At 70.7% G+C, this 112241-nt stretch carries 105 protein-coding genes; 56 read left to right on the top strand and 49 right to left on the bottom strand.

The annotated features are described in order from the left end of the window. Window positions 1-50: 50 nt before the first annotated feature. A complete protein-coding gene (locus KBC94_RS16125) occupies window positions 51-1796 on the top strand; it encodes a hypothetical protein (protein ID WP_294372161.1) in 1746 nt (581 codons plus the stop codon). Here KBC94_RS16125 and KBC94_RS16120 read toward each other — a convergent pair. Further along, complete coding sequence (locus tag KBC94_RS16120) at window positions 1714-2769, bottom strand: diguanylate cyclase (protein ID WP_294372158.1); 1056 nt, start codon at window positions 2767-2769, stop codon at window positions 1714-1716. The two genes, KBC94_RS16125 and KBC94_RS16120, sit on opposite strands and share 83 nt — an antisense overlap. Further along, window positions 2769-3929 (bottom strand): AAA family ATPase, encoded by a 1161-nt coding sequence (locus KBC94_RS16115; RefSeq protein ID WP_294372155.1) that lies wholly within the window; start codon window positions 3927-3929, stop codon window positions 2769-2771. The genes KBC94_RS16120 and KBC94_RS16115 overlap by 1 nt, the downstream gene beginning before the upstream one ends. Before the next feature lie 249 nt (window positions 3930-4178). On the opposite strand from KBC94_RS16115, the gene KBC94_RS16110 reads away from it, so the two are divergent. The 7 genes from KBC94_RS16110 (at window position 4179) to KBC94_RS16080 (ending at window position 9851) form a co-directional block, all read left to right on the top strand. Then, window positions 4179-4769, top strand: a complete 591-nt coding sequence (locus tag KBC94_RS16110; protein ID WP_294372153.1) for an adhesin — start codon at window positions 4179-4181, stop codon at window positions 4767-4769. A gap of 178 nt (window positions 4770-4947) precedes the next feature. Further along, window positions 4948-5727, top strand: a complete 780-nt coding sequence (locus tag KBC94_RS16105) for an amino acid ABC transporter ATP-binding protein (RefSeq protein ID WP_294372151.1) — start codon at window positions 4948-4950, stop codon at window positions 5725-5727. 33 nt (window positions 5728-5760) lie between these two features. Then, window positions 5761-6693: an aminotransferase class IV gene (locus KBC94_RS16100; protein ID WP_294372149.1), complete on the top strand. Its 933-nt coding sequence runs from the start codon at window positions 5761-5763 to the stop codon at window positions 6691-6693. A gap of 38 nt (window positions 6694-6731) precedes the next feature. Further along, complete coding sequence (locus tag KBC94_RS16095; protein ID WP_294372146.1) at window positions 6732-7577, top strand: transporter substrate-binding domain-containing protein; 846 nt, start codon at window positions 6732-6734, stop codon at window positions 7575-7577. Window positions 7578-7754: 177 nt separating this feature from the next. Beyond that, window positions 7755-8444, top strand: coding sequence for an amino acid ABC transporter permease (locus tag KBC94_RS16090; protein WP_114803246.1), 690 nt, complete (start codon window positions 7755-7757; stop codon window positions 8442-8444). Between the two features lie 5 nt (window positions 8445-8449). Next, on the top strand, window positions 8450-9115 hold the full coding sequence (locus KBC94_RS16085; RefSeq protein ID WP_294372137.1) for an amino acid ABC transporter permease: 666 nt from the start codon (window positions 8450-8452) through the stop codon (window positions 9113-9115). A gap of 55 nt (window positions 9116-9170) precedes the next feature. Then, a complete protein-coding gene (locus KBC94_RS16080; RefSeq protein ID WP_294372135.1) occupies window positions 9171-9851 on the top strand; it encodes a GntR family transcriptional regulator in 681 nt (226 codons plus the stop codon). 99 nt (window positions 9852-9950) lie between these two features. Here the strand turns inward: KBC94_RS16080 and KBC94_RS16075 are convergent, their stop codons facing one another. Then, on the bottom strand, window positions 9951-10622 hold the full coding sequence (locus tag KBC94_RS16075) for a TetR/AcrR family transcriptional regulator (protein ID WP_294372133.1): 672 nt from the start codon (window positions 10620-10622) through the stop codon (window positions 9951-9953). Window positions 10623-10776: 154 nt separating this feature from the next. Between KBC94_RS16075 and KBC94_RS16070 the strand changes: the two genes are divergently transcribed. From KBC94_RS16070 to KBC94_RS16030, 9 genes are read left to right on the top strand one after another with little or no spacing between them, the layout of a single operon-like run. Next, window positions 10777-11970 carry an acyl-CoA dehydrogenase family protein gene (locus KBC94_RS16070; RefSeq protein ID WP_294372128.1) on the top strand — a complete coding sequence of 398 codons (1194 nt, stop codon included), beginning with the start codon at window positions 10777-10779 and terminating at the stop codon, window positions 11968-11970. 14 nt (window positions 11971-11984) lie between these two features. Next, window positions 11985-13076 carry an acyl-CoA dehydrogenase family protein gene (locus tag KBC94_RS16065; protein ID WP_294372125.1) on the top strand — a complete coding sequence of 364 codons (1092 nt, stop codon included), beginning with the start codon at window positions 11985-11987 and terminating at the stop codon, window positions 13074-13076. Beyond that, complete coding sequence (locus KBC94_RS16060; protein ID WP_294372123.1) at window positions 13077-13871, top strand: enoyl-CoA hydratase-related protein; 795 nt, start codon at window positions 13077-13079, stop codon at window positions 13869-13871. 58 nt (window positions 13872-13929) lie between these two features. Next, the gene (locus KBC94_RS16055; RefSeq protein ID WP_294372120.1) at window positions 13930-15183 is read left to right on the top strand and encodes an ABC transporter substrate-binding protein; all 1254 of its coding nucleotides are present in this window, start codon (window positions 13930-13932) and stop codon (window positions 15181-15183) included. A 13-nt stretch (window positions 15184-15196) separates the two neighbouring features. Continuing rightward, complete coding sequence (locus tag KBC94_RS16050) at window positions 15197-16084, top strand: branched-chain amino acid ABC transporter permease (protein ID WP_294372119.1); 888 nt, start codon at window positions 15197-15199, stop codon at window positions 16082-16084. Continuing rightward, entirely contained in the window at window positions 16081-17106 is a 1026-nt protein-coding gene (locus KBC94_RS16045) for a branched-chain amino acid ABC transporter permease (protein ID WP_294372116.1), read from the top strand. Before KBC94_RS16050 ends, KBC94_RS16045 begins: the two co-directional genes overlap by 4 nt. Then, window positions 17103-17936: an ABC transporter ATP-binding protein gene (locus KBC94_RS16040; protein ID WP_294372114.1), complete on the top strand. Its 834-nt coding sequence runs from the start codon at window positions 17103-17105 to the stop codon at window positions 17934-17936. Before KBC94_RS16045 ends, KBC94_RS16040 begins: the two co-directional genes overlap by 4 nt. Further along, window positions 17929-18633 (top strand): ABC transporter ATP-binding protein, encoded by a 705-nt coding sequence (locus KBC94_RS16035; protein WP_294372112.1) that lies wholly within the window; start codon window positions 17929-17931, stop codon window positions 18631-18633. The genes KBC94_RS16040 and KBC94_RS16035 overlap by 8 nt, the downstream gene beginning before the upstream one ends. A gap of 25 nt (window positions 18634-18658) precedes the next feature. After that, complete coding sequence (locus tag KBC94_RS16030; RefSeq protein WP_294372109.1) at window positions 18659-20341, top strand: AMP-binding protein; 1683 nt, start codon at window positions 18659-18661, stop codon at window positions 20339-20341. Window positions 20342-20358: 17 nt separating this feature from the next. Here KBC94_RS16030 and KBC94_RS16025 read toward each other — a convergent pair whose 3' ends face one another. Genes KBC94_RS16025 through KBC94_RS16015 form a run of 3 tightly spaced genes read right to left on the bottom strand, consistent with a single transcriptional unit; the run spans window position 20359 to window position 22747 of the window. Beyond that, complete coding sequence (locus tag KBC94_RS16025; RefSeq protein WP_294372106.1) at window positions 20359-21588, bottom strand: beta-ketoacyl synthase; 1230 nt, start codon at window positions 21586-21588, stop codon at window positions 20359-20361. 34 nt (window positions 21589-21622) lie between these two features. Further along, window positions 21623-21904 carry an acyl carrier protein gene (locus tag KBC94_RS16020; protein ID WP_294372103.1) on the bottom strand — a complete coding sequence of 94 codons (282 nt, stop codon included), beginning with the start codon at window positions 21902-21904 and terminating at the stop codon, window positions 21623-21625. 3 nt (window positions 21905-21907) lie between these two features. Beyond that, entirely contained in the window at window positions 21908-22747 is an 840-nt protein-coding gene (locus KBC94_RS16015) for an alpha/beta fold hydrolase (protein ID WP_294372097.1), read from the bottom strand. Between the two features lie 173 nt (window positions 22748-22920). Between KBC94_RS16015 and KBC94_RS16010 the strand changes: the two genes are divergently transcribed. The 5 genes from KBC94_RS16010 to KBC94_RS15990 all read left to right on the top strand — a co-directional run bounded on the left by KBC94_RS16010 (window position 22921) and on the right by KBC94_RS15990 (window position 28084). After that, complete coding sequence (locus tag KBC94_RS16010; protein WP_294372094.1) at window positions 22921-23598, top strand: response regulator transcription factor; 678 nt, start codon at window positions 22921-22923, stop codon at window positions 23596-23598. After that, on the top strand, window positions 23595-25007 hold the full coding sequence (locus KBC94_RS16005) for an ATP-binding protein (protein WP_366934719.1): 1413 nt from the start codon (window positions 23595-23597) through the stop codon (window positions 25005-25007). The genes KBC94_RS16010 and KBC94_RS16005 overlap by 4 nt, the downstream gene beginning before the upstream one ends. A 17-nt stretch (window positions 25008-25024) precedes the next feature. Next, window positions 25025-26230 (top strand): LysR family transcriptional regulator, encoded by a 1206-nt coding sequence (locus tag KBC94_RS16000; protein ID WP_294372091.1) that lies wholly within the window; start codon window positions 25025-25027, stop codon window positions 26228-26230. A 101-nt stretch (window positions 26231-26331) separates the two neighbouring features. After that, window positions 26332-27348 (top strand): tripartite tricarboxylate transporter substrate binding protein, encoded by a 1017-nt coding sequence (locus KBC94_RS15995; RefSeq protein ID WP_294372089.1) that lies wholly within the window; start codon window positions 26332-26334, stop codon window positions 27346-27348. Beyond that, window positions 27341-28084: an alpha/beta fold hydrolase gene (locus KBC94_RS15990; RefSeq protein ID WP_294372084.1), complete on the top strand. Its 744-nt coding sequence runs from the start codon at window positions 27341-27343 to the stop codon at window positions 28082-28084. The genes KBC94_RS15995 and KBC94_RS15990 overlap by 8 nt, the downstream gene beginning before the upstream one ends. A 66-nt stretch (window positions 28085-28150) precedes the next feature. Here KBC94_RS15990 and KBC94_RS15985 read toward each other — a convergent pair whose 3' ends face one another. From KBC94_RS15985 to KBC94_RS15870, 24 genes are all read right to left on the bottom strand, one after another. Then, on the bottom strand, window positions 28151-30238 hold the full coding sequence (locus KBC94_RS15985) for a TonB-dependent receptor (RefSeq protein WP_294372081.1): 2088 nt from the start codon (window positions 30236-30238) through the stop codon (window positions 28151-28153). A gap of 38 nt (window positions 30239-30276) precedes the next feature. Next, complete coding sequence (locus KBC94_RS15980; RefSeq protein WP_366934718.1) at window positions 30277-31581, bottom strand: ATP-binding protein; 1305 nt, start codon at window positions 31579-31581, stop codon at window positions 30277-30279. A 50-nt stretch (window positions 31582-31631) separates the two neighbouring features. Next, the gene (locus tag KBC94_RS15975; RefSeq protein ID WP_294372076.1) at window positions 31632-33092 is read right to left on the bottom strand and encodes a nickel-dependent hydrogenase large subunit; all 1461 of its coding nucleotides are present in this window, start codon (window positions 33090-33092) and stop codon (window positions 31632-31634) included. Between the two features lie 4 nt (window positions 33093-33096). After that, the gene (locus KBC94_RS15970; RefSeq protein WP_294372073.1) at window positions 33097-34110 is read right to left on the bottom strand and encodes a HupU protein; all 1014 of its coding nucleotides are present in this window, start codon (window positions 34108-34110) and stop codon (window positions 33097-33099) included. An 11-nt stretch (window positions 34111-34121) separates the two neighbouring features. Next, window positions 34122-35570 (bottom strand): sigma-54 dependent transcriptional regulator, encoded by a 1449-nt coding sequence (locus tag KBC94_RS15965; RefSeq protein ID WP_294372070.1) that lies wholly within the window; start codon window positions 35568-35570, stop codon window positions 34122-34124. Window positions 35571-35732: 162 nt separating this feature from the next. After that, window positions 35733-36728, bottom strand: a complete 996-nt coding sequence (gene hypE, locus KBC94_RS15960; RefSeq protein ID WP_294372411.1) for a hydrogenase expression/formation protein HypE — start codon at window positions 36726-36728, stop codon at window positions 35733-35735. A 59-nt stretch (window positions 36729-36787) separates the two neighbouring features. After that, window positions 36788-37936 (bottom strand): hydrogenase formation protein HypD, encoded by a 1149-nt coding sequence (gene hypD, locus KBC94_RS15955; RefSeq protein ID WP_294372067.1) that lies wholly within the window; start codon window positions 37934-37936, stop codon window positions 36788-36790. A 1-nt stretch (window position 37937) separates the two neighbouring features. After that, a complete protein-coding gene (locus KBC94_RS15950; protein WP_294372064.1) occupies window positions 37938-38165 on the bottom strand; it encodes a HypC/HybG/HupF family hydrogenase formation chaperone in 228 nt (75 codons plus the stop codon). After that, the gene (locus KBC94_RS15945) at window positions 38156-39277 is read right to left on the bottom strand and encodes a carbamoyltransferase HypF (RefSeq protein WP_294372062.1); all 1122 of its coding nucleotides are present in this window, start codon (window positions 39275-39277) and stop codon (window positions 38156-38158) included. Before KBC94_RS15945 ends, KBC94_RS15950 begins: the two co-directional genes overlap by 10 nt. Then, the gene (gene hypB / locus KBC94_RS15940) at window positions 39277-40236 is read right to left on the bottom strand and encodes a hydrogenase nickel incorporation protein HypB (RefSeq protein WP_294372059.1); all 960 of its coding nucleotides are present in this window, start codon (window positions 40234-40236) and stop codon (window positions 39277-39279) included. The genes KBC94_RS15945 and hypB overlap by 1 nt, the downstream gene beginning before the upstream one ends. 10 nt (window positions 40237-40246) lie before the next feature. Then, complete coding sequence (locus tag KBC94_RS15935) at window positions 40247-40591, bottom strand: hydrogenase maturation nickel metallochaperone HypA (protein ID WP_294372057.1); 345 nt, start codon at window positions 40589-40591, stop codon at window positions 40247-40249. Further along, window positions 40584-41699 (bottom strand): hydrogenase maturation factor HoxV/HupK, encoded by a 1116-nt coding sequence (locus tag KBC94_RS15930; RefSeq protein ID WP_294372054.1) that lies wholly within the window; start codon window positions 41697-41699, stop codon window positions 40584-40586. The genes KBC94_RS15935 and KBC94_RS15930 overlap by 8 nt, the downstream gene beginning before the upstream one ends. Next, complete coding sequence (gene hybE, locus KBC94_RS15925) at window positions 41696-42184, bottom strand: [NiFe]-hydrogenase assembly chaperone HybE (protein WP_294372052.1); 489 nt, start codon at window positions 42182-42184, stop codon at window positions 41696-41698. The genes KBC94_RS15930 and hybE overlap by 4 nt, the downstream gene beginning before the upstream one ends. Continuing rightward, the gene (locus KBC94_RS15920) at window positions 42181-42393 is read right to left on the bottom strand and encodes a rubredoxin (protein WP_294372049.1); all 213 of its coding nucleotides are present in this window, start codon (window positions 42391-42393) and stop codon (window positions 42181-42183) included. Before KBC94_RS15920 ends, hybE begins: the two co-directional genes overlap by 4 nt. A gap of 85 nt (window positions 42394-42478) precedes the next feature. Beyond that, window positions 42479-43345 carry a hydrogenase expression/formation protein gene (locus KBC94_RS15915; RefSeq protein ID WP_294372046.1) on the bottom strand — a complete coding sequence of 289 codons (867 nt, stop codon included), beginning with the start codon at window positions 43343-43345 and terminating at the stop codon, window positions 42479-42481. A gap of 20 nt (window positions 43346-43365) precedes the next feature. Beyond that, on the bottom strand, window positions 43366-43854 hold the full coding sequence (locus KBC94_RS15910) for a hydrogenase (RefSeq protein WP_294372043.1): 489 nt from the start codon (window positions 43852-43854) through the stop codon (window positions 43366-43368). Beyond that, window positions 43851-44177, bottom strand: coding sequence for a HypC/HybG/HupF family hydrogenase formation chaperone (locus tag KBC94_RS15905; RefSeq protein WP_294372041.1), 327 nt, complete (start codon window positions 44175-44177; stop codon window positions 43851-43853). The genes KBC94_RS15910 and KBC94_RS15905 overlap by 4 nt, the downstream gene beginning before the upstream one ends. A 2-nt stretch (window positions 44178-44179) precedes the next feature. After that, window positions 44180-44857: a HyaD/HybD family hydrogenase maturation endopeptidase gene (locus KBC94_RS15900; protein WP_294372039.1), complete on the bottom strand. Its 678-nt coding sequence runs from the start codon at window positions 44855-44857 to the stop codon at window positions 44180-44182. Window positions 44858-44864: 7 nt separating this feature from the next. Next, entirely contained in the window at window positions 44865-45599 is a 735-nt protein-coding gene (cybH, locus tag KBC94_RS15895) for a Ni/Fe-hydrogenase, b-type cytochrome subunit (protein WP_294372036.1), read from the bottom strand. Between the two features lie 25 nt (window positions 45600-45624). Next, window positions 45625-46233, bottom strand: coding sequence for a HupE/UreJ family protein (locus KBC94_RS15890; protein ID WP_294372034.1), 609 nt, complete (start codon window positions 46231-46233; stop codon window positions 45625-45627). Window positions 46234-46256: 23 nt separating this feature from the next. Continuing rightward, on the bottom strand, window positions 46257-48113 hold the full coding sequence (locus tag KBC94_RS15885; protein WP_294372032.1) for a nickel-dependent hydrogenase large subunit: 1857 nt from the start codon (window positions 48111-48113) through the stop codon (window positions 46257-46259). Between the two features lie 17 nt (window positions 48114-48130). Next, the gene (locus KBC94_RS15880) at window positions 48131-49219 is read right to left on the bottom strand and encodes a hydrogenase small subunit (protein WP_294372029.1); all 1089 of its coding nucleotides are present in this window, start codon (window positions 49217-49219) and stop codon (window positions 48131-48133) included. 233 nt (window positions 49220-49452) lie between these two features. Beyond that, window positions 49453-50745, bottom strand: coding sequence for a DUF3422 family protein (locus KBC94_RS15875; protein WP_294372027.1), 1293 nt, complete (start codon window positions 50743-50745; stop codon window positions 49453-49455). After that, window positions 50742-51743, bottom strand: coding sequence for a LysR family transcriptional regulator (locus KBC94_RS15870; protein WP_294372024.1), 1002 nt, complete (start codon window positions 51741-51743; stop codon window positions 50742-50744). The genes KBC94_RS15875 and KBC94_RS15870 overlap by 4 nt, the downstream gene beginning before the upstream one ends. A gap of 102 nt (window positions 51744-51845) precedes the next feature. Between KBC94_RS15870 and KBC94_RS15865 the strand changes: the two genes are divergently transcribed. The 10 genes from KBC94_RS15865 to fba all read left to right on the top strand — a co-directional run bounded on the left by KBC94_RS15865 (window position 51846) and on the right by fba (window position 61965). Continuing rightward, a complete protein-coding gene (locus KBC94_RS15865) occupies window positions 51846-53312 on the top strand; it encodes a form I ribulose bisphosphate carboxylase large subunit (RefSeq protein ID WP_294372021.1) in 1467 nt (488 codons plus the stop codon). An 87-nt stretch (window positions 53313-53399) separates the two neighbouring features. Beyond that, window positions 53400-53819 carry a ribulose bisphosphate carboxylase small subunit gene (locus KBC94_RS15860; protein WP_294372018.1) on the top strand — a complete coding sequence of 140 codons (420 nt, stop codon included), beginning with the start codon at window positions 53400-53402 and terminating at the stop codon, window positions 53817-53819. Between the two features lie 10 nt (window positions 53820-53829). After that, window positions 53830-54735, top strand: coding sequence for a CbbX protein (gene cbbX / locus KBC94_RS15855; protein ID WP_294372015.1), 906 nt, complete (start codon window positions 53830-53832; stop codon window positions 54733-54735). Next, window positions 54725-55531: an HAD-IA family hydrolase gene (locus KBC94_RS15850; RefSeq protein WP_294372012.1), complete on the top strand. Its 807-nt coding sequence runs from the start codon at window positions 54725-54727 to the stop codon at window positions 55529-55531. The genes cbbX and KBC94_RS15850 overlap by 11 nt, the downstream gene beginning before the upstream one ends. Next, window positions 55528-56223, top strand: a complete 696-nt coding sequence (gene rpe, locus KBC94_RS15845; RefSeq protein ID WP_294372011.1) for a ribulose-phosphate 3-epimerase — start codon at window positions 55528-55530, stop codon at window positions 56221-56223. Before KBC94_RS15850 ends, rpe begins: the two co-directional genes overlap by 4 nt. Continuing rightward, the gene (locus KBC94_RS15840) at window positions 56220-56915 is read left to right on the top strand and encodes an HAD-IA family hydrolase (protein ID WP_294372008.1); all 696 of its coding nucleotides are present in this window, start codon (window positions 56220-56222) and stop codon (window positions 56913-56915) included. The genes rpe and KBC94_RS15840 overlap by 4 nt, the downstream gene beginning before the upstream one ends. Window positions 56916-56931: 16 nt before the next feature. Further along, window positions 56932-58005: a class 1 fructose-bisphosphatase gene (locus KBC94_RS15835; RefSeq protein ID WP_294372007.1), complete on the top strand. Its 1074-nt coding sequence runs from the start codon at window positions 56932-56934 to the stop codon at window positions 58003-58005. A gap of 24 nt (window positions 58006-58029) precedes the next feature. Beyond that, window positions 58030-58908, top strand: a complete 879-nt coding sequence (locus KBC94_RS15830; protein ID WP_294372004.1) for a phosphoribulokinase — start codon at window positions 58030-58032, stop codon at window positions 58906-58908. Window positions 58909-58918: 10 nt separating this feature from the next. Beyond that, window positions 58919-60943, top strand: coding sequence for a transketolase (tkt, locus tag KBC94_RS15825; RefSeq protein ID WP_294371991.1), 2025 nt, complete (start codon window positions 58919-58921; stop codon window positions 60941-60943). A gap of 23 nt (window positions 60944-60966) precedes the next feature. Beyond that, a complete protein-coding gene (gene fba / locus KBC94_RS15820; protein WP_294371988.1) occupies window positions 60967-61965 on the top strand; it encodes a class II fructose-bisphosphate aldolase in 999 nt (332 codons plus the stop codon). A gap of 91 nt (window positions 61966-62056) precedes the next feature. Here fba and KBC94_RS15815 read toward each other — a convergent pair whose 3' ends face one another. Beyond that, entirely contained in the window at window positions 62057-63682 is a 1626-nt protein-coding gene (locus tag KBC94_RS15815; protein WP_294371985.1) for a glycosyltransferase family 39 protein, read from the bottom strand. A gap of 134 nt (window positions 63683-63816) precedes the next feature. On the opposite strand from KBC94_RS15815, the gene KBC94_RS15810 reads away from it, so the two are divergent. The 10 genes from KBC94_RS15810 to KBC94_RS15765 all read left to right on the top strand — a co-directional run bounded on the left by KBC94_RS15810 (window position 63817) and on the right by KBC94_RS15765 (window position 75297). After that, entirely contained in the window at window positions 63817-65265 is a 1449-nt protein-coding gene (locus KBC94_RS15810; RefSeq protein WP_294371983.1) for a HAMP domain-containing sensor histidine kinase, read from the top strand. Further along, complete coding sequence (locus KBC94_RS15805) at window positions 65250-66602, top strand: sigma-54 dependent transcriptional regulator (RefSeq protein ID WP_294371981.1); 1353 nt, start codon at window positions 65250-65252, stop codon at window positions 66600-66602. The genes KBC94_RS15810 and KBC94_RS15805 overlap by 16 nt, the downstream gene beginning before the upstream one ends. Before the next feature lie 156 nt (window positions 66603-66758). Beyond that, window positions 66759-67637 (top strand): hypothetical protein, encoded by an 879-nt coding sequence (locus KBC94_RS15800; protein WP_294371979.1) that lies wholly within the window; start codon window positions 66759-66761, stop codon window positions 67635-67637. A gap of 68 nt (window positions 67638-67705) precedes the next feature. Beyond that, entirely contained in the window at window positions 67706-68248 is a 543-nt protein-coding gene (locus KBC94_RS15795) for a hypothetical protein (protein ID WP_294371977.1), read from the top strand. Window positions 68249-68267: 19 nt separating this feature from the next. After that, complete coding sequence (locus tag KBC94_RS15790) at window positions 68268-69602, top strand: MFS transporter (protein ID WP_294371975.1); 1335 nt, start codon at window positions 68268-68270, stop codon at window positions 69600-69602. 101 nt (window positions 69603-69703) lie between these two features. Further along, window positions 69704-70627: a LysR substrate-binding domain-containing protein gene (locus KBC94_RS15785; RefSeq protein WP_294371972.1), complete on the top strand. Its 924-nt coding sequence runs from the start codon at window positions 69704-69706 to the stop codon at window positions 70625-70627. A gap of 101 nt (window positions 70628-70728) precedes the next feature. After that, window positions 70729-71745, top strand: coding sequence for an NAD(P)-binding domain-containing protein (locus KBC94_RS15780; RefSeq protein WP_294371970.1), 1017 nt, complete (start codon window positions 70729-70731; stop codon window positions 71743-71745). A gap of 32 nt (window positions 71746-71777) precedes the next feature. Then, window positions 71778-72797, top strand: coding sequence for a dihydrodipicolinate synthase family protein (locus KBC94_RS15775; protein ID WP_294371965.1), 1020 nt, complete (start codon window positions 71778-71780; stop codon window positions 72795-72797). Continuing rightward, window positions 72791-74284, top strand: a complete 1494-nt coding sequence (locus KBC94_RS15770) for an NAD-dependent succinate-semialdehyde dehydrogenase (protein WP_294371961.1) — start codon at window positions 72791-72793, stop codon at window positions 74282-74284. Before KBC94_RS15775 ends, KBC94_RS15770 begins: the two co-directional genes overlap by 7 nt. 47 nt (window positions 74285-74331) lie before the next feature. Further along, complete coding sequence (locus KBC94_RS15765; RefSeq protein ID WP_294371958.1) at window positions 74332-75297, top strand: tripartite tricarboxylate transporter substrate-binding protein; 966 nt, start codon at window positions 74332-74334, stop codon at window positions 75295-75297. Window positions 75298-75357: 60 nt separating this feature from the next. Here the strand turns inward: KBC94_RS15765 and KBC94_RS15760 are convergent, their stop codons facing one another. The 9 genes from KBC94_RS15760 to KBC94_RS15720 all read right to left on the bottom strand — a co-directional run bounded on the left by KBC94_RS15760 (window position 75358) and on the right by KBC94_RS15720 (window position 84300). Next, window positions 75358-76344, bottom strand: a complete 987-nt coding sequence (locus KBC94_RS15760) for a tripartite tricarboxylate transporter substrate binding protein (RefSeq protein ID WP_294371956.1) — start codon at window positions 76342-76344, stop codon at window positions 75358-75360. A gap of 90 nt (window positions 76345-76434) precedes the next feature. Further along, entirely contained in the window at window positions 76435-77424 is a 990-nt protein-coding gene (locus KBC94_RS15755) for a tripartite tricarboxylate transporter substrate binding protein (protein ID WP_294371953.1), read from the bottom strand. Between the two features lie 26 nt (window positions 77425-77450). Further along, entirely contained in the window at window positions 77451-78617 is a 1167-nt protein-coding gene (locus KBC94_RS15750; protein WP_294371950.1) for a prolyl oligopeptidase family serine peptidase, read from the bottom strand. Between the two features lie 57 nt (window positions 78618-78674). After that, window positions 78675-79466, bottom strand: coding sequence for an SDR family NAD(P)-dependent oxidoreductase (locus KBC94_RS15745; protein ID WP_294371947.1), 792 nt, complete (start codon window positions 79464-79466; stop codon window positions 78675-78677). Continuing rightward, a complete protein-coding gene (locus KBC94_RS15740; RefSeq protein ID WP_294371944.1) occupies window positions 79459-80478 on the bottom strand; it encodes a tripartite tricarboxylate transporter substrate binding protein in 1020 nt (339 codons plus the stop codon). Before KBC94_RS15740 ends, KBC94_RS15745 begins: the two co-directional genes overlap by 8 nt. A gap of 27 nt (window positions 80479-80505) precedes the next feature. Next, window positions 80506-81471, bottom strand: coding sequence for an NAD-dependent epimerase/dehydratase family protein (locus KBC94_RS15735; RefSeq protein WP_294371931.1), 966 nt, complete (start codon window positions 81469-81471; stop codon window positions 80506-80508). 2 nt (window positions 81472-81473) lie between these two features. Further along, entirely contained in the window at window positions 81474-82259 is a 786-nt protein-coding gene (locus tag KBC94_RS15730) for a cyclase family protein (RefSeq protein WP_294371929.1), read from the bottom strand. Window positions 82260-82273: 14 nt separating this feature from the next. Next, window positions 82274-83263, bottom strand: coding sequence for a fumarylacetoacetate hydrolase family protein (locus KBC94_RS15725; protein ID WP_294371926.1), 990 nt, complete (start codon window positions 83261-83263; stop codon window positions 82274-82276). Then, window positions 83260-84300, bottom strand: coding sequence for an SMP-30/gluconolactonase/LRE family protein (locus KBC94_RS15720; protein WP_294371922.1), 1041 nt, complete (start codon window positions 84298-84300; stop codon window positions 83260-83262). Before KBC94_RS15720 ends, KBC94_RS15725 begins: the two co-directional genes overlap by 4 nt. 179 nt (window positions 84301-84479) lie before the next feature. On the opposite strand from KBC94_RS15720, the gene KBC94_RS15715 reads away from it, so the two are divergent. The 4 genes from KBC94_RS15715 to KBC94_RS15700 all read left to right on the top strand — a co-directional run bounded on the left by KBC94_RS15715 (window position 84480) and on the right by KBC94_RS15700 (window position 89783). Continuing rightward, window positions 84480-85397: a LysR family transcriptional regulator gene (locus tag KBC94_RS15715; RefSeq protein WP_294371919.1), complete on the top strand. Its 918-nt coding sequence runs from the start codon at window positions 84480-84482 to the stop codon at window positions 85395-85397. 130 nt (window positions 85398-85527) lie between these two features. Then, entirely contained in the window at window positions 85528-87819 is a 2292-nt protein-coding gene (locus tag KBC94_RS15710) for an FdhF/YdeP family oxidoreductase (protein WP_294371917.1), read from the top strand. Beyond that, window positions 87816-88928, top strand: coding sequence for a catalase family protein (locus tag KBC94_RS15705; RefSeq protein WP_294371915.1), 1113 nt, complete (start codon window positions 87816-87818; stop codon window positions 88926-88928). Before KBC94_RS15710 ends, KBC94_RS15705 begins: the two co-directional genes overlap by 4 nt. A gap of 336 nt (window positions 88929-89264) precedes the next feature. Next, window positions 89265-89783, top strand: coding sequence for a GDSL-type esterase/lipase family protein (locus KBC94_RS15700; protein ID WP_294371913.1), 519 nt, complete (start codon window positions 89265-89267; stop codon window positions 89781-89783). A 9-nt stretch (window positions 89784-89792) separates the two neighbouring features. Here KBC94_RS15700 and KBC94_RS15695 read toward each other — a convergent pair whose 3' ends face one another. Together KBC94_RS15695 and KBC94_RS15690 are read right to left on the bottom strand one after the other, a co-directional pair. Further along, window positions 89793-90845 (bottom strand): ATP-binding protein, encoded by a 1053-nt coding sequence (locus tag KBC94_RS15695; protein ID WP_294371907.1) that lies wholly within the window; start codon window positions 90843-90845, stop codon window positions 89793-89795. Beyond that, a complete protein-coding gene (locus tag KBC94_RS15690; protein ID WP_294371900.1) occupies window positions 90845-91543 on the bottom strand; it encodes a response regulator transcription factor in 699 nt (232 codons plus the stop codon). The genes KBC94_RS15695 and KBC94_RS15690 overlap by 1 nt, the downstream gene beginning before the upstream one ends. A gap of 128 nt (window positions 91544-91671) precedes the next feature. On the opposite strand from KBC94_RS15690, the gene KBC94_RS15685 reads away from it, so the two are divergent. The 6 genes from KBC94_RS15685 (at window position 91672) to KBC94_RS15660 (ending at window position 98819) form a co-directional block, all read left to right on the top strand. Next, window positions 91672-93081, top strand: a complete 1410-nt coding sequence (locus tag KBC94_RS15685; RefSeq protein ID WP_294371897.1) for an efflux transporter outer membrane subunit — start codon at window positions 91672-91674, stop codon at window positions 93079-93081. Continuing rightward, the gene (locus KBC94_RS15680; protein ID WP_294371894.1) at window positions 93078-94202 is read left to right on the top strand and encodes an efflux RND transporter periplasmic adaptor subunit; all 1125 of its coding nucleotides are present in this window, start codon (window positions 93078-93080) and stop codon (window positions 94200-94202) included. Before KBC94_RS15685 ends, KBC94_RS15680 begins: the two co-directional genes overlap by 4 nt. Continuing rightward, complete coding sequence (locus tag KBC94_RS15675; protein ID WP_294371892.1) at window positions 94199-97264, top strand: efflux RND transporter permease subunit; 3066 nt, start codon at window positions 94199-94201, stop codon at window positions 97262-97264. The genes KBC94_RS15680 and KBC94_RS15675 overlap by 4 nt, the downstream gene beginning before the upstream one ends. A gap of 101 nt (window positions 97265-97365) precedes the next feature. Continuing rightward, window positions 97366-97725 (top strand): NIPSNAP family protein, encoded by a 360-nt coding sequence (locus KBC94_RS15670; protein WP_294371889.1) that lies wholly within the window; start codon window positions 97366-97368, stop codon window positions 97723-97725. Continuing rightward, window positions 97722-98102, top strand: coding sequence for an antibiotic biosynthesis monooxygenase (locus KBC94_RS15665; RefSeq protein ID WP_294371887.1), 381 nt, complete (start codon window positions 97722-97724; stop codon window positions 98100-98102). Before KBC94_RS15670 ends, KBC94_RS15665 begins: the two co-directional genes overlap by 4 nt. Window positions 98103-98114: 12 nt before the next feature. Next, window positions 98115-98819, top strand: coding sequence for a helix-turn-helix transcriptional regulator (locus KBC94_RS15660; protein ID WP_294371884.1), 705 nt, complete (start codon window positions 98115-98117; stop codon window positions 98817-98819). Window positions 98820-98837: 18 nt separating this feature from the next. Here the strand turns inward: KBC94_RS15660 and KBC94_RS15655 are convergent, their stop codons facing one another. Beyond that, the gene (locus KBC94_RS15655; protein ID WP_294371881.1) at window positions 98838-99644 is read right to left on the bottom strand and encodes an oxidoreductase; all 807 of its coding nucleotides are present in this window, start codon (window positions 99642-99644) and stop codon (window positions 98838-98840) included. A gap of 3 nt (window positions 99645-99647) precedes the next feature. Between KBC94_RS15655 and KBC94_RS15650 the strand changes: the two genes are divergently transcribed. Continuing rightward, on the top strand, window positions 99648-100484 hold the full coding sequence (locus tag KBC94_RS15650; RefSeq protein WP_294371879.1) for a LysR substrate-binding domain-containing protein: 837 nt from the start codon (window positions 99648-99650) through the stop codon (window positions 100482-100484). A 21-nt stretch (window positions 100485-100505) separates the two neighbouring features. Here the strand turns inward: KBC94_RS15650 and KBC94_RS15645 are convergent, their stop codons facing one another. The 5 genes from KBC94_RS15645 to KBC94_RS15625 all read right to left on the bottom strand — a co-directional run bounded on the left by KBC94_RS15645 (window position 100506) and on the right by KBC94_RS15625 (window position 104338). After that, window positions 100506-100973 (bottom strand): carboxymuconolactone decarboxylase family protein, encoded by a 468-nt coding sequence (locus KBC94_RS15645; protein ID WP_294371876.1) that lies wholly within the window; start codon window positions 100971-100973, stop codon window positions 100506-100508. Window positions 100974-101006: 33 nt separating this feature from the next. After that, a complete protein-coding gene (locus KBC94_RS15640; RefSeq protein WP_294371873.1) occupies window positions 101007-101927 on the bottom strand; it encodes an RNA polymerase sigma-70 factor in 921 nt (306 codons plus the stop codon). A gap of 68 nt (window positions 101928-101995) precedes the next feature. Then, window positions 101996-103297: an aminotransferase class III-fold pyridoxal phosphate-dependent enzyme gene (locus KBC94_RS15635; protein WP_294371871.1), complete on the bottom strand. Its 1302-nt coding sequence runs from the start codon at window positions 103295-103297 to the stop codon at window positions 101996-101998. A 100-nt stretch (window positions 103298-103397) separates the two neighbouring features. Continuing rightward, the gene (locus tag KBC94_RS15630) at window positions 103398-103886 is read right to left on the bottom strand and encodes a DUF421 domain-containing protein (RefSeq protein ID WP_294371868.1); all 489 of its coding nucleotides are present in this window, start codon (window positions 103884-103886) and stop codon (window positions 103398-103400) included. Then, window positions 103886-104338, bottom strand: a complete 453-nt coding sequence (locus KBC94_RS15625; RefSeq protein WP_294371865.1) for a hypothetical protein — start codon at window positions 104336-104338, stop codon at window positions 103886-103888. The genes KBC94_RS15630 and KBC94_RS15625 overlap by 1 nt, the downstream gene beginning before the upstream one ends. Before the next feature lie 339 nt (window positions 104339-104677). On the opposite strand from KBC94_RS15625, the gene KBC94_RS15620 reads away from it, so the two are divergent. The 3 genes from KBC94_RS15620 (at window position 104678) to KBC94_RS15610 (ending at window position 109294) form a co-directional block, all read left to right on the top strand. Then, window positions 104678-105664 carry a tyrosine-type recombinase/integrase gene (locus KBC94_RS15620; protein WP_294371862.1) on the top strand — a complete coding sequence of 329 codons (987 nt, stop codon included), beginning with the start codon at window positions 104678-104680 and terminating at the stop codon, window positions 105662-105664. 269 nt (window positions 105665-105933) lie between these two features. Further along, the gene (locus KBC94_RS15615; protein WP_294371859.1) at window positions 105934-108543 is read left to right on the top strand and encodes a membrane-bound PQQ-dependent dehydrogenase, glucose/quinate/shikimate family; all 2610 of its coding nucleotides are present in this window, start codon (window positions 105934-105936) and stop codon (window positions 108541-108543) included. Between the two features lie 136 nt (window positions 108544-108679). Continuing rightward, complete coding sequence (locus KBC94_RS15610) at window positions 108680-109294, top strand: DUF4142 domain-containing protein (RefSeq protein ID WP_294371857.1); 615 nt, start codon at window positions 108680-108682, stop codon at window positions 109292-109294. Here KBC94_RS15610 and KBC94_RS15605 read toward each other — a convergent pair. Then, a complete protein-coding gene (locus KBC94_RS15605; RefSeq protein ID WP_294371854.1) occupies window positions 109279-111144 on the bottom strand; it encodes a phage integrase family protein in 1866 nt (621 codons plus the stop codon). The two genes, KBC94_RS15610 and KBC94_RS15605, sit on opposite strands and share 16 nt — an antisense overlap. Between the last annotated feature and the right edge of the window lie 1097 nt (window positions 111145-112241).

Raw genomic sequence — 112241 nt, 5'->3', positions numbered from 1 at the left:
GGGTGCAGCCGGTCTTGCGGGCCATCGGCGTTCGATGCACAGAGGTGTCCATGCAATCCCTCCCTCCCCGGCCCGACATCGGGCATCTGAAGAAGCAGGCGAAGTCCCTGCTGGCCGACTACCGGCGCGGCGCGCCCGCGGCGATGCAGCGCTTCCGGTCGGCATTGCCCGCCGCGCGCGGCCGGGACGATGCCGCCCTCGCGGCCGCATCGCTGCGGCTGCACGATGCGCATTCCTGTATCGCACGCGAGCACGGCTTTGCCAGCTGGGCGGATCTGCTGGGCTTCGTCGAGGCGCGGCGGGCGCTCCTCGACGACCCACAGGCGGCGCTGCTGCACTGGCTGCGGCTGGTCTATGCCGGCGATGTGGCCGGCGGCAACGGCGCCAGCCGGCCCGCGGTGGCGGCACGGCTGCTGGCGGAACATCCTGCGCTCTTGGCTGGCGCCGATCCCTGGCTGGCTTGCGCCATCGGCGACGAGGCGGCGCTGCGGGCCGCCACGCAACGCGATCCGTCCTGGGTCCACCGGCCCGGCGGCCCGTTGCGGCTGCCGCCGCTGGTGGCGGTCACCCATTCCGGCCTGGCGCGCGTGCCCGGTTTCGCGGAGGGCCTGCGGGCCTGCGTCGCAGGGCTGCTGGCCGGCGGCGCCTCGCCCAACCAGTCCATCGGCAGCCGGTGGACGCCCGCCTCGCTGGACGCGCCGGACGAGTCCTTGCGCGTGTCGGCGTTGTACGGCGCGGCGGGCCAGGCGGGCGACGCGGCCATGACGAAGCGGCTGCTCGATGCTGGCGCCGAGCCGGACGATGGCGAGTCGCTCTACCACGCGCTCGGCACGCCCGCCTGCGCACGCCTGCTGCTGGAGGCCGGCGCGACGATCGCGGGCACCAACGCCATCTACCGCGCGCTCGACTTCGACGATCCGCAGGCCCTGCAACTGCTGCTGGCGCATGGCGGCGATCCGGACGAGCCGCCGGCCGGTCCGCCGACCTCGGACTGGGGCACGCCGCTGCTGTGGGCGATCCGCCGGCGCCGTTCGGTGGCGCATGTCCAGGCGCTGATCGACGCAGGCGCGCGCACCGATGTGCGCACGCCCGACGGTGTGACGGCCCGCGTCCTCGCGCTGCGCTTCGGCCTCCCGGAGATCGCCGCGCTGCCGGCGTTGGCCGCGTCGGGGAGTCCAGGCAGCGACGACCTCGACACGGTCGAGGCCTTCGTGGCCGCATGCGCCCGTGGCGACACGTCGTCCGCGCTGTCCCTCCAGCGTGCCGAGCCCGATGTGCTCGCCCGGCTGGACGACGCGCAGCGGCGCCTGCTGCCGGAACTGGCGGCCGATGGATGCGACGCCGCCGTGCGTGCCATGGTGGCCTGTGGCTGGCCGCTGGAAGTTCGCGGGGGCGACATCGACGGCTCGGCCCTGAACCAGGCCGTGTTCCGCGGCGATGCGGCGCTTGTGCGCCTGCTGCTGGAGAACGGCGCCGACTGGCGCGCGCCGCATGGCTTCGGCGACGACGTGCGTGGCACGCTGTCCTGGGCCTCGCTCCACATGCCGTCAGGCGAGGGCGACTGGGCCGGCTGCGCGCAGGCGCTGCGGGGCCACGGCATGCCGGCCGCCCTGCCCGATCCGGACGGGTCGGACGCGGTGCTGATCGATGGCCGCCGTTATCTGTTCGCGGACGAGGTGCGGGCCGTGCTGCTGGGCACGGGGGTGTTTCACCTCAGTCGGCCGTGCATACCCGGTCCCGACCGGACTGCTTGGCCTTCAGCATCGCCAGATCGGCCCGGTGCAGGGTCTGCATGACGGATTCGTCTGCCCGTAGCACGGCGATGCCGACAGAGACGGTCAGGCGTTCATCGGGCCGCGGCACCTGCGCGAGCAGCAGACGCAGGCGCTCGGCCACCGCCACGGCCTGGGCTTGCTCCTGGCCCGGGAGCAGCACGCAGAACTCCTCCCCGCCGAGCCTGCCCAGCACGTCATGCTGCGGCAGGGCCTGTCTCAGCGCCCCGGCCAAGCCTCGCAGCACCGCGTCCCCAGCCGCGTGGCCATGGCTGTCGTTGAGCCGCTTGAAATGGTCGATGTCCAGGTACAGCAGGGCAAGCGGGGCCCCTGTCTCGCGCGCCAGGCCGGCCACCTGTTCCGCCTGGTGCAGGAACTCGGCCCGGCTGCGGGCGCCCGTGAGGGCATCCGTGGCGCTGAGCTCCGCGAGCCGGCATTCCTGGTCGAAGGCGCGGCGTTGGTAGTCCTGGACGCGGCGGTGGGTGACGAAGGCTGTGGCGAGGGCGATGCCCGCATAGAGCAGCGCGAAGACGGTGTCGGTCCGGTTGGCCGTGTGGTCGAACACGAAGGGCAGGAAGAAGGCATAGCAGGCCAGCGAGCCGCCGACCCACTGCGCCAACGTGATCCAGAAGAAGCTGGTGGTGACGACGACGATGATTGCCGCGGGGAGGAAGTACATGAGCGGCCGGTCGGTGCCGAGCGCGCCCAGATAGCAGTTGAGGCTCACCGTGGCGATGGTCGCCATGCAGGCCAGGCCGTAGGTCTGGACCGAGGGTGCGCGGGCGATGAGGAAGGCGAACAGCGCAGTGAGCGGCAGCAGCAGTACCCGCAGCCCCACATACTCGGGCATCGGGATCAGCAGCCGCGCCAGCAGCGCCGCCAAAGAACCGGCCACGGCGGTCACGCCCATCTCGACCGCCGTGAGCTGCAGGCGCTGGCGGGTGTGGTCCCGGTAGATTTCTTCTCGGTCGTCGGCGGGGGCGGTGCGCAGGCGCATCAGCTTCTCGTCCCCCCACCCAGTGCCTTGCGCTCGCGCCAGGCCGTCTGGACGAAGGGATCGGTCACCGCATAGACGCCATGGCCCTTGCGGATGATGAGGTTGGCGTCGCGCAGTTCGTCGGCCACGCGCTGCACCTGGTCGGCCGTCACCTCGCGAGCCAGTTGGGCGGTGTAGTCGGCCAGGGCCTGGGCGCCGAACAGGCCGGTGGCGTCGCCCTCGGCCCGGGCCACGCGGTCGAACACGGCGCCGGCGAGGGTGCCCAGGTCTTCCACCTTGCGCAGTTCCACGTCGGCCGCCGCCGTCTTGAGCGTGGCGGCGATCACGGGCAGGAAGCGGTCGGCCTCGGCCGGGTCGGCCTGCTGCAGCTGGCGCAGGGCGCGGATGAGCTCTTCCGGGCGCCGGCCCAGGGTGTCGAAGGCCTCGATGGCGACGGCCAGACTGGGCTGGACGCGGGCGCCTTCCAGGGCGATGCCGTCCAGCACATGGGCCACGTAGTCGCCGTCCAGCGTCGGGTAGTCGACCGAGGTTGCGCCGGCGAAGGCATGTTTGCCCTGCAGCGTCATGCCCACCACCTGGGCACGGTGCGAGCCCGTGCCGATGAAGATGAAGTGGCCGGGTGTGGCGGGCCGCGGGTTGATCGCGTCGCGTGCCGCCTTGATGGCCAGCAGCATCTGCGCGCCGTCTTCGCCGGCCAGCGCCTGCTGCACCTCGTCGACGATCAGCACCACGTCGGTCCGGGCCTTGTCGACCACCTCTGTCAGTGCGTCGGCCAGCGTCACGCCGCCCTTGGCGCCCACCTCGTTCAGCTGGAAGCCGAACTTGAAGCCGGCGGCGCCCACATCCAGCCCTTTGAGCCGCTTCAGGCGCGCGAGCACGCCCGAGGCAGGCGTCTGCAGTTCGCCCAGCGCGCGCTGGATCGCCGTGTGGATGAGCGTGGCGGGGTTGGCCCGCGTATCCGTCCAGAGGTCCACATAGATGACGATGGCGCCCAGCGCCTCCAGGGCCGGGATCAGGTCCTGCCGCAGGAAGGTGGTCTTGCCGGTCCGCCGCAGACCCGACAGGAACAGTCCGGAGCGCAGGCCCTGGTCGAGCAGGCCCGGACGCAGGAGCTGACGCGCCATCTGGTCGGCCAGGGCTGTACGGTGGAACAAGGTCATTTCGGCGATTTTACCCAGATCGGCTAATTAGCTGAAATCCATAAAACACGCGAAAGGGGCGGCCCCTGCGTGCGCCCGCCACGGACCGGCACGCGCGGGTACGCAGAGGGGCCGTGGCTGCAGGCCCCGTCCCACAGCCACCTGCGTTGCGCCCGCACGCGGGGCGGCCGGACTGTGCATCGAAGGTTCGGCCAGACCGGTCGAGAGGCGACCGGTTTCACGTGACCAACTATGAAAGGAACAGTCACCATGAAGCAACGACAACAACAACGATCGCACCGTCTCCTCGCCTGCGCCCTGTTGGGCGGATTGCTGGCCGTCGGCGGCCATGCACAGGCCCAGGGCGTGGGGGTCGGCGTGGGCGTCAATGCTGACGTGAATGCATCCGGCTCCGCCGCCGGCCAGCGCGCGGGCGTTGGCATGTCGACGGGCACCAGTGCGGGTGCCAATGCCGGCACGACCCACAACGGCGCCCACGCGGGCGGCAACGCCCGCACCGGCGGCAGTGCCGGCGCCCAGACGAGCGGCGCCGGCAACGCGGCGGGTGGCGTGGGCAACGCGGTCGGCGGCGTGCTGAGCGGCGTGACCGGCGCCGTGGGCAATGCACCCACCGCCGTGGGCGGCGTGGCCAACAGGGTGGGCGGTGCCGCGAACACGGCCACCGGGGCCGCCACGTCTGCAGGCGGCGCGGCAGGCGGCCTGACCAACACCGTGGGCGGCTCGCTCAACGGCACGGCCGGTGCGGCGGGCTCGGCGGTCGGTGCATTGAGGGCGCCGGGTGCGGCTGTCGGCGGCAGCGGCAATGCCCAGGGCTCGGGCGCGGTGAACCTGCAGAAGTAATCCGCAGTCTCTGACTTGGAAGGCCCGCGGCGCGAAAGCGCGGCGGGCCTTTTGGCGTGGGCACAAGGTCAGGCTGGCATGGATGCTGCAGGGGAAAACCAGACTGTCGATTGTTAGACAATCCAACAAAATCCCCGCCGGCCTTCTTGCCAGACGCCGATCCATCCTTCCGCTTTTCATGACCCAGCCCATCCTGCGCATCAGCGGCCTCCACAAGCGCTTCGGCGATCACCATGTGCTGCAGGGCATCGATTTCGACGTGCAGCCCGGCGACCGCGTGGCCATCCTGGGCTCCAGCGGCTCGGGCAAGAGCACCTTCCTGCGCTGCCTCAACTTCATGGAAACGCCCAGCGCCGGACGGATCGAACTCAAGGGCCAGCCCATCGGCCAACCCGACGCGCGCGGCGGCGATGGCGTGCGCTACACCCAGGCCGAACTGGCACACGTGCGACGGCAGGTCGGCATGGTGTTCCAGCAGTTCAACCTGTTCCCGCACATGACGGTGCTGGGCAACGTGATGGAAGGCCTCATCACGGTGCGCGGCATGGGCGCCGCGGCGGCCCGGGACATCGCCCTGCGCGAACTCGACAAGGTGGGCATGGCCCACAAGGCCGACGCCTATCCCGGCCACCTGTCTGGCGGCCAGCAGCAGCGCGTGGCCATCGCCCGCGCGCTGGCCATGGCGCCCGACGTGCTGCTCTTCGACGAGCCCACGTCCTCGCTCGACCCGGAGCTGGTGGGCGAAGTGCTCAACGTCATCCGCGACCTGGCCGAGGAAGGCCGCACCATGCTGCTGGTCACGCACGAGCTGGGCTTCGCCTACCACTACGCCAACAAGGTGCTCTTCCTGGCCGACGGCCTGATCTACGAAGCCGGCACCCCCGACGAGGTGCTCAAGCACCCGCGCAAGGAGCGCACGCAGCGCTTTCTCGAACGCTTCACGGCCTTCAGCTTCTGAATCGGCCGTTTCCTCATTCCGCGCCCTCTTCCCATGCAGCTTTCCAACCCCGCCTCCGCCACGAGCTCCCAGGCCTACCGGGCCGATGACCGCAACGAGCAGGTGCTCGTCTATCTCAACGGCGACTTCGTGCCCCGCAGCGAGGCCAAGGTGTCGATCTTCGATGCCGGCTACGTCTGCGGCGATGGCGTGTGGGAGGGCGTGCGGCTGGTCAACGGCCGCGTGATCTCCTTCGACGCCCACATCGACCGCCTGTTCGAAGGCGCCAATGCCATCGCCATGGACATCGGCCTGACCAAGCAGCAGGTCAAGGACGTGATCCTGCGCACCTTCGAGGTGAACGGCATGCACGATGGCGCGCATGCACGCCTCATGGTGACGCGCGGCCTCAAGAAGACGCCCAACCAGGACCCGCGCTTCATCATCGGCAGCGCCACCGTGGTCTGCGTGGCCGAGCACAAGGTGGTGGACGCCGCGGCCAAGAAGCGCGGCCTGGCGCTGCACACCAGCACCATCCGCTGCAGCACGCCCGACGTGTTCGACCTGCGGCTCAATTCGCACAGCCGGCTCAACTTCATCCAGGCGCTGATCCAGGCCATCCACGTCGGCGCCGACGAAGCGCTGATGCTGGACACGAACGGCTTCGTCTCCAGCTGCAACTCGACCAACTTCTTCATCGTGCGCGGCGGCGCGCTGTGGACCTCGTCCGGGCGCTACTGCTTCAACGGCATCACGCGCGCCACGGTGCTGCGCCTGGCGCGCGAAAACGGCATCCCGGTGCACGAAGGCGACTACACGCTGGCGGAGGTCTATGCCGCCGACGAGGCCTTCGTCACCGGCACGCTGGGCGGCCTGACGCCCGTGGCGGCCATCGACGGGCGGCGCCTGCCGACCGAAGGCTACGGCCCGCTCACCAAGCGCCTGGCCGACCTGTACCAGGCCTACATCACGGCGCCGGCCGCCTGATTCCCCTTTTCCAACTTTCCACCTCGTAGGAGCGACGAATGAACATCCTGTCCCGCTTTGCCGCCGTCCGCCGCGGCCTGCTGGTCGGCCTGGTCGGCCTGGGTCTGCTGGCCGGCATGCCGGCCCAGGCCCAGACGCTGGAGAAGGTCAAGAAATCCGGCGAGCTGCGCATCGGCGTGGCGCCCGGCGACCCGTGGTACTACCGCGACCCCGCCACCGGTCAGTGGACCGGCGTGGGCGTGCTGATGGGCGAGCAGATCGCCAAGAACATCGGCGTGAAGATGGTGCCGGTCGAGACCACCTGGGCCAACAGCGTGGCCGGCCTGCAGTCGGGTCAGTTCGATGTGATGTTCGTGCTCGATGCCACCGAAGAGCGCAAGCGCGCCATCGACTTCCCTACCGCGCCCATGCTCTGGTACGCCCAGGGCGTGCTGGCCAAGGACGGCCTGACGGTCAAGAACTGGAGCGACCTGGACAAGCCCACCGTGCGTGTCGGCGTGGCCCTGGGCACCGCCACCGACCGCGATCTCACCAAGCGCCTGCCCAACGCCAGGATCGAGCGCTTCACCAACACCGACGAGACCGTGGCCGCCTTCAATGCCGGCCGTGTGGATGCCATCGGCTTCTACCACTCGGTGCTGACCATCGCGTATTCCAAGATCAAGAAGGGCAGCGTGCAGATCCCGCAGCCGGTGGTCGCCATCGCCACCAGCGCCGGCGTGCGCAAGGAGCAGGACCCGGCCTTCCGCGACATGCTCGACGAGCAGTTCAAGAAACTCTATGCCTCGGGCCAGACGCAGGCGCTGTACGCCCAGTACCTCAAGACCAAGGGGCTGGATCCGGACAAGATGCCTGGCGTGACCAAGGAGTCTCTGGAGAAGTAGTGACACCCCCCAAGTCGCTTCGCGACTCCCCCCTCTCTGTCGCCTTCGGCTTGGAGGGGGGCGCACCCGGTGGCCTGGCAGAGCCAGTTCCACGGGTGCCTTGGCATGGCCTGCTCCGCGGCCATTCGAGTCGCCCTCGCGCCATCCGGGTTGCGCGCGGCGCCACGGACACATGACATGAACTACGACTGGGACTTCGGCGCCGTCTGGGAATACCGCCAGATGCTGCTGACGGGCGTGCTCGGCACCTTCCGCATCGCGGCGGTGGCCATCGCCATGGGCGTGCTCATCGGCGCCGTGCTGGCCACCATGCGCCTGACGAAGACGCGCTGGCTGCAGTGGCCGGCGCTGTGGTTCACCGAGTTCTACCGCAACACACCGCCGCTGGTGCACTTCTTCTGGGCCTTCTATGCGCTGCCCGTGGTGCTGGGCGTGAGCCTGGACCCGTACGTGGCGGCCATCATCGCCCTTTCGACCCAGTCGGGCGCCTTCTATGCCGAGGTGTTCCGCGGCGGCGTGGTCAGCATCGACCGCGGCCAATGGGAAGGCGCCCGCGCGCTGGGCATGCGTCCGCCCGCGGTGCTGCGGCGCGTGGTGCTGCCCCAGGCGCTGCAGCGCATGCTGCCGCCCTTCATGGAACGCTCCTTCGAGCTCATCAAGACCACCGCCCTGGCCTCGACGCTGGCGTACTCCGACCTGCTCTACCAGGCCATGCAGGTCAACAGCATCACCTTCCGCCCGCTGGAGGTCTACACCGTGGTGGCGGCCATCTTCTTCGTCACGCTGTTGGTCCTCAGCACGCTGGCGCACCTGCTGGAGGCGCGGCTGACCCGCGCCACCCGGCCCGTTTCCGCAACCGCGAGGTGACCGGCATGGACTTCTCCTGGGACTTCACCCCGGTGCTGCAGAACTGGCCCGTGCTCCTCAAGGGCGTGGGCATGACGGCGCTGCTGTGGGTCATCGCCTTTCCGCTGTCGATGGTGCTGGGCCTGCTGCTGTCGCTGGCCACCGGCTCGGGCCGGCGCGTGCCGGTGCTGCTGGGGCGCAGCTGGGTCGAGCTGTTCCGCAATACGCCGGTGATGGTGCAGCTGATCTGGTTCTTCTATGCCTTCCCGATCCTCACCGGCGTGCAACTCACGCCGCTGGTGGCGGCGCTGTGCGGCTTGGTGCTCAACGCTTCGGCCTACTGTTCCGAGATCTTCCGCGGCGGCATCGCGTCGTTGCCCGTCGGGCAGTGGGAAGGCGCCCGCGCGCTGGGCATGACGCGCACCCAGCTGATGCGCCGGGTCATCGTGCCGCAGGTGCTGGCGCGCATGCTGCCCGCCTTCACCAACCGTGGCATTGAGCTGGCCAAGAACACCTCCATCGCGTCGGTCATCGCGGTGCAGGAGTTGATGTACCAGGGCCGCGCGCTGTCGGCCGCCTTCTACCGGCCGCTGGAGATCCTCACGGCCGTGGGCCTGATCTACTTCGTGCTGATCTATCCGGGCTCGTACCTGGCCTCGCGGCTGGAGAAGCGCTTCGCGCTGCGGGCCTGAAGCCCTTGCACCCCGCGAGCCGCATCAGCCCCTGGCCGAGAATCGCGCCCACACCATGAGCAGCATCCCCCGTTTCGAGCCCCTGCCCACGCTGACCCGCCGCGACCAGGTGGCCGAGACGCTGCGCCGCGCCATCCTCTCGGGCCGCATCGCGCCGGGCACGCAGCTGGTCGAAAGCCGGCTGGCCGGCGATCTGGCCGTGAGCCGCGGGCTGCTGCGCGAGGCCATCCGTGAGCTGATCGAAAGCGGCCTGGCCACCAACCGGCCCTATGCCGGCACCTTCGTCACCGAGGTCAATGCCGCCGTGCTGCGCGACGTCTACGAGATGCGACGCGTGATGGAAAGCCAGGCCTACCGCCGCATCTGGCCGCTGCGCGACGCCGCCTTCCGCGATGAGCTGCAGGCCCGCTTCGACCACATGATCGCGGCCGTGCGCAGCGACGACCTGTCGGAAGAGATCCGCGCCGAGGCGCATTTCCACGGCCTGGTCTACGAGCGTTGCGGCAACCACCTGATGCCCGCGTTCTGGCAGCAGATGACGCAGAAGATCCAGCTCGGCTTCGCCATCTGTCAGATCGCGCATGCGCCCAAGGTGGACTTCGAGGCCAACCACCGGCGCTTCCTCGACTGCGCGCTGGGCGACAGCCTGGACGAGATGGTGAGCGAGCTGAACGTGCACCTGGACCGCGGTCTGGCGACGATCCAGTTCGAAGCGGGCGCGGCCGCAGCCGCCTGAGCCATGACGAAGGCCGCTGCGGCCAGCTCCTGAGGCCAAACGTCCGACCGCCACTTTGGGCGGCGTCTGCGGCCTGGTGTCAAGTCGCTGAGCAAGCGCTCATGGCGCTCCCGCCGGAAGCCCTCCACCCATCAGGCCTCCCTTGAGGAAACGGAGGTAGGTCTTCATCACCGCATCTGGTATGCCGGAAGACTGCGTCCGTCGATGCAGGTGGTAGAGGTACAGGTAGTCCCGCGCGGCAATGAGCAGATAGGCCAGCGTGGCGAGTTCATCTTCACCGTAGTTGATGATTTCTCCATCTCGCTTCGCACGCTTGAGAAACTTCACGTAGCGACGCACCACCTCTTCGTGGTGACGGGACCAGGCCTTGGGCGCCTCAACTTCCGCTTCGTTGAGGACGCGCCAGAACCACGGGTTTTCCGAAAGGTATTCGAAGACTGCGCGGGCGCCTACCTCCTCCACCTCGAAGAAGCCCTTGGCGCCGTGCGCACGCTGGCGCACGAGCTCGAGCATCTGGACGCCGAAGTACGGCAGGAGCTCGTCGAAGAGCGCTTGCCGAGATTCGAAGTAGAGGTAGAAGGTGCCTTGGGCAATGCCTGCCTCTGCCGTGATGCGCTGGACTGAAGCATCGCGGTAGCCGAACTCGCCGACCACCTTGGCGGCAGAGACCATCAGGCGATCGCGGGTGCGCGCTGCCTTCTCCTCGCGGCTGAGTCGCACAGCGGCTGATTTTTTTCTCGCGGTGCGAGGGATGCCTGTCGCGGCGGCCAATACGCGTCCTTTCTGGCTTCGCTCGACGGCGAATAGCCTCCGTCCCAGTCTACTGAAGCGGCTCGGCGTGCCGAGCCGCAGCGTTTTCCCTAGTGGTCAGCGCATCGGATCGGACGAAACTGAATTATGACTCATCGTTCATTTTGTTTGTGTGATGCTGAACAGCCCTGCCTTTGAAGCCGAACAACGCTTTCGCCAGGAAGTGCGCGACTACTGCGAGAACGAGCTGCCGCGCAACGTTCGCGACAAGGTGCAGGCGAACCTCTTTCTGACCAAGGAAGACAACCTCGCCTTCCTTCGTTCGTTGGCACCCCGCGGATGGGTGGCCGGCCACTGGCCGCGGGAACACGGCGGCGCGGCATGGACGCCGCTTCAACGCTTCGTGTTCGAGGAGGAGAGCATGCGCTGCGGCGCGCCGTGGCTGATTCCGTTCGGCGTGAACTACGTCGGGCCGGTGATCTACACCTTCGGCTCCGAGGCGCAGAAGCGACGCTTCCTGCCGCCCATCCTGTCGTCGCAGGAGTGGTGGGCGCAAGGCTATTCCGAGCCCGGTGCCGGCTCGGACCTGGCCGGGCTCAAGACGCGGGCTGTGCGGCGCGGCGACCGCTACGTCGTCAGTGGCCAGAAGATCTGGACCAGCTATGTGCAATGGGCCGACTGGATGTTCTGCCTGGTGCGCACCAGTGACGAAGGCCGGCCCCAGCAGGGCATCTCGTTCCTGCTCATCGACATGCGCAGCCCCGGCGTGCAGGTGCGTCCAATCCGCACCATGGACGGCTGCCATCATGTCAATGAAGTTTTCCTCGATGAGGTCGAGGTGCCCGTGGAGATGCTCGTGGGCGAGGAGGGCAAGGGTTGGAGCTACGCCAAGTTCCTGCTGTCCAACGAGCGCATCCTCTCGGCCGAGACGGGCCGCGCCACGCGCCAGCTGCAGCACCTTCGTGCGTTGATGGCCGAGGCGCCCAGCGATGCGGTGCGCAATCTCCCCGTCTTCGAGCGGCGGCTGGCCGAGCTGGAACTGCGCCTGCATGCGCTGCGTGCCTTCTGCCTTGCCTACGCCCGCACCATGGACCCGGCGGCACCACCGGGGGTCGAAGCGTCGATCATGAAGATCCGCGGCACCGAGCTGCAGCAGGCCATTGCCGAGGCCACGCTGGATTGGCTGGGCGCCGCAGCCGTGGTCTACGACCCCCTTTTCGTGAACGCCGACACCCTCGCGTCCCCCGTGGGGCCTGCCACGACGCCCGGTGCAGTGCGCGAGTATTTGCATGGCCGCGCGTCGACCATCTATGGCGGCTCCAACGAGATCCAACGCAACATCATCAGCAAAGCGGAGCTCGGCCTGTGAACCCGACGACCTGGATGGACGACACCGATCAGGCCCTCGAATCGGCTGCGCGCCGGTGGGTTGCACAGCGCCATCGTTTCGAGGACCGGCAGCACCTCGCGCCCGACAGGCGTCGCCATGATCCGGCAATTTGGCGCTCTCTTGCGGAGCTGGGTTGGTTCGCGGTCGCCACCTCCGAGACCCACGGCGGCTTCGGCCTGCGCCCGTCGTCCATCGCCCTGCTCTGCCAGATCGCGGGAAGCGCATTGCTCACGGAGCCGCTGCTGAGCTGCGGCGTACTCGCACCGCAGCTGATCGAAGCGCTGGGCGACGCCGCGCAAAGGTCGAAGTGGCTGCCTGAGATGCAGCAAGGCACCCGCCTTGTGGTTGCCCTGGTCCCACCCGATCAGGTCGTGAGGCCGGGCGTCACGCTCACCGCAGACGGTCGACTGCAGGGCCGCCTCGAGGTGGCGGTGGATGCGGACATCGCCGATGTCCTGCTGATTCCCGCAGATGGCCGGCTCTGGTACCTGCCGGTCTCCGCAAGCGGCGTGCAACGCCAGCCGTATCCGCTGCTCGACGGACGTGGGGCTGCCACGGTGCATCTGGCCGCAGCGATTGCCGAGCCGCTGGCTGACCCCGAGGGTCGCTTTGCCGACGCCATGGCCCAGGCCCGCGCACTGGCGGCCGTCGCGGTAGCGTCGGATTCGGTCGGCCTGATGCAGTCGGCCTTCGATCAGACGCTGGAACATCTGAAGACGCGGCGGCAGTTCGGCATGCCCATCGGCAGCAACCAGGCCCTTCAGCACCGTGCGGTGGATGCATACATCCGGATCGCCGAAAGCCGTGCGGTCATCGACGAAGCCGTTGCCGCCTTGTGCTGCAACGCCCCACCCGTCGAGGCGGCGCGTGCCGTGCATGCTGCCAAGGCGCTGGCCTGCGAGAACGCCCGCAAGCTGACGCAGGAAGCGGTGCAGATGCACGGCGGCATCGGCATCACCGAGGAACACGCGGCCAGCCACTATCTGCGCCGCGCCCGCGTCAACGCGCAATGGCACGGTGCAGAGGACCTGCACCTGGCTGCGTTCGTCCGCGCCGGCGGCGCGCCCACTCCACAGGAGATCTGAATGGACTTTTCCAGCTACACCTGCATCGAGTTCGAGCGCCAGGGTCGCGTGCTGACCATCGCGCTCAACAGGCCCGAGCAGCGCAATGCGGTCAATGCGCGGCTGCACCACGAGCTGTCCCGCGTCTTCACCGACGCGCAACGCGACGAAGGCAGCGACATCGTCGTCCTCACCGGCCGAGGCCGTGCCTTCTGTGCCGGTGGCGACATCGACTGGATGCAGCAGTCCATCGATGAGCCCGCCGAGTTCGAGCGCACCGCCCGAGAGGCAAAAGACATCGTCTATTCGCAGCTCGACCTGGAGAAGCCGCTGATCTGCAAGCTCAACGGGCACGCGACCGGCCTGGGCGCCAGCCTTGCATTGCTGAGCGACGTGATCATCGCCTCCGACGAGGCTCGCATCGGCGATCCGCATGTGAGCGTGGGCCTGGTGGCCGGCGACGGCGGCGCGTTGATCTGGCCGCAACTGGTGGGTTATGCCAAAGCCAAGCGCTATCTGCTGACCGGCGAACTGCTGGGTGCCAAAGAGGCCGAGCGCATCGGTCTGCTCACCGAGGTGGTGCCGCTCGCACAGCTCGACGGCGCCGTCGACGCCTTGGCATCCCAGCTGGCATCGGGCGCCACCAAGGCCATCCGCTGGAGCAAGATCACCGCCAACCTGCCGTTGCGCCAGCTGTTCCACAGCTACTTTGATGCCGGCGTGGCCTACGAATGCATGTCCAACCTCACCCAGGACCATGCCGAGGCCGTGCGCGCCTTCCGCGAGAAGCGCAAGCCCGTCTTCAGCGGGCGCTGAGCCTGCCTTTGTCGTCCCTGACCTTCCACCGCCACCAAGAGCAATCCGGAGACACACCATGACATCCCTGCATCGCCGCACCCTCTTCAAGCAGGCCGCCGTCGCGGCGACCGTCGCCAGCATGCCGGCCTGGGTCCGTGCCCAGTCCGGGCCGCTGCGCATCGGGCTCATCACGCCGCTGAGCGGCCCACAGGAGTTCATCGGCTCCTACGTGAAGAACGGCGCCGAGATCGCGGTGGAGCAGATCAACAAGGCGGGGGGAATCCTGGGCCGTCAGGTGGCCCTGGAACTGCGCGACGACAAGGCCAATCCGGCCGCTGCGCTCGCGGCGGCACGCGAGCTGCTCGGCGCCGGCATCAACCTGCACACCGGCGGCATCTCCAGCGCCGTGGTGCTTGCGCTGGCGCCGGTGATGCAGCAGGAGAAGGGCGTCTTCATGACCTGCGGCGCGGGTACCGAGAAGATGAACCACGAGAACTACTCGCCCAACGTGTTCCGCCCCGGCGACGCGCCCGATGCACGCACCCGGGCGCAGGCCAAGCTGATGGCACAGAAGTACCCTCAGATCACGCGATGGACGGGCCTGGTGCCCGACCACGAATATGGTCGCACCACCTGGAGCATCTTCGTCGACGCGTTGCTGGAGTTCTATCCGGCACTCACCGGCAAGAAGCCCGAGATCATCGATCCGGTGCTCATGCCTTATGGGGTTTCCGACTACCGCAACTCGATCACCCAGGCACTGCGCCAACCGGCGGACGGTGTCTTCAACTGCACCTATGGCGGCGATGCGATCACCATGTTCCAGCAGGCCCGCGGCTTCGGCCTGATGAGTCGCTACAAGGTCATCTGCGATGCTGCCAACGAGTTCCTCGTCGCGCGCGGACTCAAGCAGCAGCTGCCGGCGCAATGGACGGGCATGCACTACTACGCTGCTGCCAACAAGGGCAACCCGATCAGCGACCGCTTTGTGGCCGACTACACGGCACGCACCAAGGACCCCGAACCCCTGGGCTGGGCCGCAGAAGCGCATGCCAGCCTCTACGCCCTGCTGAAGGCCATCGAGAAAGGCAAATCGACCGACACGGAGGCCGTCATCGCCAACCTCAAGGGCCTGACCTGGGACACCGTGACGGGGCCGCGCACCATGCGCGCCGAAGACAACCAGGCCATCAAGGATGTCGAGCTCGTCTACCTCGAACCGGCCGATGATGCGAAGGGCTACAAGGTCGCCCAGTACGTCAAGGTGGACGGAAAGTCGGTCCTGTTCCCGCCGACCCCGGGCAAGAAGCTGCAGTTGCGCACTGCCTGAGGACGGTCCTGTCATGGCGCTGTCGGACATTGCCACGCTGCTTGTGAACAGCCTGACCTGGGCCATGGCGACTTTTCTCGTCGCCGCCGGCCTCACGCTGGTGTTCGGAACGCTGCACATCCTCAACTTCTCGCACGGCGGCTTTTTCATGATCGGTGCCTACGCGGCGTACTCTCTGACGCAGGCGCTGGGCGGCGCGGGCTCCATCGCCTTCTACCTGTTCGCGTCGCTGGTGGCCGGGGTGGCGGTGGCGCTGCTGGGCCTGGTGGTCGACCGCCTCGTGTTGCGGCGGCTGTCGGGCGTCGACGACGCCTATGTGCTGATCGCCACCTATGCCCTTCTGCTGGTGTGCGAAGGGTCCACCAAGCTGCTGTGGGGCCTCAACTATCACAGTGTGATGCCGCCTGCGGTGCTGGACGGCGCCTGGTTGCTCGGCGACGCCGTGCTCCCGCGCCTGTCACTCTTCATCATCGTGTGCGGTGTCGTGGTGTACCTGGGGCTGGAGGGCTTTCTCAACCGTACGGCGCCTGGCCGGCTCGTCAAGGCGATCGCGGCCGATGCCTGGATGGCCCGTTTGCTGGGCATCCGGGTGCGCTGGGTGTACACCGGCGCGGTGGCGCTGGGGTTTGCGCTGGCCGGACTGGCCGGCGGGCTGCTGTTGTCCAACCAGACCTTGTCGCCGACGCTGGCCAGCGCCTTCGTGATCCAGGCCTTCGGCGTCATCATCATCGGCGGCATGGGCAGCATCAGTGGCGCATTCGTGGGGTCGCTGTTGCTCGGGTTGATCGACGCGGTGGGGCAGTGGGTGCTGCCCGGTCTGCCCGGTCTGCCCTTCTTCCTGGCCATGACGCTGATATTGCTGCTTCGCCCACAGGGCCTCATGGGAAAGGCCCGCGCATGAACGCCGCTTCCGCGCCCGTCAAGCGGGGCGTCGCCATCTCCCGGCGCGACTGGATGGTCCTGGCTCTTCTGGTGCTGGTGTCGCTGCTGGTGCCCGCCGGGCTGAACCGCGGGCTGGTCTTCATCGCCGGCATGATCTGGATCAACGCGGTCTTTGGCCTCGCCTTCAACCTCCTGTTCGGCATGTCGGGTGTGCTCAGCTTCGGCCAGGCGATGTTCTTCGCAGCCGGCGCCTACCTCTGCGCGCTGCTGCTGCAGTCGCAGGCCGTGCCCTTCGTGCTGATGGTGCCGCTGGCCGGGCTGCTGGGTGCGGCTCTGGCCACGGCAGTCGGCATGGTGGCGCTGCGGCGTAGCGAAGGCGTGTACTTCGCCATCCTCACCCTGGCCTTCGCCGAGCTGGTGCATCTGCTGATCGCCAACACCTCGGTGCTGGGCCGGAACGACGGGTTGGCCGGCCTGGCGCGCCCACGTCTGGGCGGAGCGACCTGGGGGCTCGATCTGGCGCAGGGTGACCGCTTCTACTTCGCCATCGTCGTCACATGCGCACTGCTCATTGCGTTCGTGCGCTGGCTGCAGGGGACCCCCTTTGCGCGGGCCCTGCAGGCGCTCAAGCAGGACCCGGACCGCGCGGAGTTCCTGGGCATCCCGGTCAAACGGCATCGGCTGGCAATCTTCGCCATCGCGGGGGGTGTCACGGCTGCTGCCGGTGCGCTGGTGGCGCCCTGGGCCCAGATCGTGACGCCGGAACTGGCGCATTGGTCCAACTCCACCAACCCCATCCTCTACACGCTTCTGGGTGGTAGCGCGTATTTCTGGGGGCCGGTGCTGGGCGCCATCGTTCTGTCGTGCGTGTTCTACGCCACCCGCACACTGGTCGGGCTCTCGGACATGGTCACCGGCCTGCTGCTGCTCGGGGTGGTGTTGTCCTTGCCAGGTGGCATTCTGGGTCTGGTGGATCGGCTGCGCCGCCCGGCGCCGGAACCCCTCACCCTCCCCGCGACCCCTCGAGAGGTCACGCGATGAGCAACCCCAATGCCGCTCGGAAGAGCACACCGCCCCAAGGCGAAACCAAAGGTCGCTTCGCGGCCGCCCGCCTGGAAGCCCTTGGCCTGATCAAGGCGTATGGACGCATCCCCGTCCTGCGCGATGTGAGCCTGACGGTCGAGCCGGGTGAATCGCACGTGGTCATCGGCCCCAACGGTGCAGGAAAGACCACGCTGTTCAAGGTCCTCACGGGAGAGCTCGTGGCCGACCGGGGGCAGGTGCGTTTTGCGGGCGAGGATCTGGGCCGGATGCCCGCCCATGCGCGCGTGCACCGCGGCTTCGGCCGGACCTTCCAGGTGGCCAAGGTCTTCACCGGCCTGTCGGTGCGCGACAACCTGCGCGTCGCTCTGGAGGCGCGGGAGCGCCGGGCCCGGCCGTGGCGCGGCATCTCGCGCGCGACAGCGAGGGGCTTCGAGGATGCGATGCCGCAACTGCTGGCCGACACCGGCTTTGCCGGTCGGCCTGACGTGCCGGCGGGCAGCCTTTCGTATGGCGACCGCAAACGGCTCGAACTGGCAATGGTGCTGGCCCTGCGGCCCACCATCCTGTTTCTTGACGAGCCCACGGCCGGCATGTCGGCTGCAGAGAGGCGGGCCACGGTGACGCTGCTCAATGCCGTGCGGCAGCGCCATCGGTTGTCGATGCTGCTGACCGAGCACGACATGGACGTCGTCTTTGGCCTGGCCGACCGCATCTCCGTACTGCACCACGGTGAGCTCATTGCTTCGGGCACGCCAGCGCAGATCCGCGCCGACGCCCGGGTGCAGGAGGTCTATCTGGGCGCCGAGGAGGACATGGCACATGCTTGAGATCCGTGGCCTGCACGCTTCCTACGGCGACAGCCAGGCGCTGTTCGGTATCGACCTGCGTGTGCCCGCCGGTGCCGGCGTGGCCCTGCTCGGGCGCAATGGCGCGGGCAAGTCGACGCTCATGAAGTCCGTGCTGGACGCGGGCCCGCGCACGCAAGGAGAGTTGCGCTTCAACGGCGTGGCCCTGCAGGGGCAGTCCACCGAGGCGCGCGCGCGGATGGGCCTGGCGCTGGTGCCGGAGGACCGTCGGCTCTTCGCGACTCTGACCGTCCGGCAGAACCTGGAGCTGGCCTGGTATGCCGCGCCCCGTGACCGACCCCGCATGACCGTGGACGCGGTAGTAAAGCTGTTTCCCCTGCTAGCTCCGCTGCTGGAGCGGCTGGGCGATCAACTCTCTGGCGGCCAACAGCAACTCGTGGCCGTCGCGCGGGGCCTGATGGCATCGCCGGCCCTGCTGATGCTCGACGAACCGGCAGAAGGCTTGGCGCCCAAGGTGGCCAACGACCTTGCGCGCGAGGTGCGCGCGGCACGGACGGCGCTGGGCCTGACGGTGCTGGTGGCCGAGCAGAGCATCGCCTATGCGCGGCAGTGCACCGAATACGTGTACCTGCTGGACAGCGGCCAGATCGTCTTCGCCGGCGACTGGGCCGCGTTCGATGCCGACCCGCAACTCAAGATGCGCTATCTGGCCGTGTGAAGCGGCCGCCTGAGGAGATCCGAGGATGAAGACCGACGTGAGCGGCTGGCAGTTGCAGTGGGACGCGGCCCGCGCCCGAGAGTGGTGGGCCGACGGCCGATGGCCTCGCCGCACCGTGGCCGCGGCGCTGCGCGACATGGCCGAGCGCGAGCCGGACCGGGTCACGCAGGTCTGCGGTGGCACGCCGGTGACCGCCGGCGCAGTGTGGTCGCAGGCCCGCGCGCTGGCGTCGTACCTGCAGGCGTCCGGCTTCCGCCCAGGCGATGTGCTGGCCTTTCAGACCCCCAACTGGCACGAAGCGGCTGTCATCGATGTGGCCGCCTGCCTGCTGGGCGTGGTCGTGTGCCCGATCGTGACCATCTATCGCGACAAGGAGGTCGAGCTGATCCTTGCGGACAGCCGTGCCAAGGGCATCTTCATCGCGCCCGAGTTCCGCGGCTGGGACCATGCCGCCATGCTGGAGCGCTTGCGGCCCCATCTGCCCGACCTGGCCCATGTGTGGACCGTGCGTGGCCCGCACGGCTCCGGTCGCGATCTGCGTGAGTTGGTCGCCAATGCCCCGCCGCCCGCGCCGCTGCCGGCCGTGTCCACCCAGGCGGTCAAGCTGGTGCTCTACACATCCGGCACCACCGGGCGACCGAAGGCGGTACTGCACACGCACGACACGCTGATCCGCGCCACGCTGATGTGCGCCCGGCACTGGGGCCTGAAGGCGGGCGACACGACGCTCATGCCGTCGCCCTTGACCCATGTCACGGGCTTCAGCCACGGCATCGAGATGCCCTTCTATGTCGGCACACGCTGCGTGCTGATGGAGCGGTGGGACGCGGCCCGCGCCGCGGACATCATCGAGCAAGAGGGCGTGTGCTTCACCATCGGCGCCACGCCGTTCCTGCAGGAGCTGATGGATGTGGCCGAACGCGAGCGGCGCCGCTTGCCATCGCTACGGCTGTTTCCCTGTGGCGGCGCCGCAGTTGCGCCGGAAGTCATCCATCGCGTGTCGCGCGTCCTCCCGGGGTGTACCGCCTTTCGCGTCTATGGCTCCAGCGAGGCGCCCATGATCACCCTGGGATTCAGCCGTCCCGACCAGGCCCGCCTGGCGGCCGAGACCGACGGCGAGGTGGTGGACTACGAGGTGCGGGTGCTCGACCCTGCCGGCCATCCGCTGCCGCCGGGCGGTGAGGGTGAGATCTGCGCGCGGGGCCCTTCGCTCTTCGTCGGCTATGTCGACCCGCAGCAGACCCGCGAAGCCTTCGATGAAGACGGCTTCTTCCACACCGGCGACGTCGGCTATCTCACGCCCGACAACGCGGTGGTCTTCACGGGTCGGATCAAGGATCTGATCAACCGCGGTGGCGAGAAGATCAGCGCCAAGGAGGTGGAGGATCTGCTGCACCAGCATCCTTCGGTGACGGGCGCCGCAGTGGTTGCCATGCCCCATGCCCGGCTGGGAGAGACCGTGTGCGCCTTCCTGATCCTGCGCGCCGATGCCCCGCAGGAGACATCGGGAATCGAGGCAATGCTGGCGGCTGCGGGTGTCGCGCGGCAGAAGCTGCCCGAGCACTACTTCCTGGTCGGGGAATTTCCCACCACGGCCTCCGGCAAAGTCCGCAAGGATGTACTCCGTGCCCAGGCTCGGGAGGGCGCCCCGCCCCTTCACAGCCAACCCCCCGCGCGGATGGCCGATTCGGGAGATGTCAAGGCGTAGCGCCGACGCTGGCCGCCCTACCCCACCCGGCTCGCAATCAGCACCGCATTCGTCCCGCCGAACGCAAAGGCGTTGGACATCACATGCCGGATGTCGCCGTTGGCGCGTGGCGCCAGGCCGTGCACGAGGTCCACGCCCAGGGTGGAGTCGGGCGCGGTGGCGCTGGCGGGCAGCTGGCCGAGTTCCATCGCGCGCAGGGCGCACAGCAGTTCGATGGCCCCGCCGCCGCCCATGATGTGGCCGTGCAGCGCCTTGGTGGCACTCACCGGCACACCGCGCGCACCGAAGATCTCGGCGAGCGTGGCGGCCTCGGCGGCATCGCCGGCGACGGTGCCGGTGCCGTGCGCATTCACATGGCCGATGTCGCTGGCGGCCAGACCGGCGTCGGCCAGCGCGGCGCGTACCGCGCGCACCTGGCCTTCGCTGTTCGGGTTGCTGATGTGGCTTGCATCGCAGCTGGTGCCGTAGCCGGCCAGCAGCGCCTGCACATCCACGCCGCGGCGTTCGGCCGAGGCGACCGATTCGATGATCACCGCGCCCGCACCCTCGCCCAGCGCGAAGCCCGCACGGTCGGCCGAGAAGGGCCGGCAGGTGTGGGCGGCATGCGCCTCCAGCGGCGCCAGCACGCGCATGGCCTGCCAGCTGGCAATCACGCCCGGCGTCAGCAGGGCCTCATGACCGCCGGCGATGGCCACGTCCACCCAGCCGCCGCGCACGGCCCGCATGGCCTCGCCGATGGCCACCGCCGACGAGGCGCAGGCGCAGGCGTAGCCCACGGCCGAGGCGCGTGCGCCGAAGGCCAGCGCAAGCTCGGCCACGGCCGCATTGGGCATGGTCGTCAGCACCGTGGTGGGCCGCAGGCGGCGCTTGCGGCCGTAGAGCTGCTCGGTGGACTGGTCGAAGCTGCTCGCGCCGCCCATGCCCGTGCCCCAGAACACGCCCAGGCGCTCGGGCGCCGGCTGGCGGCTGCTCTCGAACAGGCGCGACTGCTCCGCGGCCTCGAAAGCGGCGCTGAGGGCCATCGCCGTGCCGCGGTCGAGCGTCACGCCCGAAGGTGCGCGGCTCTTGCGCTCGTCGAACTCGCTGCAGGCCGCCACGCCGACGGTGAAGCGCTCCACCCCGTCGATGACGACTTCGCGCGGTGCGATGGCGCACTGGTTGGCGGCCAGCGCCCGGTCCAGGGCCTGGACGCTGGTGCCCAGCGGGCTGACCAGGCCCAGACCGGTGATGGCGACGGGCGTGCTCACAGCGTCACCTCGGCCTGGCCTGCGTCGAGGGTGCTCATGCGTGGGCCGGCGTGGCGCCGCCGGTCTGCTGCTGTGCCATGTGCGCGTCGATGGCGTCGCACAGGTCGCCCAGGGTGATGCCGGCCTCGCGCGGGTCCAGCCGCTCCTCGGGCAGCCGCAGCTTGAGCGCGTCCTCGACCGAGAAGATGAATTCCATCAGTGCCAGGGAGTCGAGGCCCAGGTCGGCCAGCGGCACCTCGGGGCGCAGCAGGGCCGGGTCGCAGCGGTGCTCTTCCTGGGCGATGCGGGCGATGGTCTGGAAGGTGGTCGACGGCATGGATCAGCTTTGGTTGGAGGTGGAAGGGGCGCGGCCTTCGGCCACGGCGCGGGCGAACTCGATCGTCTCCTCGGCCACCTGGCGGCGGTCGTTGTCGATCGAGATCATGTGGTAGCTGTTCTCGAGCACCACCGTGTGCAGCGGCGCATGCTTGAGGCCCTGGGCGAGCAGGTCGATGTTGGACAGGCTGGCCACCTCGTCCTCGCGGGCATGCAGGGCCAGCACGGGACAGCGCACGCGGTCGAGGCTGCGGCGCACGGCGCGACGAAGACGGTCGTATTCGCGCAGGTGGGCCACGCCGATGGCGGCACAGCCGGCGCGGGAAATCTGGCGGTCCTTGAGCTCCTGCTCGATCCATTCGCGCACGCGCTGGTTCTTGACGCCGTAGGGCGCGCGCTCGCGGTAGCGCCACAGGCGGCCCAGCGGCGTGTACAGGGCCAGCGGCAGCAGCCAGCGGCTGCGGCCCACGCTCCAGCCGTCCATGCGCAGCGTGGTGGACATCAGCACCACGCCGGCCGCGGCCTGCCCCAGCCGCGCCACGGCGGCCAGGGCCAGCGCGGCGCCGGCCGAGATGCCGGCCAGCAGCACGGTGCCGTACTGCTGCTTGAGCTGCGCGAACTCGGCGCACACCCGGTCCACCCATTGGTCGAAGCCGGTGCTGCGCTGGCCGTCGGCATCGAAGGAATAGCCCGCGATGTGGGGCGCGCTCACATGCCAGCCGCTTCGGCGCAGCGAGGACTGCAGGTGCAGCAGTTCGTCGGCGGTGCTGCACAGGCCGGGCAGCAGCAGCACGGCGCCGCGCACGGGGGACGCAGCAGCGTCGGACAGGAAGGATGCGGTCATCGTCGGCTCCACGGACCCCTGCCTCGTGCGGGCGGGCCATCCGTCGTTGGGGCCGCAGATTACGCAGCGCTGCCTGAAGAAAGTCCCAAGAAATCCTGAAGACTTCTTCAGGCGGAAAACGGGCCTGCAAAGGCATACTGCCTGCCCCATGTGCCCGCCATTGCCCATTCCCGATGCGCATCCTCCTGGTTGAAGACGACCGCAAGGCCGCCCGCGTGCTGGCGCGCGGCCTGCAGGAGGAGGGCTTCGTGGTCGACGTGGTCCATTCGGCCGAAGAGGCGGACGAAGAGGCCTTCGTCACTGCCTACGGCCTCATCGTGCTCGACCGCATGCTGCCGGGCCAGGACGGCCTGGGTTGGTGCCGCGACCTGCGCGAGCGCGGCGTGACCACGCCCGTGCTCATGCTCACCGCCCGCGATGCATTGGTCGACCGCGTGGAGGGCCTCAACCTCGGCGCCGACGACTACCTGACCAAGCCCTTCGCCTTCGACGAACTGCTGGCGCGCGCGCGGGCGCTGCTGCGCCGCTCGGACCTGGCCCGACCCTCGGTGCTGGTGGTGGGCGCGCTGCGGCTCGATCCGCTCAGCCATGCCCTCACCGGCCATGGCCAGCCCATCGACCTCACGCAGAAGGAGTTCGCGCTGCTGCACATCCTGATGCGCCATCCGGGCGAGGTGGTGAGCCGTGCCCGCATCGCCGAGCAGATCTGGAAGGACGACCTGCTCGCCATCGACAACCTCATCGACGTGCACATGGGCAACCTGCGGCGCAAGCTGGAGGGCATCGCCGATCCTTCCATCGTCACCGTGCGCGGGCGCGGCTTCCGGCTGGACGTGGGGGCCACCGCATGACCATGCTGAGCTTCCGCCGGCGCCTGGCCATCGTGCACTTCGCCGTCGTCTCGCTGGTGATGGCGGTGGTGGCGGCCGTGGGCATCTGGGCCTTCTCGACCGACCTGCGCGGCGACCTGGACGACGCCATCCTGGCGCTGGCCGAGCTGGAGTCCGGCATGCTGGCCGTGGCCGAGCCGGGCACGCCCGCCGTCGTGCACGAGGCCGCGCGCAACCGCGGGCCTTCGTATGCGCGGGTGGATCGCCTGGTGCAGGTGGTGGACAAGGACGGGCAGGTGGTGGCGCGCAGCGCCAACCTCGGCTCGGCCACGCTGCCGGTGCCGGCGGACCTGCGGGCCCAACTGGTCGGCGGCGGCCCGCTCTACGAGGACCTGGAGCGCTTTGCCGGTGAACCCACGCGGGTGGTGTCGGTGCCGGTGCCCAACCGGCCCGACCTGATGGCCGTGCAGGTCGCCGCCTCGCTGGAGGACCTGAACCACGCGGTGGCCAGCGCCGGCGTCATGATGCTGCTGCTGACCGTGGTGCTGATCCTGGCACTGGGCATCGCGGGCGAGCTGCTCACCCGCCGCGTCTTCAATGCCATCGACGACATCGTCGAACAGGCGCGCCGCATCGGCCAGCGCAACCTGGCCAGCCGGCTGCCGCACCCCGGCGTGCCGGACGAGATCGGGCGGCTGGTGGACACGCTCAACGAGATGCTCGACCGCCTGGAGCGCGGCATCGAGGCGCAGCGCAACTTCACGGCCGATGCCTCGCACGAGCTGCGCTCGCCGCTGTCGCGCCTGCGGGCCGAGCTGGAAATTGCGTTGCGCCGCCCGCGCGATGCCGCCAGCTATGTGGAGACGCTGCATTCCGCGCTGGACGAGGTGGAATCGCTCACCCTGCTGGTGGAGGAGCTGCTGGTGCTGGCCCGCCTGGATGCCGGCCAGGAGCGCGGCGAGATGGAGTCGCTGTCGCTGGCCGACCTGGTGCGCGAGACCATGCGGCGCATGGCCCCGGTCGCGCGCCAGCGCCAGGTGGTGCTGACGGTGAGCGAGGGGGCCGACCTGCAGGCCGTGTCGGCCCGCGTGCCGGTGCAACTCGCGCTGACCAACCTGATCGACAACGCCATCAAGTACTCGCCGCAGGGCGGTGCCGTCAACGTGAGCCTGCTGGCCGATGCGGCGGCCCGCGAGGCCATCGTGCGCGTGACGGACGACGGCCCCGGCATCGAGCCCAGCGACCTGCCGCACCTGTTCGAGCGCTTCTACCGCGGCGCCCGCGCCCGGGAGGCGGCGGCCGGCCTGGGCCTGGGCCTGTCGCTGGCGCAGGCCGTGATGCACGCCCACGGCGCCCGGCTGGAGGCGGGCAATGCGCCGGGTGGCGGGGCGCGCTTCGACCTGCGGCTGCCGATGGTGGCGGCGGGCTGAGTACGCCGTTGGCCGCCATGGTCCCTGCAGAGGCAGCCCTGCCGACGCTGCGGTCCTTGCGCGCGGCCATGGCGGTGGCCGCGCACGGCAGCACGACCGCCGCAGCCGGGGCGCTGCACCTGTCGCAGCCCACCGTGGCGCGCGCCATCGCGCAGATGGAAGCGGCGCTGGGCCTGCGCCTCTTCGAACGCAGCCGCCACGGCATGCGGCCGACCGCGCAGGGCGCGCCGCTCTTCGCGCGCATGCGCGAGACCCTGGCCCACCTCGCGCGTGCGGATGCAGGGCCCTGGCGGACGGCGGTCGGCGGCGGTCGCCTGGCCGCCCAGGTGAGCGAGCGCCAGCTGGACGTGGTGGTGCTGCTGGCCACCGCCGGCAGTCAGCGCCGCGCGGCGTCGCGGCTGGGCATGGCGCAGGCCTCGGTGCAGCAGGCACTGGCGCAGGTGGAACACCTGGCGGGCGAGCCGCTGTTCGACCGTCTGGCCGGCGGCCTGCGCCCCACCAGCCGTGGCGCCTGGGTGGCCCACCATGCGGCGCTGGCGTTGCGCGAGATGCAGGCGCTGGCCGAAGATGCCGCAGCCGCCCGCGGTCGGCTGCGTGGCCGCCTGGCCATCGGCACGCTGCCCTACTCCACCGGCGCCGTGGTCTCCGCGGCGCTGCAGCACGTCAGTGCGCGCTGGCCCGAGTTGCAGCTGTCGGTGGTGGACGGTACCTACGACACCTTGCGCAGCAGCCTGCAGCAGGCGCAGATCGACATCATGGTGGGCGCCTTACGGCCCCAGGTGCCAGCGGACCTGCGACAGGTGCAGCTCTTCCATGACCCGCTGGCGTTTCTGGTTCGCGCCGGCCACCCGCTGCTGACGCGTCGCCGGATGCGCCTGGCCGACCTGGGGCGTGCCCAATGGGTGTTGCCGATGGCGGGCTCGCCCGCCTGGGAGGCGCTGGCCCGCGCCTTCGATGCCCACAACCTGCCCGCCCCGAGCGGCGTGCACATCAACAGTCCGGCGCTGATCGCGACGTTGCTGCAACAGAGCGACCGGCTGGCGGTGGCGCCGCCGAGCCAGTGGCACGGCGAGCTTCAGGCCGGGCTGCTCGCGACGCTCCAGGTCGCGCTGCCGCATCCGCCGCGGGCCATCGGCTTCACCGTGCGCACCGGCTTCGCGCCGACCCCCGCCCTCGCGGCGTTCCAGGAGGCGTTGGCCGCCGCGGCGGCCCCGCGACGGTGACAGGCAGAACGCATGGAAAGGGGCGCACGCGCATGGTTGCGCGCTGCGCTGGAGGGCATCCTGCGACGCTCGGGCTGGAGCCCGCATCGACAGGAGACGACATGATCCCAGGCAACACCGGGCGCACACAGCCGCCCGCACAACCCGGCCGCCGGCGGGCCCTGGCCACGGCGCTGGCAGCCAGCGCCCTGCCCTGGCTGCCCTGGGCCGCGCGGGCGCAGTCCGCATCGAAGGGGCCGGTGCGTGTCATCGTGCCGCATCCGCCCGGCGGGCCGGCCGACCAGATCGCGCGGATCACCGCGCAGGGCCTGCAACAGGCGCTCGGCACGCCCTTCCTGGTCGACAACCGCCCGGGCGGCGGGGGCATGCTCGGTGCCCAGGCCGTGGCCCAGGCGCGGCCCGACGGCGAGACGCTGCTCGTCAACGCCTCGGTGCACGTCACCTATCCCGCGCTGTTCAAGCATGTCGGCTTCGACGTGATCGAGGACTTCGCGCCCATCACGCAACTCACCCGTGTGCCAATGCTGCTGCTGGTGAATCCGCAGCTGCCGGTGCGCGATGTGCGGGGCCTCATCGCCTATGCCAAGGCGCATCCGGGTGCGCTCTCCTTCGGCTCCTCCGGCAACGCGGGCGCCGCCCATCTGGCGGGCGAACTGCTCAAGCAACTCGCGGGCGTCGACATGGTGCACGTGCCCTACCGGGGCGCCGCGCCCGCCCAGACCGACCTGATCGGCGGGCAGATCCAGGTGATGTTCGACTCGGCCTCCTCGTCGATGCAGCAGGTGCGCGCGGGCCGGCTGCGGGCGCTGGCGGTGACCTCGCAGGCCCGCATGGCGATGCTGCCGGACCTGCCGACGATGGTCGAGTCCGGGCTGCCGGGCTATGTGCTGACCAACTGGTACGGCCTGTGGGCACCCAGGGGCACGCCCGCCGCCATGGTGCATCCGCTGCAGGCGGCCACGGCCCGTGCGCTCCACACGCCCGAGGTCGAGGCGCAGATCCGCCCGACCGGCGCGGAGGTGGTGGCCAGCACGCCGGAAGAATTCGCCCGCTTCGTCGTGGCGGAGAAGGCGCTCTGGGCGCAGATCGTCCTCAAGTCGGGAGCCAAGCTTGACTGATGCGCCCACCACCCCGTCGCAGCCGTCCCGTCCCTTGCTGCTGCTGATCCCGGGCCTGCTGTGCGATGAAGCCGTCTGGGATGCCCAGGTGCAGGCCCTGGCACCGGTCGCCGACTGCGTCGTCGCCCGGCACGGCGCAGCCGACACTATCGAGGACATGGCCCGGCAGGCGATCGCGATGCTGCCGGCCGGGCAGGCTTTCAGCGTCGCCGGCCACAGCATGGGCGGCCGCTGTGCGCTGGAGATCTGGCGGCAGGCGCCCCACCGCGTGCAGCGGCTTGCGCTGCTGGATACCGGCTACCAGGCGCGCCCCGCCGGCGCGACCGGCGAGGCCGAGGCCACCCAGCGCATGGCGCTTCTGGCGCTGGCCCGGGCGGACGGCATGCGCGCCATGGGCCACCAATGGGCCCGAGGCATGGTGCATCCGGCGCGCTGGGATTCGCCGGTGTTCGCGCGGATCCTGGACATGATCGAGCGCTTCACGCCCGCCCAGTTCGAGGCGCAGATCCGCGCCCTGCTCCAACGGCCCGACGCCACGGACCTGATGGCCGGCATCCGCGTGCCGACGCTGCTGCTGTGCGGCCGCGAGGATGGCTGGAGCCCGCTGTCGCGCCATGAGGAGATGCAGCGCCACATCCCCGGTGCGCAGCTGGTGGTGGTGGAGGAATGCGGGCATATGAGCACCATGGAGCAGCCGGGGGCGGTCGCAGCCGCGCTGGGGCGATGGCTCCGATGACCCCGTTCCAGGTGCCCGCTGGGTCGGGTCTTGTGGTGAGCCCGGACCTTGTCTGCGCCGCGGCGCTCAGAACGACCAGCGGGCGCTGATCCTCGCGCTGCGCGGCTCCATCGGATGGATGTGCCGGCCTTCGATGCCGCCGCTGCCGCATTCGCCCCGCGCCAGCTCGCCGGCCGTGCACGACGCATAGAAGTACTCGATGTCGTTGCCCTTGCGTCGGGTGAGGTTGAACCAGTCGAGGCCCAGCGTCAGGTGGCGGTTGACGGCATAGCGGGCACCGAAGTTCAGCAGGGTGGTGGACCTGGAGCGGACGCTGTCCAGCGTGTCCAGCGCGCGCGGCCCCAGATACCGCAGGCGCAGCGATGCGGTGAGCGGGCCATCGGTGTAGGTCAGGCCGGCGGCCAGGACGCGCTCGACGGCGTTGTCGATGAAGTTGCCTTCGCCTTCGGGCGCGAGGCCGCGAAAGCGCGCACGCGACAACGCGGCGTCGGCCTCCAGCCGCCAACGTCGATCGACCTTCCATCGCAGCGTGGCCTCGATGCCCCGCCGGGCGCTGGCACGGCCCGGCTCCGTAGTGCCGGCGTCGCCGACATAGACCAGCTCGGAGTCCAGCCGGAGTTGCCAGAGCGCGACCGTGGCGGTGAAGTCGCCATCGGGCTGGAAACGCCAGCCGATCTCGGCCCCGCGGCCCTTGACCAGCGCCGGCACCCGCTCGGCCGGCAGGCCGCTCTGCGGATCGAGCTGGATGGTGGCGCCGCGCACGTCGTTGCTGTGGAAGCCGACACCTGCATTGAGGTAGAACTCGTGCGCGGGGGTCATCGTGAAGGCCAGCCCGGCCTTGGGACTCGCCAGCGCGTCGTGGCCGCGGCCGCTGTTCACCGGGCCGTAGATCGGCTCACGCCCATCGACCGTGTAGCGCAGCAGGTCGCCGCGCATGCCCACATAGCCCCGCAGGCGCTCGGTGAAGTTCACCAGTTGCTGCCCGTAGATCGACATCAGGTCCTGGGACACCCTGTCGTTGCGCACCGTCGCCGTGCGCTGACGCGCCACGGTGTCGTAGAGGCCGACCTCCCCGATGCGGTCGCCGCGCCACTGCGCGCCGAAGCTCAGGATGCCGTCGAGCCCGCCCAGCCGGTTCGGCAGGCTGTGCGACGCCTGCGCACCGAAGATGCGCCGCCGGTCGGTCTGCTCGAACTGATCGCCGGTGTCGGGCCGGTCCAGGAAGTAGGTGAAGTCCGAGAACAGGTCGAAGCGGTAATCGATGGCATAGGCGCTGATCTGCGTGTTGCCCTGCGGGCCGTTCTCGAACCACTTGCCCGACAGGCTGAGGCGACGCGTCCTGCCGCCGTCCGTGGGGTCGAGCGAGCCGAAGCGGGACAGCTCGCCGCTGTCGACCAGCCGCTCAGGAATCTGGTCGGTCGAATTCCAGCGGCTCTGGTAGGCCATGCCGGTGATGCTCAGGCCGCGCGTGGGCGATCCCTGCGAATAGCGGACCACGGCATTGGCCTTGCGCAGCCGCTCGGGCGTGTCCCAGGGGCCGTCGTTGCCCTCCAGTTCCACGGCGCCGAGCCAGGTCTGGTCCGCAACCGTGCGCGAGCCCGCGGCGAGCAGCCGCCGGAAGTTGTGGCTGCCGAGCGTGACTTCCGCGAAGGGGGCCTCGAGTGCGCTGACGTAGTCCAGGGAGGCGCTGCCGGCCAGCGAGAAGTCGCCGCTGTCCACGAAATAGGGGCCCTTGCGGTAGCGAACGCCCGACACGAGGTCGGGGATCAGGAAGTTGAGGTCGGCGAAGCCCTGGCCGTGTCCATGCGTGGGCATGTTCACCGGCATCCCGTCGACCGTCACCGCGAAGTCGGTCCCATGGTCGAGGTTGAAGCCCCGCAGAAAGTACTGGTTGGCCTTGCCGTCGCCGGAGTGCTGGGTGGCCACGACGCCGGGGACGGCTTCCACGATGTCGCCCGGCCGCAGCTTGGGACGGGCCTGGAACGAGGCCTTCTCGGCCGCGCCCTCGCTGGCGGAGTCGGCGGTGCCGATGGCCGCATCGCGTGGGCCCCGCACCGACACCTCGGGCAGGTGGCCGTCCTGGCCCCAGGCCGGCACGCCGGTGAGGAGCGCTGCGACAGGCAATGCGGCGCAAGGGAGAAGGAATGTGCGCAAGGGTCTTCCTCTGGCAGTGACGCATGGCCCGGGACGCATCAGGGCGCACGCCCTGCAAGCCGGTCCAGCGTGAACTCGAAGCACGCGCCACCCGAAGGCAGGTTCTGCGCACGCAGCAGTCCGCCGTGGCGCTCCACGATCCCGTAGCTGATGGACAGGCCCAGCCCCGTCCCCTTGCCCACCGGCTTGGTCGTGAAGAAGGGTTCGAAGATGCGGGACAGATGGGCGGGCGAAACGCCGGGACCGTTGTCGGCCACCCGCAGATGCGCATGCGTGTCGGACGTGACGATCTCGATGCGAACCTCCGGCGCCTGGCCTGACTGTTCGGCCGTGGCATCGAGTGCGTTCTGGAGCAGGTTCATGACGACCTGCTGGAGCTGTCCCGCATTGCCATGGATCCAGCAGGGTGCCCCTCGCCGCCAGTCCAGCTTCAGGCCGCTCGGCGCGCCCTTGGTGACCCAGAGCACGGCGCGGTCGACCACCTCGTTCAGGTCGATATCCTGGCGGGTCTCGGGATCGATGGCCGAAAAGCGTTTCAGGCCGTTGACGATGTCGGCCGTGCGCTGCGCGCCTTCCAGCGTGCCTTCCAGCAGCGACGGCAGGTCGTCCAGGATGTGGTCGACGCGCAGCCTCGTGCGCATGGCCTGGCGTTCGTCGGCGTCGCGGCCCTCGTGCACGGCCTGCAGGTAGTCGCGCAGCCGCTCGCTGTAGCGGCTCAGGGCGTGCACGTTGCCGAGGACGAAGCTGATGGGATTGTTTAGCTCGTGCGCCACGCCCGCCACCAGTCGCCCGAGCGAGGCCATCTTCTCGGAATGCAGCAGCTGCTGCTGCGTGCGCTTGAGCGCCTCGTGGGCGGTGCGCAGCTCCTCGTAGGCGCGGCGGATCTCGGCCGTCGGGCGGGCCACCAGCACGGTGCCGACGCGGCGCTGCGACGCCGCGAAGCGCGGCGTGCAGTTGGCATCCACCGGCACGCCCTCGCCGCCCGCACCGCGCAGGTTCAGCTCGATGGATTCACCGCGCCGGGTTGGGCTGCGGTTGGCCATCACCGAACGGGCTGCGGCCACACTCGTCTCGTCGGCCAGCAGGTCGTACAGCGAGGTGCCGCGCAACTGCTGGTCACTGCGGCCCACCAGCTCGCACAGCGCGGCGTTGGTCTCCTCGATCAGCCCCTGGGCATCGCAGACGACCAGCACGTCCGACATCGCCGACAGCACGCTGAAGATGAACTGCTGCGACTGCTCCAGCTCGGCGTTCTTCTTCTCCAGCTCGATCTCGTCGGTGACCAGCTGGGAATAGACCTCGTCCATCTTCTGGATCACGTCGACCCAGGCGGCGTCGTCCATGCCTTGCGGAGGCAGGGGCGGTGGCGTGTCCGTGCGGCGGGGGCGAGGCATCAGTGCACCGTGCAGACCATGCAGGGGTCGAAGGAGCGCACGATGTGCTGGATGGCCACCGGCGTGGTCTCGCCGTCCTGCACCGGCGCGTCGACCAGGGCCTGTTCCAGGGCGCCGGGCGTGCCGGCGGCGTCGCGCGGGGAGAAGTTCCAGCTGGTCGGCGCCACGATCTGGTAGTTGGCGATCCGGCCGCCACGCACCTGCAGCCAGTGGCCGAGTGCGCCCCGTGCGGCCTCGTTCAGGCCCATGCCTTCGCCCTCGTCGGGCAATGCCGCGGGCACGCAGTAGGGCTCGCCGGGCTGCAGCGCCTGCAGCCAGCCCTCGATGCGAGGCACCACGCGGGCCAGCTCCAGCACGCGGGCCAGCACACGCGTGAACACGGTGCCGCCATGGCGGCGCACGGCATCGTGCACCAGCGCATGGCCCGCGGCGAGCTGGCGGGCGATGGCGCCGGTCTCCACGACCTGGCCGGCCAGGCGCGGCGCCTTGTTCCAGGTGTAGGCACCGGGCTTGTCGGCGTCGGGCTCGGTCAGGCCCGAACGCGGGTGGCGAGGGCCGCCGGCGTCCAGCAGCCAGGCATGCGTGGCGTCCTCGGTGATCGCGGCCGTGTCCAGCGGCTGCAGGGCGCCGAGCGTCGCATCCCACAGGCCGGCCGCGAAGCCGTGAGTGCCGTCGGGCTGCGGATATGCGCCATAGCTCAGGTAGCGCCCCGGGCCGGGTCCGAGGGCAGCGAGCACCGGATCGAGCATGGCGCTGAGGAAAAGGCGGAAGTCGCCGCGCGCGGGCTGGTGGGCGTGCCAGGTCCACAGGGCCTCCTCGTCGGGCAGCGCGTCGAAGGCTTCCAGCGTGGTGCCGCCGAAGAGCTCGCGTTCCAGGAAATTCCGGAACTCGCGCACCCGCGCCAGCAGCCGGGTGCGCTCGGCGGGCTCGATGGCCCGCGACGAGCCGCCCGGCTCCAGGCTCTGGGTGTGGGGCCATTTGCCGGCCAGCGTGCCCAGCAGCTCGAACCAGCGCTGGCGCGCCGCGATGGCCTTTCGCACCTGCTCACCGCGCCCGGCGGTGAAGCGCTCCACCGCCTCGGCATGCCAGGGGCGGCCGGCATAGGCGGCGCGCGTGAAGTCGGGCATGAAGAACAGGTAGAAGTGGGTCAGGTGGTCGGCCAGGTTCTCGATGGCGAGGATCGTGTTGGTCACGTGGCGGCCGTTGGGCGGCATCGCCGCGCCGGCCAGGTCGGCCAGCGCATGCGCCGCGGCGACCGACTGCGAGACCGAACAGATGCCGCAGATGCGCGGCACGAACACCAGCGCATCGTGTGGCGACTTGCCGCGCAGGATCTGCTCGAAGCCCCGGTACATGGGTGCATTGACGTGGGCTGCGCGCACACGGCCCTCGGCAATGTCGAGCGTGACCTCGAGGTCGCCCTCGACGCGGTTGAACGGTCCGACGAGAAGCCGCGTCATGCGTTCACTTCAGCCGTGTCCGGCGGATGGCCGGCGTGACGACGCGGTGGTCGGCCGTGGCGTTGAGCTTCACGCGCCGGGGCGTGGCCGACTTGGACAGCGAGGCCAGTGCGACGAACCAGGCCTTGGGCATGTCGGTGGGCAGGCCGATGGGGATGCCGGCGATCTTGGGCGTCTCGTGGAAGGGATGCCCGGGCTCCTGGAAGCCGGGCTCGGTGCAGGCGATGCAGGCATAGCCGCCACGCGTGCAAGAGCCCTCCCCGTTCCACAGCCGCGTGTTGCAGTCCGCATGCACCTGCGTGCCCTTGCAGCCCATGTGCTCCATCATGCAGCCGAGGTCGGAGGGCTTCTCCGCGCTGGCCTTGAACTCGTAGAACTCGTTGCGGGTGCAGCCGTGGTGGACCAGCTGGTCGGCATACAGCCGCGGCCGGCCCAGCGCGTCCAGCGCATCGGCCGTCAACTCGCCCGCGGCCATGGCCATCAAGGTGTCGATCACCCATCCGGGATGGGTCGGGCACCCGGCCACGTTGACCACGGGCAGGCCCTCGCGAGACCGGAAGCCGGCGCCCAGCAGGCCGCCGATACGGTCGTCTTCGTACTGCAGGCCACAGGCATCGGTCGGATTGGCGCCGCCCGCCGTGATGCCGCCCCAGGCCGCGCAGCTGCCGATGGCCGCGACCACGCCGGCCCGCTCGGCCAGGCGCTGGACCCAGTGGATCATCGGCAGGCCCGTGCCCGCCAGCACATGGAAGCGCCCCGTGCCGTTGGGGCCGCGCAGCAGCGCACCTTCCACGCACAGCGCATCGAGCCGCACCCGGCCTTCCAGCACGTCGTCCAGGATCGCCACCACGTCGCCGCCCGTCTCCAGCGACAGCGAGGGATGCCACAGCAACCGGATTCCGGCGTCGCGCAGCAGCCCGTGGAAGTCCGTGGTGTCGGCGCACAGCAGCGACATGCTGCAGCCGCCGCAGCCGCCCGACTGCAGCCAGAGCACGTTGAAGGGGTCGGTTTGCGTCATGTCGGTCTCCTTCAATCCTCGAGGCCGAAGCGCTTCATCTTGCCGCGCAGGCCTACGCGCGACAGGCCGAGCTCCAGTGCTGCCCGGGTCTTGTTCCAGCGGTGGCGCAGCAGCGTCTCTCGCAGCAGCATGGCCTCCACGGCATCCAGCCGCTCGGCCAGGGTGCCGCTGGACGGCAGAGCCTGGGCCTGGGCCTGGACGCTGCGCCCGGCCTGCCCCTGCAGCACGCGCGAGGAGAAGGCGGCGGCGGTCATTTCCTCGCCCTCACCCAGGGCCACGGCGCGCGAGATCTCGTTGCGCAGCTCGCGGATGTTGCCCGGCCACGGATAGGCCAGCAGCGCCGCCAGGGCGTCGTCGCCCAGCCGGACCGCGCCGCGGCCGAGCGCGGGACCGATCTCGGCCAGCAGGCGCCGGGCGATGGGCCCGATGTCGCCGCTGCGCTCGCGCAAGGGCGGCACGGTGAAGGTGACGCAGGCGATGCGGTAGTAGAGGTCTTCGCGGAACAGGCCGTCGCGCACGCGCTGCTCCAGGTCGCGGTGGGTGGCGGCGATCACCCGCACGTCCACCGGCACCACGCGCGTGGCACCGACGGGCCGCACCTCGCCTTCCTGAAGCACGCGCAGCAGCCGCAGCTGGAAGGCGGGCGAGGTCTCGCCGATCTCGTCCAGGAAGATCGTGCCGCCGTGGGCGCGCTGGAACAGGCCGACATGGTCCTCGAAGGCGCCGGTGAAAGCGCCCCGCTTGTGGCCGAAGAGTTCCGATTCGAGCAGCGTGTCCGTCAGAGCCGCGCAGTTCTCGACCACGAACGCACCGGCCGCGCGTGGGCTGGCGTAATGCATGGCGCGCGCCAGCAGCTCCTTGCCGGTGCCCGACTCGCCCTGTATCAGCACGCTCAGGTCCACCCGCGCAATGCGCCCGGCCAGCGCACAGACGGCATCCATCGGGCTGCCGGGCAGGCGCTCGATGCGGTCGAAATCGAAGGTGGCGCGGGCGCGGTCGAGCTTGTGTTCGGCCCGCCAGCGCAACACCGACGTGCTGGTGCGCAGCTCCAGATCGAGCCGGCTCATGTCGCGCTGCAGCGTGCGGGCCTCGGCCGCGTTGCGCACCGTGCCCAGCAGGTGCTGGGGGATCCAGGGTTTGAGGATGTACTGGTAGATGCCGGCGTCGTTGATGCCGGCAATGATGTCCTCGGAATCGGTGTAGCCCGAGATGACGATGCGCACGGTGTCGGGCCAGCGCTCGCGCACCTCCTTCAGGAAGGCCACGCCGCTGAGGCCGGGCATGCGCTGGTCGCACAGGATGACGCTCACCTCCTGCCGCTCCAGGTGGATGCGGGCCTGGTCGGCGCCGCTGGCAGTGAGCACCACGAAGTCCTCGTCCAGCGTGCGACGCATCGCATCCTGCGAGCGCACCTCGTCGTCGACGACCAGCACGACGGGCAGGGGCTGAGCGGGGTCCATGTCAGGCGGTGACACCGCGCGCCGGGCGGCGGGGATCGAAGCCGAAGAAGTTGCGGTGCATGCGGGGCGTTGTTCCTGGCGATGGGGGCGATGCGCCGTGTGGCCGGCGGCGGTGCGCCGGATTGTGCGACAGGGTGCCGGCCGCTCCCTGTGCCGCAGGCATCAGCAGATGCGTGGCAGCTGCTCGCCGCTGAGCCAGTCCACCACCCGGCGGCCACCGAAGCGGGTGGCCATCTGCACGAACTGGTGGGGGTCTTCGGTGACGCTGCCGATGCGCGCGGCCGCCCTGCCATGCGCATGTGCGCGCATGGCCGCCAGCACGGCCCCGGCCGCCTCGGGCGCGCAGACGGCCACCAGTTTGCCCTCGTTGGCCACGTAGAGCGGATCCAGCCCCAGCAGCTCGCAGGCCGCATCGACCTGCGGCCTGACCGGGATGGCGGCCTCCTCCAGCAGCATGCCCACGCCGGACTGGCGGGCGATCTCGTTGAGGGTCGTCGCCAGGCCGCCGCGTGTCGGATCGCGCAGCACACGCACGCCGCCCGGCGCGGCGGCCAGCATGTCGGCCACCAGCCCGTGCAGCGCGGCGGAGTCCGACTCGATGGTCGTCTCGAACTCCAGCGACTCGCGCTGGGACAGCACCGCCACGCCATGGTCGCCGATGGTGCCGGACAGCAGGACCACGTCGCCCGGCCGGGCGTTGGCGCCCGACACGTCCACGCCTGCCGGCACCACGCCGATGCCGGTCGTACTGATGAACACGCCGTCGCCCTTGCCCTGCTCCACCACCTTGGTGTCGCCGGTGATGACGGGCACGCCCGCCTCGCGCGCGGCGGCGGCCATGGAGTCCACCACGCGCTTGAGCTCGGCAAGCGGGAAGCCCTCTTCCAGGATGAAGCTGGCCGACAGGTACAGCGGCTTCGCGCCGCACATGGCCACGTCGTTGATCGTGCCGTGCACGGCCAGCGCGCCCAGGTCGCCGCCGGGAAAGAAAAGCGGCGAGACGACATGGGCATCGGTGGCCATCACCATGCGGGCCCCCTGGGGAATCGCGAAGGCCGCGCCGTCGTTGCCCTGCGCCAGCCATTCGTTGGCCAGCGCCGCCTGGAACAGCTCCTCGATCAGCTGGGCCGAGGCCCGGCCGCCCGCGCCGTGGCTCATGTCCACGCGGCCGTGGCGGATGTCCAGCGGGCGGATGTAGCCCTTCTTCGCCGGGGCGTTCACGCCACGGCCTCCACGCGCACCGGGATGTCCCGGAAGCGCCCATACGAGTAGTGCGCCGCGCAGGCGCCTTCGGAGGACACCATGCACGAACCGACCGGGTTTTCGGGCGTGCAGACGGTGCCGAAGATCCTGCAGTCGGTCGGCTTCTTCACGCCGCGCAGGATGGCGCCGCATTCGCAGGCCTTGTTGTCCGGCACGGCGCGGTAGTCCAGGCCGAAGCGAAGCTCGGCGTCGAATTCGGCATAGGCCGGCCGGATCCTGAGCGCGCTGTGCGGCACTTCGCCCAGGCCGCGCCATTCGAAGCTCGGCCGCAGTTCCAGCACCTCGTCGACCAGTGCCTGCGCGTGGCGGTTGCCCTGGCGGTTGACGGCGCGGGTGAACTCGTTCTCCACCTCCGCCCGGCCGTCGTTGACCTGGCGCACCAGCATCAGCACGGCCTGCATCACGTCCAGCGGCTCGAAGCCGGCGATGACCACCGGCTTGCGATAGGCCGCGGCGAAGGGCTCGTAGGGGGCCGAGCCGATGACGATGCTCACGTGTGCCGGGCCGACGAAGCCGTCCAGCGGCACGGTGCCGTACTGGCGCACCTCGGGCGATTCGAGGATGTGGGTGATGGCCGCCGGCGTCAGCACATGGCAGCACAGCACGCTGAAGTTCTTGAGCCCTTCTTCCTTCGCCCGCCGGATGGTGACGGCGGTGGGCGGTGTCGTCGTCTCGAAGCCGATGGCAAAGAAGACGACCTCGCGGTCCGGCTCGCGGCGCGCGATCTCCAGCGCATCGGCGCCGGAATAGACCATGCGGATGTCGCCGCCGCGCGCCTTGGCCCGCACCAGCGACAGGCCGTCCGAGGCCGGCACCCGCATGGTGTCGCCGTAGGTGCAGACGATCGCGCCGCGCGCCAGCGCCAGCTGGATGGCCAGGTCGATGCGGCCGATGGGCAGCACGCACACCGGGCAGCCGGGGCCGTGCACCATGCGCACGTTGGCCGGCAGCAGCTCGGCCACGCCGTAGCGCGAGATGGCGTGCGTGTGGCCGCCGCAGAACTCCATGAAGCTGTACTGCCGGTCGGGCAACGCCTCGGCCTGCAGCCGGTCGGCGATCTTGCGGGCGATGTCGCCATCGCGGAACTCGTCGATGTACTTCATGTCACTGGGCCTCCTGCGCGGCGAGTTCGCCGAACATGCGCAGCGTGCGCTCGGCCTCCTCCGGGTCGATCCGGCCGATGGCGTGGCCGACATGGACGATCACGTAGTCGCCCACCACCGCCTCGGGCACGAGGGCGATGGAGATCTGCTTGCGGATGCCGCCGAGGTCGACGAGGGCCTGTGCGCCCGGGCGGATCTCGATCAGACGGGTGGGAATGGCTAGGCACATGGGGCGGCCTCGGTCAGGGTTGCCAGTTGGCAGGCGGCGACCCAGGCCTGGCCCAGGGCCAGGCCGGCGTCGCCGCAGTTCGTGGATCGCGGCGCCAGCACACGCAGGCCGTGCGACGCGAGCCGCCCGGTCACGTGCGTTGCCAGCACCGCGTTGAAGAAGCAGCCGCCGCCGAGGCAGACGGTGCGCACGCCGGTCTCGCGCGCCGCGGCCGCCGCCCAGTCGGCGAGGGCATGGGCCAGCGACAGGTGGAACCACGCCGCCGCCTCGGGCGCCGCAGGGCCGTCGAGCGGGTGGGCAAGCAAGTGGCCGAGCAGCGGTCGCAGGTCCAGGCGCTGCAGGGCCTGGGGATCGACGAGGTCTTCTCGGGGCTGCACCTCGGCCTGCGCCAGGTGCTGCGCCGCGAGCTTCTCCAGCGCGATGGCCGCCTTGGCCTCGTGCGCCTGCCTGACGCTCAGGCCGAGCGCACCCGCGGCGGCGTCGAACCAGCGGCCGGCACTGCTGGTGACGGGACAGTTCAGCCCCGCGGCCAGCATGCGCTGCACGGCCTTGGCGGCCGGCGCGCCGACGACGGGCGCGAATCGCGCCGCGATCTCGCCGCCGCGCCCCAGGGCCTGCAGGGCCGACGCCGCCATGCGCCAGGGCTCGCGCGCGGCCACGTCGCCGCCGGGCAGCTGCAGCGGCCACAGCCCGCCGATGCGGCGCCATTCGCGCGGCGCCACCCACAGCAGCTCGCCGCCCCAGGCCGTGCCGTCGGTGCCCAGTCCGACGCCGTCGAGAGCCAGGCCAAGAACGGGTTCCTCCAGGCCATGGTCGGCCATGACGACACCGATGTGGGCATGGTGATGCTGCACGGGCACCGCCGGCACGCCCCAGGCGGCGGCCAGCTCGACGGCCAGGCGGGTGCTGAAGAAGTCCGGATGCAGATCGTGTGCGATGCCGGCCAGCGGCCGGCGTGCCTGCGCCGCCAAGAGCCGGACCGATGCTTCCAGCGCGCGGCATGCCTCGGGGTCACCCAGGTCGCCATGCACCGGCGACCACTGCGGGGTGCTGCCGTCCAGCAGGCAGGCGGCGTTCTTGAGCCAGGCGCCGAAAGCGAGGACGGCCGGCATCAGCGGTCCAGGGCGGCGCGGGCATGGGAGAGTTCGGCTTCGAGCGCGGCGACCCGGGCACGCAGCGCCGCCTGGCTGTCATCCCTGGGCGCCGTCCATTCGAGCAGCCAGTCCAGCCAGGCGTCCATGCCTTCGCCGGTCGTTGCCGAGAGCTGGATGACCTGCAGCGTCGGATTCACGCGCCGGGCCATGTCGATGCAGCGCTGCACGTCGAAGCGCAGGTGCGGCAGCAGGTCCACCTTGTTGAGCACCATCAGCTCGGCGGCGGCGAACATGTCCGGGTACTTCAGCGGCTTGTCCTCGCCCTCGGTCACCGACAGCACGACCACCTTGGCCGCCTCGCCCAGGTCCCACAGCGCCGGGCAGACGAGGTTGCCGACGTTCTCGATGAAGAGCAGGCTGCCGGCCGCCTCGCCATGGCCGTGGTGGTGGTGATCGTGGCTGTGCAGCTGGCCGAAGGCCTCGGCCACCATGGGCGCGTCCAGGTGGCAGCCCTTGCCGGTGTTGACCTGGATGGCCGGCGCGCCGGTGGCGCGGATGCGGTCGGCGTCGAAGCTGGTCTGCTGGTCGCCTTCGATGACGGCCACGTCCACGCCGGGCGCGCGGCGCTTGAGCGCCTCGATGGTGGCGCACAGCAGCGTCGTCTTGCCCGAGCCTGGGCTGGACAGCAGGTTGAGCGCCGTCACGCCGTGAGCCTGGAAGTGGCTTCGGTTCTGCCGCGCGATGCGGCGGTTCTCGCCCAGGATGTCGGCCTCCAGCTTGACCGTGCGCGCCTGGCTCATGCCCGGCACCGACACGCGCGCAGCGCCCGCACCGAAATGCAGGTCGCCATGCGCCGGATCCACCTGCACATGGCCGTGATCGTGACCATGGCCATGTTCATCGCCATGGCTGTGTTCATGGCCATGGGCCTTCGTTGCTCCGGCGCCGGCATCGGCGCATCCGCACACCACACACATCGTCGTCTCCTCAATCGTCGACCAACAGGTCAAGCACGCGCAGCTCCGTTCCACCGGTCGGCTGGAGCTGGTGGCGGGCGCATCGGGGGCAGGGGTCGCCGCGTTGTGCCAGCGGCACGGTGGCGGCGCACGGCAGGCACCAGGCCTGGCCTTCGGGTTCGTCGATGGCGATCTCGGCGCCCTGCATCACCGTGCCGGGCGCGATGGCTTCCAGCGCGAAGCGCAGGGCCCGCACCTCAACGCCGGCCAGCCGCCCGGCCTCCAGCCGCAGCGCCGTCACGCGCCGGAAGCCTTCCCGCTGCGCGGCGTCTTCCACGAGTTTCAGGATGCCTCCGGCCAGGCTGGCTTCATGCATGGGCGCGTTCCTCTTCCATCGGCGGCGCCTCCACCTCGAAGCGCACGCAGGGATCGTAAGCCGCCATCAGCGCCGCGATGCGACGCTGCGCAAAGGGGCCGTGCGCCGGGCGCAGGCGCTCCAGCGCGGTGGCGACGGGACCCTGGGCATGGAAGTTCCATTCCGTCGGCGCGAGGACGTGGTAGGCGGCCACACGCCCTGTCTCGTCCAGACTGGTGTGGTGGACGAGCAGGCCGCGCGCCATCTCCGCCCACGCCAGCCCTTCGCCCGGCGTGATCTGAAGCGCGCCGAATGCCAGCCAGCCGCTGCCGCTGCGACCCGGCTCGTCGGGCAGGCTCAGCCGCACCAGCTCGGCCACGCGCGCGCCCAGCCGCTGCCAGGGCGTCGGGGGCATGGGGCGAGCAGCATCGTTCAGGCGGGTCCAGCTGCCGGTCTCGGCAACGTGGTCTTGCCAGAGCGGCTGGCGGGTGAAGCTGGGCGTGGCGCGCAGGCGGGCGGCGAGCCCACGCAGCGACGCGGCGTCGGCGTGCACATGGAGCGGTGCGGCGGCGGGCACCGGCCAGTCGGCGCCAGGGCGTGCGTCGCGCGCCAGTGCGGGCAACCAGCCTTGGCTGCGCGTGCTCCAGTCGGCCCACCAGTCGGGTGACACATCCCAGCTGCGCAGCCAGTCGGCTGCCGGCATGGCCAGCAGATGCTGCTGCAGCCACTCGAGGGTGTCGCGCGGATCGGCTTCTCGCACGCGCAGCGGCGGGCAAGCCTGCAGTGACGATGTCGCCGCAGCCGCTGCAACCGGCGAGAGCGCGGCGGGCCAGTCCAGCGCGATACGGCGCACGTGTTCGCACAGGGTCTCGTGCTGCAGCGCGCCGGCCGCCGCGGCATCGGCAGGCGCTTCGCCGTGCTCCGCCGCCTGCAGCGCCATCTGCGCGCACAGCCGATGGGCATGGCCGCAGAGGCTGTAGAGGCCGGCCAGAAGCCCGGGCACCTCGGCCGACGGCTTGCCGAGTGTCAGCCTGCCGGCCCAGTCGGGCCGGTCGTTGCGCACGCTGCCCGGCCGGGCCGCTCCAGGACGCAGACGCAGCACGCCGGCGAGGCGGTCCAGCTCGCTCATGGCCGCGTCTCCACGGCCGAGCGGCCGAGCAGGAAGCCGCGGCGGCCTTGAGCAACGGGCGGGGCGGGGGGCGCGGCCAGCCGCAAATCGGCCAGGACCGCCCGGGCGGTGGCACGGGCCTGGGCCTGGTCGGGGAACGCGAACATCGGCGATGCCAACGAGCAGGCCTCGTAGGCGCCCAGTCCGGGTGCGTGGGCGCCGATGAACTCGAAGCGCGTGGCGCCCACGGCCCTCACCCTGCCCTGCCCCACCCGGTCGGCCCGAGCGTCGGGCTGTAGCGGCAGCCACACGAGGTTCATGAACCAGGGCGTCAGCAGCACGCCCACCGCAGCGGGGGGCTCGTCCGGCTCGGCCGGCACGGGCTCGAAGCCCACGGCCTCGACCTGCAGGGCGGCGTTGAGCACCGGCACACCTGCCATGCGGGTGCGCTCGACGTGGCGGAACAGCGCCACCAGGGCCTGCACACGCGCCGCCAGCTCGGTCATGGCGACAGCACCATGAACTGCTCTGCATCGCCATCGCACTGTGGGCAGCGCCACCAGGCCGGCAGCTCGGCGAAGGCGGTGCCGGGCGGCACCTGCCAGACCTCGTCGCCCAGGGCCGGGTCGTAGACCCACCAGCAGATCTTGCACTCCAGCCGCGCGTCGGCCGGCAGCCGCGCGGCATCGCCCAGGTAGCTGCCCTCGAAGCTCATGGGCGTCCCTCGCCTGCCTCGGCGACGTCCGTCGCCCCGAGGGCATGGGTGCCGGCAGGGAGACGCAGCGCCGCCCGGAACGCGGTCATGCGTGCTCCACCCATGCCAGCACTTCCGTCAGGCGCTCCAGCGAGTCCGCGAGATCCTCGGCGGCCGCCTGGGCCACCTCCGGGAGTTCGCTGATCTCCACGGTGTTCAGGATGACCACGTCCTGCGAGTTGTAGTAGACGACCCGCCAGGTGTGGGGCCGCAGCGTGTTGGTGATGCGGCAGTTGCCATAGCCGCGCGACAGGATGAGCACGCGGCCGGTGCCCAGGTGGTGGTCGAGAAAGCCGATGTCCTCCACCGACATGGGCAGCAGCGTGAGGTTGACCACATGGGCCGCCTGGCCCGGGTGCCACAGGCGCCATTGGTCCTCGATCTCGGCGAGCAGGGCCGGGGCGTTCTGCACGTTGGGGGGCAGCTCGCCCTGCCAGTGCGGCACCACCGGGTCCACGTCCTGGCGGGCCGCAAGCTTGAGCACCTCGGGGATGGGACCGAGCTCGATCATGTCGGACAGCACACGGCCATGCGCCGTCGTCACCACGCGCCAGACACCGGCGAACACCGCCTCCTGCACCTGAACGACATGCCCGGCTTCGTCGGCCGCATGCACCACGGCGCTGACCTCACCCTCGCCGAGCACCTGGTTCACCAGCGCGAGGTCGGCAGCGTCGAGGCCAGCCAGGTCGACCTGGCGGTTGCCGGCGCCCTGGCAGACGGTCTCCAGCTGGGCCAGTGCCTCGCGCAACGCCGCATGGGCACGCTCGCGGCCGGCGAGTTCCTCGGGTTCCGGCATCCGCGGCGCGCGGAAGGTCTCCATGCCCTGAGGCATGGGCATGTAGTCGAGCACCTCGTCCTCGACCTGGCTGCCGGGGCCGATGCTGCGCACGGGGATGGGGAAGTCTTTCATGGGGCGTCCGGAGTCAGGGTTCAATGGCAGCCATCGCCGTTCGTCGCGGCGGCCACAAGGGGAATGCCGATGCCCGGCGGCCGCGAGACGGGAGCGGCCAGGGCCTCTTCGGTCTTGCGCAGGAAGACCTCCCAGTCGTGCATGCCGGGCAGCGTCGTCACATACTGACCATCGCGCAGGAAGAGCAGCGTTGGCCAGCGATGCGAGCCGAAGCGGCGGGCCAGCGCCTCCTCCTCGTGGCGCCGGACGACGCCGACCTCGAAGCGGCCCGGCAGGCTGCGCTGCAGTTCGGGCAGCACCACGGCCACATCCAGTCCTTCCGGATGGCGCACCGGGTCGCCGGCGAGGAGCACGACGCGGTCGCCCCCCAGCGCCGCCCAGGCGTCGATGGTGTCGGCGTCCACCCAGGTGGCGCCGCATGATTCGGCCAGGCGGCTGACCAGCGGCGCGGTGTCCGGCACGGATTGGGGAGCCTGTACCGGCAGGCTCAGCAGGGATTCGGTACTCATGGGTGCGTTTCCGTGATGGGGGTGGCGCCGGTCAACGCCGAGAGATCGGCGGCGCTCAGTTGCGAAGGCAGGGCGAAAGCCGCGTCCCGGTCGCCGCCATCGCCGGCCTGCACTGCGGCCAGCAGGTCCAGGGTGGCGTTGACCTCGGCGGCGCGCTCGGGCGAGATGCGCTCCTGCGCGCTGTCCAGGAACACCAGCAGCCAGTCGCCGGGCCAGGGGTCGCCGACCAGCGCGGTGCGCACGCGGCGGCGCTCGCCGCGGCCGTCGCACAGCGCATGGCCGGGTTCGAGGGACAGCACCTGCATGGGAATGCCGATGCACATGGTCAGGACGCCTCCCGCGCGGGCATGAAGCGTTCGTCGCCGGTGCGGCAGGCCACCTCCTCGGGCGGGCGCTCTGCCTCGTAGCGGCCCAGGGACAACTCGGCGAAGGTGACGCTTTCGACCTCACTCAGCGGACGCTCGCGCGGAACCGGTTGCGCGCCCCAGCGGCGCAGCGTGTCCACACCCAGCGCCAGCGCATCCTCCAGCGCCTGCCGGACCGCCGGCCGCAGGCTGCCGCCGTAGTCCTCGATCTCCTCGGGCTGGCACCCGATCAGCAGCACCTCGTCGGGGTACTTCTCGGTCAGCAGAGCCAGCATCAGCACCTCCTGGAAGCCGGTCTGGTGCAGGCTCATCTTCTTGGCGCCCATGAAGCGCGGCACGTCGTCGTTCTCGACGAGCTTGAGCTCGCCCGGTGCCAGGCCGTAGTCGATGGCGTCGAAGATCATCAGCCGGCGGGCCTGCTGCACGTGCTGCACCAGGTACAGGCCCTGAGTGCCGCCGTCGATGAGCTGCACCTGGGGCGCGAACTCGTAGCGCTGCTGCAGCGCCTCGATGCAGCGCACGCCGAAGCCCTCGTCGGCCCAGAGCACGTTGCCGATGCCCAGCACGCAGATCGTCTCGGAGGTGTCACCCGAGGGGTGACGGGCGCCTTCGGGCGCAGTGGCGTAGGGCGGGCGCATGGCCCTTTCAATCCTTGAAGGTCCGGTGGCCCGAGATCATGGTGCTCACGATGCTGGAGCGGCCCATGATGTCTTCGCGGATGGCGGCGTAGACGTGCAGGATGATGAAGCAGATCAGCGCCCACATGCCCACGTGATGCCAGGTGTGCACGTCCTGCGACTGGCCGAACAGCGGGATGACCCAGCCGAACAGCCGGTCCTGCCAGGAGTCGCGCTGCGCCCCTTCGGCATACAGCGCAAAGCCGGTGATGATCATGAACAGCGTCAGCAGGAAGAAGCCGAAGAACATCGCGAAGCGCGCCAGCGGGTTGTGGCCCACGTAGCGCCCGGGTCGGGCGGCGACGAAGGCGTACCACTTCACCATGCCCCACATCTCGACCCAGTAGGCACGCTGGAACAGCGGCACCCAGAAGAGTTCGCGGGCATGGTGGTTGCCCACCAGTGCCCAGTAGATGCGGCCGATGAGTCCCACCGCCAGCACATAGCCGGCGGCGAAGTGGGCAAAGCGGATGTAGCCCATGAGAAAGTTGGCGCTGGCCTCGCCGGGCTGCGTGGGCAGCGGCGAGCCGATGAAATAGCCCGTCACCGCGAGAACCGTGATGGCGGCGGCGTTGACCCAGTGCCAGATGCGCACCGGCGCCTCATACACGTAAACCGACTTGAGCGAAGGTGCCGCGGCGACCTCGCGGGCATTGGTGATGTCCTCGCGGCTCAGCCCGTGGTGGGTGGTGGTGTCGGACATGGTGTGCGCTCCTGTGGTGGCCTGCTCAGAGGCGCCCGACCAGCAGGGCCATGCCGCTGAGACCCATCAGGCCCGCCGTCGCCCGCCATGCCCATCCGCGCCCCGACTGCAGCCGATTGCCCAGCCCGAGGCCGACCCCGTGCAGCAGGGCCGACGCCGTCATGAAGCCGAGCGCGTAACCCGCGAAGGAATGGCCCGCCTGCAACTCGGCACCGTGGGCCATGCCATGCAGCAGCCCGGCCATGCCCACCAGCGAGAGGCCTGCCGGAACAGGCAGGCGCAGCGCCGCCGAGCGGGCCGCGATCATCAGCACGCCCAGGGCGACCACGCTCAGCGCGACACCCGCTTCCACACCCGGCAACTGCACCCCGGACTGCGGCAGCGCCGCGCCCACGAGCAGCATGGCCAGGAAGACGGCGGGGCCGGCCAGGCGTCGACCGGCCGGCAGGGCCGCCGCCGACCACAGGCCCACCGCGAGCATGGCCAACAGGTGGTCGAGCCCGGAGAAGGGATGGGCCAGGCCGTCGACGAAGCTCTCCGTGCCATGTCCGGGGTGGGCCTGGGCGGCCCCCGCCGCGGCCAGGGCCAGCAGGGCCAGGCCGCACCGGCAGGCCTTCTTGTTCATGCGTTGCATCGTGTGTCTCCTGTTCCTGGGGGTCAACGAACCTTGACGCTGGTGAGTTCCTGGCCGTCCGGGCTCATCACATGCGTGGAGCAGGCGAGGCACGGGTCGAAGGAATGCAGCGTGCGCAGGATCTCGACCGGCTGCTCGGGGTTGACCATGGGCGTGTTCATCAGGCTGGCCTCGAAGGCGCCGATCTGGCCCTTGGTGTCGCGCGGCGAGCCGTTCCAGGTGGTGGGCACCACGCACTGGTAGTTTTCGATGCGGCCGTCCTTGATGCGGATCCAGTGGCCCAGCGCGCCGCGCGGCGCGGCCACCGTGCCGACGCCTTTCGCTTCCTTGGGCCAGGTGGCCGGGTCCCACTTCTCGACGTTGGCGGTGGCCGTGTCGCCGGCCTTGATGTTGCCGATGAGCTCCTGGTAGTCGGCCAGCATCATCTCGCCGCAGTACTGGGATTCCAGCGCACGCGCCAGCGTGCGGCCGATGGTGGTGGGCAGCAGCTGCTTGGCCGTGTAGGCCGTCGTCGGCAGGCCCAGGGCCTTGGGGAAGTCGGTGTTGATGATGCGTGCGGAGCTTTCGACCTGCTCCTTCACGCGCTGGGAGTACTTGTGGCCCTTGAGCGCATGCGCATAGCCCAGGATGTAGCGCGACAGCGGCCCCACCTCCACCGCGTGGCCGCGCCAGCGCGGCGACTTGATCCAGGAGTACTTGGCGCTCTCGTCCAGCTCCTGGATGTTGGTGCGGGTGCCCTTGGTGCCCGCGCCGAGCTGGTAATTGGGTTCGGTGACGCCGTCCCAGGGGTGCAGGCCCTTGGTCTCGTCGGCGTACTTGTACCAGCTGTGGGCCACGAACTCCTGCACCTGCTCGGGGTCGCGCGGGTCCACGGGCAGGATCTCGTCCCAGTTGCCTCCGATGATGGCGCCGCCCGGCAGTTGCTGGGTGGCGGCCTGGCCCATGACCTTCTCGTAGGTGCCGTAGTCCATCACGTTGGTGGCCGACAGGCCCCCGCCATGCAGCCAGCCGGCCTGCTTGTAGAGGGTGCCGATGGCCAGCACGTCCGGGATGTAGACGTTGTTGTTGAACTCGATCATCTCCCGGATGCGGGCCTCGACGAAGTTCAGGCGCTCCATGTTGATCGGTGCGCCCGCGGCCCCGGTGCCGTCGAGGTTGATGGCGCAGGGCACGCCGCCGACCAGGTAGTTCGGGTGCGGATTCTTGCCGCCGAAGATGGTGTGCACCTTGACCCATTCCTTCTGCAGGTCCAGCGCCTCCAGGTAGTGGGTCACGGCCATCAGGTTGGCCTCGGGCGGCAGCACATAGGCCTTGCTGCCCCAGTAGCCGTTCATGAAGGGACCGAGCTGGCCGCTGTCGACGAACTTCTTCAGCCGGTTCTGGATGTCGCGGAAGTAGCCGGGCGAGGACAGCGGATGCGAAGGCGACACCGTCTGCTGCAGCTCGCTGGTCTTCCTGGGGTCGGCCTTCAGGGCCGAGACCACGTCCACCCAGTCCAGTGCATGCAGGTGGTAGAAGTGCACGGCATGGTCGTGCACCTGCAGCGTCTTGGCCATGATCTCGCGGATCAGGTAGGCGTTCTTGGGGATGGTGATGCCCAGCGCGTCCTCCACCGCCCGCACCGACGTCAGCGCGTGGCAGCCGGTGCACACGCCGCAGATGCGCTCCACGAAGGCCCAGGCATCGCGCGGGTCGCGGCCCTTGAGGATGACCTCCAGGCCGCGCCACATCGTGCCGGTGGAGACGGCATTGCGGATCACGTTGTTGCTGTCGACGTTGACCTCGCAGCGCATGTGGCCCTCGATGCGGGTCACCGGGTCGACGACGATGCGCCGCCCGGAGTTGTCCATCTTGAAGCCTTGAGTTTCGTAGGCACCCATGTCGTGTCGTCTCCGTCTCAGACCCTGGAGGTCGTGTCCTTGCTCTGCTCGCGCTTCTGCGCGGCGCGCTTGATGGCCGAGGCGGCGGCGTGGGCCACCGCGGCGGCCCCCACCACGCTGGCAGCCGTGGCACCGACCTTGTCGGCATTGGCCTCGACGCCGAACTGGTGGATGTCGGTCAGCCGGTTGTAGAACGAGCCCTTGTCCCAGAAGCCGTCCTCCGAGCAGCCGATGCAGCCATGGCCGGCCTTGATCGGGAAGCTCGTGCCCTCGTTCCACTGCACGGTGGAGCAGGCGTTGTACGTCGTCGGGCCCTTGCAGCCGACCTTGTAGAGGCAGTAGCCCTTGCGCGCGGACTCGTCGTCGAAGGCCTCGACGAACTGACCCGCGTCGAAGTGCGGCCGGCGATAGCACTTGTCGTGGATGCGCTGGCTGTAGAACATCTTCGGGCGGCCCTGGCGGTCCAGCTCGGGGATGCGGTCGAAGGTCAGCATGTAGGTGATCACGCCCGTCATCACCTCGGCGATGGGCGGGCAGCCCGGCACCTTGATGATGGGCTTGTCGAAGATGACCTTGTGGACGGGTGTGGCCTGCGTCGGGTTGGGCTTGGCGGCCTGCACGCAGCCCCAGCTCGCGCAGGAGCCCCAGCTGATGATGGCCTTGGCGTCCTTGGCGACGTGCTTCAGCTGGTCGATGAAGGGCTTGCCGCCGATGATGCAGCTCATGCCGTCCTGGTTGAGCGGCGGGTTGCCCTCCACGGCCAGGATGTAGTTGCCCTTGTACTTGGTCATGATCTCTTCGAGGATGGCCTCGGCCTGGTGGCCGGCGGCGGCCATCAGCGTGTCGTCGTAGTCCAGTGAGATCATGGACAGCACCACGTCCTTGGCGAGCGGGTGCGCGGAGCGGATGAAGGACTCGGAGCAGCAGGTGCATTCCAGGCCGTGCAGCCACAGCACCGGCGTGCGGGGCTTGGTCTCCATGGCATGGGCGATCTGCGGCACGAAGGCCGGGCCCAGGCCCAGCGACGTGGCGGTGAGCGAGCAGTACTTCAGCAGGCTGCGGCGCGAGATGCCTTGCCGGCGCATGACCTCGTAGAAGGTTTCCATCTGGGCTTGTCTCCTTGACCTGTTCGGGCCTCGTCGTGGGACCGCTCCTCGGCGGTAAGAGGCTTCTTACAAGTCGCGGGCCAACTCCAGGGCGCTCAGGGAAAACACCGAACGGGCGCTGTTAACCCGTTGAAAACGCTGAAACAGGAAGCGCGCGTGCGTCTTCGCGCGCACCGGTCACCGAAAGCCCTGCTTCCGATCGCTGCGACACACTGGAAGGCCGGCTTCCAGCGTCAGTGCGCCGCGGCGAGATGGCGTCGCAGGCGCCGCAGGTTCCACATCACCACCAGCACCACCACCGGCACCAGCGCGCCGACCAACCAAACCTCGTTGATGGCCAATGCCTTGGCCAAGGGCTTGAGGGCATAGGCCGCGAGACCCACACCGTAGTAGCTCATCGCGATGACGGACAGTCCCTCCACCGTCTCCTGCAGCCGCAGCTGCATGCCCTGACGCCGGTCCAGCGAGGCGAGCAGGGCCTGGTTCTGGCGCTCGCGCTCCACCTCGGATCGTGTCTGCAGGAGCTGCGCGGCGCGGGCGATGCGCCCGGACAGTTCCGCCTGGCGCGCGGCCGTCGCCGCGCAGCTCTCGACCGCCGGGCGGAAACGCCGGTCCAGGAACTCCGACAGCGGCTGCAGCCCCGGCACCACCACCTCGCGCAGCTCCGCCATGCGCCGGTCCACGATGCCGCCGTAGGCCCGGGTGGCGGAGAAGCGGGCGCCGTGGTCGGCCAGCGCATGCTCCACGCGCGCCGCGAGATCCACCAGCTCCCCGAGCAGGGCTTCGTCGCCGTCGGCCGCGCCGCGAAAGCGCTCCATCAGCGACGCGAGCTGGGCTTCCTCCCCGCCCAGTTCTCCCATGCGGCGCATCGCCAGCGGCAGGCTCAGCAGGGCCATCATGCGGTAGGTGTCGATCTCCACCAGCCGCTGCGCGGTGCGTCCGGCGCGCCGCCGGTTCAGCGTATGGTCGAAGACCAGGAAGCGGGTCACCCCATCCACCGCCCGCAGGTCGGTCACCACGGTGGCCGCCCCCCCGGCGATGCGGTTGCCGACGACCGGCTCGCTGCCGAACAGCGGCGCCACCTCACGCACATGCGGGGTCTCGCCCGGACAGGGCAGCAGCGACACCAGCGTCGCCGACACCATCGCGCCTGGCAGCCGCGCCAGCCAGCCCGGGGGCAGGGCGTCCAGCCAGGCGGTGTCGAAGGCGCTGCCCTCACCGTCCTCGCAGAACAGGCTCAGGCTGAAGAACTCGGTGTGGCGCTCCCACTTGATGCGCAGGCCGCGCCATTGGAGGCGCACATGGGTGGCGCCGCTGGCGTTCGTGGTCGCAGGGTCCAGCTCCGCGAGATGGGCCAGGCATTGCACGTCCTGCGCGGCGCCCGTCCTCAGCGTGGCGATCGACAGCACCCGGCCCGGGCTGGCAAGAGTCTCGAAAGGGCGCGCGTGGAGTTCGTCGGCCAGCCGCTGGCGCTGCGGCAGTTCGCGCGGCAGCGCCAGTGTCTGCGTGGAGGGCAGGAGGTTCATGCAAGGCTCCGCCGCACATTGCGTGCCTGCGCCGCGCCGGAGCGTCGGCTGCGAGCTGTCACCGCCGCGGTGGCGGCCCCGGCGCGCAGCTGTTCGAGGATGAGTCGCTGTCCGTCATCGGCCAGGAACTGCTTGAAGGCCGACGCCACCTGCGGCAGCCGGCGCGAGGCCAGGTGCATGGCATGCCATTCGCGCTCCAGCGGGTTGTCGGCCATGGGCAGCAACGCCAGCAGACCGGCCTCCAGCTCCAGCCCGCAGGTGTGCAGCGACAGGAAGGCCGCGCCGAAGCCGGCGGCACACATCTGCTTGATGGCCTCGTTGCTGGACATCTCCGAGCCGATGCGCAGCGGCAGCCCGGCGTCCTTGTGCAGGCGCTCCAGCGTCGTGCGAGTCCCCGAGCCGCGCTCGCGAACCAGCAAATTCGCGCCTGCAAGGTCAGCCAGCGTGAGGTCGCGCCGGCTCATCAGCGGGTGCTTCGGCGAGGCCAGGAAGGCCATCGGGTGCCTGGCGAAGGCCACCGCCGTCGTCTTCAGTTCCGCCGGCGGGCGGCCCATGATGGCGATGTCCACCTCCTGGCCGCCGAGCATGGCGACGATCTCATCGCGATTGCCCACGCGCAGCTTCACCTTCACGTGCGGGTGATCGGCCGCGAAGGCCACCAGCAGCGGCGGCAGCAGGTACTCGGCCGTGGTCACCGCACCGACGCGCAGCGTGCCCGAGAACTGGCCGCGCTGGGCCGCCATCTCGTCGCCCGCCTCGCGCCAGAGGTCGAGGATGCGGGCCGCGTAGTCGGCCATCACCTCGCCCGCGGCGCTCAGCCGGATGCCGCGGCCGTGGCGCTCCAGCAGCGGCGCGCCGGCCGCCTCTTCCAGCAGCTTGAGCTGGATGGACACGGCCGGCTGCGTCAGGTGCAGCTCGCCCGCGGCGCGCGACACGCTGCCCAGGCGCGCGACCGCGTGGAAGGCGGCGAGCTGGCGGAAGGTGGCGTTCTTCAGCATCAGTCAAAGCCAATGAATGGCGCAAAAGAATTAACTATTGCGAATGTATTCGCGTCCCTACATTCGCGTCCATCGCCACCGACCCGCCGCAGGAGAAGGCCCATGGGCAACATGTCAGAAGCCACGCAGATCACCGACGCGAAGAAGCGCTATGCCGCCGGCGTCCTCAAGTACGCCCAGATGGGCTACTGGGACGCCGACTACGTGCCCAAGGACACCGACATCCTCGCCCTCTTCCGCATCACGCCCCAGGACGGCGTGGACGCCATCGAGGCCGCCGCCGCCGTGGCCGGCGAGTCCAGCACCGCCACCTGGACGGTGGTCTGGACCGACCGCCTCACCGCCTGCGACATGTACCGCGCCAAGGCCTACCGCGTGGACCCGGTGCCGGGCACGCCGGGCCAGTACTTCTGCTACGTGGCCTACGACCTGAGCCTCTTCGAGGAGGGCTCCATCACCAACGTCGCCGCCTCCGTCATCGGCAACGTGTTCAGCTTCAAGCCGCTCAAGGCCGCGCGGCTGGAGGACATGAGGTTCCCGGTTGCCTACGTGAAGACCTTCGCCGGCCCGCCCACCGGCATCGTCGTGGAGCGCGAGCGCCTGGACAAGTTCGGCCGCCCGCTGCTGGGCGCCACGACCAAGCCCAAGCTGGGCCTCTCGGGCCGCAACTACGGCCGCGTCGTCTACGAGGGCCTCAAGGGCGGGCTGGATTTCATGAAGGACGACGAGAACATCAACTCGCAGCCCTTCATGCACTGGCGCGACCGATTCCTCTTCGTGATGGACGCCGTCGCCAAGGCCAGCGCCGCCACCGGCGAGGTCAAGGGCAGCTACCTCAACGTGACCGCGGGCACGATGGAAGAGATGTACCGCCGCGCCGAGTTCGCCAAGTCGCTGGGCTCGGTCATCGTGATGGTGGACCTCGTCGTCGGCTACACCGGCATCCAGAGCCTGAGCCACTGGTGCCGCCAGAACGACATGATCCTGCACCTGCACCGCGCGGGCCACGGCACCTACACGCGCCAGAAGAACCATGGCGTGAGCTTCCGCGTCATCGCCAAGTGGATGCGCCTGGCGGGCGTGGACCACATCCACGCCGGCACGGCCGTCGGCAAGCTCGAAGGCGACCCGCTGACCGTGCAGGGCTACTACAACGTCTGCCGTGACACGCACACCGTGGTCGACCTGCCGCGCGGCGTGTACTTCGACCAGGACTGGGGCGCGCTGCGCAAGGTCATGCCGGTCGCTTCCGGTGGCATCCATGCCGGCCAGATGCACCAGCTGCTCGACCTCTTCGGCGACGACGTGGTGCTGCAGTTCGGCGGCGGCACCATCGGCCACCCGCAGGGCATCCAGGCGGGCGCGACGGCCAACCGCGTGGCGCTCGAAGCGATGGTGCTGGCCCGCAACGAGGGCCGCGACATCGCCAACGAAGGTCCGCAGATCCTGCGCGACGCGGCCCGGTGGTGCACGCCGCTGGCCGCGGCCCTGGAGACCTGGGGCGACATCACCTTCAACTACACGTCCACCGACACCTCGGACTTCGTGCCCACGCCGTCCGTCGCCTGACCTCAGCCATTCCAGCCGCCAGCGTGGCCGCGCGAGTTCGCGGCCGGCGCGGGCGGCACTCGCCCCGCACACCCCAGGAGCGCACCCATGCGAATCACCCAAGGCACCTTCTCCTTCCTCCCCGACCTCAGCGACGCGCAGATCGCCCGCCAGTTGGAGCACTGCCTGGCCCGCGGCTGGGCCATCGGCATCGAGTTCACCGACGACCCGCATCCCCGCAACACCTACTGGGAGATGTTCGGCAACCCGATGTTCGACATCGCCGACGCGGCCGGCGTGATGCTGGAGCTGAGGCGCTGCCGCGAGGCCTTCCCGAGCCACTACATCCGGCTGGCGGCCTTCGACTCGTCGCACGGCACCGAGTCCGTCGTGCTGTCCTTCATCGTCAACCGGCCCGCCGCCGAGCCGGGCTTCCGGTTGGTCCGCACCGAGGAGCCGGGCCGCACGGTGCGCTACGCCATCGAGAGCTACGCCGTCCAGCGCGCCCCCGAAGGCCAACGCTACTGACCGCACGACGATGAGCGCCCTGCCTGACACCGCCGTCGACCCGACGCCCGCCGAGATGCTCGAAGCCTCGGGCGTGCGCGAGGTGCTGGACCAGCTCGACCGCGAACTCGTGGGCCTGGCTCCGGTCAAGGGCCGCATCCGCGACATCGCGGCGCTGCTGCTCATCGACAAGCTGCGCGCCGCCCAGGGCCTGCAGGCAACAAAGCCTTCGCTGCACATGTGCTTCACCGGCAACCCCGGCACGGGCAAGACGACCGTCGCGCTGCGCATGGCCGCCGTGCTCAGGCAGTTGGGCTATGTGCGCAAGGGCCACCTCGTGGCGGTCACGCGTGACGACCTGGTGGGCCAGTTCATCGGACACACGGCGCCCAAGACGCGCGAGATCGTCAAGAAGGCCATGGGCGGCGTGCTCTTCATCGACGAGGCCTACTACCTCTACAAGCCCGAGAACGAGCGCGACTACGGCCAGGAATCCATCGAGATCCTGCTGCAGGCGATGGAGAACCACCGCGACGACCTGGTCGTCATCCTCGCCGGCTACCGGGACCGCATGGAGACCTTCTTCTCCAGCAACCCGGGCATGGCCTCGCGCATCGCCCACCACATCGACTTCCCCGACTACAGCGAGCCTGAGCTGATGCGCATTGCGCAGCTGATGCTCGAACAGCTCAACTACCGCTTCGACGCCGAGGCCGAGCCGGCCTTCGCCCGCTACGTGGGCCTGCGCCGGCAGCAGCCGCATTTCGCCAACGCGCGCTCCATCCGCAATGCGCTGGACCGCATCCGGCTGCGCCACGCGACGCGGCTCTTCACCGCCGGCACCGCCCCGAGCCGCGAGCAGCTCTGCACGCTGCAGGCCGAGGACGTGCTGGCCAGCCGCGTGTTCACGGCAGCAGGAGCCCGCCATGGCGATTGAGGCGCTGGTCTTCGACGTGGACGGCACGCTGGCCGACACCGAGGAGGCCCACCGCGTGGCCTTCAACCTCGCCTTCGAGCGCCACCGCCTGGGCTGGAGCTGGAGCCGCGCCGACTACCGCCAGCTGCTGGAGGTGACCGGCGGCAAGGAGCGCATCGCCAGCTACATCGACACGCTGCCCGTCCCCGCCGGCGAGCGCGCCCGGCTGCGCGGCCTCGTGCACGAGCTGCATGCGGACAAAACCCGTTTCTACACGGCGGCCGTGCACGACGGCGGGCTGCAACTGCGCGAGGGCGTCGCCCGCCTGATCGAAGAGGCCGTGGGCGCCGGCTTCCGCCTGGCCATCGCGAGCACGACGACGGCGGCCAACATCCACGCGCTGCTGGCCGCCACCCTGGGCACGCGCGGGCTGGACCTCTTCAGCGTCATCGCCTGCGGCGACCAGGTGCGCGCCAAGAAGCCCGCGCCCGACATCTACCGCCTGGCGCTCGCCACGCTGGGCCTGCAGCCCGAACGTGCCGTGGCGCTGCAAGATTCCGTCAACGGCTTGCGCGCCGCCACCGCCGCCGGGCTGTGGACGCTCGTGACGCCGACCTTCTGGACCGAAGGCGGCGACTTCTCCGCCGCCGGCCTCGTGCTGCCGGGCCTGGGCGATCCCGCCGCACCGCTGCCCGGCGAGCCCGGCTGCCAGCTCCGCAGCGCCGGCTGGCTGCGCTTCGAGGAACTCTGCGAGCTGGCCAGCCCGGCCGCTGCCCTCACTCCCCTGCAAGCCCTGTATCGGGGCCTTCCGTCATGAGCACTGCCATCCTGCGCATCGCACCCAGCCTGCTGTCCGCCGACTTCGCCCGCCTGGGCGAGGAGGTGCGCGCCGTCATCGACGCCGGCGCCGACCTCATCCATTTCGACGTGATGGACCACCACTACGTGCCCAACCTGACCGTCGGCCCGATGGTCTGCCAGGCCATCGCGCCGCATTGCCGCCGGGCCGACGGCAGCGCCGTGCCCATCGACGTGCACCTGATGGTGCAGCCGGTGGACGCGCTGATTCCCCTGTTCGCCGAGGCCGGCGCCAGCCTCGTCACCTTCCACCCCGAGGCCAGCCTGCACGTGGACCGCACGCTGCAGCTGATCCGGTCGCTGGGCATGAAGGCGGGCCTGGCCCTGAACCCGGCCACGCCGCTGCACCTGATCGACCATGTGATGGAAAGGCTGGACCTCGTGCTGCTGATGTCGGTCAACCCCGGCTTCGGCGGCCAGGCCTTCATCGAGAGCAGCCTGCCCAAGATCGAGCTGCTGCGAAAGCGCCTCGACGCCAGCGGCCGCGACATCTGGCTGGAGGTGGACGGCGGCGTGAACGTGCGCAACATCCGCCGCGTCGTGGCGGCGGGGGCGGACACCGTCGTCGCCGGCTCGGCCGTCTTCAGCGGCGGGGACTACCGCCGCAGCATCGCCGCGCTGCGGAACGAAGCCGCCGGAGGACCGGCATGAAGCCACGGATCCAGGCCATCGCCTTCGACCTGGACGGCACGCTGGTGGACAGCGCCGCCGGCGTCGCCCTGGCGCTGAACGCCGCACTGATGAACGCCGGCCTCATGGCCTTCGACGCCGCCACCGTGCGCGGCTGGATCGGCGACGGTCCGGACGCCCTCGTTCAACGGGCTTTGCGCGCCTCGGCGCTCGACGACGTCAACCCCGCGACGCTGGCCTGGCGGCTGCGACGCGACTTCGACGAGGCCACGCTGCAGGACCCGTCGGCCCAGGGCTTGCCCTACCCCGGCATCGCCGCGGTGCTGCGGGCGCTGGCGGACGCCTGCCCGCTGGTGGTCGTCACCAACAAGCCCACGCCGCTGGCACGCGCCGTGCTGGAAGGGGCGGGGCTGCTCGCGTATTTCGCGGCCGTCCATGGCGCCGACACCCTGGCGCAGCGCAAGCCGTCGCCGCTGCTGATCGAGCAGGCGGCGCAGCGCCTGGGCCTGCCCACCACCGAGCTGCTGATGGTGGGCGACGGCCCGGCGGACCTGCGCGCCGCCCGCGCCGCCGGCAGCCGCGCCGCCTGGGTGAGCTGGGGTTATGGCGAGCTGACGGCGCCGCTGGGCGGCGACGTCTGGCGCGTCGACGCCCCGCGCGATCTGATCGAACTGATTGCCCGCCTGCAGCCCGACACCGCATCGATTCCCTAAATCCAAGGAGACCCCCATGCCCACCGGAGGCCGTTCCACCCTCACCCAGTTCCTCATCGAGGAGCGCCGCCGCCACCCCGACGCCACCGGCGACCTCAACGCGCTCATCACCGACGTGTCGCTCGCCTGCAAGGCCATCGCCCGCAAGGTGGCCTACGGCGCGCTGGCCGGCGTGCTCGGCAGCGCCGGCACCGGCAACGTGCAGGGCGAGGAGCAGAAGACGCTGGACGTGCTGGCCAACGACATGTTCCTGCGCGCCAGCGAATGGGGCGGACATCTCGCTGGCATGTTGTCCGAGGAACTGGAAGCACCGTATTCGCTGCCGCCCCAGCACCCGCGCGGCAAATACCTGCTGCTCTTCGACCCGCTGGACGGCTCGTCCAACATCGACGTCAACGTGTCGGTGGGCAGCATCTTCTCGGTGCTGCGCGCCGCCACGCCGGGTGAGGACCCGCAGCCCGAGGACTTCCTGCAGCCCGGCAGCCGCCAGGTGTGCGCGGGCTATGCCATCTACGGCCCGTCGACCATGCTCGTGCTGACGCTGGGCCGCGGCACCCACGCCTTCACGCTGGACCCGCAGCTCGGCGAATGGGTGCTGAGCCACCCCGACCTCAGGCTGCCGGAGCGCACGCGCGAGTTCGCGATCAACGCGTCCAACAGCCGCTTCTGGGAGCCAGCCGTCAAGCGCTACGTGGACGAATGCCTGGCCGGCCAGGCGGGCCCCCGCGGCGACGACTTCAACATGCGCTGGATCGCCTCCCTCGTGGCCGAGACCCACCGCATCCTGATGCGCGGCGGCGTGTTCCTCTACCCCCGCGACAGCAAGGACCCGGCGCGCGCCGGGCGGTTGCGCCTGCTCTACGAGGCCAACCCCATCTCCTTCCTCGTCGAGCAGGCGGGCGGGCGCGCCAGCACGGGACGGCGCCGGCTGATGGACGTGCAGCCTGACGCCCTGCACCAGCGCATCGGCTTCGTCTTCGGCTCGGCGCAGGAGGTGCAGCGCATCGAGACCTACCACGCCGAGGAGCCGGCGCAGAGCTACGACTCGCCCCTCTTCGGCCGGCGCGGCCTCTTCGCCGCCAACGCCTGACCCAGCCACGCAACGGGAACCCCCATGTCCGCCAAGCACCCCATCATCGCCATCACCGGCTCCTCCGGCGCGGGCACCACGTCGGTGACGCGCACCTTCGAGAACATCTTCCGCCGCGAAGGCGTGGCCGCCGCCCTCATCGAGGGTGACAGCTTCCACCGCCACGACCGCCAGGCCATGAAGGCCGCCATGGCCGAGGCCGAGAAGAACGACCAGCCGCACTTCAGCCATTTCGGCGAGAGCGCCAACCTCTTCGACGAGCTGCAGGAGCTCTTCCGCAGCTACGCCGAGACCGGCCAGGGCCAGAGCCGCAAATACCTGCACAACGAGGAGGAGGCGGCGCCCTACAAGCAGCCGCCGGGCACCTTCACCGCCTGGGAGCCGCTGCCGGCCAGCGACCTGCTGTTCTACGAAGGCCTGCACGGCGGCGTGACGACCGACAAGGTCGACGTGGCCCGCTTCGTGGACCTGCTGATCGGCGTCGTGCCCGTCATCAACCTGGAGTGGATCCAGAAGATCCATCGCGACCGCAGCACCCGCGGCTATTCCACCGAGGCCGTCACCGACGTGATCCTGCGCCGCATGCACGAGTACGTGCACTACATCTGCCCGCAGTTCACGCGCACCCACATCAACTTCCAGCGCGTGCCCGTCGTCGACACCTCCGACCCCTTCATCGCGCGCACCATCCCGACGGCCGACGAGAGCCTGGTCGTCATCCGCTTCGCCAACCCGCGCGGCTTCGACTTCCCCTACCTGCTCAGCATGCTGCACGACTCGTGGATGTCGCGCGCCAACACGCTGGTGGTGCCGGGCGGCAAGATGGAGCTGGCCATGCAGCTGATCTTCACGCCGATGATCCTGCGGCTGGTGGAGCGGCGCCGCAACCTGCTGGCCGCCTGAGGAGCACGTCATGAAGAACGACCTGCCCTCCCGCACCCTGCGCCAGCAATGCGCGAACGCGCTGCGCATGCTCGCCGTCGACGCGGTGCAGGCCGCCCACAGCGGCCACCCCGGCATGCCCATGGGCATGGCCGACATCGCCGAAGCCCTGTGGCGCCACCACCTGCGCCACGACCCGGCCGACCCCGCCTGGCCCGACCGCGACCGCTTCGTGCTGTCCAACGGCCACGGCTCCATGCTGCTGTACGCGCTGCTGCACCTGAGCGGCTACGAGCTGCCGATGGACGAGATCAAGCGCTTCCGTCAGCTGCACAGCAGGACGCCCGGCCACCCCGAGGTCGACGTCACGCCGGGCGTGGAGACGACGACCGGCCCGCTGGGCCAGGGCATTGCCAATGCGGTGGGCATGGCGCTGGCCGAGAAGCTGCTGGCCGACGAGTTCAACCGCCCCGGCCACGCGGTCGTCGACCATCGCACCTACGTCTTCCTCGGCGACGGCTGCCTGATGGAGGGCCTGAGCCACGAGGCCTGTTCGCTGGCCGGCACCTGGCGGCTGCACAAGCTCGTCGCCTTCTACGACGACAACGGCATCTCCATCGACGGCGACGTCAGGGGCTGGTTCGGCGACGACACGCCCGGCCGCTTCGAGGCCTATGGCTGGAACGTGCTGCGCGGCGTGGACGGCCACGACGTCGACGCGCTGGACCGCGCCATCGCCACCGCGCACGCGGCCGACAAGCCCGTGCTGATCTGCTGCCGCACCACCATCGGCAAGGGCTCGCCCAACCGCGCCGGCACGGCCAAGGTGCATGGCGAGGCGCTGGGCGCCAAGGAGATCGCGCTGACGCGGGCGGCGCTGGGCTGGACGGCCGCGCCCTTCGAGGTGCCGGATGAGCTGCGCGAGGCCTGGTCGGCCCGCGAGCGCGGCGCGGCGCTGAACGCCGCCTGGCGCGAGCGCTTCACCGCTTACGCCCTCGCCTACCCCGACCTCGCCCGCGAGCTGCAGCGCCGCCAGCCCCGGCGCGCGCCGCTGGGCACGCAAGCCGAGGAAGCCCTCGGGCAGGCCTGCGCGGCTGCCGAATCCCGGGCCGCCGCCGTGGCCACGCGCAAGGCCTCGCAGGATGTGCTGCTGGCGCTCGGCCCCGCCACGCCCGAGCTGCTCGGCGGCTCGGCCGACCTGACGGGATCGAACCTGACCGACTGGGCCGGCCACCGTGCGCTGAAGGGCACGGGCACCGGCAACCACGTGCACTACGGCGTTCGCGAGTTCGGCATGGCGGCCCTCATGAACGGCGTCGCGCTGCACGGCGGCTACCGGGCCTTCGGCGGCACCTTCCTCGCTTTCTCGGACTACGCCCGCAACGCGGTGCGCATGGCGGCACTGATGAAGCTGCCGGTCGTGCATGTGTACACGCACGACTCCATCGGCCTGGGCGAGGACGGCCCCACCCACCAGCCGGTGGAGCATGCGTCCAGCCTGCGACTCATCCCCGGCCTCAACGTCTGGCGGCCGGCCGACGCGACCGAGACGGCCGTCGCCTGGCGCGAGGCCATGCGCCGCGCGGACGGCCCGAGCGCCCTGCTGCTGTCCCGCCAGGCGCTGCCCCATGCCGGCGACGGCCGCGCGCGGCTGGACGACATCGCCCGCGGCGGCTACGTGCTGCGCCAGCCCGATGGCGAGCGCCTCGCGCTGCTGGCCAGCGGCTCGGAGGTCGGCATCGCGCTCGCCGCCGCCGCGCTGCTCGTCGACGCCGGCCTCCCGGCGCGCGTCGTGTCACTGCCCTGCCTGAACGTGTTCGACCGCCAGGACGCCGCCTGGCGCCATGACGTCATCCCCCGCCACCTGCCGCGCCTGGCCGTGGAGGCGGGCAGCACGGGCCTGTGGTGGAAGTACGTCGGCGAGCACGGCGACGTGGTGGGCCTCGACCGCTTCGGCGAATCCGCGCCGGCGGGCGAGCTGTTCCGGCTCTTCGGCCTCACCGCCGAGGCCGTGGCCGCACGCGCCCGCGCCCTCGTCCCATCTCACCTCGACTGACACCGACCCCCAAGGAGCCCCCGATGCCCATGATCTCCCTGCGCCGCCTGCTCGACCATGCGGCCGAGCACCGCTACGGCGTGCCCGCCTTCAACGTGAACAACCTGGAGCAGATCCAGGCCATCATGCAGGCCGCCCACGCGACCGACAGCCCGGTCATCCTGCAGGCCTCGGCCGGCGCACGCAGCTACGCGGGCGAGCCCTTCCTTCGCAAGATGGTGGAGGCCGCCGCAGAGATGTACCCGCGCCTGCCCATCGTGCTGCACCAGGACCATGGCGCCAGCCCCGCCGTGTGCATGCAGTCCATCCGTTCGGGCTTCACGAGCGTGATGATGGACGGCTCGCTGCTGGAGGACGCGAAGACGCCCGCGCCCTACGACTACAACGTGGCCGTGACGCGCCGCGTCGTCGAGATGGCGCATGCGGTGGACGTGTCGGTGGAGGGCGAACTCGGCTGCCTGGGGTCGCTGGAGTCCGGCACCGCGGGCGAGGAGGATGGCGTCGGCGCCGCAGGGCAGCTGACCCACGAGCAACTGCTGACCGACCCCGAGCAGGCCGCCGACTTCGTCGCCCGCACCGGCGTGGACGCGCTGGCCATCGCCATCGGCACCTCGCATGGCGCCTACAAGTTCAGCCGCAAGCCGACGGGCGACATCCTCGCCATCGACCGAATCAAAGCCATCCACGCGCGCATCACGAACACGCACCTGGTGATGCACGGCTCGTCGTCCGTACCGCAGCAGTGGCTCGCCGTCATCCGCGAACATGGCGGCGACATCAAGGAGACCTACGGCGTGCCGGTGGAGGAGATCCAGGAAGGCATCCGCCACGGTGTGCGCAAGATCAACATCGACACCGACATCCGCCTGGCCATGACGGGCGCGATGCGGCGGGCGATGGCGAACAGGCCCGACGAGTTCGACCCGCGCAGATTCCTGAGTGCTGCCCTCATCGCAGCCCGGGACCTGTGTGCCGAACGCTTCGAGGCCTTTGGATGCGCGGGCATGGCGTCCAGGATCTAGAGCGGGACGGGGCAGGCGCTTCGGGCAGTCGCAGGATTCCAGGCGGATCACCAAAGGGCCGCGTCCCGCTGCCGCGGCAGGCCCGGGCCAACTACCCGCGCGCGGCCGCGACGGAGGCGCAGCGATCGCCGGTTGCCGACTGCTCATGCGGCAGCACCAGGCCCCAGCGCATCGACACGGTCCTCGCACTTCCCTCGGCCCAGGGGAGCTCGATGCGGCCCTGACAGTCGGCCTGGGCCAGCCGCGTCTCCAGCGTGGGCCATTCGGACTGGAAGGGCTGCGTGTCGAGGATGACGACCATGCCGCCGCCGCGCTCCAGTGCGCCGGGTTCGATCCAGGGCGAGGTGCGTTCCTCGCCATCGATCCACAGCTGCACCGCGGGGCCCATTTTCAAGGCGACGGCACCGCCGAACCAGGTATCGCCGACGAGCATGGGCAGCGGCCGATCGGGCACCCGGGCGTGCCAGATCTGCTGCAGCCGGTCAGCGATCTGCTGCGAGGGCAGGCTGCCGCGGGTGATGTGGCCGCGCCGGGCCTCGCCGCCGCCTTCGGCCCAGGCACCGCCCATGGCCGCCATGACATGGAACAGGGCTGCCGCGCCCAGCAGCACACCCCACCGGCGGCGACGCCAGTGCTCCGCCTCCAGCCCCGGCACCACCATGGCCAGCCACAGCGGCAGCGGCAGGAAGAAGGTGGTGAACCAGTGGCCATGCGCCCTGGTGCCCAGCAGGGTGATGGCGGCCAGCACCAGCACCACCGGCCCGAAGGCCGCCCAGGCCAGGAAGCGCCGGTCCGCGGCCTGGATCGCCGCGGTCGGCTGGGGCCCGGTCGGCACCGGTGGCGTGGCGGTCCGCGGCCGCAGCACGCAGGCGAGCGCGACCACCACCAGCATCGGCAGCAGCCGCCCGATCTGCATGCCCAGCTGCTGGCGCAGCTGCAGCGTCCGGTGGGGTCGGTGTCCACGGGCCTCCATCGATGCGGCGGCATAGCCCAGCGTCTGGTCCGTGTGGGTCAGGGCCCAGTACAGGTGGGGCGCCAGCAGCACCAGCGCCACGATCATCGCCAGGCCCAGGCCGCGCCAGATGCGCGGCTCGCGCCAGCGGCCCGCCTGCATCAGCAGCAGCGCGCCGACGGCGAACTGCACCACCGCGCTGTACTTGGTCAGCAGCGAAAGGGCCGCGAACACGCCCAGCGCGATCCAGTGCCGCGGCTTCGCGTCGGCCCGGCACAGGGTGCGCCACAGCATCCACCAGTAGCCGGCCAGGGGCAGCAGCTGCACGGTGTTGTGGTTGAAGACCACGGTCCGCGGCAGGTGGTAGGCCACCAGCGAGGCCAGCACCACGGCCAGCAGCGCGCGCTGCGGCGGCATGCATTCGCGCGCCCAGCGCCACAGCAGATAGAGGGCGCCCGCCCCGCAGCCCACGCCCGCCACATAGGTCAGCCAGGGCTCAGGTCCCGCCAGGCGCACCAGCACCGCCATGATCCAGGTGGGCAGCGGCGGGTGCTTGTAGTAGCCCCACTGGAAGCGCTGGGCCCAGAACAGCTCTTCCACGTTGTCCCACGGCGGCGACTGGTAGGCCAGTACCGGCGGAAGGGCCCACAGCAGCACGAGGGCCAACAGCACGAGCGGCACGGCGCCGCGCGGCAGCTGCGCAGGCAATGCGGGTGCGGCGGGCGACGCGGATCCGCGGGGCGGGGAGAGTTCGAACGACAACATGGGCGGCGGTTTGTACGACGTTCTGCCTCACCAGCGTCTGACGAGCCCGGAGCATGTAGGGCCATTCGGACGGGCGGTAGGCCTCGCGCATACTGGCGCGCCCTTCAGCCTGCCGCCCCGCCCCTGCCCTCTTCATGCGATCGCTGCGCCTGCAACTTGCCGTTTTCTGGGCGCTGCTCATCGCCGTCTGCCTGCTGCTCGGGGTGGTGCTCCTGGGCCTGTACCGGCTGAGCCCCGCCATGCAGATGAAGGTGGGCCGCGCCCGGGTCGAGCAGGCCTGCGAACAGCTGGCCCAGCGCTACGCCCAGTCGGCCCCGCCCGCGCCCGTACTCCAGACCGACCTCGCGCGCGTGCTGCTGCAGCTCGTGCTGACCGAGGCGCCCTATGTGGAGGGCGGCGTGTGGAGCCGCGCTGGCGGCATGCTGGGCTATGCCTATCCCACCTACGAGGGCGCCGGCGTGAAGACCGACGTGCCGCCCGCGGAGCGTCCACTGCTCGAACAGCTGGCGCGCCAGGCGGTGGACACCGGCCGCGCCCAGACCCAGCAGGTGCGCGGCAGCCGCGAGCTGCTGATCGTGGCCGCCTGCCCCTTGAACGTGGGTGGCGCCTCGGCCTGGACCATGACGCGCACGCAGCTGGGCGCGGTGGCGGCCGAGGGCGGCCTGCGCGCTGGCATCGCCGCGCTGGTGGCGGCCATCGTCTTCTCCGGGCTGTGGCTCGGCTGGCTGCTCTACCGCGGGCAGGCACGGCTGCGGCGGCTTGAAGGGGCCCTGGCCGCGGCGCCCGCCGACGCCATGCCCCGGCTGCCCCGCACCGGCCTGGACGAGCTGGACCGCATCGTCGCCAGCTACAACGGCTTCGCCGGCCGCTTTGAGGAAGCCCGCGCCGCCGCCCGCGAGGCGCAGGCCCAGCGCAGCCGCGACATGCGCCTGGCGGCGCTGGGCCGCATGAGCTCGGCCGTGGCCCATGAGATACGCAACCCCATCGCCGCCATGCGCCTGAAGGCGGAGAACGCGCTGGCCGGCGACCCGGCGACCCAGGGCCGGGCGCTGCAGACCATCGTGGGCCAGATCGACCGGCTCGATGCCGTGGTGCAGAGCCTGCTGGCGCTGGTGCAGCCGCTGGACCTCAAGCCACGGCCGGTCGACCTGCCCGCCTGGCTGGACGAGCGCCTGGCCGCGGCCGGCGCGGGGGCCGCGTCCCGCCAGGTGCGGCTGGTGCTGACCGAGGGCGCACCCGATCGCGCCGTGTTCGATCCCATGCACCTGGCCCGCGCCGTGGATAACCTGCTGGACAACGCCGTGCGCCACGCCCGCAGCCCCGGCGGTCAGGTGCGGATCTCGGCGCGCCATGACGCCGACCGCGGCCAGCTCGTCCTGACCGTGAGCGACGACGGCGAGGGCGTGCCGGAGGCGCTGCGCAGCCGCCTCTTCGAACCCTTCGGAACCGGCCGGGCCGACGGCACCGGCCTGGGCCTGGCGCTGGCGCGCGAGGTCGCCTTTGCCCATGGCGGCGAACTGCGCCACGAGCCCGGCGCGCCCGGCGCCCGCTTCATCCTGGAGATGCCATGGCAGACCTGCTGATCGTTGACGACGACGCGGCCTTCGCCGATTCGCTGCGCGAGACGCTCGAAAGCCTGGGCCACACCGTGCAGACCGCGCCCGGCGGCGAGGACGGCCTGGCGCTGCTGGGCGCGCATCGCTTCGACCTGGTCTTCCTGGACCACCGCATGCCCGGCATGGATGGTCTGCAGACCCTGGCCGCGATGAACGCGCGGCTGGCGCGCCGGCCGCCCGTCATCGTGCTGACGGCCCATGCGGGCAGCGCCGGCACCATCGAGGCCATGCGCCTGGGCGCCTTCGATCACCTGGCCAAGCCGGTCAGCCGCGACGCGGTGGTCGACGCCGTGCGCCGCGCGCTGGCATCGGCCACGCCCGCCTCGGCCGCGCCGGCGCCGCAGCCCGTGGCGGACGACGGCGAGCTGATCGGCGTGAGCGAGGCCATGCGCGAGGTGCACAAGCGCATCGGCCTGGCGGCTGGCAGCCGGGCGCCGGTGCTGGTGATCGGCGAGACGGGCACCGGCAAGGAGCTGGTCGCACGCGCCCTGCACCGCCACTCCGACCGGGCCGACGGACCCTTCGTGGCCGTCAACTGCGCCGCCATCCCGAAGGACCTGCTGGAAAGCGAGCTCTTCGGCCACGTCAAGGGCGCCTTCACCGGCGCGGTGGCCGAGCGGGCCGGCTGCTTCAAGGCCGCCCACGGCGGCGTGCTGCTGCTCGACGAGATCGGCGACATGGCGCTGGAGGTACAGGCCAAGCTGCTGCGCGTGCTGCAGGAGGGCGAGGTCACGCCCGTGGGCAGCCACCGCGTGCAGAAGGTGGATGTGCGCGTGGTGGCCGCCACCCACCGCGACCTGGCCCAGGCCGTGCGCGACGGCCGCTTCCGTGAAGACCTGCGCTACCGGCTCGACGTGCTGGCGATCCGCCTGCCGCCGCTGCGCGAGCGCTTGGCCGACATCGTGCCGCTGGCGGAGCATTTCCTGCGGCTGGCGGCGGCACCCGGCCCGGCCAAGCGGCTGTCGGCCGAGGCGGCCCGCGCCCTGCTGGCCTACGACTGGCCCGGCAACGTGCGCGAGCTGCGCAACGCCATGGAACGCTGCCACGCTTTGCAGCGCGGCGCCGTGATCGCGCAGGTCGAGCTGCCGGGGGCGGGAAGCGTGGGAAGTGCGGCCGAGGGCGCTGGCGGCCTGTCGGCCGACTGGTACGACGGTACCCTGCCCGAGGCCGTGGAGCGGCTGGAGAAGCTGTTGCTGCAGCATGCCCTGGCCGCAGCGGGCGGCAACCGCTCCATGGCGGCGCGGCAACTGGGCATCCATCGGCAGCTGCTCTACACCAAGCTCGCGCAGTACGGGCTGGAGTGACGCCACGCGCAGGCCGCTGTCCTGTTCCCGGACAGCCGCTGTCCGCCACGCGGCCAACCCACGGCGCCCACCCGCAGCCAAGTCCTTGATCTGCAAGGCAAGCGCGGCTGGCACGTCTTTTGGGACAGGTCAGGCATCCGTCAACAGGAGCCTTCCATGACCTTGACTCGATTCCCCCTTCGCGCCGGCCTGCTCGCCGGCCTCGTCGTCGCCTCCGGCATCGCGGGCGCCCAGCCGGCGCTACAACCGGTGCCGCCCGCCGCGCCCGTGTTTCCGATGACCGATGCGGCGCCGCGACCCATGGCCGCACCGCGCGCTGGTGCCCTGCCTGCGCCCATGCCCGAGGCGCGGCCCGGCGCGCTGGCGGCGCCCCTGCCTGAGCCTCGGCCGGTGCCGGTGGCCGGGCCGATGGGCCTGCCGCCTCCCGCCCAGACCCAGGCCACCGTGTCGGGCACGCTGGCCCGCTGGCTGATCAACCCCAACGGGGAAGCCGACGGCCTGCTGCTGCAGGACGGCACGCAGGTAAGCTTTCCGCCCCACCTGTCGGCCGAGCTGACGGCCCTGGCCCAGCCCGGTGAGCGCATCGACGTGAGCGGCTGGCGTGCCACCGACGGCGGCGTGCTGCAGGCGCAGCAGATCGGCGCGCGGGGTCGCACGGTGGTCGACCAGCCACCGGCGCCGGGCGCCGTGCCGCCCGCACCGCGCGCCATGGGCGCCCTGGCCGCGATGGACGCCGGAGGCCGCATCGCCCGGGTGCTGTCCACCGGCCGCGGCGACGTCAACGGCGTACTGCTGCAGGACGGCACCATCGTGCGCTTTCCCCCGCACGTCGGCCGCATGATCGGCGGCCTGCTGCAACCCGGCGCGCCGCTGTATGCGCAGGGCTGGGGCACCCGCGGCCCGCTGGGCACGGCGCTGGAGGCCACCCGCCTCGGCGCCTCGCCGCAGGCCCTGCAGGACGTGCTCTCGGGCAGCGCCGACATGCCGGCACCCCGCCCCGGCCCGGTGCCGGGCCCGCAGCGTCGGCCGGTCTGACGGCTTTCTGCGCGGCGCGTTGGCGCCGCGCCACCTTTCCTCCCCTTTTCCAAGAACCCGGAGCATCCATGCCTCATCCCGAAGAAATGATCGACGTCTATGCCGTCGAAGGCCAGTTCCAGCACCTCATCTACAGCCCGCGCGGCGGCTACGAAGGGCTGCTCATCGACACCCACGGCATTCCCACACAGTTCGTGTTCGACAAGCACGACGAGACCGCCGCCGATGCCTTCGCGAACGTCAAGCCGGGCCAGTCGGTCACGGTGGAAGGCAGCCTGCGCCTGCCTTCCGACAAGGGCGAGGGCGACCACGTGGTCTACGACTTCCACCGGCTGAGCCATGTGGCCGGCAGGCCCGTGGACGCGGCAAGCACCGACGGCCCCGTGCGCGGTAGGGTGGTGCGCATCAACCATGCGAAGCACGGTGCGCCCAACGGCGTGGTGCTGGACAGCGGCGACTTCGTGCACCTCAAGCCCGATGGGTTCGTGCATGCCGGCCTGAAGATCGGCGACGCGGTGGAGGCCGAAGGCCCCGCGCGTCCGCTGGCCGGGGGCCGCGGCCGGGTGATGGAGGCCCGCACCGTCAACGGCCAGCCGCTGCCGCAGCACTGACGCTGCAGGAGAGGCGCGCATGACCACCACCCCCACGCTGGCGATGCCCATGGCCGCCCCTTCGCGCCCGGCCCCGGCTGCCGCAGCCACCGCGGGTTCGCTCACGGCCCTGGCGTGGATGGCCTTCTTCCTGGCCGACGTGCGCGATGGGCTCGGGCCCTTCCTGGCCACCTACCTGCAGAGCCAGCGGGTCGAGCAATCACTGATCGGCCTGACGCTGACCGCGGGCGGGCTGGCTGCCGTGGTGATGACGCCGCTGGCGGGTGCGTGGGTGGACCGGTCCGCGGCCAAGCGGCTGCTCTTGGTCGTCGCGGTGATGCTGGTGCTGGCCGGCAGTGCCTGCGCCTTCACCACGCGCTCGCCGGCCCTGCTGATCGCCTCGCAGGCCGTGGCGGGTGCGGCCGGGGCGCTGCTGGCGGCGGCGCTGGCCGGCCTGACGCTCGGCCTCGCGCGCCGCGAGGGCCTGCGCCGACAGACCGGCCGCAACGAGGCCTGGAGTCACGCAGGCAACATCGTCTCGGCACTGGGGGCGGGCGTAGTGGCCCACCTGTTTGGCGCCCCCTGGATGATGGCCGTCATGCTGGCCATGTCGGTGGGCGCGCTGCTGTGCGTGGCGGCCATCCGCGCGCAGGACATCGACCATGCCGCGGCCCGGGGCGTGGACCCGGCCGCGTCCGATGGGCCGCCCACCGCCGCGGCGCCCGAGGGGTTTTCCGAGCTGCTGCGGCACAAGGCCCTGTGGCTCTTCGCGCTGACCTGTGCCCTCTTCCACCTGGGGAACGCGGCCATGCTGCCGCTGCTCAACCAGCGGCTCGCAGCCACCCAGCCCGACGCGGCGCCGCTGCTGTGGACCGGCGTCGCCATCGTGGTGGCACAACTCACCATGGTGCCGGTGGCGCTGTGGGTGTCGCGCAGCCGGCGCTGGGACCTGTCGGCCTTCGTCTACCTGTCCATCCTGATCCTGCCGGTGCGCGGGCTGCTGGCCTGGGCCTTCCCGAGCGTGTGGGCCAACCTGCCGGTGCAGGTGCTGGACGGCATCGCCGCCGGTGCGCTGGGCGTGGCCACCCCGCTGATGGTGGAGCGCTATGTGCGCGGCTCGGGCCGCTACAACCTGGCCCTCGGCCTGGTGCTGACGATGCAGGGCGTCGGCGCGGCCTTCAGCGCCGGCCTGGCCAACGGCATCGTGGGGCACGGGGGGCACTTCGGGCTGGCGTTCGCCGTGCTCGCCGGTTGCGCACTGCTGGCGCTGCCGGCCTTCGTGCTGGCCCAGCGGACGGGCGGACGCGTCCACGCCGGCGCCGCCATTCCAGCCCACGCTGGCGCTCTGCCGCGCGTGCCGGATCTCCGCGCCTGAGTGGCAACTGCCGCGCCACTCCTCCGCCGGTGTCGCGACAAAGTGATGCGGCGGGGGAAGCCGAGCCATTTCGCATTGCGCCCTGCGCACAATGCGGGGCCATGGCCGCCTCTGCTCCCACCATCCTCGACGCCAAATGGCGGCTCTTCGTGCATGTGGCCCAGGCTGGCAGCGTCACGGGGGCCGCGGGGACGCTCGACATGCCGGCGTCGGTCGTCAGCCGCAACATCGCCCAGCTGGAGACCGATGCGGGCACCCGGCTCTTCCGGCGCACGGGTCGCGGCGTCGTGCTCACCGAGTTCGGCGCGCAGGTGCTGCCGCGCATCCAGGCGCTCATGCGCGAGGCCGAGCAGCTGGCGGACGACATGCGCACCCGCAGCGGGCTGCCCATGGGCGATGTCCGGGTCGGCATGCTGCCGTCCACCGTGGGCGTGCTCGCCGGTCCGCTGTTCACCGAGGCGAGGCGCCGCTGGCCGGAGGTGCGCCTGCACCTGACCGAGGGCGCCAGCGGCCAGCTGGAGGAATGGCTGGGCCAGGGCCGGCTCGACATGGCCACGCTGCTGCGCGAGACCGACACGCCGGACGACGCCACCGAGCCGGTGCTGGCACGGCTGCACCTGAACCTCGTGATGCCGCGCCAGCATCCGCTGGCCGGGCGCAAGACCGTCTCCTTCGACGAGCTGGCCGGACTGCCGCTGGTGCTGCCGAGCGACCCGCATCCGCTGCGCGCCCGGCTGGTGAAGCTGGCGCGGGACCGTGGCGTCGCGCTGACCTGCGCGCTCGAGGCCGATTCCATCCGGCTCCAGCACCAGATGGTGGCCAGTGGCGGCGGCGTGGCCATCACCGCCGGCACGCTCGACGCGCCGCTTGCGCGCCAGCTTGCCGTGGTGCGCATCGCGCGCCCGACGCTCACCCGCGCGGTCGTGCTGGCCGAGACGGCCCAAAGGCCGAGCACGCTGGCCACGCGATCGGTGGCGGCGCTGCTGCGCACCCTGGCCCCGGGCGTGCTGCGGCTGCACGGCTGAGTCCGCCCGCTTTGCATTTGCGCGAATGCTGCTTTCGCGCCGATGCGCTCGCCTGGGAGGCAGGGGCTCCCTAGCATCGGGTCTCTTTCCAAGGAGACACCATGGGCTCGTCCCACCCAGAAGCGGCTTCTGCGCCGCCGCCCACCCTGTTCCTCAGCGACGAGGACGTGGCCGAACTGGCCGATTGGCCGGCGGCCATCGAGGCCCTGCGCCAGGCCTATGTGCAGCCAATCGCGCCGGCCGCGGTGCCCCCACGCTCCATGGCCCGTGGCGACGGCCTGTGGCTGCGCGGACTGAGCGCGGTCTCGCCCACCGGCGCGCACATGGGCTGCAAGCTGATCGCGGCCTCGATGACGGCGCGACGTGCCAGCTACCTGGTGTCGCTGTTCGACCAGCGCAGCACCGCGCTGGCAGCGCTCATCGACGGCAACCGCATCACGGGCATCCGCACCGCCGCGACGGCCGCCCTGGCGGTGGACGCCGCGGCGCCCCGGCGTCCGCTCGCGGTGGCCGTGATCGGCGCCGGCTTCGAGGCACGCGGCCTGCTGTCTGCGCTGGCGGCCGTCCGCGCACTCTCGCGGGTGCGGGTCTACAGCCCCACGCCGCAGCGCCGCGAGGCCTTCGCGGCGGACTTCCACCGGCAGCTGTGCGACGACGTGCAGGCCAGTTCCAGTGCCGAGGCGGCCGTGGCCGAGGCCGAGGTGGTGCTGTGCGCCGCGCGCAGCCGCGACGAGACGCCCGTGCTGCAAGGCCGCTGGCTGGCCGCTGGCGCCACGGTGGTTTCCATCGGCTCCACGCTGCCGGAGCAGCGCGAGGTCGACGTCGACACCCTCGCCCGCAGCGCACTCATCGTGGCCGACATGCCCGACGAGGTGGCGCACGACACCGGCGACATGCTGGCCGCCCGCGCCGCAGGCATCGCCTTCGAGGACCGGCTGCATCCGCTGACCGAGCTCGTCGCCGGCCGGCTGGTGCGTGGCCCGTCCGACATCGTGCTCTACAAGTCCGTCGGCTCGGCGCTGCAGGACGTGGTGGTGGCCGAGATGCTGTTCGAACGCGCCCGGGCCAGCGGCCGGGGCGAGGCGCTGGCGCGGTCCATCGTGCCCGTGGCCAAGTGAGCCCTTCCCCTTCATTCCCTCGGAGTACCCCCATGCCTTCCTATGCCCGCAAAGACGCCCGCGCCTGGGCGCGCGAACACCTGACCGGCTGCTCGGCCGTCACCATTCCCAGCTACTCGGCCGACCTCAAGCGGCTGAACGAAGGCGGCATCCGCCATGACGTGGCCCTGGCGCGCGAGCTGGGCTACCGCTACACCCTGCTGTGCAGCGAGGTGGCCATCACGCCGGAGGAGAACGCCCGGTTCACCGCCTGGGCCCGCGACACCGTGGGCCAGGACATGGGCCTGTTCTTCCATGCCGCCTTCGGCACGCTGGCGGAGAACATCGAGGCCGTACAGCTGGCGCAGAAGGCCGGTGCCGACATCGTGCTGCTGTCGTACCCGCCGCAGTTCTGGCCCACGACCGAGCAGGAGATCTACGACTACACCCGCGCCTTCTGCGAGGCGACCGACCTGGCGGTGATGCTCTTCCCCATTCCCTTGTGGGGCTTCGAGCGGGTGCACCCGGCCGGCATGTCGGTGGGCCTGGTGCGTCGGCTGCTCGACGACTGCCCGAACATCGTTGCCATCAAGTCCGAGCAGGGCTATCCGCTGATCGGCGGGCTGTGCGAGATGTACCGCCACTTCCGCGACGAGGTGGTGATCAGCTGCCCGATCGAGGCCGACGCCATTCCCATGATGAGCCTGATGCAGCTGCAGTTCTCGGGCACCAGCAACACGCAGTGGATGAGCCACTACTACCCGCGCGCCTTCGATCTGGCTCGTCGCGGCGAATGGGACGCCGCCATGGAGGCCTACTGGCGCGTGGGGCCGGCGCGAAACGCCAACGGCGCCGCGGCCCAGTCCTACGCCGGCGGCACCGGCGTGCTCAACCGCACGATGTGGAAGTACCAGGACTGGCTGGCCGGCTTCAACGGTGGGCCGCTGCGCGGGCCCGCCATGCGGGTGCCCGACCGGCTGATGAAGATGCTGCGCCAGGGCCTGGTGGCCTCGGGCCTGCCGGTCACGGCCGATGCCGACAGCGCCTTCATGACGGGGCGCCATCCATGCTGAGCGCATCGCCCGTCGCATCGCTGCTCCAGGACGCGAGCCTCCTGCGAAGTGCGGCCTTCGTCGATGGCCGGTGGATCGACGAGACGCCCCATGGCCGCTCGGCCGTGCACAACCCCGCCGACGACACGCTGATTGCCGAGCTGCCGCGGCTGCGCGAGGCCGAGACCGAGGCCGCGATCGAGGCCGCCCAGCGCGCCTTCCTGCGCTGGCGAGCGACCACGGCCCGCGAACGGGCCGACGTGCTGCGGCGCTGGTACGACGGCATGGTGACGCACCGTGAAGACCTCGCGACGCTGATCACGCTCGAAGGCGGCAAGCCGCTGGCCGAGGCGCGCACCGAGGTGGACTATGCGGCCTCCTTCCTGCGCTGGTTCTCCGAAGAGGCGACCCGCGTGGCCGGCGAGGTGCTGGCCGGGCCGCGCACCACGGCGCGCATCGTCACGCTGCGCGAGCCCATCGGTGTGTGCGCGGCGATCACGCCCTGGAACTTCCCTGCGGCCATGATCACCCGCAAGGCCGGACCGGCGCTGGCGGCCGGCTGCACCATGGTGGTCAAGCCCGCGAGCCAGACGCCCCTCACGGCCCTCGCGCTGGCCGAGCTGGGACGGCGCGCCGGGCTGCCCGACGGCGTCTTCAACGTGCTCACGGGCCACGACACGCGGGCCATTGGCGGCGTGCTGTGCACCCATCCGCTGGTACGCAAGATCACCTTCACCGGCTCCACCGAGGTGGGCCGGCTGTTGCTGGCGCAGGCCGCCGGCACCGTCAAGAAATGCTCGATGGAGCTGGGCGGCAACGCGCCCTTCCTGGTCTTCGACGACGCGGACATCGATGCAGCCGTGGAAGGCGCCGTGGCCGCCAAGTTCCGCAACACCGGACAGGCCTGCATCAGTGCCAACCGCCTGCTGGTGCAGTCGGGCGTGCACGATGCCTTCGTGGAGCGCCTGGTGCGGCGCGTGGCGCAGCTGCGCGTGGGCCATGGGCTGGAAGCCGGCTCGCAGCTCGGTCCGCTGATCGACGATGCGGCCGTGGCCAAGGTCGAGGCCCACATCGCCGATGCCTGCGCGCACGGCGCCCGCGTGGCCCACGGCGGCGGGCGGCATGCGCTGGGCGGTCGCTTCTTCCAGCCCACGGTGCTGGTCGGCGCCACGCCGGCGATGGCCGTGGCGCGGGAGGAGACCTTCGGGCCGCTGGCTCCGGTGTTCCGATTCGACGCCGAGGCCGAGGCGCTGCAGATGGCCAATGCCACCGAATTCGGCCTGGCGGCCTATCTGTACAGCCGCAACGCTGCGCGCCTGTGGCGTGTGTCGGCCGACCTTGAATCGGGCATGGTGGGCATCAACTGCGGCCTCATTTCGAACGAGGTGGCGCCCTTCGGCGGCGTCAAGCAGAGCGGCCTGGGCCGCGAGGGCTCCCGCCATGGCATCGACGAATTTATGGAGATCAAGTACCTCTGCTGGGACGGGCTCGTGCCCGCGGGCGGCTGAGGGCACAGCCCCACCACGACAACGACCGACAACAACGGAGACATACCATGACAGCCCACCCTTCCCTGCTTCGCCGCTCGCTGCTGCTGCTGGGGCTCGGTGCCCTCGCCTGTGGGCCGGCGCTGGCCCAGTCGCAGGCCATCAAGATCGTCGTGCCCTTCCCGCCGGGCGGCGTGACCGACGTGGCCGCCCGCGCGCTGGCCGAGCGCATGTCGCGCCTGCTGGGCGAGACGATGATCGTGGAGAACCGCCCCGGCGCCGGCTCGCGCATCGGCATCGACGCCGTGGCTCGCGCAGCGCCCGACGGGCGCACGCTGCTGTTCACCAACACCAGTTACAGCATCCTGCCCATCGTCGACCCGACGGCGCGCTACGACCCGACGCGGCTGCTGGCGCCCCTGGCCATGGCCGGCACCTACGGCCTGCCGGTGGTGGTGAGCAACAAGCTGCCGGTGACCGACCTGCAGGGCCTGATCGACTATGCCCGCAGCCATCCGGGCAAGCTCAGCTACGGCAGCGCCGGCCAGGGCAGCGGTACCCACTTCGGCGGCGAGTACTTCAAGCTCCTCACAGGAACGAACATGGTCCACGTGCCCTACAAGTCCACCGCGGCCGCGGCGGCCGACGTGGCAGCGGGCTTGCTGGACCTGACCTTCGATGCGGCCTCCAAGGCCTATGCGGACGCGGGCAAGGTGCGCATCATCGCGGTGACCGGTTCGCGGCGCGACCCGCGCCTGCCCAACGTGCCCACGGTGGCCGAGGCCGGGCTGCCCAAATTCACGCTCGACTCCTGGGTTGGCCTGCTGGCACCGCAGGGCCTGCCGCAGCCACTGATGGAGAAGCTGCAGCGCGCCGCAGCGACGGCCCTGGCCGACCCGGGCCTGCGCCGGACACTGGAAGACCTGGGCCTCAATGCAGCCAGTGGCGAGCCGGGCCAACTGGGCCGCGCCATTGCGGAGGACATGACGCTCTACCGGCGCATCGTGGCCGAGGCCAACATCCGGATCGAATGAGCGATGCGCAGGCTGCCCGGGCCCGGTCCTGCGCGCCGCCGCGCTCGGGGGGCTGACCGCTCATTCGGCCGTGATGTGGTTGTCCTTGACCACCTTGGCCCAGGCGCGGGCGTCCTCGTCCAGGAACTTGCGGAAGGCCTCGGGGCCTTCGCCCACGGGCGTGAGGCCGTAGTCGAGCAGCTTGGCGCGGAAGGCCGGGTCGGCCATCACCTTCTGCGAGGTGGCCAGCAACGCCGCCTGCACGGCGTCGGGCGTGCCCTTGGGCACGAAGATGCCGTGCCAGGAGTCGCCGACGAAGCCGGGATACAGCTCCGCGATGGCGGGCACGTCGGGCAGGCCCGCAATGCGCTGTGCGCTGGTCACGCCGAGGGCCCGTACCTTGCCGGCACGCACCTGCGGAATGGCGCCGGTGCTGGCGTCCAGCGCCACGTCGATGCGGCCGGCGATCACGTCGGGCACGAACTGGTCCTTGTAGGGCACATGGGTCATCTTCAGGCCGGCCTGGTTCAGCCACCGTGCCAGGGCGACGTGCGTGCCCTGGCCGATGCCCGCGCTGGCGTAGCTGAGCGCATCGGGCCGGGCCTTGGCCTCGCGCACCAGGTCCTGCAGCGTGCGGTACTTCGAATCCACCGAGGTCACGAGCACATAAGGCACCGACAGGATGCGCGTGACGGGCACGAAGTCCTCGGCCTTGTACGGCAGCTTCTTGTAGACGTAGGGGTTGATCGAGAAGGTGTTGTTGACCGTCCAGAGCAGCGTGTAGCCGTCGGCCGGCGCATTGGCTACGGCCTGGGCGCCGATGATCGTGCTGGCACCCGGGCGGTTCTCGATAACCACCGGCTGGCCCGTGAGGCGGGTGAAGCCCTCGCCCCACAGGCGGGCGATCACGTCGGGCGACACGCCCGGTGGAAAGGGCACCACCAGTTTGACGGCCTTGGCGGGATAGGCGGACTGGGCCAGCGCCATGCCGCCCGGCAGGCCGGCGACCAGGAGCGAAGCAACGGCCACGCTGCACAGATGGCGTCGTGAGAGAGAGGAGAAGCGCATGTCGTTTGTCTCGTGATGTTCAAGGAATGGGCACGCCGGCCGCTGGCGGGCCGGGCGTGGCCGCGGTGCGGCGACCGGGCGAGGAGGCGATCAGGCCTTCAGGTCGAGTCGGCGCACCAGCGGGGGAAATTCGGCCATGTCCTGCCGGATCAGCGCCTCCAGGGGCGCGGGGCCACCACCGGCCAGCTCCCAGCCGTTGACCTGGGCACGCGCCTTCATCTGGGTGTCGGCCAGGGCGGTGTCGAGGGCCTTCGACAGCCGGGCGATCACGGCGGCCGGCGTGCCCTGCGGCACGGCCAGGCCGATCCAGAACGAGGCATCGAAGCGCGGGAATCCCTCTTCGGTGAGCGTGGGCACCTCGGACATCGAGGACAGGCGCCGCAGGCCGGTCTGCGCCAGCGGCACGATGCTGCCGCCCTTGAGCGCCGGCTGGGCCGACGAGAAATCCAGCAGCGCCAGTTGCACCTCGCCCGCCATCAGGCCGGTGATGAGCGGACCCGAGCCTTTGTAGGGCACATGCACGAGCTCGATGCCCGCCAGCGTCTTGAACTGCTCCAGGGCAATGTGGTTGGTGGCGCCGATGCCGGCACTGCCGTAGAAGAGCTTGCCCGGCTGGGCCTTGGCGGCGGCGACCAGCTCGCGCAGGCTGCGCCAGGGCGAACGCGCGGGCGTCGCCAGGATGCCCACCGCGCGCAGCGCCAGGCCCACCGGCATCAGGTCGCGTGTCGGCTGCACCGTGGCGCCCTGCTGCACCAGCGGCGCAATGATGTGGTTGGAGCGCGAGGTGACCAGCACCGTGTAGCCATCGGCCGGCGCCGCCGCGGCGGCGGCCGTCCCGATCAGGCCTGCGGCACCGGGCCGGTTGTCGATCACCAGGGGCTGGCCCAGGCTGGCGCGCATGCTCTCGGCCAGGAAGCGCGCCACGATGTCCGAGGGGCCGCCGGGCGGCTGGGGCACCACGAGCTTGATGGGACGCTGCGGGTAGGCGCCCTCTTCCGCCGCGAAGGCGGACGTCGGAATGGCCAGCGGCAACGCGAGCGGCGCGATGCCGGCGAGGAAATGGCGGCGGGTGGATGCCATGGTCATGTCTCCTTGTGGTTCTGCGCTCAGCGGGCGGCGGTGATGCGTCCGCCCAGCGTCTCGGCCACCCAGTCGGCGATGTAGGCGCCGGCGTTGGCCGAGTTGTCGAAGCTCGAATGCTGCGCGCCGCCTTCGCGGTCGGTGAAGATCTTCAGCTCGCGCTTCGGGCTGTTCACCAGTTGCTCGTAGGTGCGCTCGGCCCACTTGAGCGGGATCTGCGAGTCCTTCTGCCCATGCGTGACCAGGAAGGGCACGCGGATCTTCTCGACCACGCCGTCCAGATGCACCTGTTCGGCGATGCGCATGAAGTCGTCCATGTCCCTGGCGCCCCAGACCCAGCGCACATGCTCCCAGTAATGCGGCACCGGAAAGCTGCCTTCCTTCTCCAGCCGGCGCTTCTGCACGTCGCGCCAGTCGTGGTTGGCACCCCAGACCACGCCGCAGGCGAAGCGCGGCTCGAAGGCGACGGCGCGCGGGCAGTAGTAGCCACCCAGCGAGACGCCTTCGCAGCCGATGCGCTGCGGGTCGATGTCTTCGCGTGCCTCCAACCAGTCGACCACGCGGCTGGCCCAGTGCTCGGCGTCGAAGCGGGCCGTCATGCCATGCAGGCGCAGCGCCTCGCCGGTGCCGGGCTGGTCGAGCACCAGCGACGAAATGCCGCGCTGCGCCAGCCAGTGCGGCAGCCCGACGCGGTACTTCATCTCCTTGGTCGAATCCAGGCCGTTGAGCTGCAGCAGCAGCGGCGCGCGGCCCTGCACGCCCTGGGCGCGCACATAGAGGCCGGCCAGCACGCCGCCCTCGTAGGGAATCTCCACCCGCTCGCAGTTCTCGCCCGCCAGCGTGATGCCGCGCGCGAAGGTGTCGAGAAAGCGCCGGTACAGCGCCTCGCGGCCCGCTGCGCCGTGGCTCTGCATGCGCTCGGCCGTGATCAGGTAGGTGGCGGCGCGGCCGAGCTTGTCGCCGGCCGAGATCAGCCGGCCGCGGGCCTCGTCCTCGGCCGCGAGTTCGCACAGCTGGTCGGCCATGCGCTCCCAGCTCTGCCGGAAGGCCAGCGACGCGGCCGCATCGGGCTGGTGCGCGGCCTCCTTGAGCGGCGCGCACATGGCCTCGATCTCGCCGATGCGGGCGCCCATCTCGATGGCCAGATCGACCGAGAGGTTCCAGACGTAGTTGGTGGGGAAGTACTTGAACATGGCTTTCTGTCTCCTTGCCCTTCGTCGGGCTGGTTGTCGGGGGCGGACGCGCGCCGCTCAGCTGCCGTCCGAGATCACGGTGCCGCCGTCCACCACCAGCGTCTGCCCGGTGATGAAGCCGCCGGCCGCCGAGGCCAGCATCACGGCGACGCCGGCCACCTCGTGCGGTTCGCCCACGCGGCGCAGCGGGGTGGCCGCCAGCCGGCGGGCCATGAAGGCCTCGTTGGCCATCAGGCCTTCGGCCAGCGGAGTACGGATCAGGCCCGGGGCGATGGCGTTGACGCACACGCCGCGCGGGCCCCACTCCACCGCCAGGTTGCGCGCCATCTGCGCCAGCGCTGCCTTGCTGAGGCCGTACAGGCCGATGGCGCCGTTGCCGCGCAGGGCGGCGATGCTGGCCATCAGGACCACGCGGCCGTGGCCGCGCTCGCCCATGGCCGGCACCAGCGCGGCGCACAGGGCATGGGCGCTGGCCAGGTTGACCTGGAACACGCGCGCCCAGTCTTCGGCCGGCGCCTCCAGCAGCGGGCCAGCCGGGCCCTGCATGCCGGCATTGCAGACCAGCAGGTCGATGCGCCCGAAGGCGGTGCGGGCCTGTTCGGCCAGCGCCTGCACCTGGGCGGGCACCGATAGATCGGCCACCACGGTCCGGACTGCGCCGCCGAGCGACGCGCAACGGGCCGCGATGTCGCGCAGCGCAGCGTCGTCGCGGTCCGACAGCACCAGGCTTGCTCCGTGCTGCGCATAGGCCAGGGCGATGGCCTGGCCGAGGCCGCCGGTGGCCCCGGTGACCAGCGCCACCTGCCCCGCCAGCGAGAAGAGACCGGGGGCCCTGGTCGCCTCACTCAAGCTTCACTCCCACCTGGTGGATCACCTGGCCCCAGCGCGTGGTCTCGGTGCGGATCAGCTCGGCGAACTCGGCGCGGGAGCTGGGCGCCACGATCAGACCCAGGTCGGTGTAGCGCTGCACCACGTCGGGCGCGGTCACGGCCTTGACGAGTTCGTCGTGCAGCCGGTTGGCGATGGGCTCGGGCGTGCCGGCGCGCACCACCATGCCGGTCCAGCCGGGGATGTTGAGGGCGGGCTGCCCCAGCTCGGCGATGGTGGGCACCTGGGGCAGTTGCGCCAGGCGCTTGTCGCTGCCCACCACGGCCAGGGCGCGGGCCTTGTTCTCGCGCACCAGCGGGATGGCGCTGGGTGCCACGTCCAGCATGGCGTCGATGTGGCCGGCCATCAGGTCCTGCACCGCGGGCGCGCCGCCCTTGTAGGCCACATGCGTGAGGTTGCCCTTGATCTGGCCGCGCAGCATCTCCATCCAGATGTGCGGCTGGCTGCCCATGCCGTAGGAGCCGTAGTTCAGGCCCTTGCCGCCGGCCTGCGCCGCCTTGACGAACTCCTGGAAGGTCTGGAACGGGCTCGAGGCCGGCACCAGCAGCGCGGTGGGCGAGACCAGCAGCCGCGTCAGCGGCATGAAGTCCTTGAGCGTGTCGTAGCTCAGCTTGGGATACAGGCCCGCGTTCATCGAGAACGGGCCGAGGTCGCCGTAGAACAGCGTGTGGCCGTCGGCCGGCTGCTGCTTGACGAAGTTGGCGCCGATCTGGCCACCAGCGCCGGGCCGGTTGTCGATGACCACCGGCTGGCCCAGGCTGGCCGAGAGCTTCTGCGCCAGCATGCGCGACAGCGCATCGCCGAAGCCGCCGGCCGGATAGGGCACCACCCAGGTGATGGGGCGTGAGGGAAAGCCGGCCTGGGCACGGGCGGCGGTGCCCGCCAGGCCCAGTGGCGCGGCGGCCAGGGCGGCGGCGCCGCGCAGCAGCGTGCGGCGGGTGGGATGGGCGAAGGACGAGGCGGAATCGGTCATCGAAGAAGGTCTCCTGAATGGGTGAAGTCAAAAATCGTCGGCCTCGCCGGCCGGTGCGAGCGCCCGGCGCACCAGCGCCCGCGCGTCGCCGTCGTCGCGCAGGCCCAGGGCGCGGGGAATGCGGTCGTCCAGTGGCGGATAGCGGCCGAACACGGCCTCCACGGCCGGCTGCGGCGCATGGCGTACCAGGGCCCGGCCGTCCACGCCGAACTCGGCCGACAGCGCCTGCACGATGTCGTCCATCGACAGGTGCAGCACGGGCAGCGGCCAGGCGCGTGCCGGGTCGTTATCGACCGGCATGGTGGCGGCATGCACCAGGTTCCAGGCGCAGCGTCGCGCCGACATCCACCAGGCCGTGGCCTGCGGCCCCACGGGCAGCGTGACGGGCTCGCCCGCGGCCAGCGCATGAAGCAGCTCGCTCATGAAGGCCGACACCAGGCCGGAAGGCGCGCGCGGCCGGGCCACGATGCCGGGCAGGCGCAGCGCGCGGCCATCGAGCCGGCCGCGGCGCGAGAAGTCCGCCAGCAGCACCTCGCAGGCCAGCTTGTGGGCGCCGTAGATCAGCGGCGGCCGCAGCGGCGTGTGCGGCGTCACCACCTCGGGCAGTGCGCTGCCGTAGACGGCGATGGTGCTGGCGTAGACGACGACCGGCGGCGCCGCGCCGGTTCCGGCCGCGGCCAGCGTGTCGAACAGGTCCAGCGTGGTGTCGAGGTTGACGCGGCGGCTCAGCGCCGGATCGGCCTCGGCCGCACCGCCGGGCACGGCCGCCAGGTGGAAGCACACGTCGGGCGCGAGGGCGGCGATGCGCGCCAGCACCTCGTCGCTGCCCAGGTCGCCTTCCAGCCCGAGCACTCCGTCCGGCAGCATGCCCAGCCGCTGGTCTGCGGCGGCCAGCACGTCGATGCGCCGGCCGCCCACCTGGCCCTGCCGGTGCAGCAGCGCGAGCACATGCGCGCCGATGAAGCCACCAGCGCCGGTCACGAGTACTCTCACGCTCAGTCCTCGAAGATCGCCACGGCCCGCGTCCAGCCCGCCGAGGCGCCGCGGATCTTGTGCGGGAAGCAGCAGATCGTGAAGCCATCGCCCGGCAGCGACTCCAGGTTGTGCAGCTTCTCCAGGTGGCAGTAGCCGATGTCGCGGCCGGCCTTGTGGCCTTCCCAGATCAACGCGGTGTCGCCGGTCTCGGCGATGCGCTGCGCGGTGTACGAGAAGGGCGCGTCCCAGCTCCAGGCGTCGGTGCCGGTCAGGCGCACGCCGCGCTCCAACAGGTACATGGTGGCCTCATAGCCCATGCCGCAGCCGGTGTTGACGTAGTCGGGCTGGCCATAGCGGCTGCCGGCGCGGGTGTTGACCACCACGATGTCCAGCGGCTGCAGCACGTGGCCGATGCGGGCAAGCTCCGCCTCCACCTCGGCCGCGCTCACCACATGGCCATCGGGCAGGTGGCGGAAGTCCAGCTTCACGCCCGGGCGGAAGCACCAGTCCAGCGGAATCTCGTCGATGGTCATCGAGGGCCGCGCGCCGCCGGCCTTGGCGTCCTGCGTCGCGTGGAAGTGCCAGGGCGCATCCAGGTGCGTGCCGCTGTGGGTGGTCAGCGTCACCCATTCCGCGGCGGCGGCCTGGCCCTCGGGGTAGTCCTCGGCGCGCGTGCCGGGAATCAGCTGCAGGAACTCGGGCAGCGTGTCCTGGTGGGTCTGGTAGGTGATCTTCGGCGCCAGCGGCGGCGGGTCGGAGAGCACATCGTTTTCGAGATAGATCGACAGGTCGACGAAGCGGGGCATGCGGACGTGCTCCTTCAGGCGGTGGGCGGCAGGGCCTGCACCACGCGCTGGTCGATGGCGCCGAAGACCGGCGCGCCCTGCCATTGCGCCTCCATGCGCACGCGCTCGCCGAAGTGCAGGAAGGGCGTGCGGCTGGCGCCGTGCTCGATCAGCTCCATGGCGCGCCGCTCGGCGATGCAGGCCGAGCCGCGCTGGCCGCCGGCATTCGAGACGGTGCCCGAACCGACGATGGTCCCGGCCGTCAGTCGGCGCGTGAACGCGGCATGCGCGATCAGCTGGTCGAAGCCGAAGCTCATCTCGCCACCATTGGGATGGCCGAATCTCTCGTCGCCGCGCATCACCGTCAGGTCCAGGTGCACCCGGCCATCTCGCCAGGCCTCGCCGATCTCGTCGGGCGTGACGGCGACCGGCGCGAAGCTGGACGAAGGCTTGGCCTGGAAGAAGCCGAAGCCGGTGCGCATCTCGCGCGGGCCGAAGCCGCGCAGGCTCACGTCGTTGATCTGCACCAGCAGGCGCACGTGGCGCAGTGCCAGCGCGGCGGGACAGCCCAGCGGCACGTCGCCGACGATCACGCCGAACTCGCCCTCGAAGTCGATGCCGTGGGCCTCGTCGGGCAGCGGCAGGTCGTCGTGCGGGCCCAGCAGGTCGTCGGAGCCGCCCTGGTACATCAGCGGGATGCGGTCCGAATCCGGCGCGGGCTCGATGTTGAAGGCCTTCTCCATCAGCCGGCCATGGTTGAGGAAGGCGGAGCCATCGCACCACTGCGGCGCGCGCGGCAGCGGCGCGGCGGCCTGCGTCGGGTCGAAGGCAAAGGCGCCCAGCGCATCGCCGGCGTTGAGCTGCGCATACAGCGCCTGCAGCAGCGCCTCGGTCTGCGTCCAGCGTTCGATGGCATCGAGCATCGTGGGCGCGATGGCGTCGGCATCGATCGCCTGGTGAAGGTCGCGCGAGACGACGACGAGGCGGCCATCCTTGCGGCCGTTCTTGAGGGTGGCTAGTTTCATGCGGGGAAGTCCTCGTTCCAGTGGATGGGGGCCTGTCCGGCCACCGGGGCGCGGAAGCTGGGCAGGGTGGTGCCACGCAGGCTTCCGAGGTAGACGGTCTGCAGATCGGGGCCGCCGAAGCTCAGGCTGGCCATCCACGGCGCCAGCGTGCCGTGGGCGGCGGCCATGATTTCGGGCGTGAGCGTGCGGGCCTCGTAGTGCGCATCGAGCGCCTGCGTGGCGGCGGGATTGCTGTCGTCCAGCAGGGTGAGCAGCTCGCCGTCGGGCGTGATGGCGACCAGGCGGTCGGTCATGATCAGCGTGACCCACAGGTTGCCGAAGACATCGAAGGCGAAGCCGTCGGGAAAGCCCGGCAGCCGGGCCGGGCCGTACACCTCACGCTCGCCCAGCGTGCCGTCGGGCCGTACGCGCAGGCGCGAGATGCGGCGGGCATTGCTCTCGACCACGTACATCCACTCGCCGGCGTCGTCCAGGCGGATCTCGTTCGTGCCCTCGAAGCCGTCGGCCACGATACGGGCCTGGCCGTGTTCGTCGAAGAGGGCGATGTAGCCATCGGTGGCGCGGGCGTTGATGGACTCGGTCCAGGGCTGCATGCGCGTGGTCACCGTGAGGTAGAGCCGGCCCTGCCGGTCGCGCAGCGGGAAGTTGGCCTTGCCCAGCGGCTGGCCGTCGATGCGGTCGAAGAGGCGGCGAACGCGGCCCTGGCGGTCCATCACCTCGACGGTGTCGGTGCCCCAATTGGCGATCAGCAGGTCGCCGTTGGCCAGGAAGGTCATGCCGTTGGGCAGCGAGCCTTCGCTGCGCACATAGCGCTGGTCGAAGTCCACGGCATCGTCGGCAGCGGGTGGTGCGACGGGCACCACCAGCTGCTGGCTGCCATCGGGCGCGATGCGCATGGCGCCGCCGCGGGCATCGGCGGCCCAGACGGTGCCGTCGCGCTGGCACAGGATGCATTCGGGGCGCTGCAGGTCGCGGCCGACGTGGCGGATGGCGGCGCGGTCGACCTGCCAGCCGCGCAGGGGGTTGTCTCTTGTCATTGGCGGAATCTCGAAGCGGGCCGCAGTGTGGTCCGTCCGCGCCGTGAAGACCAACAGATTCGGCCGATGCGAGCCATCGGCCGGCGCGATGCCTGGGCGCGGCAGGCATGCGTGTCGCTTATCGCGCGCACCGCGGCGGCGCCTCCTTATGATCTGCGCCCCACCTGGAGACGACCTGCATGCGCTACCAACGCATCGACCTCAACCTGCTCGCCGCGCTCGACGCCCTGCTGGCCGAGCGCAACGTGACCCGTGCGGCCGAGCGGCTGCACATGACGCAGTCGGCCATGAGCGGCGTGCTGGCCCGCCTGCGGGACTATTTCGGCGACGCACTGCTCGTGCCCGTCGGGCGCACGCTGCAGCTCACGCCGCGGGCCGAGGCGTTGATCGCGCCGGTGCGCCAGATCATCCTGCAGGTGGATGCCACCTTGGGCGTGCAGCCCGAGTTCGAGCCGGCCACGGCGCGCCGGCATTTCACCGTGATCGCCTCGGACTATGTGGTGCAGGTGCTGATGGCGGAGGCGCTGCGGCGCATCGCCCAACTGGCGCCGGGCCTGAGCTTCGACGTGCGGCCCACGCATGCCGCCATGGCGCAGGACCTGGACCAGGGCCGCGTCGACCTGCTGGTCACGCCGGCGCACCTGACGCTGGCCGACCATCCGCAGCAGCAGCTGTTCGAGGACACCTACCACGTCGTCGCATGCGCACAGAACGCTGCGCTGGCGGGCGGCATCACGCCCGCGCAGTACGTGGAACTCGGCCATGTGGTCTACCAGGCCGACCTGGGCGCCAACCCCTGGTTCGAGCAGTGGTATGCCAATGAGCATGGCAGCGACCGGCGGGTGGAGGTGGTGGCCCATGGCTTCCTGCTCATGCCGCGCTTCATCGTGGGCACGAAGCGCATCGCCACCATCCAGACCCGGTTGGCCCAGCAGTTCGTGCAGGCCATGCCGCTGCGGCTGCTGTCGCCGCCCATGCCCACGCCGCGGCTGACCGAGGTGCTGCAGTGGCACCGCCTGCGTGACGACGACCCCGGCGTGCGCTGGGTGCGCGAGCAGATCGTGGCCGTGGCGCAGCAGTTGCCGCCGGTCGCCTGAACACAGCCTGACGATCCACACCCGCGGGAGTGCGGTCGGCGCGGCGAATGACGTGGGCCGGCTGTTCGCCTACGCGGGCGGCGCGCCCGGGCCGACCCCGCAATATGCCTCGCGGCCCGACCCTCGCGGGATGACCCGAGGCTCCACCGATTCCCAAGAACCCATGGCCGCCGGCGGCTGGCAGTCGCTCAAGGCCGTGGCCCGCTACACGCTGGAGGAAGGCAATGTGGCGCAGATCACGCGCGCCCTGCTCCAGCAGAACAAGACCGACGGCTTCGCCTGCGTCAGCTGCGCCTGGGCCAAACCGGCCGAACCCCGGGTGGCCGAGTTCTGCGAGAACGGCGCCAAGGCCACGGCGTGGGAACTGACCGCGCGCCGCCTGTCGCCCGACTTCTTCGACGCCCATCCGGTGAGCGAACTGCGCGGCTGGTCGGACCATGAGCTCGAAGCCGGTGGCCGGCTCACGGCGCCGATGCGTTACGACCTTGCGACCGACCGCTATGTCGAGGTGAGCTGGGACGAGGCCATCGCGGACATCGCGGCCCGGCTGCGTGCCCTCCGCGCCGAGGACCCGAGGTCCGCCGTCTTCTACGCCTCGGGCCGCGCCTCGCTGGAAACCAGCTATGCCTGGCAGCTGTTCGCCCGCGTCTACGGCAACAACAACCTGCCCGACAGTTCGAACATGTGCCACGAGAGCACCTCGGTGGCGCTGCCGCAGAGCATCGGCGTGCCCATCGGCACGGTCCACCTGGAGGATTTCGCGCAGGCGGACTGCCTGCTCTTCGTGGGCCAGAACCCGGGTGTCAACAGCCCGCGCATGCTGCATCCGATCAAGGAGGCGCGCGACCGCGGGGTGCCGATCATCAGCTTCAACCCGCTGCGCGAATCGGGGCTGGTGCGTTTCATCGATCCGCAGTCGCCGGTGCAGATGCTCACGCCGGCCTCGACCACCGTTTCGACCCAGTACCTGCAGGTGAAGGTGGGCGGCGACCTGGCGGCCCTGACCGGCGTGGCCAAGGCGCTGCTGGCGGCCGCGGCGGCCGGCGGGCAGGGCCTGGACCGGGAATTCATCGTCGAGCACACGAGGGGTTTCGATGAGTTCGCGGCCTGGGTGACGCAGCAGTCGTGGGAAGACATCGAGCGCGAATCGGGCCTGGCTCGCGCGGCACTTGAGCGCGTGGCGGCTGTGGTGGGCGGCGCCAAGTCGGTGATCGCGGTCTACGGCATGGGCCTGACGCAGCACCGCCTGGGCGTGAAGAACGTGCAGATGCTGTGCAACCTGCTGCTGATGGGTGGCCACATCGGCCGGCCGGGCGCGGGCATCTGCCCGGTGCGCGGCCACTCCAACGTGCAGGGCCAGCGCACTGTGGGCATCACCGAGAAGCCCGAGCTGGCGCCGCTGGACCAGCTGGCCCGGCAGTACGCCTTCGAGCCGCCACGCGACAAGGGCCTGGACACGGTGGGCGCCTGCCAGGGGATGCTGGACGGCAGCGTGCGCGCCATGCTCAGCCTGGGCGGAAACCTGCTGCGCTCGGTGCCCGACAACACTCGGCTGGAACCCGCTTGGTCGCGGCTGGCGCTGACCGTGCATGTGGCGACCAAGCTCAACCACACGCACCTGGTACCCGGCGAGGCCAGCTACCTGCTGCCCTGCATCGGCCGCATCGAGATCGACCGGCAGGCGGGCCGCGAGCAGCGCGTGTCGATGGAGGACTCGACTGGCTTCATCCATGCCTCCCAAGGCGTGGCCGAGCCGGCCGATGAGCGCCTGCGTTCGGAACTGGCCATCGTCAGCGCGCTGGCGCAGGCCGCCGTGGGCGATGCCGCCCAGGTGCCCTGGGCCGAGTGGCGCGAGGACTACGCCCGGGTACGCGCCGCCATCGAGGCCACCTATCCGCAGATCTTCCATGGTTTCGAGAGCCGTTTCGCGCAGCCCGGCGGCTTTCCCAAGCCCAATGCGGCGCGTCAGAGGGAATGGAAAACGTCCACCGGCAAGGCCAACTTCATCGTGCCGGGCTCGCTGGTGGCCGACCCCGATGCACCGGGCCACCCGCCGCAGACGCTGCGCCTGATGACGATGCGCAGCGACGACCAGTTCAACACGACCATCTACAGCCTGGACGACCGCTTCCGCGATGTGAGCGGTACGCGCGATGTGCTGTTCATGAATGAGGCCGACATCGCCCGCCACGGCCTGCGGGCGGGCCAGCGCATCGACGTGCGCACGGCCGTCGACGACGGTGTGCCGCGTGAGCTGCGCGGCCTGACCGTGCGCGCCTACGACATTCCCGAAGGCTGCGTGGCCGGCTACTACCCCGAATGCAACCCGCTGGTGCCGCTGTGGCACCACGCGGAGGGCAGCCATGTGCCGGCCTACAAGTCGGTGCCCATCCTCGTCCAACCCGAGAACGCCATCCCATGACCCCACCCTCCCCCGCTGCCGTCGCGCCCCTGGCCTACCGGCCCGAGTTCGAGCACACCGAGGACGACGAGCTGCAGACCGCACGCGAGCTGGGCGAAACCATGATCGCGATCGCGCAGAAGGTGCATCGCGACGAAGGTCACGCCTACCGGAGCGTGCACGCCAAGTCGCACGGGCTTCTTCGTGCCGAGGTCGAGGTGCTGTCGGGCCTGCCGCCCGGGTACGCCCAGGGCCTGTTCGCCACGCCGGCGCGCTATCCGGCCGTGATGCGCCTGTCCACGCCGCCGGGCGACCTGCTGAGCGACAAGGTGTCGACGCCCCGCGGCGTGGCGCTGAAGCTGGTGGGCGTGCCGGGCGAGCGCATGGAAGGCTCTGAGGGGGAGGTGACGCAGGACTTCGTCATGGTCAACGGGCCCGTGTTCCGCACGCCCAATGCGAAGAAATTCCTGGGCAACCTCAAGCTGCTGGCCGCCACCACCGACCGTGCGCCCAAGGCGAAGGAGCTGCTCTCGGCGGCCCTGCGCGGCGTGGAGAAGACGCTGGAGGCCGTGGGTGCAGAAAGCGGCGCGCTCAAGTCCATGGGTGCGCATCCGCTCACGCACCTGCTCGGCGAGACTTTCTTCACCCAGGTGCCGATGCTGTACGGCACATACATGGCCAAGCTGCGCCTGACGCCGGTGTCGCCGGAGCTGCGGGCGCTCAAGGACCAGGTGCTGGACATGGGCGACAGCCCCAACGCCATCCGCGATGCCGTTGTAGAGCACTTCCGGACGCAGGGCGGCACATGGGCGCTGCAGGTGCAGCTGTGCACCGACCTCGACGCGATGCCCATCGAGGACGCGACGGTCGAGTGGCCGGAGGACCGTAGTCCCTACGTGACGGTGGCCCGCGTGACGGCCGGGCCGCAGAACGCCTGGAGCGAAGCGCGGGTCAAGGCCATCGACGACGGCATGGCCTTCTCGCCCTGGCACGGCCTGGCGGCGCACCGGCCACTCGGGTCGATCATGCGCGTACGTCGGATCGCGTATGCGACGGCGGCGGCTTATCGGGAGGCAGGCAATCGCACCTCGGTGGCGCAGCCGACGACGCTGGACGATCTGCCCGATTGAGGTGGCCGGCAGGCGGAAGACAGGTCGCGGCTTTGCCGCCTCTGCCGCCTTTGCACAACTTAACCCAGAGACCCCCGGGGCCGGGCCGCGGGTGCGCCAGAGTCGGGCATGGTCGCTCCTGTCCTTCCATGGCCTTGCCCCGATCCCGCTGGACCCCGCCCGTGCCGTGTGCTTGGCGGTGGATGGGCCGCCGTCTTGCTGGTCCTGCAGGGTTGTGCCGCACCGGCCGGCGCGCCTGCGCCGCCGCCTGCCCCCAGCGCCACGGCCGCGCCCGCCTCACCGAAGGCTTCCGCAGAGCCCCCCGAGCGTCCCGCGGCCTCTGCCGATCGTTGCAGCGTGGTTCTCTATGGCGACTCGATCCTGCATGGCGGTTATGGCGGCAACCAGCGGCTCGCGGAGCCGCCAGCGCGTACGCTCCAGCGGCTGCGACCACGCTACCGGGTGGAAGACCGTACCGCCAATGGCGAAACTGCGACGGCCCGGGCTGCCCGCTTTGCCAGCGAACCGAGGACGGCGCACTTCGTGGTGATTGCCCATGGCATTAATGACGTGGCGCAGGGGCTGCCCGTCCAGCCGCCGTTGCGGCAGATGGTGCGCCAGGCGCAGCAGGAGGGCCGGCAGGTGGTCCTGACGGGGCTCTCGCGGCCCGCGCTGGCGATGCCGGGCCGCTCGGCCGCGGATGCGGCCATCCGGCAGGTCGCCGCGGAAACGGGCGCGGCCTTTGCCGGCTGGGGCGACGTCACCCGCGGCCCGGACGAGATGGCGGATCCGCTGCATCCCGCCAAGCCTTATTCCGACCGCCTGGTGGCGCGCATCGCGCTCACGCTCGACGCGATGGCACCGGAATGCCGTTGAGGCCAGGCCTCAGCGCAGCGGCAGCCTGACCGTCACAAGCAGGCCGCCATCGACCGGCAGGCTGGCCGCGATGCTGCCGCCGTGCAGCACGACCACGCGGCGCACCAGGGACAGCCCGAGTCCTGCGCCGCGGAAGGGCTCGGCGTTCTCCAGGCGCACGAAGGGCTCGAAGATCGCCTCCAGGCTGGCCTGCGGTACGCCGCTGCCGTGGTCGCGCACGCGCAGGACGAATTCCTGCGGGCCGGGCGACAGCTCGGCCTGCACGTCGACCTGCGTGCCGACGGCGGTGAACTTCACCGCATTGCGGATGATGTTCTCGAAGGCGCGGTACAGCAGCTCGCCGTCCACCTCGGCCACGAAGGGCCCCTCGGCGTGCAGGCCGACGCCGCGGCCGGTGGCCTGGGCCTCCAGCGAGGCGTCCTCGACGATGGCCTGCAGCAGGTCCATGAGGTCCACCCGCTGGCGCGCGTCGGTGCCCGCGGCCGCCTCCAGCCGGTGCAGCGTGAGCAGTTCCTCGATCAGCACGTCCAGCCGTTCGCTGTCCTTCTGGATGCGGTCGATCATGCGTGGGACGCTGGCGCCGTCCTGGCGCATCAGACCGATGGCGGCCTGCATGCGGGACAGCGGCGAGCGCAGCTCGTGCGAGACATCGTGCAGCAGGCGCTGGCGCGATTCGGTGAGTTGCCGGAGCTGCACCACCATGCGGTCGAAGTCCCCGGCCACTTCGGCGATCTCGTCGGAGCGCCGGCCGAGCAAGGGCTTGAGCCGTACCTCCATGTTGCCGCGAGCGATCTCGCCCAGTGCCCACTGCAGCTGACGCAATGGGCGCAGGATGTACCAGGCCAGCCCGCCGCCGACCACCAGAAAGGCCAGCACACCTGAGACCATCGGGACCATCGGCACGCGCCCCAGCGTCAGCTCACCCGGGGGCGGCGAGGGAATCACACCCCCGGTCAGGCGGATATAGGCGAAGGCCCCGAGGATCGACAGCAGCATGCTGCAGCACAAGGCCAGGAAGACCTTGTAGAACAGCCGGGACCGGAGTACGCCTGCGCCCCGCATCATTCGTCCACCAGCAGCTGGTAGCCCTGGCCGCGCACGCTCAGGATCCAGTGCGTTCCGTCCCCGCGCAGGCCGAGCTTCTGCCGGATGCTGCTGATGTGCACGTCGATGCGCCGGTCGAAGCGCGCCAGCGGCTTGCCGAAGACCTGCAGCGAAATGTCCTCCTTGCCCACGAGCCGGCCCGCGCGGCGCGCCAGCGCCTCCAGCAGGCTGAACTCGGTGCCGGTGAGCACCAGTGGCGAACCCTTCCACTGCGCGCGCCGCGCGGCACGCCACAGCCGCAGGTGGCCGGCCTCGATCACGGGCGGTGCATCCGCGGTCGCGCCGGCCTCCCGGCTGCCGGCACGCCGCAGCACGGCCCGGATGCGGGCCGTCAGTTCGCTCGGCGTGCAGGGCTTGGGCACATAGTCGTCGGCGCCCATGTCCAGGCCGATGACGCGGTCCACGTTGTCGCCCTTGGCGGTGAGCATGAGCACGGGCACGTTGCTGCGCTCGCGGATGCGTCGCAGCGCATCGATGCCGGACAGCCGCGGCATCATGATGTCGAGCACCACGGCGGCATAGCGGCCGCTCGTGGCCTCCGCCACGCCGGTGGCCCCGTCGTGCACGGCATGCGCCGAGAAGCCTTCGCGCAGCATGTATTGGGACAGCAGCGAGGCCAGCACCTGGTCGTCGTCGATCAGCAGTACAGGGATCATGGGCCCGCGAGTATCGGTGCGGGCCGGCCGTCTGCCGCGGTGGCGGCGGCCGGCTTTGCCTACCTTAACACTCGCGTGCGTCCGCGTGCCGAAGCGCTCCCTAGCATCGGCACGACCACGGATTCACCATGTTCTGCGCTCCCATCCTTTCCCGCCCGCGCCTCGGCACGCTGCTGGCCACCGGCATGCTCGCCGGCTGCGGCGCGGTCGGCCCGGACTACACGCCGCCGCCCGCTCCCGCCCCCGTCCAATGGCATGCGCCCGTTCCGCACGATGGCAGCGTGGCTGCGCTCGACGCGTGGTGGCAGCGCTTCGACGATCCCGCGCTCGGCCTGCTGCTGCGGCAGGCGGAGCAGGACAGCCCGACGCTGGAGAGCGCGGCGGCGCGCATCGACGCGGCGCGCGCCACGCTCGCCTCGGCCCGCGCGGGCGGGCGGCCGTCGGTGACCGGGCAGTACGCCGCCACGCGCGCCGGCGAGAAAGGCAGCAGCGGCCAGGTCACACGCACGGCAAGCCTGGATGCGTCCTGGGAGCTGGACCTCTTCGGCAAAGTCCGGCGCAGCACGCAGGCTGCCCAGGCCCGCGTCCAGGCCAGGCAGGACGACTGGCACGACGCGCGGATCTCGCTCGCGGCCGAGGTGGCAGACACCTATGTGCAGTACCGCGGCTGCCTGCTCCTGGCCGATGCCTATGGCCAGGAGCTCGAATCGACCCGGCGGACGCTGCGGGCCACGGCCGCGCTGGTGCGCGCAGGACTGGACTCGGCCGCGGACGAGGCGCTCGCCCGGGCGAGTGCGGCCTCGGCGGCCAGTTCGCTGCTGGGCCAGACGCAGGACTGCGAACTGCTGGTCAAGACGCTGACCCAGCTCACCGGCCTGGCCGAGCTGGCCCTGCGTGCGGCGCTGGCCCATCCGGCATCGCCGCTGCCACGGCCGGCGGCCCTGGCGGTGCCGGCCCTGCCGGCGGACGTGCTGCGACAGCGGCCCGACGTCGCCGCGCTGGAGCGCGAGCTGGCGGCGGCCAGTGCGGAGATCGGTGTCGCGCAGGCCGCGCTGCTGCCCAGCGTGTCGCTCGGCGGCACCTTGAGCGGCACGCCGTCGCTCACCAGCTGGAGCTTCGGCCCGTCCCTGTCGCTGCCGCTGTTCGATGGCGGCAGTGGCCGCGCCGGGGTGGACTCGGCCCGGGCCTCCTTCTTCGTCGCCAGCGCCGCGTGGCGCTCGGGCGTGCGGCAGGCGGTGGCCGATGTGGAGCAGGCCCTGGTGCGGCTCGACGGCACGCAGCGGCGCGAGGCGCAGGCCCGCGAATCTGCGCTGCAGTACCAGCGCTACTTCCTGGCCACCGAGGCCGAGTGGCGGGCCGGGACGCAGTCCCTGCTCACGCTGGAGGACGCCCGCCGCCAGTCCCTCGATGCCCAGGTCACGCTGGCCGCGCTGGAGCGCGACCACGTCCGGTACTGGATCGCCCTGTACAAGGCCATCGGTGGTGGCTGGCAGGACGACACGCCCGCAATCCGATCCGCCCCGCTGTCCCGACCATGATTCCACGCCGCCTGAACCCTGCCGCCGCCGTCGCGGCCGTCGTCGTCCTGCTGGCCGCCACCGGCCTGGCACTCATCCACGCCAGGAGGGCCGATGGCGCCACCGAACGCTCGGAGCCGCCCGCCAGCGCGCTGACGGTGGAGGTGGTGAGCCCGGGCCGCGAGCGCTGGCCACGGAGGATCCAGGCCGACGGCAGCATGGCCGCCTGGCAGGAGATCATCGTCAGCCCCGAGACGGGCGGGCTACGGATCGCCGAGCTGGCCGTCGAGGTGGGCGCCTCGGTGCGCAAGGGCCAGGTGCTGGCCCGGCTGGCCGACGAGTCGGTCAAGGCCGATGTGCGCAAGCAGGAGGCGCTGGTCGCGCAGGCGCAGGCCGCGCTGGACAAGGCGGTGGCCGACCTGCGGCGGGCGGCGTCGCTGGGCGTCGAGGGTGCCCTGGCGCCCCAGCGGCTGGACGAATACCGGTCGACCGAGGCGAGCGCCCGTGCGGCCCTGGCCTCGGCCCAGGCGGACCTCGGCAGCGCCCGGCTGCGGCTGGGCTACACGCGGATCACCGCGCCCGACGATGGCGTGGTCTCGTCCCGCGCCGGCGTCCTGGGCAACGTGGTGAGTTCGGGGGCGGAGCTGTTCCGCCTGATGCGCCAGGGCCGTGTGGAATGGCAGGCCGAGCTGGACGCGACCGCGCTGGCCCAGGTGCGGCCAGGCCAGCGGGCGGTGATCCTGCTGCCGGGCGGCGACCGCGTCGACGGCACGGTGCGCCTGCTCGCGCCCACGCTGGGCAGCGGCAGCGGACGGGGCACCGTGTACGTGAGCCTGCCCGCCCATGCGCAGGTGCGCCCGGGCGTGTTCGCCCGCGGATGGATCGAGTTGCCCGAGAGCACCGCGACCACGTTGCCGGAGTCGGCGCTGGTGCCGCGCGACGGCCGCACCTACGTGCTCATGCTGGGCGAAGGCAGCAAGGTGTTCCGCCAGGCGGTCGTCGTGGGCCGCCGCCAGGATGACCGGGTGGAGATCCTGTCGGGCGTCGAGGCCGGCAGCCGCGTCGTGGCCCGCGGCGGCGCACTGATCCTGGATGGCGCGGTCGTGACCGTGTCCGGCTCGACGGAGGCCGCGCCGCGATGAATGTCTCCGCCTGGTCCATCCGAAACCCGGTCCCCGCCGTCCTGCTCTTCGTCCTGCTCACCGTGCTCGGGCTGCTGGCCTTCAGCCGGCTGCAGATCCAGGACTTCCCGGACATGGAGCTGCCTACCGTCACGGTGACGGCCAGCCTCGAGGGCGCGGCGCCGTCGCAGCTGGAGACCGACGTCGCCCGCAAGATCGAGGACAAGCTGGCCTCGCTGTCGCTGCTGGACCACATCACGACCACGCTGACCGAGGGCGTCGCCACGATCAGCGTGAGCTTCGACCTGGCCAAGAACGTGGAGGAGGCGCTGAGCGAGGTGCGCAACGCGGTCGACAGCGCCCGCGCCGACCTGCCGGCGGGCATGGCCTCGCCCACGGTGGCCAAGGTGACGACGGCCTCTGGGGCGCTGCTCACCTTCACGGCCGAGGCGCCACACATGGACGAGCAGGACCTGTCCTGGTTCATCGACAACGACATCGCCAAGGTGCTGCTGTCGGTCAAGGGCGTGGCCTCGGTGTCGCGCCTCGGCGGGGTGGACCGCGAGGTGCTGGTCGAGCTCGATCCGGTGCGCATGGCCGGCCTCGGCGTGACCGCATCGACCGTGTCGGCGCAGATCGCCGCCGTGCAGCGCGAAAGCTCGGGCGGGCTGGGCGGTGTCGGCGGGCAACGTCAGTCGACCCACACCATCGCGACGGTGGGCACGGCCGCGGAACTCGCGGAGCTCAGCATTCCGTTGGCCGACGGCCGAAGGCTTCGGCTGGACGAGATCGCGCGGGTCAGCGACCACCATGCCGAACGCAGCACGCTGGCCTTCCGCGATGGCCGCCCGGCGATCGCCTTCCAGGTCAAACGCTCGAAAGGCTACTCGGACGTCGGCGTCGTGCACGACGTCAGACAGGCCATGGATGCCTTCTCGGCGGCGCATGCGCAGGTGTCGATCCGCGAGGCAAGCAATGCGGTGGCGGCGATCCAGGACAACTACGAGGGGTCGATGCAACTGCTGGTCGAGGGTGCGCTGCTGGCCGTCGTGGTGGTGTGGGCCTTCCTGCGCGACCGGCGCGCGACGCTGATTTCCGCCACCGCGCTGCCGCTGTCGATCCTGCCCACCTTCGGGGCCATGTACCTGCTGGGCTACTCGCTCAACACCGTCACGCTGCTGTCGCTGTCGCTGGTCATCGGCATCCTGGTGGACGATGCCATCGTCGAGGTGGAGAACATCGAGCGCCACCTGCGCATGGGCAAGACGCCCTACCAGGCGGCCATGGAGGCGGCCGACGAGATCGGCCTGGCGGTGATCGCCACCACCTTCACGCTGGTGGCCGTCTTCCTGCCCACGGCCTTCATGGGTGGCATTCCGGGGCTGATCTTCCGGCAGTTCGGCGTCACGGCGTCAGTGGCGGTGCTGGCCTCGCTGCTGGTGGCGCGCTTGCTCACGCCGATGATGGCAGCCTACATGCTCAGGCCGGTGGCGGGCGGCACGGCCAGCCACGTCGCCGACGGCCGTCTGATGCGGCGCTACCTCGGCTGGGCGTCCGCAGCGCTGGCGCACAGGAAGGCGACCCTGCTGGCAGCGGCCCTCTTCTTCGCGGCCGCACTGGCGCTGGCGCTGTGGCTGCCCACTGGCTTCATGCCGGCGCAGGACCGGTCGCAGACGCAGGTCTCGCTGACGCTGCCGCCCGGCAGTTCGCTGGACGACACCCGCCAGGCAGCGCTGCGGGCGTCGACCCTGATCCGGGAGGTCCCGGGTGTGTCCGGCGTGTTCACCTCCGCGGGCACGGCCGCCAGCACCGGTGGCATGGGAAGCAGCGCGGTGGCGGATGTCGCCAGCGCCACACTGACCGTGACCCTGGCCGATCGCGGCGAACGTGCGCTCAAGCAGTCCGAGCTGGAGACGCTGCTGCGCACGAAGCTGCAGGCACTGGCCGGCGCACGCGTCTCCATCGGTTCGGGCGGCAACGGGGAAAGCATGCAGATCACGCTGGCAAGCGACGATCCGATAGCGCTGTCGAAGGCTGCGGACCGCCTCGAAGGCCAGTTGCGCACGTTGCACGGCATCGGCAACATCACCTCTTCGGCGGCGCTGGAGCGGCCCGAGATCCAGGTCCGGCCCGATGCGGCCCGCGCCGCAGCCTACGGTGTCAGCACCGAGGCGATTGCGGAGGCGGTGCGGCTGTCCACCTACGGGGACTACGCCACCGCGCTGCCCAAGCTGAACCTGCCGCAGCGGCAGGTCTCGATCCGGGTGCGCATGGACAGCGCCTTGCGGGACGACCTGGACGCCATGTCACGCCTGCGCGTGAGCGGCCGCGATGGGCCGGTGACCGTGGGTACCGTGGCCGACCTGTCCATCGGGGGCGGACCGGCGCAGATCGACCGGATCGATCGCTCGCGCAATGTCACGCTCACCGTGGAGCTGGCTGGCCGCGCCATCGGCGATGTGCAACACGAGGCGATGCAGCTTTCCGCGCTGCGCGAACTGCCGGCGGGCGTTCGGCAGGTGCAGTCGGGCGAGCTGCAACGCATGGGCGAGCTCTTCCAGAGCTTCGGCACCGCGATGGCCATCGGCATCTTCTGCGTCTGGGCGGTGCTGGTGCTGCTGTTCCATGATTTCCTCCAGCCGGTCACCATCCTGTCGGCCCTGCCGCTGGCCCTGGCCGGGGCCGTGGCCGCGCTGTGGGCGTCGGGACAGGCTTTCTCGATGCCAGCGGTCATCGGCGTGCTGATGCTCATGGGTGTCGTCACCAAGAATTCGATCCTGCTCGTGGAGTACGCGGTCGTGGCCCGGCGCACGCCCGGCACCCGCCGCCGCGATGCCATCCTGGACGCCTGCCGCAAGCGGGCCCGCCCCATCGTCATGACCACCATCGCCATGGGCGCCGGCATGCTGCCCAATGCCCTGGGCGTGGGGGCCGAGCCGAGCTTCCGCCAACCGATGGCCATCGTGGTCATCGGCGGGCTGCTGACATCCACCGTGCTGAGCCTGCTTGTGGTGCCGGTGGTGTTCACCTGCGTGGACGATCTGCTCCAGTGGCTGCTGCGGCGGCTGCGCCGGCCGGCCTGAACGGACGCTGCCCCGGTGTACGCGCGATGCTTCGGCCCAGCCCGAAGCATCGCGCGGCAGGCGGCGCCTACGCTCGGGCCACTTCTTCAATGCAAGCGCCCATGACCCTCACCTGCTTCATCCGCTACGAGATCGACCCCTTCCAGAAGGAGGCTTTCCGCCTCTATGCCCAGGCCTGGGGCCGCATCATTCCCCGCTGCGGCGGCCACCTGCTGGGCTACTTCCTGCCGCACGAGGGCTCCAATGTCGAGGCCTGGGGCCTGGTCGCCTTCGACAGCCTGGCCGCCTACGAGGCCTACCGTGCCCGCCTGCGCGACGATGCCGAGGGCCGCGCCAACTTTGCCCATGCCCAGCGCGAGCGCTTCATCCTGCGGGAGGAGCGGCGCTTCCTGGAGGTCGTGCCCGAGGCGTGGCTGCGGCCGGCCGAGCTGCCGCCGCCTGCCGCGGGAGCGGCGGCGTGATCGCCGTCCTCTTCGAGGTCGAGCCGCAGGACGGCCGCACGGACCAGTACCTGAGGATCGCCGCAGGGCTGGCGGAGGAACTGCGCGGCATCGACGGATTCATTGCCGTGGAGCGCTTCCAGAGCCTGTCGGTGCCCGGCAAGCTGCTGTCGCTGAGCTTCTGGCGGGACGAGGACGCCGTGCGGCAATGGCGAAGCCGGCCTGCCCACCGCGGCGCGCAGCAGGCCGGGCGAGGCGGCCTGTTCCGCGGCTACCGGCTGCGCGTGGCCCAGGTGCTGCGGGATTACGGACTCGACGAACGTGCCGAGGCGCCGGCGGACTCCCGCGAGGCGCACCACGTGCCCCCCATGCACGACGCGCACGACGCCGTGCGCTGAGAAGATCGCAGGATGACCTCCCCCACCGACGAACCCCGCATCGCCCGGGTCGCGGCCCAGATCGCGGAGCCCGCCCGCGCCCGTATGCTGACCTACCTGATGGGCGGCGACCTGGCCAGCGCCGGCGAACTGGCGCGCACGGCCGGCGTGGCCGCCTCCACTGCCAGCGGCCACCTGGCCCGGCTGGAGGCCGAAGGCCTGGTGACGGCCGAGGTGCGCGGCCGTCACCGTTACTTCCGGCTCGCGGGCGAGGACATCCTGCGCGTGTTGGAGGCGCTGGCGCTGGTGGCCGAGCGCGAAGGCCGCGCGCGGGCCTGGTCCAGCCCGGCGCGGCTGCGCCTGCGCTGTGCGCGCAGCTGCTACGGCCATCTGGCCGGACGCCTGGGCGTGCAGATGCTGGACGCGATGCTGCGGCAGGGCTGGCTGCGCAGCGTGCCCGGCGGCTACGGCCTGACTGCGGCGGGCCGTGAGGCGCTGGTGGCCATGGGCGTGAAGCTGGATGGGCTGGAGGCGAAGCCGGCCGACGCCGCCATCGCCAAGCCATGCCTGGATTGGTCGGAACGCCGCGATCATCTGGCGGGCCCGTTGGCCAATGCGCTGCTGCGCCATTGCCTGGACGCCGGCTGGCTGCGCCGACGCGACGGCGAGCGCTCGCTCGCGGTCACACCGCCCGGCCTGCAGGCCCTGGGCCGCTGGATGACGGTGCCGGCCCGCTGAGCGGTGCACGGCGGCGGCTCAGAGCCCATCATCCAGCACGGCCAGCTGCTGCGATGGCGAAACGAGATCGACGCTGGCCAGGTTCTGGCGCAGGTGCACGACGGACGACGTGCCCGGGATCAACAGGATGTTGGGCGAGCGCTGGCGCAGCCAGGCCAGGGCCGTCTGCATCGGCGTGGCGTCCAGCTGACGGGCCACCGCGTCCAACTTTCCGGACTGCAGCGGCGTGAAGCCGCCGAGTGGAAAGAAGGGCGTGTAGCCGATACCCAAGCGGGCCAGTTCATCCACCAGCGCGTCGTCCTGGCGATGGACGAGGTTGTAGTGGTTCTGCACGCACACGATGGGCACCATCGCTCGGGCGGCGCGCACCTGGGCAGGCGTGGCGTTGCTCAGCCCCAGGTGGCGGATCAGACCGCGCTGTCGCAGCTCAGCGAGGGTAGCGAGTGCGGGCTCGATGTCGTCGTCGGCCGGGCCTTCCACCGAGAACATGAGGCGCAGGTTGACCACCTCCAGAACGTCGAGGCCGAGGTTCCTGAGATTGTCGTGGACGGCCGAAGTCAGGGCTTCGGGCGAACTGGCGACCTCCCACTCGCCCTGGGGGCCGCGACACGCGCCGACCTTGGTCACCAGCGTCAGATCGTCCCGGTAGGGATGCAGGGCCTCGCGGATCAGCTGGTTGGTCACGTGGGGACCGTAGAAATCGCTGGTGTCGATGTGGTCGACGCCGGCCTCGACGGCTTCGCGCAGCACGGCCAGGGCGCTGTCCCGATCGCGCGGGGGGCCGAAGACGCCGGGACCCGCGAGCTGCATGGCGCCGTAGCCCATGCGGTGACGGGCGCCAGCGCTTCGCAGCTCAGCGAGGCGCTGCGCCGGCTGGAGTTACGCCTGGGCATGCGCCTGCTCAACCGCACGACGCGCACCGTCGCGCCCACCGAGGCCGGTGCCCGTCTGCTGGAGCGTCTGGGGCCCGCCCTCGCGGAGGTGGAAGCCGCGCTGGACGCGGTCAACCTGTTCCGCGAGCGGCCGGCCGGTCCGCTGCGGCTGAACGTTCCGGCCAGTGCTTCGCGTCTGGTGCTGCCGCACATCGTGCCGTCTTTCCTGCAGGCCTTTCCGGACATCGAACTGGAGGTGGTCGTCGAGGAGCGCTTCGTGGACCTGGTGGCGGAGGGCTACGACGCCGGTATCCGCTACGAGGAGCGTCTGGCGCTGGACATGGTGGCGGTGCCCATCGGGCCGCGCCGCCAGCGCATGGCCACCGCGGCATCCCCCGCCTATATCGCACGCGCGGGACTGCCCTTGCATCCGCGCGATCTTCTGGCGCATGCCTGCCTGCGCGGCCGCTTCGCGGGACGGGCGATGCCGGACTGGGAGTTCGAGCGCGACGGCGAGCAGGTGCGCATCCAGCCCCGGGGGCCGTTGACCGTGGCGCTGGGCGCCGGCGCAGACCTGGCGGTGCACGCCGCAGTGGCCGGCCTGGGTATCGTCTACCTCTTCGAGGACTGGCTGCAACCGTACCTGGATCGCGGTGAACTCGTGCCGGTGCTCGAGCCTTGGTGGCCCGCATTTTCCGGCCCCTTCCTCTACTACCCGGGGCGCCGGCTCATGCCCGCGCCGCTGCGGGCCTTCGTCGATTTCGTGACCGGTCTTCAGGTCGGCAGTCGCTGAGGCGCGCGCATGCGGAATGGCTCAGGCGATGTCCTGCGCCGGCACGGGTGCGCTCATGCCGACCGCCATGCGGTTCCAGGTGTTGATCTGGGCGATGGCCCAGCTGAGCTCAACGATCTCCTGCTCGCTGAGATGCGCACGCAGGTGGTCGAAGACCTCGTCATGGCCTGCGTGGCCATCGGGCAGGCGCGTCAGGGCTTCGGCCCAGGCCAGCGCGGCGCGCTCCCGTTCGGTGTAGAGGCGCGCGTCGCGCCAGGTGGCCAGGCTGTTGATTCGCTGCCAGGGCTCGCCCAGCTTGCGCAGGTCGCGCACATGCATGTCGAGGCAGAAGGCGCAACCGTTGATCTGCGAGACCCGGGTCTTGATCAACTCGATGAGCACCGGGCCGAGGGAGGACTCGGCCAGCGTGGCGCCAGCGGCGATCATGGCCTGGTAGGGCCTGGGCGCGATGCGCATCCAGGAGAGTCGGGGTTGGTCGTGCAGGGTCATGGCGGTCATCTCGAAGAGGGGTGGAACACACCCTCAAGACGAGCGGGACCCGGCCCCTGTGACAGCGGCCAGCGGCCGGCCCAGTGCGGCGGCGATGCGGGCCAGCTTGTCGGGATTGCGCTGGGTATGGACGACCTGGATGCGCTGACCGTCGGTCTGGAAGGTCTGGGCCGATTCGAGCGCCTCGTCGATGAAGCGCAGCACGCTCCACTGGCCGCTCAGCACCATCACCTCGTAACGCGCGCGTGCGCCATGGCGCCGGTGCACGGCCCAGTAGAGCTGGGCGATGCGGCGCGACCCCACGAGCGGAATGCCAAAGCTCGGCACCTTGCCGCCGCCGTCGCTGACCAGTTGCGCATCTTCGGCCAGCAAGGCCTGCAGGTCGGCGAACTGACCGCTGGCGGCCGCGTCGGCGAAGCCGCGCAGCAGGCGCAACTGGTGCTCGGGCGGCACATGATGGCGGGGCCGTGCGTCCTGCAACTGGCTGCGGGCCCGGTGCACGATCTGCCGGCAGGCGGCCTCGCTCTTGCCCAGGGTGCGGGCGACCTCGTCGTAGCCCGCATCGAAGACCTCGCGCAGCAGGAAGGCCGCACGGGCCTCCGGGGCCAGGCGTTCGAGCACCGCGAGGAAGGCCACCGACAGGTCGTCGGCCCGCTCCAGCAGGGCCTCGGGCGAGGGGGCGCCTTCGTCGGCCATCAGAGGCTCGGGCAGCCAGGTGCCGACATAGTGCTCGCGCTGGTGCTGGGCACTGCGCAGCCGGTCGATGGCCAGGCGCGTGGTGATGGTGACCAGCCAGGCCTCTGCGCTTTCGAGCGCATCGTGCGGGCTGGACTGCCAGCGCAGCCAGGCGTCCTGCACCACGTCCTCCGCCTCGGCGGGCGAGCCGAGCATGCGGTAGGCGATGCCATGCAGCCGGGGCCGCAGGCGCAGGAACAGGTCGGTCGTGTCGCTCATGACCGGCAGACGGATGGGACGGGCCGTTTGTGACAGGTCGTGGCGAGGGCGCTGCCGAACGGATGCGCTCAGCGCCGGGGAAGCACGTCGCGATGCGTGAGGACCACGTCCTCGAAGGCGGCGGCCAACGTGTCGCATTCGGCGTCGCCGAAGGGCAGCGAGAGCGCAATCATCCCGCGGCGGGCCATGAAGATGCCGCGTTCGAGCAGGGCGAAGAAGACCAGGTCCTTGGCACGGCCGTCGGTGCCCGCCAGGTCGGCCGGCGAGCGCACCGGCCGGGCCGTGGCATGCAGGGTCATCAGGGAGCCGAGACCGGTGAACTGCATGTCGACGGCCTGGTCCGCCAGCGTGGCGTTCAGGCGCTCGCGCAGCGCGTCGCCGCGGCGGTTGAGCACATCGAGCGCCGCGGCCGTCAGTACCTGCGTCAGTCCTGCCAGGCCGGCTGCCATGGTCAGCACGTTGTTGTTGAAGGTGCCGGCATGGGCCAGGGCATCGGGCCGGCGCGGGTCGAAGCGGGCCATGATTTCGGCCCGTCCGCCGAAGACGCCGAAGGACAGGCCGCCACCCAGGTACTTGCCGGCCGTGGTCAGGTCGGGCGCGATGCCCAGCAGCGCCTGGCGTCCGCCGAAGGACAGGCGCGAAGTCATGACCTCGTCGAAGATGAGCTGCACGCCGTGTGCAGTAGCCAGCGTGCGCAGGCCGCGCAGGAAGGCCGGGTCACCCGGGATCGTGCCGCCGGCGCCGAGCATCGGTTCGACCAGGATGGCGGCCACGTCGGGGCCATGGGCGGCGAGCAACGCCTCTACGCTGCCCAGGTCGTTGTAACGCGCGAAGACAAAGTCGTGCGGCACGTTCATGGGCGAGGGGCCGCCGCCGAAGGTGAGGACGCCGCCGTGGTAGGCACCCTCGAACACCACGACCTTGCCGCGGCCGGTGTGGGCCTTGGCCGCAGCCAGCGCCAGCAGGTTGGCCTCGGTGCCCGAGTTGGCGAAGCGCAGCAGCGCCATGCCGGGGAACCGCCGTTGGATCTCGCGGGCCAGCGCGGCCTCGCGCGCCGTGTGGGACGAGAGGTTCAGGCCCGCCGACAGGGCTTCGGAGATGGCCGCACGGATGTGCGGGTTGGAGTGGCCATAGAGGGCAGCGGTGAACTCCCCCAGAGCGTCGAGGTAGGCATGGCCGTCCTCGTCCCATAGGCGGCAACCCTCGCCACGGCTCATCGCGAGCGGGAAAGGTGGGTGAAAGAGCACGCTTCGGGTGTTGCCGCCGGGCATGGCCGTCGCCGCTTCGTCGAGCAGGCGGGCGCTGGTTGGATTGCGCGCCGCATAACGCGCAATGGCGGCTTCGAGGGCGTGGGAAAGGGCGTCGTTCATGGCTGGCACGAAGGGGTGATGCGGCAAGCCGGCCATCTTAGGCCGCAGGAGGCGCCTGCTCGCAAAGTCGACGGCCCACGTGGCGGGGTCGGATGGCTCCTCAGCCGGCGGCCTGGTCGTCCTGCTGCCGGGATGGCTCCTGCGCGCCCTCCTCCCGCTTGATGAAGCTGATCTTTCCGTTGGGTTCGAGCACGGCCCAGGCCACGTCGCCCATCGATGCGATGCCCGCCAGGCGCATCTCGGATTCGATCTCCGAGCGCGTCAGCCTGTCGCGGCGCAGGCTGTGTTCCAGCAGGCGGCCGTGCTGGATCAGCACGCGGGGCTCGCCCTCCAGCAGGCGCTCTGCCTTGGGCGACAGGTAGGAGGCCCAGCTCAGCACCACGCCCCAGAAGGCAAAGGTGCTGATCGCCAGCGTGGCGCCGGTCAGGCTGAAGTCGTTCTGCGTGATGCCCTGCTGGATCAGGTCGCCCACCACGACCATGACGATGAATTCGAAGGGGGTCATCTGCCCCAGTTCGCGCTTGCCGAGGACCCGCACCAGCAGGTACACGACCGCGAACATGGCGGTGGCGCGCAGGACGACTTCCATCAGGGCAGCACACGCAGTCGGCGCGGCGCACGCACCAGAAGGTGGTCGCCATCGCGCAATTCGAGCTCGCCTTCGAGGACGCCATGCAGGCGAGGGTTGACCTGCGCCGAGATCTTGATGCGCATCTCCTTGCCGGCGCGAAGCGGACCGAAGTCGAAGGTGTAGGCCTCGCCGTCCGCGCCTTCGGACTCGGGCTGAGGGACCATCGCGTTGACGGTGATCTCCCTCCAAAGACTGACCGGTACGGCCAGGGTGAGTTTGGCAATGTCCTCGCCGGCCTTGACGTGCAACCGCGTCTCGAAGAAGTCACCCGTGCGGATCACCACGGGCATCTCGACATCGAGGGTGTGCGATCGCGTGTCGCTGCGGTACGTGTCACGGTCCATTCCCGCATGGCCGAGCAGGCCGGAGATGCCCAGCAGCAGCACCCCGCCCAGTACCAGCAAGGACAAGGGGCTGGCATGCCGAACCAGCCCTTTGTGCGGCAATGTGTGGGCTCGGACGATGCCGTCGGGTGCCCGGGTCATGGGTAGCGGGTTGTTTTCCTGGGACATGGATGCGGGTGGTTGCCGCGTGTGATCGTCCTGGGTTGGGGAGGTCTGTCCGTCAGCGGGTGTTGACGGGCCGTGCCAGCATTGGTGGGGAGTTGGGCGAGCCGTACAAAAAATAAGTTAACGGCATTAAAACTATCTGAACAACCCAGCATTCAATCCAGGAGACACTACGCCCGTTAACTTATTTTCTGTGGCGACTCCCCTCCCATGATCGGCACGTCCCTTCCCCCCGTCTCCATGGACTTCCAACATGCCTTCGAGGCATGGGCTGCCGACCAGCAGGGTGCCGGCGTTCTTCGCAAGGCAGGGGCCCACGAGGTCTACCGCGCGATGTGGGAGAGCTTTGCTACCTGGTGCATTGGCCAGTCCCCCGCCGTCCGGCTGGACGTCATCGACCCGCGCGACCTGCATGCCTTCCAGGCGGCGCGTTATGGACGCAAGGCGTCGGACCAGTCCCTCTCGCCCCGCTACGCGCTGCGGCTGATGCGGCTGATCGAACGGGTGCTTTCGCACCATGCCAGCCGCACCGGCCGCCGCCCCAATCGCGCCCCTGCAGACTGGGTGCGTGCGAATCCCCAGGTGCGCTATGCCGAATCGCAGCAGGCCGACCCGCCACCCGAGGTGCTCACGCCCCAGGAGGCGGGGCAATTGCTGACCCATCTGTCGGCCGCCCGGCCCCGCCCGGGCCAGGATCCCACTGCCCTCGCCAGCCTGCCCTGGCAGGATGTGCGCAACCGCGCCTCCGTCGCGCTCCAGTTGGGCGCCGGGCTGGCGCCCAGCGACGTGCGCGCCCTCACGCTGGCGTCACCCGTGATGAACGGCGTGGGACCGAAGGCACGGACCTGGAAGCTGCGCGTGCCCGCCAATGGCACGATCCGGGCACGCGAGACGCCGGTCGCGCCCTGGGCAGCCGAGTTGCTTCACCATTGGCTGGAAGTGCGGGCGGCCTCGCGCATCGCTGGCGAGTTCCTGTTCCCCTCCACCCGCACCGGCAAGCCGTGGCTGGCCGATTCGCAGTACCAGTGCGCACGCAAGGTGCTCGAAGCCGCCGGCGTGGCAGGACGCGGCGGCGCCGGCGGCTCGTTCCGGCTGCGGCACACCTTCGCGCTGCGGCAGTTGCGCCGCGGCACCCGGCCCGAGATGGTGGCGCGATGGATGGGGGTGGAGCCGGGGGAAATGAAGCGATACGACCGCGTGCTGCCGGGCCCCGAAGTCGTGGTGTGACGCGCAGGCGCGCGCCCCAGCGTCAGGGCATCCATGACGTCGATGCCACGGGTCGAAGCCGATCGCAGAGCGCACCGCCAGCGCATCATGAAGGCGCCCTGCCTTGGGGGACGGGCACCGCAGCTCCCCGCGTATGACGACAGCCTGGCCGGGCGATGACCGACAGCGCAGAGGACCTGTCGGCGGCAACCTCGTCGGCGTGTACCTCCTGCGCCGTCGACGCGTGCCCGCCGGGCCGCGGTCACCGGCGCCTCACGCGAAAGGCTTCCATGGCACGCATCACCGGCGTCCTCTTCCTCCTGCTCGGCCTGGCGCTGGCTGCGGCCGGCGTCTGGCTGCTCACCCTGGGCGGCAGCGCCTATTACCTGATCGCCGGCGCGGTGCTGGCCATGACGGGCATCCTGCTGATGCGGCGGTCCGCATCGGCACTGTGGCTGTACGCCGCCCTGCTGCTTGGCTCGGCCGCCTGGGCCTTGTGGGAGGTGGGCCTGGATTGGTGGCCATTGGCCGCGCGGCTGGACGTGCTCTTCGTCCTCGGCTTCTGGCTGGTGCTGCCCTGGATGCGCCGGGCGCTGTCGCGCGACATCGCGCGCCCCCGGCCGTTGGAGCGCGGGCTGCGGCCGAAGGTCGTGGCGCCGCCCGCGAGTCCGGCGGTCGGTCGCGGCCGGGCGGCATTGGGCCTGGTACTGGTGGCTTCGGCTGCGCTGGCGGTGACCTCCTGGTTCCGTACTCCGCATGAGGTCGACGGCGAGCTGCAGGCCGCAGCTGCCGCGGCGGCGCAGCCGCCCTCCCCTGCCGTCCCGCCCGGCGAATGGCATGCCTACGGCCGGACGGGCGAAGGCCAGCGCTATTCGCCCCTGTCGCAGATCACGCCGGCCAATGTGGACCAGCTGAAGCTGGCCTGGGAATTCAACACCGGCGACCTGCGCGGCCGACCCGGCGATCCGGAAGAAACCACCTTCGAAGTCACGCCCCTGAAGATCGGCAACCGGCTCTTCCTGTGCACGCCGCACCAGTCCGTCATCGCCCTCGACGCGACCAGCGGCAAGCAGCTGTGGCGCTTCGATCCGCAGATCGCGGGCGATCTCGCGCTGCAGCACCTGACCTGCCGGGGCCTTTCGTACCACGCCGCGTCCGTGGCCGCGAGTGCCGCGGAGACAGCGGCACAACCCGCAACGGAGGCTGCCACCGCACCCGCACCCGCGCCCGCACGACCCGGCGCCGGCACCGCGGCCAACCCGACCCCGATGAGCGCCCCCACCGGCGAAGACTCGAAGCAGGAGGACAGCCATCCCGCGACCCAGCCCCTTCCGGTGGCCGCGCGCCAGGGACCCACGGCGCCCAGCTGCCCCGCCAAGCTCTTCATGCCCACCGCCGATGGCCGCGTGATCGCGCTCAACCCGGAAAACGGCACCGTGTGCGCCGACTTCGGCCGCGGCAGCGGGCAGATCGACCTCTGGCGCCACATGCCCAACGTGCGGCCGGGTGCGTACTACTCGACCTCGCCCGTGGTGGTGACCGAGCGGCTCATCATCGTGGGCGGGACGGTGCTGGACAACGCGTCCACCAAGGAGCAATCGGGCGTCATCCGCGCCTTCGACATCCAGACCGGCGACCTGGTCTGGAACTGGGACTCGGGCAACCCGGACGACACCGCGCCCCTGCCCCCGGGCCGCACCTACACGCCCAACTCGCCCAACAGCTGGTCGATCTCGTCCGTGGACGAGGCCCTGGGCATGGTGTATGTCCCCATGGGCAACCAGCCGCCCGACCAGTGGGGCGGTAGGCGCAGCGAGGCGGTGGAGCGCTACTCGTCCTCGGTGGTCGCCCTCGACCTGGCGACCGGCCGCGTGCGCTGGCACTTCCAGACCGTGCACCACGACCTGTGGGACTACGACGTGCCCTCGCAGCCCACGCTGATCGACCTGGACATCGGCGGCCAGCGCGTGCCGGCGCTGGTGCAGCCGACCAAGCAGGGCGAGCTCTTCGTGCTCGACCGGCGCACTGGCCAGCCGCTGCTGCCCGTGACCGAACGGCCCGCGCCGCAGGGCGCGGCCGAAGGCGACCACACCGCGCCGACGCAGCCCAAGTCCGCCCTCTCCTTCGAGCCGCCGCCGCTGGCCGAGCGTGACATGTGGGGCGCAACGATGTTCGACCAGCTCGCCTGCCGCATCGCCTTCCATCGCCTGCGCTACGAAGGCCGCTTCACGCCGCCGTCGGAGCAGGGATCGATCATCTACCCGGGCAACTTCGGCGTCTTCAACTGGGGCGGGATCGCGGTCGATCCCCGGCACGGCTGGGCCTTCACCACACCGACGTACCTGGCCTTCGTGTCGCGGCTGGTGCGCCGGCCCGACGACACCACGCTGATGGTCCAGGACGGCGGGCCGCCCAAGGGCTCCCTGCCCGCGTTGAACGAGAACTTCGGTGCGCCCTTCGCGGCCTCCATGAAGCCCTTCATGTCGCCCGTCGGCCTGCCCTGCCAGGCGCCGCCCTGGGGCTATGTGGCGGGTGTGGACCTGCGCTCGGGCCAGGTGGCCTGGAAGCACCGCAACGGAACGGTGCGCGACCTGTCGCCCCTGCCCCTGCCCTTCCGCATGGGCGTGCCCGGCATCGGCGGGCCGATGATGACGGCGGGGGGCGTGGCGTTCTACTCCGGCGCGCTGGACAACTATGTGCGGGCCTACGACGTGCGCACCGGCCGCCAGCTGTGGGAAGACCGCCTGCCTGCAGGCGGCCAGGCCACGCCGATGAGTTACACCGGCGAGGACGGCCGCCAGTACGTACTCGTGGCCGCCGGCGGCCATGGCTCGACGGGCACCAAGCCGGGCGATGCCGTGCGCGCGTATGCGCTGCCCGCCGCCACGGGGTCGCCGTAAGTCAAAGGGGTCGGCGATCCGGCCCCGGGGTCCCACGCGGGGGCGTGAATCGTCTGACTGAGAGGGCGGGCCTGCAGCCTAGTCTGGCCAGAGGCCGGCGCATTTTGGCGCCGCCTTCTTTTAGAAAAGGACCGTCATGAACCGCCAACAAGCCACCTGCCTGCACGCCCTGGGCTTCGCCGCCACGCTCGCCCTTGGCCCTGCACTGCTGCACAGCGCCGCCGCCCAGCCGGCGCAGACCTCGCCCACCGCACCCGCGGCGCCCCAGCCGCCCGCGCAGCGGGCCACCGCCCAGAAGACGCCCGGGGTCGCCGTGGCGGACCAACGCATGATGCGGGACCTCGCCCAGGCCAACCTGGCCGAGATCGAGACCGGCCGCCTGGCGCAGGAGAAGGCCGGCAGCGAGGACGTGAAGCGCTTCGGCAGCCAGATGGTGGAAGACCATCAGAAGGCGCTTTCCGAGCTGCAGGAACTCGCCCGCGGCAAGAACGTGGATCTGCCGACGGAGCCTGACGCCAAGCACAAGCTCGTGGCCACGGGCCTCAAGGCGCTGAGCGGCGAGGCCTTCGACAAGCAGTACATCCGCATGGCGGGCGTGACCGACCATCGCCAGACGGTCGAGAAGCTGCAGCGGGTGCAGCGCGAGACCGGCGACAACGACCTGCGTGCCTATGCCGCCAAGACCCTGCCGGTGGTGCAGAAGCACCTTCAGCATGCCGAGGGCCTGCACGGCGCTCAGGCGCGCAAGTGATCGATGGCATCGCCCGACGCGTGCGTTGACGGGGCCTGCGCACGGTCCCGGTGTCTGCTCAGGCGTCGGGGAGATGCGGCCTGCAGCGCCTGCCGCTGCGGCTCGGGCATGCCGGCGCTGCAATGGTGCAGGAGCCGCTTGATGGCCTTGTAGACGCCGCCTCGGCTCAGCCCGACGACACGGCTGTCGCGCACGTCGAAGATCAAGGGAAGTTCCGCGTTCCCCTCGTCGCACGGATCGGCCGTGCGGCCCATCGTGCGCAGCAGCGACTGCAACTGCGCGACCAGGGCGGCCGGCACCTCCAGCATCGCATCCTGTTGCGCCGCCCTGCGCCTGCCGCGACGCTCTCCTTGCACACGCAGTCGCCATGGTGCGTCAGCAGCGCCGGTGGCTGTGGGCGGAACGAGATCCGCACAGCGGGCGCGGGCCAGCGCGCCGGGTTGGACATCCGTTTCCTGCAACCATGCCGCCACGCGCCGGGCGCGCACCAGGCCCGGCGTCGCCGGAACCATGAGGGAGGATTGCTGGACATCCAGCGCCATGGGCTGGGCCGCGCTTGTCGTGCAAGCGTCGGACGCGCTGCTCCCGACCTCTCCCCGCAGCCCTGCCGATGGATCGTGCGTGAGATAGCCGCAGTCGTGCAGAAAGCGGAACAGCGCCCGCAGCACGGCGATGCAACGCTGCAGCGCTGCGGCGCGCAAAGGACCTTCGAACGGCCGCCAGAGGGGCGACCAGCGCTCGTGATGGCGCGGACCGCACCATTCCGCCGGCGGTGAACGGGCGAACGCAACGAATGCGGCACAGTCTTCCTCGTCCAGCGAGGACAGCGCTTTTCCTCGTGCCAGCACTGCCCACAGCAGCAGGCGCTCGGCTTCCTTGCGGTAGGCCCGCCGCGTCTCTTCGGCGGGCGCCCCAGCTTCGTCACCGCCCGTACGACGGCCACGGCGCTGAAGCCAGACGGCCACCGCCTCCAGATCATCGGGCGCAGAGATGCGGCAGGCGGCCGGCGGTGCCCGAAAGTGCCCGGTCCTGCCGCGCAGCGCCTCGGGCACCACGAACTTCTCGAGCGGGCGCACCGCAGTCGCAGGGGGCACCACGGGCTGCAAGGCCGCGCGACCCAGGCGAGAGATCGGCGCGAAGGCGTGGGGCCCCAACGCCAGACCCGTCTCCTGTTGATGGACGCGCAGCCACTCGACGATGCGCGCCGCCTTGGTGGGACCGACGGCCGGCACGGTCGTCCACCATCGCATGCCGACGGCCTGGATGCGGTCCGCCACGCTGCGCAACGTAGGCATGCCCGCCGCCGCGACGCGCTGCGCCAGGGCGGGCGCGAGCCAATCCTCTACAGGGTCGTCGGCCCTGGGGGCGCGGGAGGCCAGCCCCTCCAGCCACGAGAGCGCTTCCAACTGACGATCCACCAGCCGCCGGCGCTTGGACTGCTGACGACGGCCCTCCGTCTCGGCACCCCAGGCTTCCTCGAAGGCGGCGAGCTGGTCCTCCAGCGAGAAGTCTTCGAGACCGCGCTCCAGCGCGAACTCCTCCAGGCTCGGACGGGCTCGGGTGGCGTCGGGGAGCCCGCTTGCGTCCATGAGCACCAGGCGGGCGGTGCCCGGACGCGCATGGCGGCGCGCCGCCGCCGCCAGCTCGTCCCGGTAGGTGTTGATGACACGGCGGATCAACCGCTCGTCCACGCGGTCGTCCTCGCCCTGCATGTAGCGCGACCATGCCTGCCGCGTGTCGATGCCCTGGATGACGGCCCGCATGAAGGCGAAGTGGCCGCGATGCAGCGCACGCTGCTTGGCAGCGGGTGCGGAGACGAGGGCGGTCTTGGAGGCGCGAGCGGGCGTCATGGGTGGGAAGGTAGCGGCTTGAGGGCGGCATGGGATCGACGTCGTGGGGCGCACGGGCCGTCCTGCACGTGGCTCAGCGTCTTCCGGTTGTAGAACCGGAAGACGGAACCTTGTCGGCGCTTGAAGTTTATTACCAATACATCGTTTTTTTGAGGTTTAGCCTGAACTTCTTCTTTGAATACCTTCTGACTCCTGGGCAACTATTTGATCGACAAGGACTTTTCGCATTGAGCAAGGGCATTCGAACGATGTCCCGCCAAGCCAACCCTGGGAGCGGTGAACCATCGGTGGGCGGCATTGGTGGCACGCTGCGCGTGCGAGCAGCCTCCTTGAGGCGGCAGAGCTACGGGGTCCGCGGGCGGAGATTGGCGCGGATGGCCGTGCCGTTCCTTAGGGCCTTGGACTGGCCCAAATGGATGGAGCGGTCCTGCCCCGGCGTATCCACGTTCCGCTAGGGCGAAGTCAGTGCGGCCCGCCTCGGAGGTCACTGGAAGGCCTGCCCTGCCCTGCCCTGCCCTGCCCTGCCCTGCCCTGCCCTGCCCTGCCCTGCCCTGCCCTGCCGATCAACAGGATTTCAAGATTCCCGCCTTCCAAGTTGAGACCCACCCCGGCTGGGAGCTGGGGCGTGTACTCAATCAGAGGAAAGCGTACCTATGCGGCGCATGGCCGAGAGCAAGCGAAACCAGGCAGGCTCGAACCCTGCCTTCAGACGATTTAGACGGCGCTGAGAGGGACGTCGACGTCGCACACCAGGCGCCCAAATGGATGCTCACGTTCGTGGGCCGATAGGCGGGCGCGCCTCCACAGTGCCCAGCGCCCCACCTTCGAGGGGCAAGTTCCGCCACCGAATGTTTGAGAGGACGATGAACTCGGCCAGTCGGTGTAGCAACGGGGCGGCGCAAGAGTGAGCGTCTGGCAATGGTTCTGATCTAGGGCGTGTGCGATGCCAGCGCCGTCCGAACGCACGGCCAAGTCTGCCCCCTGGATGGGGGATGGTGATACGAAATACCAGACCTGTGCACATGCATCGGCAAAGCACTGCGCCATCGCCAGCGAGGACGATTCCGGGGATCGGGGGGACGCGAGGCGGGGGGGGG

Source organism: Pseudacidovorax sp. (assembly GCF_017991995.1).
GTDB lineage: Bacteria > Pseudomonadota > Gammaproteobacteria > Burkholderiales > Burkholderiaceae_C > Xenophilus.
The sequence above is the reverse complement of the archived record's forward strand: the minus strand, read 5'-3'. Positions and strand labels throughout refer to the sequence as shown.

Bases quoted from the DNA above. Each gene is read 5' to 3' on its own strand.
- KBC94_RS15950 (WP_294372064.1), bottom strand. From the start codon at position 38,165: ATGTGCCTAGCCATTCCCACCCGTCTGATCGAGATCCGCCCGGGCGCA.
- KBC94_RS15620 (WP_294371862.1), top strand. From the start codon at position 104,678: ATGGACTTCCAACATGCCTTCGAGGCATGGGCTGCCGACCAGCAGGGT.
- KBC94_RS16010 (WP_294372094.1), top strand. From the start codon at position 22,921: ATGCGCATCCTCCTGGTTGAAGACGACCGCAAGGCCGCCCGCGTGCTG.
- KBC94_RS15775 (WP_294371965.1), top strand. From the start codon at position 71,778: ATGCCTTCCTATGCCCGCAAAGACGCCCGCGCCTGGGCGCGCGAACAC.
- KBC94_RS15740 (WP_294371944.1), bottom strand. From the start codon at position 80,478: ATGACCGATTCCGCCTCGTCCTTCGCCCATCCCACCCGCCGCACGCTG.
- KBC94_RS16015 (WP_294372097.1), bottom strand. From the start codon at position 22,747: ATGACCGCATCCTTCCTGTCCGACGCTGCTGCGTCCCCCGTGCGCGGC.
- hypB (WP_294372059.1), bottom strand. From the start codon at position 40,236: ATGTGTGTGGTGTGCGGATGCGCCGATGCCGGCGCCGGAGCAACGAAG.
- KBC94_RS15755 (WP_294371953.1), bottom strand. From the start codon at position 77,424: ATGGCATCCACCCGCCGCCATTTCCTCGCCGGCATCGCGCCGCTCGCG.
- KBC94_RS15780 (WP_294371970.1), top strand. From the start codon at position 70,729: ATGGGCTCGTCCCACCCAGAAGCGGCTTCTGCGCCGCCGCCCACCCTG.
- KBC94_RS15835 (WP_294372007.1), top strand. From the start codon at position 56,932: ATGCCCACCGGAGGCCGTTCCACCCTCACCCAGTTCCTCATCGAGGAG.
- hypD (WP_294372067.1), bottom strand. From the start codon at position 37,936: ATGAAGTACATCGACGAGTTCCGCGATGGCGACATCGCCCGCAAGATC.
- KBC94_RS16095 (WP_294372146.1), top strand. From the start codon at position 6,732: ATGAACATCCTGTCCCGCTTTGCCGCCGTCCGCCGCGGCCTGCTGGTC.
- KBC94_RS15670 (WP_294371889.1), top strand. From the start codon at position 97,366: ATGACCCTCACCTGCTTCATCCGCTACGAGATCGACCCCTTCCAGAAG.
- KBC94_RS15725 (WP_294371926.1), bottom strand. From the start codon at position 83,263: ATGAAACTAGCCACCCTCAAGAACGGCCGCAAGGATGGCCGCCTCGTC.
- KBC94_RS16085 (WP_294372137.1), top strand. From the start codon at position 8,450: ATGGACTTCTCCTGGGACTTCACCCCGGTGCTGCAGAACTGGCCCGTG.
- KBC94_RS15760 (WP_294371956.1), bottom strand. From the start codon at position 76,344: ATGCGCTTCTCCTCTCTCTCACGACGCCATCTGTGCAGCGTGGCCGTT.
- tkt (WP_294371991.1), top strand. From the start codon at position 58,919: ATGAAGAACGACCTGCCCTCCCGCACCCTGCGCCAGCAATGCGCGAAC.
- cbbX (WP_294372015.1), top strand. From the start codon at position 53,830: ATGAGCGCCCTGCCTGACACCGCCGTCGACCCGACGCCCGCCGAGATG.
- KBC94_RS15635 (WP_294371871.1), bottom strand. From the start codon at position 103,297: ATGAACGACGCCCTTTCCCACGCCCTCGAAGCCGCCATTGCGCGTTAT.
- KBC94_RS15720 (WP_294371922.1), bottom strand. From the start codon at position 84,300: ATGACAAGAGACAACCCCCTGCGCGGCTGGCAGGTCGACCGCGCCGCC.
- rpe (WP_294372011.1), top strand. From the start codon at position 55,528: ATGAGCACTGCCATCCTGCGCATCGCACCCAGCCTGCTGTCCGCCGAC.
- KBC94_RS16065 (WP_294372125.1), top strand. From the start codon at position 11,985: ATGGACGACACCGATCAGGCCCTCGAATCGGCTGCGCGCCGGTGGGTT.
- KBC94_RS16090 (WP_114803246.1), top strand. From the start codon at position 7,755: ATGAACTACGACTGGGACTTCGGCGCCGTCTGGGAATACCGCCAGATG.
- KBC94_RS15910 (WP_294372043.1), bottom strand. From the start codon at position 43,854: ATGAGTACCGAATCCCTGCTGAGCCTGCCGGTACAGGCTCCCCAATCC.
- KBC94_RS15915 (WP_294372046.1), bottom strand. From the start codon at position 43,345: ATGAAAGACTTCCCCATCCCCGTGCGCAGCATCGGCCCCGGCAGCCAG.
- KBC94_RS15840 (WP_294372008.1), top strand. From the start codon at position 56,220: ATGAAGCCACGGATCCAGGCCATCGCCTTCGACCTGGACGGCACGCTG.
- KBC94_RS15865 (WP_294372021.1), top strand. From the start codon at position 51,846: ATGGGCAACATGTCAGAAGCCACGCAGATCACCGACGCGAAGAAGCGC.
- KBC94_RS15815 (WP_294371985.1), bottom strand. From the start codon at position 63,682: ATGTTGTCGTTCGAACTCTCCCCGCCCCGCGGATCCGCGTCGCCCGCC.
- KBC94_RS16055 (WP_294372120.1), top strand. From the start codon at position 13,930: ATGACATCCCTGCATCGCCGCACCCTCTTCAAGCAGGCCGCCGTCGCG.
- KBC94_RS16000 (WP_294372091.1), top strand. From the start codon at position 25,025: ATGGTCCCTGCAGAGGCAGCCCTGCCGACGCTGCGGTCCTTGCGCGCG.
- fba (WP_294371988.1), top strand. From the start codon at position 60,967: ATGCCCATGATCTCCCTGCGCCGCCTGCTCGACCATGCGGCCGAGCAC.
- KBC94_RS15705 (WP_294371915.1), top strand. From the start codon at position 87,816: ATGACCCCACCCTCCCCCGCTGCCGTCGCGCCCCTGGCCTACCGGCCC.
- KBC94_RS16120 (WP_294372158.1), bottom strand. From the start codon at position 2,769: ATGCGCCTGCGCACCGCCCCCGCCGACGACCGAGAAGAAATCTACCGG.
- KBC94_RS16020 (WP_294372103.1), bottom strand. From the start codon at position 21,904: ATGCCGTCGACCACCTTCCAGACCATCGCCCGCATCGCCCAGGAAGAG.
- KBC94_RS16100 (WP_294372149.1), top strand. From the start codon at position 5,761: ATGCAGCTTTCCAACCCCGCCTCCGCCACGAGCTCCCAGGCCTACCGG.
- KBC94_RS15935 (WP_294372057.1), bottom strand. From the start codon at position 40,591: ATGCATGAAGCCAGCCTGGCCGGAGGCATCCTGAAACTCGTGGAAGAC.
- KBC94_RS15850 (WP_294372012.1), top strand. From the start codon at position 54,725: ATGGCGATTGAGGCGCTGGTCTTCGACGTGGACGGCACGCTGGCCGAC.
- KBC94_RS15655 (WP_294371881.1), bottom strand. From the start codon at position 99,644: ATGGGCTACGGCGCCATGCAGCTCGCGGGTCCCGGCGTCTTCGGCCCC.
- KBC94_RS15750 (WP_294371950.1), bottom strand. From the start codon at position 78,617: ATGTTCAAGTACTTCCCCACCAACTACGTCTGGAACCTCTCGGTCGAT.
- KBC94_RS15980 (WP_366934718.1), bottom strand. From the start codon at position 31,581: ATGGACGACGCCGCCTGGGTCGACGTGATCCAGAAGATGGACGAGGTC.
- KBC94_RS16110 (WP_294372153.1), top strand. From the start codon at position 4,179: ATGAAGCAACGACAACAACAACGATCGCACCGTCTCCTCGCCTGCGCC.
- KBC94_RS15945 (WP_294372062.1), bottom strand. From the start codon at position 39,277: ATGCCGGCCGTCCTCGCTTTCGGCGCCTGGCTCAAGAACGCCGCCTGC.
- KBC94_RS15875 (WP_294372027.1), bottom strand. From the start codon at position 50,745: ATGAACCTCCTGCCCTCCACGCAGACACTGGCGCTGCCGCGCGAACTG.
- KBC94_RS15870 (WP_294372024.1), bottom strand. From the start codon at position 51,743: ATGCTGAAGAACGCCACCTTCCGCCAGCTCGCCGCCTTCCACGCGGTC.
- cybH (WP_294372036.1), bottom strand. From the start codon at position 45,599: ATGTCCGACACCACCACCCACCACGGGCTGAGCCGCGAGGACATCACC.
- hypE (WP_294372411.1), bottom strand. From the start codon at position 36,728: ATGAGCCACGGCGCGGGCGGCCGGGCCTCGGCCCAGCTGATCGAGGAG.
- KBC94_RS15615 (WP_294371859.1), top strand. From the start codon at position 105,934: ATGGCACGCATCACCGGCGTCCTCTTCCTCCTGCTCGGCCTGGCGCTG.
- KBC94_RS16060 (WP_294372123.1), top strand. From the start codon at position 13,077: ATGGACTTTTCCAGCTACACCTGCATCGAGTTCGAGCGCCAGGGTCGC.
- KBC94_RS15660 (WP_294371884.1), top strand. From the start codon at position 98,115: ATGACCTCCCCCACCGACGAACCCCGCATCGCCCGGGTCGCGGCCCAG.
- KBC94_RS15675 (WP_294371892.1), top strand. From the start codon at position 94,199: ATGAATGTCTCCGCCTGGTCCATCCGAAACCCGGTCCCCGCCGTCCTG.
- KBC94_RS16035 (WP_294372112.1), top strand. From the start codon at position 17,929: ATGCTTGAGATCCGTGGCCTGCACGCTTCCTACGGCGACAGCCAGGCG.
- KBC94_RS15710 (WP_294371917.1), top strand. From the start codon at position 85,528: ATGACCCGAGGCTCCACCGATTCCCAAGAACCCATGGCCGCCGGCGGC.
- KBC94_RS16045 (WP_294372116.1), top strand. From the start codon at position 16,081: ATGAACGCCGCTTCCGCGCCCGTCAAGCGGGGCGTCGCCATCTCCCGG.
- KBC94_RS15890 (WP_294372034.1), bottom strand. From the start codon at position 46,233: ATGCAACGCATGAACAAGAAGGCCTGCCGGTGCGGCCTGGCCCTGCTG.
- KBC94_RS15930 (WP_294372054.1), bottom strand. From the start codon at position 41,699: ATGAGCGAGCTGGACCGCCTCGCCGGCGTGCTGCGTCTGCGTCCTGGA.
- KBC94_RS15830 (WP_294372004.1), top strand. From the start codon at position 58,030: ATGTCCGCCAAGCACCCCATCATCGCCATCACCGGCTCCTCCGGCGCG.
- KBC94_RS15605 (WP_294371854.1), bottom strand. From the start codon at position 111,144: ATGACGCCCGCTCGCGCCTCCAAGACCGCCCTCGTCTCCGCACCCGCT.
- hybE (WP_294372052.1), bottom strand. From the start codon at position 42,184: ATGACCGAGCTGGCGGCGCGTGTGCAGGCCCTGGTGGCGCTGTTCCGC.
- KBC94_RS15900 (WP_294372039.1), bottom strand. From the start codon at position 44,857: ATGCGCCCGCCCTACGCCACTGCGCCCGAAGGCGCCCGTCACCCCTCG.
- KBC94_RS15795 (WP_294371977.1), top strand. From the start codon at position 67,706: ATGCCTCATCCCGAAGAAATGATCGACGTCTATGCCGTCGAAGGCCAG.
- KBC94_RS15695 (WP_294371907.1), bottom strand. From the start codon at position 90,845: ATGCGGGGCGCAGGCGTACTCCGGTCCCGGCTGTTCTACAAGGTCTTC.
- KBC94_RS15645 (WP_294371876.1), bottom strand. From the start codon at position 100,973: ATGACCCTGCACGACCAACCCCGACTCTCCTGGATGCGCATCGCGCCC.
- KBC94_RS15880 (WP_294372029.1), bottom strand. From the start codon at position 49,219: ATGGAAACCTTCTACGAGGTCATGCGCCGGCAAGGCATCTCGCGCCGC.
- KBC94_RS15905 (WP_294372041.1), bottom strand. From the start codon at position 44,177: ATGTGCATCGGCATTCCCATGCAGGTGCTGTCCCTCGAACCCGGCCAT.
- KBC94_RS16030 (WP_294372109.1), top strand. From the start codon at position 18,659: ATGAAGACCGACGTGAGCGGCTGGCAGTTGCAGTGGGACGCGGCCCGC.
- KBC94_RS16070 (WP_294372128.1), top strand. From the start codon at position 10,777: ATGCTGAACAGCCCTGCCTTTGAAGCCGAACAACGCTTTCGCCAGGAA.
- KBC94_RS15995 (WP_294372089.1), top strand. From the start codon at position 26,332: ATGATCCCAGGCAACACCGGGCGCACACAGCCGCCCGCACAACCCGGC.
- KBC94_RS15785 (WP_294371972.1), top strand. From the start codon at position 69,704: ATGGCCGCCTCTGCTCCCACCATCCTCGACGCCAAATGGCGGCTCTTC.
- KBC94_RS15610 (WP_294371857.1), top strand. From the start codon at position 108,680: ATGAACCGCCAACAAGCCACCTGCCTGCACGCCCTGGGCTTCGCCGCC.
- KBC94_RS15810 (WP_294371983.1), top strand. From the start codon at position 63,817: ATGCGATCGCTGCGCCTGCAACTTGCCGTTTTCTGGGCGCTGCTCATC.
- KBC94_RS15715 (WP_294371919.1), top strand. From the start codon at position 84,480: ATGCGCTACCAACGCATCGACCTCAACCTGCTCGCCGCGCTCGACGCC.
- KBC94_RS16080 (WP_294372135.1), top strand. From the start codon at position 9,171: ATGAGCAGCATCCCCCGTTTCGAGCCCCTGCCCACGCTGACCCGCCGC.
- KBC94_RS15630 (WP_294371868.1), bottom strand. From the start codon at position 103,886: ATGGAAGTCGTCCTGCGCGCCACCGCCATGTTCGCGGTCGTGTACCTG.
- KBC94_RS15885 (WP_294372032.1), bottom strand. From the start codon at position 48,113: ATGGGTGCCTACGAAACTCAAGGCTTCAAGATGGACAACTCCGGGCGG.
- KBC94_RS16050 (WP_294372119.1), top strand. From the start codon at position 15,197: ATGGCGCTGTCGGACATTGCCACGCTGCTTGTGAACAGCCTGACCTGG.
- KBC94_RS15730 (WP_294371929.1), bottom strand. From the start codon at position 82,259: ATGCCCCGCTTCGTCGACCTGTCGATCTATCTCGAAAACGATGTGCTC.
- KBC94_RS15975 (WP_294372076.1), bottom strand. From the start codon at position 33,092: ATGACGCGGCTTCTCGTCGGACCGTTCAACCGCGTCGAGGGCGACCTC.
- KBC94_RS16125 (WP_294372161.1), top strand. From the start codon at position 51: ATGCAATCCCTCCCTCCCCGGCCCGACATCGGGCATCTGAAGAAGCAG.
- KBC94_RS16040 (WP_294372114.1), top strand. From the start codon at position 17,103: ATGAGCAACCCCAATGCCGCTCGGAAGAGCACACCGCCCCAAGGCGAA.
- KBC94_RS15790 (WP_294371975.1), top strand. From the start codon at position 68,268: ATGACCACCACCCCCACGCTGGCGATGCCCATGGCCGCCCCTTCGCGC.
- KBC94_RS15860 (WP_294372018.1), top strand. From the start codon at position 53,400: ATGCGAATCACCCAAGGCACCTTCTCCTTCCTCCCCGACCTCAGCGAC.
- KBC94_RS15920 (WP_294372049.1), bottom strand. From the start codon at position 42,393: ATGAGCTTCGAGGGCAGCTACCTGGGCGATGCCGCGCGGCTGCCGGCC.
- KBC94_RS16115 (WP_294372155.1), bottom strand. From the start codon at position 3,929: ATGACCTTGTTCCACCGTACAGCCCTGGCCGACCAGATGGCGCGTCAG.
- KBC94_RS15970 (WP_294372073.1), bottom strand. From the start codon at position 34,110: ATGACGCAAACCGACCCCTTCAACGTGCTCTGGCTGCAGTCGGGCGGC.
- KBC94_RS16005 (WP_366934719.1), top strand. From the start codon at position 23,595: ATGACCATGCTGAGCTTCCGCCGGCGCCTGGCCATCGTGCACTTCGCC.
- KBC94_RS15765 (WP_294371958.1), top strand. From the start codon at position 74,332: ATGACAGCCCACCCTTCCCTGCTTCGCCGCTCGCTGCTGCTGCTGGGG.
- KBC94_RS15805 (WP_294371981.1), top strand. From the start codon at position 65,250: ATGGCAGACCTGCTGATCGTTGACGACGACGCGGCCTTCGCCGATTCG.
- KBC94_RS16105 (WP_294372151.1), top strand. From the start codon at position 4,948: ATGACCCAGCCCATCCTGCGCATCAGCGGCCTCCACAAGCGCTTCGGC.
- KBC94_RS15685 (WP_294371897.1), top strand. From the start codon at position 91,672: ATGTTCTGCGCTCCCATCCTTTCCCGCCCGCGCCTCGGCACGCTGCTG.
- KBC94_RS15965 (WP_294372070.1), bottom strand. From the start codon at position 35,570: ATGGACCCCGCTCAGCCCCTGCCCGTCGTGCTGGTCGTCGACGACGAG.
- KBC94_RS15800 (WP_294371979.1), top strand. From the start codon at position 66,759: ATGACCTTGACTCGATTCCCCCTTCGCGCCGGCCTGCTCGCCGGCCTC.
- KBC94_RS15690 (WP_294371900.1), bottom strand. From the start codon at position 91,543: ATGATCCCTGTACTGCTGATCGACGACGACCAGGTGCTGGCCTCGCTG.
- KBC94_RS15640 (WP_294371873.1), bottom strand. From the start codon at position 101,927: ATGAGCGACACGACCGACCTGTTCCTGCGCCTGCGGCCCCGGCTGCAT.
- KBC94_RS15680 (WP_294371894.1), top strand. From the start codon at position 93,078: ATGATTCCACGCCGCCTGAACCCTGCCGCCGCCGTCGCGGCCGTCGTC.
- KBC94_RS15770 (WP_294371961.1), top strand. From the start codon at position 72,791: ATGCTGAGCGCATCGCCCGTCGCATCGCTGCTCCAGGACGCGAGCCTC.